The following is a 115,343-nucleotide window of genomic DNA, read 5'->3' on the forward strand; positions in this document are numbered from 1 at the left end:
TCGATCATCCGCATCGCCGTTACAACCCGCTGACAGGGCAATGGATTCTGGTGTCGCCGCACCGCGCAAAACGCCCCTGGCAGGGGGCCCAGGAAACCCCGGCGAAACAGACCCTGCCATCCCACGATCCCGACTGTTTTTTATGTCCGGGCAACACGCGCGTTACCGGCGATAAAAACCCCGATTACACCGGTACATATGTCTTCACCAACGACTTTGCGGCTCTGATGACTGACACCCCGGACGCGCCGGAGAACAGCGATCCGTTGATGCGCAGCCAGAGTGCGCGCGGCACCAGCCGCGTTATCTGCTTCTCGCCGGATCACAGCAAAACGCTGCCGGAACTGAGCCTGAGCGCGCTCGAAGAGGTGGTGAAAACCTGGCAGGAACAGACTGCGGAGCTGGGCCGGACTTACCCGTGGGTCCAGGTTTTTGAGAACAAAGGCGCGGCCATGGGCTGCTCGAACCCGCACCCGCATGGCCAGGTGTGGGCCAACAGCTTTCTGCCCAACGAAGCCGAACGCGAGGACCGTCTGCAGAACGACTATTTCCGCCAGTACGGCTCCCCCATGCTGGTGGATTACGCCGAACGCGAGCGCCAGGACGGCAGCCGTACCGTCGTTGAAACCGGACACTGGCTGGCCGTGGTGCCCTACTGGGCGGCCTGGCCGTTTGAAACGCTGCTGCTGCCCAAAGCGCACATCCTGCGGATCACCGACTTAACCGACGCTCAGCGTGCCGACCTGGCGCTGGCCCTCAGGCAACTGACCAGCCGCTACGATAACCTGTTTCAGTGCTCCTTCCCCTACTCGATGGGCTGGCACGGGGCGCCCTTCACGCAGCAGGATAACAGCCACTGGCAGCTGCATGCGCATTTTTACCCGCCGTTATTACGCTCCGCCACGGTACGTAAGTTTATGGTCGGTTATGAAATGCTTGCCGAGACGCAGCGTGACCTGACGGCAGAACAGGCGGCCGAACGTCTGCGCGCGGTCAGCGATATTCATTTCCGCGAATCCGGAGTTTAACCATGAGTCTGAAAGAGAAAACACAGTCCCTGTTTGCTGAGAAATTTGGCTACCCTGCCACCCATACCATTCAGGCGCCGGGGCGCGTAAACCTGATCGGCGAACATACCGATTATAACGACGGGTTTGTGCTGCCCTGCGCCATCGATTACCGGACGGTCATAAGCTGCGCAACGCGTGCAGACCGTACCGTGCGGGTTATTGCCGCCGATTACGACGGCCAGCAGGATACGTTCTCGCTCGATGCCCCCATCGTGACCCACCCGTCACAGCAGTGGTCAAACTACGTGCGTGGGGTGGTGAAACATCTGCAACAGCGTGACAACACCTTTGGCGGCGCGGACCTCGTCATCAGCGGCAACGTGCCGCAGGGCGCGGGCCTGAGTTCGTCCGCCTCGCTGGAAGTGGCGGTCGGCACCGTCTTCCGGCAGCTGTACCACCTGCCGCTGGACGGCACACAGATTGCCCTGAACGGCCAGGAAGCGGAAAACCAGTTTGTCGGCTGTAACTGCGGCATTATGGACCAGCTTATCTCGGCGCTGGGTAAAAAAGGCAGCGCGCTGCTCATCGACTGCCGCTCGCTGGGCAGCAGAGCGGTCCCCATGCCGGAGGGCGTCTCCATCGTCATCATTAACAGTAATTTTAAACGCACACTGGTGGGCAGCGAGTACAACACCCGTCGCGAGCAGTGTGAGACCGGCGCGCGCTTCTTCCAGCAAAAAGCGCTGCGTGACGTGGATATCGATCAGTTCAGCGCCGTCGCGCACGAACTGGACCCGGTGGTGGCCCGACGCGTTCGCCACGTGCTGACCGAAAATGCCCGTACCGTGGAGGCCGCAGACGCGCTGGCAAAAGGCGACCTGCAGCGTATGGGGGTGCTGATGGCGGAGTCGCATGCCTCCATGCGTGACGATTTCGAAATCACCGTGCCGCAAATCGACACACTGGTGGAGATTGTGAAAGCCACCATTGGCGAGAAAGGCGGCGTGCGCATGACGGGCGGCGGATTCGGCGGCTGCGTGGTCGCGCTGGTGCCGGAAGCACTGGTGCCTGCGGTGAAAGAGGCCGTTGCGGCACAGTACGAAGCCAGAACCGGGATTAAAGAGACGTTTTACGTGTGTAAACCTTCACAGGGAGCGGGACAGTGCTAAATGAATCTTCCGGGGCAGCGCCAGATGGACTGCCCTTTCGTCTGATTACCCTGCGCAACAGCGCAGGGATGGTGGTAACCGTCATGGACTGGGGCGCAACGTTGCTGTCAGCACGGGTGCCGCTTTCCGATGGTTCGGTGCGTGAAACGCTACTTGGTTGCGCCACCCCTGAACACTATATCCACCAGAACGCATTTCTGGGCGCATCAATTGGGCGCTATGCGAATCGTATCGCTAAAAGCCAGTTTGTCCTCGACGGGGAAACCTGCACGCTCGTGCCAAGCCAGGGTGAAAATCAGCTGCATGGCGGCCCGGAAGGGTTTGATAAGCGCCGCTGGCTTATTGAGCGCCAAAATGACAGCGAAGCGCTGCTCTCATTAACCTCTCCTGACGGCGATCAGGGTTTTCCGGCGAAAGTGAACGCCAGCGTGCTGTATCGGCTCGGCGAAGATAACCGCCTGGCTATCGAGTATCGCGCGACCACCGATAAGCCTTGCCCGGTTAACCTGACCAATCACGCCTACTTCAACCTCAACGGCGAACAGAGCGATGTGCGTAGCCACAGGCTGCAATTGCTTGCGGACTCATACCTGCCGGTCGACAGCATGGGTATCCCGGTGGGTGGACTGAAAAACGTGGCGCAGACCAGCTTTGACTTCCGTCAGCCGAAAACGCTGGCCCAGAATTTCCTGAGCGATGACGATCAGCGCGTGGTGAAAGGTTACGATCACGCGTTTTTGCTACAGGCTAAAGGTGATGCCAGCCAGCCTGCGGCACACGTCTGGTCGGCGGATAATAAGCTGCAAATGTCCGTCTATACTTCGGCCCCGGCGCTACAGTTTTACTCTGGGAATTTCCTTGAAGGGACACCTGCTCGCGGCAATACGGCCTACAGCGCGTGGCAGGGTCTGGCGCTGGAAAGCGAATTTTTACCCGACAGCCCGAACCGTCCGGACTATCCTCACGACAGCTGTATTCTGCAACCCGGCGATGAGTATGTGAGCCTGACGGAATATCACTTTATTCCCGCCTGATAACCAACCCTCCACACGGAGGGTTTTTTTTATCCATTTCGCTGAAATATCGGCCAGTCATCGACAAAATGGTAACCCCTGATTCACAAGCACCTTACACTGGGCCACTATTTTCGCTATGGTTAAGGGTAATCGTTGCTGCTGGTCATTACAGGGCAATATAATGAGAATTGTTATCATTCAATCAGGCTTATGAAGGAGTAAGTGTATGGCTGTTACTAAACTGGTTCTGGTTCGTCACGGCGAAAGCCAGTGGAACAATGAAAACCGCTTCACCGGCTGGTACGACGTTGATCTCTCCGAGAAAGGCGTTAGTGAAGCAAAAGCAGCAGGTAAACTGCTCAAGGATGAAGGCTTCACCTTCGACTTCGCGTATACCTCTGTGCTGAAACGTGCCATCCATACTCTGTGGAATATACTGGACGAACTGGATCAGGCCTGGCTGCCGGTAGAAAAATCCTGGAAACTGAATGAACGTCATTACGGCGCGCTGCAGGGTCTGAACAAAGCAGAAACCGCTGAAAAATACGGCGACGAGCAGGTTAAACAGTGGCGTCGTGGCTTTGCTGTCACCCCGCCGGAGCTGACAAAAGATGATGAGCGTTTCCCGGGCCACGATCCGCGCTATGCAAAACTGACCGAGAAAGAGCTGCCGACTACCGAAAGCCTGGCGCTGACTATCGAGCGTGTTGTGCCTTACTGGAACGAAACCATTCTGCCGCGTCTGAAAAGCGGTGAGCGCGTCATCATCGCGGCTCACGGTAACTCTCTGCGCGCACTGGTGAAATACCTGGACAACATGGGTGAAGACGAAATTCTTGAACTGAACATCCCAACCGGCGTACCGCTGGTGTACGAGTTCGACGAAAACTTCAAGCCTGTCAAACACTACTACCTGGGTAATGCCGACGAAATCGCTGCAAAAGCGGCTGCCGTTGCTAACCAGGGTAAAGCGAAGTAATTTTCGCCAACCATAAAAAAAGCGCGGAGCAGTCCGCGCTTTTTTATTTGAGCCGTCAGAATTAACCGCGACGCGCTTTTACCGCATTTGCCAGCTGACGCAGGACAGTATCGGTATCTTCCCAGCCAATGCAGGCATCGGTCACACTCTTGCCATAAACCAGCGGTTCGCCGCCTTCCAGACTCTGATTGCCTTCCACCAGATGGCTTTCAATCATCACACCGATAATCGCTTTTTCACCGCCGGCAATTTGCGCACAGACATCAGCACCAACGTCCATCTGCTTTTTAAATTGCTTGCTGGAGTTCGCATGGCTGAAATCGATCATTACCTGTGCGGGCAGGCCGGCTTTTTCCAGGCCAACTTTCACTTCCGCGACATGTTTTGCACTGTAGTTCGGCTCTTTACCACCGCGCAGAATGATATGGCAGTCGCCATTCCCGCTGGTGTTAACAATCGCAGAGTGGCCCCATTTGGTCACGGACAGGAAGCAGTGGGGCGCACCCGCTGCATTGATGGCGTCAATGGCCACTTTGATGGTGCCGTCAGTACCGTTTTTGAAGCCAACCGGGCAAGAAAGACCAGAGGCCAGCTCACGGTGAACCTGCGATTCCGTTGTACGTGCGCCAATAGCGCCCCAGCTCATCAGATCGGCAACATACTGCGGGGTGATCATGTCGAGAAATTCACCCGCAGCCGGTAATCCGCTGTCATTGATATCCAGCAAAAGCTTGCGCGCAATGCGCAGACCGTCATTGATCTGGAAGCTGTTATCCATATGCGGATCGTTGATCAGCCCTTTCCAGCCCACGGTAGTGCGCGGTTTTTCAAAGTAAACGCGCATCACGATTTCCAGTTCGCCCTGAAGTTCTTCACGCAGCGTCAGCAGACGTGCGGCATACTCTTTGGCTGCAGCCGGATCGTGAATAGAGCATGGGCCAATCACGACCAGCAGGCGATCGTCATTGCCTTTCAAAATTTTGTGAATTGCTTTGCGGGCATGGGAGACAGTTTTCGCCGCGGTTTCGGTAGCAGGAAACTTCTCAAGGAGTGCGACAGGGGGTAATAACTCGTTGATCTCTTTAATGCGTAAATCGTCGTTCTGATAATTCATGATCATTCCAGCGTAGCCATACTTATTTTAATGAATGCAATCTCTCCAATCTAACTTGTCAGTCAGGGAGTGTAAACGCGAATTTACACTTCGGGCAGAAAATTCCTGGAATGCCCTTAAAAAGCACCAGAAAGTAGCGAATAGCGATAACGACGCTACACTTTTTAAGTGTAAATACTTAGTTTATTTTATTTTTCAATATTATGTGCTGCCATAATCGGCAATGTTTAACATGTTTCACTACTGAGCGTGATAGTTCGTTCGCGCATGTCAGGCCGATGATTTGCATCGGTACATAATGACCAGAACAGGAGCATCATGATGAAAATGAATAAATTAGCGACACTTTTCTTGACGACAACTCTGACCCTGGCAAGCGGTGCGGCATTCGCTGAAGATTCCCCTTCTCAATCCAATAATGGTCAGGCAAACGCTGCCGCCAGTGCGGGGCAAACGGCACCGGATGCGAAAGCGAACCTTGCGCCCAATACCTCGACAAATGGTTCAGATTCATCAGGAATGAAGCTTAACACTGAGGAACACACGAACTCCCATGTCGGTACAAAACACATGACTAAGGATGAGATCCATAAAAATTCCCAGTGTAAAGACGGTAAGTGCCCTGATATAAACAAGAAAGTTCAGACCGGTAATGGTATTAATAACGATACGAATACCAAGACCGACGGCACCACGCAGTAAAAGTAGCCTGCGAATAAAAGGGGAGAGCTTCGGCTCTCCTCATTTTTTTCTGCTGAACAGCAAAAGATCTGCAATGATGTAGGACGCTGCTAACGCCAATTACACGGGACGGCTCATTATGGCGCATTCACATTCTCACTCTCACCTCCCTGCTGACGCCAATGCGCGACGTCTGCTTCTGGCTTTTAGCGTTACCGCTTTGTTCATGCTGGTGGAGGTGATTGGGGGACTGATTTCCGGCTCACTGGCATTACTGGCCGATGCCGGGCATATGCTGACGGATGCCGCCGCGCTCTTTTTTGCCCTGCTGGCAGTACATTTCGCCCGGCGCCCTTCCGGGCCACGGCGCACCTTTGGCTGGCTTCGTCTGACCACCCTCGCCGCCTTTATTAATGCTATTGCGCTGGTACTGATTACTTTTTTTATCGTCTGGGAAGCCATCCAGCGCTTTTACCATCCACAACCTGTGGCAGGTATGACAATGATGGTGATTGCCATAATGGGGTTACTGGCGAATATACTGGCATTCTGGTTGCTGCATCGGGGTAATGAAGAACGAAACCTGAATGTCCGGGCGGCAGCCTTACATGTTCTTGGCGATCTGCTGGGTTCCGTAGGCGCCATTGTCGCTGCGCTGATCATTATGTTTACCGGCTGGACGCCTGCCGACCCGATACTCTCTATCCTGGTCTCGGTGTTGGTATTACGTAGCGCGTGGGCATTATTGCGTGAGAGCGTCAATGAATTGCTGGAGGGAGCGCCTGTGTCGCTGGACATTAACGCGCTTAAACGGCATCTGCGGCGAGCCATTACCGAAGTGCGCGATGTACATCATGTGCATGCATGGCTGGTAGGAGAGAAAGTACTGATGACATTACATGTCCAGGTGATTCCACCGCACGATCACGACGGGCTACTGCGCCAAATTGAACATTTCCTGGTGCATCACTATCAGATTGAGCATGTAACGATTCAGATGGAGTACCAGCCCTGTAGCGGGCCTGACTGCCATCTCAGCGAGACGCAGCCAGACCATGACCATTCACACCATCATTAGTGAGAGAACGCGTGAGAGCCGCGTTCACGGGCGCTATTTATCCACATCCGGCTACCGTTAAGTGCGATAAAGGTCAGAATCATATATTCCAGCGACATGGCCCAGACGCCTTGCAGGGCAAAAATCACTACGCTGATAACATTGATAATGACCCACAGTAGCCAGTTTTCGACATATTTGCGCGTCATCAAAATCATGGCGACAATCGAAAGCACCATCATGCAGGAATCCCAGAACGGGAAAGCGTCCGGCTGCAGTTCGGGCATTACCACATTTAATCCCAGCATCTGCATCAGCGAGACTGCTATGCGGGTGAGCAGCGCAAATACCGGATCGATAAAGAAGGTCATAAAACCAATAGCAAACGCACATACCACAAGCCAGGCCAGGGCTTTTGGTAAAGGTAACCAGCGGATTTGCAGAACGGCCTCGTTTGAGGTCGTCTGTCGTGACCAGGCATACCAGCCGTAGATATTGGCGGCAAAGAAAAACAGCTGGAGCAGCAGACTGGCGTAAAGCTGGATCTGGAAGAAGATAATAGCAAACAGCGTTACGTTGATTAAGCCAAATGCGTAATTGCTGATTTTTTCCAGGCTGGCGAGCCAGATGCATAACAGGCCCGCCACTGTCCCTACTGCTTCAATCCATGAAAGATCGTAGCCTCCGGCGCCGATCGGGATATGTACCAGAATATTATGCGTGCTAAAAAAATCCATCTTCTCCCCAGAGCGTATTCCTACGCATTATTCCTCATTAAGAACGTAGTGTAGCCGCAAAATCCAACATACGGTTCAGTGGCAACAATGCCCCTTCACGCAGTGCAGCATCGACATGGATCTCGTGAGCTTCCCCACCGTTCTCCAGTCCTTCTGCAATAGCTTTCAGACCATTCATTGCCATCCACGGGCAGTGAGCACAGCTACGGCAGGTTGCCCCCTCCCCTGCTGTCGGTGCTTCGAGTAGCTCTTTCTCCGGCACCGCCTGCTGCATTTTATAAAAGATACCGCGGTCAGTGGCGACAATCAGTTGCTTATGCGCAAGTGTTTTTGCGGCATGGATCAACTGGCTGGTGGAACCAACCGCATCAGCCAGTTTAACCACGGAATGCGGTGATTCCGGGTGTACCAGGATAGCAGCATCCGGGTAAAGCGCCTTCATACGAATCAGCGCCTGCGTTTTAAATTCGTCATGTACGATACAAGCCCCCTGCCAGCATAGTACATCCGCCCCGGTTTGTTTCTGCACATAGCTACCAAGATGGCGGTCAGGCGCCCAGATGATTTTTTCGCCGAGGCTATCCAGATGTTCAATCAACTCAACGGCAATACTGGATGTCACGACCCAGTCAGCTCGAGCTTTTACTGCCGCCGAGGTGTTGGCGTACACCACAACGGTACGGTCCGGATGCGCATCGCAAAAAGCGTTGAACTCCTCAATGGGGCAGCCCAAATCCAGCGAGCACTCGGCATTGAGTGTCGGCATCAGGATGGTTTTTTCGGGGCTGAGGATTTTAGCCGTTTCCCCCATGAAGCGCACACCCGCGACCAGTAACGTTGAGGCCGGATGTTTGGCTCCAAAGCGCGCCATTTCAAGTGAGTCAGAAATACATCCCCCCGTCTCTTCCGCCAGTTGCTGAATTTCCGGGTCCGTGTAGTAATGCGCAACCATCACGGCATCACGCTCTTTTAACAGGCGTTTGATTTTTTCCCGATAAAATTCTTTTTCATCACGGCTCAGCGGGAGAGGCTTAGGTGGAAAAGGATAGATTGCGGCTTCCGGATCGAACATTACGCTCATCATGCTTACTCGTTTTACTGGCTTAACAAAATGCCTTTCTTTTTCGACAGCGCGGCAAAGGTAAGGCGAATGTGTTTTATATACTAAACAAGATAGCGGATTGCAGGGTAAAAGTCACAAGAAATGAACTGACGAGTGACGCAGTGCAAGGGAAAACTGAGGAAATGTACACTTTGCAAATAGCAAAAAGCGCCGCAGGCGACTCCGGCGCTTCTCTTTGTTCTGCCCGAACCTGCTGCAGGTTCGAATCTCAGGAATCGCAGACAGCAAAAAAGCGCCTTTAGGGCGCTTTTTTACACTGGTGGGTCGTGCAGGATTCGAACCTGCGACCAATTGATTAAAAGTCAACTGCTCTACCAACTGAGCTAACGACCCCTTGCGGGATTTTACTGCTTTGATCATTCAGAGGTGGTGGGTCGTGCAGGATGATTCGGCTTCGCCTTACCCTCCGGGCCGTTGCTAACGCAACGTTATCCTACACTTCTCAACCAGTGACTACCTTATAATTGGTGGGTCGTGCAGGATTCGAACCTGCGACCAATTGATTAAAAGTCAACTGCTCTACCAACTGAGCTAACGACCCATACGGTGTCATCTGAAAGATTCTTACTCGGAACCACTAAAGAAAGTGATTAGTCGTGCAGGATGACTCGGCTTCGCCTTGCCTTTCAGAACATTGCTGACGCAACGTTATCCTTCACGTTTAACACTGGAGTAAAGCGTTAAATTGGTGGGTCGTGCAGGATTCGAACCTGCGACCAATTGATTAAAAGTCAACTGCTCTACCAACTGAGCTAACGACCCGAGTGGTGGGTGATGACGGGATCGAACCGCCGACCCCCTCCTTGTAAGGGAGGTGCTCTCCCAGCTGAGCTAATCACCCGATACTACGCTGGATAATCTTACTAACTGATGTTAGTGGTGGGTCGTGCAGGATGACTCGGCTTTGCCTCGCCCTCTGGGCCGTTGCTAACGCAACGTTATCCTTTACGTTTAACTATCGCTTTCCACCGTAACGATTGGTGGGTCGTGCAGGATTCGAACCTGCGACCAATTGATTAAAAGTCAACTGCTCTACCAACTGAGCTAACGACCCACTTTTGCATTGACCTGGGTTTGTTTGATATCCCGTGGCAACGGCGGCATATATTACTGATTTAAGAACGCAGCGCAACAAGAATTTCGAGGAAGATCACCTGACTGCTTATGATTCACGCGACAAGACCAGAAAAAAAGCGATTTCTGGTCATGTGCTACTCATCACATAGAACCGAGACGTTTCTGCGCCTGTTTTGCACCTTCAGTACCCGGGTACTTCGCGACCACCTGCTGATAAACGGCTTTCGCCTTCGCCGTGTCACCTTTGTCTTGCATGATCACGCCGACTTTGAACATCGCATCTGGCGCTTTCGGTGATTTCGGGTAATTTTTCACCACGGAGGCAAAATAAAACGCCGCATCATCCTTTTTGCCCTTGTTGTAATTCAACTGTCCCAGCCAGTAGTTGGCATTCGGAACATAGGTTGAATCAGGGTATTTCTTCACAAAGTTCTGGAATGCGACAATGGCGTCATCCTGGCGAGATTTATCCTGCACCAGCGCAATTGCGGCATTGTAATCGGTATTGGCATCACCGCTTTGGACCGGCGCGCCAGAGGCTGCCGCTTCGTCAGGCGCTGCCTGCGCTGCTGCCCCGCCCTGATCGCCCGAAGCCTGCTGCGTTTGCCCTGCCGCACCGCCATTGCTCAGACTACCGATCTGCTGCTGAATTTGCTGCTGACGTTCAACAACCTGATTTAATTGGTACTGACTTTCCTGAATTTGACCGCGCAGGGTGTCAATATCCGCCTGGTTATCAGCGAGTTGTTGCTGGAGTTGAGTTAAAAGCTGGCTGTGAGCATTAGAAATACGCTCGAGTTGAGTGACACGGTCTTCGACCGAGCCTGAGCCGACACTACTGATTGGCGCTTGAGCATTAGCGGCCCAGGGGGCCGCTATGCCAACCAGTAACGACAGACTCAATAGATGATGTCTGAGGTTACTGCTCATGCAATTCTCTTAGTAAACCAGTACGGCACGACGGTTTTTAGCGTAAGCCGCTTCGTCATGACCCAGTACTGCAGGTTTTTCTTTACCGTAAGAAACGATGGAGATCTGGTCAGCGGTAACACCTTTACCCTGCAGGTACATTTTAACGGCGTTAGCACGACGTTCGCCCAGGGAGATGTTGTATTCCGGAGTACCACGTTCGTCCGCATGACCTTCTACGGTGACTTTGTAAGACGGGTTGCTACGCAGGAAGTTAGCGTGCGCGTCCAGCATCGCAGCGAAATCGGAACGGATGTCATACTTGTCCAGATCGAAGTAGACGATGTTGTTCTGCTGCAGCTGCTGCATCTGCAGACGAGCTTGCTCTTCAGAAGACATGTTACCGTTGCCGTTCATACCAGTGCCCGCACCCAGCATACCTTCGCCATTCTGGTCGTTGGTTGCTTTTTTAGAAGAACAGGCCGCGATTGCCATGATCGGCAGAACCAGCATCAGGCCTTTCAGCACTTTGTTCAGTTGCATTTCGTTAATTCCTTTAATTACCAATTATTATTTAGACAGATACGGCGACCAGGCAGGGGATTTTACCTGTCCATCAGACGCCGGAATACGCGCTTTGAAACGCCCATCTGTAGAAACCAGATTCAGCACGGATCCCATCCCCTGAGAAGAGCTGTAGATTACCATCGTGCCGTTAGGTGCCAGACTCGGCGATTCATCCAGGAACGTTGACGATAAAACCTGCACGCCACCCGCTACCAGATCCTGCTTGGCAATGTGTTGCTGACCGCCATCGGAGCTCACCATTACCATAAACTTGCCGTCAGCGCTTACGTCAGCATCCTGGTTTTGTGAACCCTGCCAGGTGATACGCTGTGCAGCACCGCCATTAACGTTAATTTTATAAACCTGCGGACGACCCGCCTGGTCGGAGGTAAATGCCAGATTCTGGCTATCCGGGAACCAGGTTGGTTCAGTGTTGTTACTGCGACCATCTGTCACCTGACGGATTTGACCCGACGCCAGATCCATTACATAGATGTTCAGGCTACCGGTTTTTGACAGCGCAAAGGCAATCTTAGAACCATCGGGAGAGAATGCTGGCGCACCGTTGTGACGCGGGAAAGAAGCGACCTGGCGAATTGCAGTGCTGGAAAGATCCTGAATTACCAGCGCAGAACGACCACTTTCGAAGGTTACGTATGCGAGTTTAGAGGCATCTGGCGACCATGCCGGAGACATCAGCGGCTGCGAAGAGCGGTGTACAACAGCCGTGTTGAAACCATCATAGTCAGAAACGCGCAGTTCATACGGGAACTGGCCGCCATTGCTCTGCACGACATATGCGATACGGGTACGGAATGCACCTTTAATGCCAGTCAGTTTCTGGAACACATCGTCGCTGGCAGTGTGCGCGCCATAGCGTAGCCACTGTTTGCTGACGTTGAAGGAGTTCTGCGCCAGTACGGTACCCGGCGCACCACCAGTGTCGACCAGCTGGTAAGCCACTTTATAGGTGCCATCCGGGTTCGGGCTTACTTGCCCTACAACGACGGCATCAATACCCAGCGCAGACCAGGCCGCTGGCTGAACTTCCTGGGCTGTCGCCGGCTGCTGAGGCAGACGAGAACGATCCAGAGGATTGAATTTACCGCTGTTACGCAGATCCGACGCCACGATATTGCCGATATCCTCTGGCGCACCGCCAGGCCCCGCCCACTGGAAGGGCACAACACCGATTGGGCGTGCCGAGTCCACCCCCTGGGTGATCTCGATACGTACTTCTGCGTGCAGCACCGCTGCCCACAGCATCAGAAAACCAAACGCTACACGTAATGCCTGCTTCATCTTATCTCCCTTATCCGGGCGGAAAACCCGCGATAATTTAGCAGAATGTTAACAAACTCAATTATACAAAACTACCAAAACACCAGGACTAACTTAGTCTGTTTTCCCCGCCTGTGCAGAAGAATTCGTAACTAAGGTTTAAAGTCCAGCGGTACGTTTTTAAAGACCTTATAGACCTCAGCCGTTGGCGGTTTAGGGAACTTCGACATGCGATTTGTCGCGGCTAACATCGCCTGACAAAAGGCAGGGTCGCCACCTTCCTGAGCCACTGAGAGCAAAGTACCGTCTTCTGCAATTTTCACACGCAACGTACAGGTTTTGCCCGCATAAGTGTCCCAGTCATACAGATGCCCCTTAATCGCCGCCTGCACTTGAGACATATACGCACTGATATCAGCCTGAGACGCACCACCCTGGCCTGCCTTACTTCCTTTAGCAGGTGAATCGCCACCTGTGGTACCACTGGCATGACCTTTCGGTGCATTCTTACCTGAACTCAGGTCGCCCAGCAGATCATCGACGCCTGATGCAGCAGCTGCTTTTTCAGCAGCGGCTTTCTTGGCTGCAGCAGCCTTCTCTGCTGCGGCTTTCTTGTCGGCAGCGGCCTTTTCAGCAGCGGCTTTCTTATCTGCAGCAGCCTTCTCAGCAGCAGCCGCTTTTTCAGCGGCGGCTTTTTCTGCCGCAGCCTTCTCGGCAGCCGCGGCTTTTTCAGCGGCGGCCTTCTCTGCTGCCGCTTTTTTAGCGGCCTCTGCAGCCGCTTTCTTCTCAGCATCCTGCTGAGCTTTCTTCGCGGCTTCGGCTTCTGCTTTCTTCTGAGCATCGGCTGCAGCTTTAGCCGCTTCTGCTTCTGCTTTTTTCTTCGCATCCGCAGCTGCTTTCGCTGCATCTGCTTCTGCTTTTTTCTGTGCGTCTGCCGCAGCTTTCTTCGCCGCTTCCGCAGCTTCTTTTGCCTGTGCATCCGCTTTCGCTTTTGCATCAGCAGCGGCTTTTGCTGCAGCTTCTTCCGCCTGTTTTTGCGCTTCCTGCGCTTTCTTAGCGGCTTCTTCTGCTTTCTTCTGTTCTGCGGCCTGCTCACGGGCAGCTTCCTGCGCCTGTAAACGTTCCTGCTCAAGCTGTTTTAAGCGTTCCTGTTCGGCAGCCTGTTTTTCACGCAGTTCTTCTGCCTGTTGCTGAGCCTGCTTTTCACGCTGTTCTTGCGCACGCTTTGCGCTGGCCTGTTGCTGCTGCTGACGGTTGTAATTCTGGACAACGGCACCAGGATCGACCATTACCGCATCAATAGAAGAACCGCCGCCGCCACCCGCAGAAGCATCAATATGTTCATCAAACGAACTCCAGATCAGCAGTGCAACCAGAATCACATGCAGCACCGCCGAAATAATTATCGCTCGTTTAAGTTTGTCGTTTTGTTCGGTTGCCTTTGACACTCTCGGTTCCCAAAAACTGCCGCCTGTTAAGCCGGTGATCAGATAGGCTGCGTCATCAAGCCAACCGATTTAACACCCGCGCTGTGTAACAGGTTTAGCGCTTTAATGATTTCATCGTAAGGCACTTCTTTTGCGCCACCGATCAAGAAAACGGTTTTCGGATTCGATTGCAGGCGACGCTGCGCTTCTGCAATCACTTGCTCTGGCGGTAGCTGATCCATGCGATCTTTTTCTACCACCACGCTGTACTGTCCGACACCGGAAACCTCAATAATGACCGGAGGATCGTCATTGGTGCTGACGGTTTTCGACTCTGTCGCATCCGGCAGGTCAACCTCCACGCTCTGGGTGATGATCGGTGCGGTTGCCATAAAGATCAGCAACAGCACCAGTAGCACGTCCAGCAGCGGAACAATATTGATTTCGGATTTGAGGCCACGACTGTTACGGCTGCCCCGTCCACGCGTTCTGGCCATGGTTTACCCCTTGTTGCTCTCGGTGCTGGTAAACGCCTGACGATGCAGAATAGCCGTGAACTCTTCCATAAAGTTGTCGTAGTTCAGTTCCAGTTTGTTCACACGCTGGTTCAGGCGGTTGTAGGCCATTACCGCAGGAATCGCTGCGAACAGACCGATTGCGGTAGCGATCAACGCTTCGGCGATACCCGGCGCAACCATCTGTAGGGTTGCCTGTTTCACCGCACCCAGCGCGATAAAGGCATGCATGATCCCCCACACCGTACCAAACAGACCGATATAAGGGCTGATGGAACCGACAGTACCGAGGAAAGGAATATGCGTTTCCAGGTTCTCCAGCTCGCGGTTCATCGAAATACGCATCGCCCTGGATGCCCCTTCGACAATCGCTTCCGGCGCATGGCTATTGGCGCGGTGTAAACGCGCAAACTCTTTGAACCCGCTATAGAAGATTTGTTCCGAGCCCGTCAGATTATCACGGCGCCCCTGGCTTTCCTGGTACAGACGCGACAGTTCAATGCCAGACCAGAACTTGTCTTCAAAGGCTTCCGCTTCACGACCGGCTGCGTTGAGAATGCGCGTTCGCTGGATGATGATGGCCCAGGATGCGATTGAAAAACCAATCAAAATCAACATGATAAGTTTGACCAGAAGGCTAGCCTTCAGGAACAAATCAAGGATGTTCATGTCAGTCACTGCTTAAACTCCGCGACAATAGACTTGGGAAGCGCACGAGGCTTCATTAAGAGTGGATCAACACAGACAATCAGTACCTCAGCTTCGTTCAGGACTTTGTTCTCTGCGTTGACGATCCGCTGCGTGAAGACCAGAGAGGTCCCGCGCATTGATGTAATTTCCGTTTGGACTTCGAGCATATCGTCGAGTCTGGCGGGCGCAAAATACTCCAGCGTAAGTTTGCGTACCACGAATGCGACGCGCTCGGCCAGCAAAACTTGCTGACTAAAGTGATGGTGGCGCAGCATCTCAGTGCGTGCTCGTTCATAAAAAGCCACGTAGCTGGCGTGGTAAACCACACCACCGGCGTCAGTATCTTCGTAATAGACACGAACCGGCCATCGAAACAGCGTTGTATTCACTTTACATCCCGGTAATGCAAAAAAAGTTAGAGCTTTTAAACTTCGCTACTATACGCGCGGGGGAGATGGTTTGGAATGGGTAGAAGTAAACGGAGAGTAAAAATATATGGGCTTTTGCAAGCCCATATCATAAGCGGAGATTTCTTATTCAAAAGAAGAAGAAAATCAAACCAGCCAGCATAACCAGGTCTGCGATCAGCGGACAAAAAATGCCTTGCCAGTGAACCGCGCGGGGACGAAATCCCACCCCATGAATCACACCAGCGCAGACGGCCCACATCAGCAGAAAGCCATGCCAGACCTCCAGGTCACTGGTCTTTGCAGCAAAGCGTGCGGGATCCCAAAAGATACAACCTGCCAGCACTAATGCCATAATTAAGGAAAGCGCCCTTAACGGGCGCTTGTCCATTACCGCATAAAGTTTCGCGATAATCTCGTTCATCAATGCTCTTCTTGCTTACCGGCTTTCAACGCTTCCACATGTTCAAATGCCAGCGCCGTAATCACTCCAAAAGCACAGGCAAGAAGCGTTCCTAAAATCCATGCGAAATACCACATTATCAGCTCCTTACTTAGTACAGAGAGTGGGTGTTGCTTTCGATGTCTTCTTTCGTAATACGACCGAACATTTTCCAGTAACACCAGGCGGTGTAAATCAGGATGATCGGTACGAAGACCAGCGCCACAAAGGTCATCAGGTTCAGGGTCATCTGACTGGAGGTAGCATCCCACATGGTCAGACTGGCGTTCATCATAATGCTCGACGGCATGATGAACGGGAACATCGCGATACCCGCAGTCAGGATGATGCAGGCCAGCGTCAGTGACGAGGAGACAAACGCCAGCGCGCCTTTTTCCGCACGCGAAGTCAGCACGGTCAGCAGCGGCAGCACCACGCCAAGCGCAGGGATCGCCCACAGAGCCGGGATATTATTAAAGTTCGCCAGCCAGGCTCCTGCCTGACGCGTTACTTCTTTGGTCAGCGGGTTGGAAGCAGCATGGTGGTCCATCGCGGAAGTGACGACGTAACCATCAATACCGTATACCACCCACACCCCGGCCAGTACGAAGCAGACCGCGGTAATCAGCGCGGCAACCTGCGACGTTGTACGCGCACGCAGATGCAATTCACCCACCGTACGCATTTGCAGATAGGTTGCGCCCTGGGTGATGATCATCGCTACGCTTACCACACCTGCCAGCAGACCAAACGGGTTCAGCAACTGGAAGAAGTTCCCGGTATAGGTCAGACGCAGATATTCATCCACGCTGAACGGTACGCCCTGCAGCAGGTTACCGAAAGCGACACCAATGACCAGCGGCGGCACAAAGCTACCAATGAAAATGCCCCAGTCCCACATATTGCGCCAGCGGCTCTCTTCGATCTTAGAACGGTAATCAAAACCTACCGGACGGAAGAACAGGGACGCCAGCACCAGAATCATCGCCACATAGAAACCAGAGAATGCAGCGGCATAGACCATTGGCCAGGCGGCGAATAGTGCACCGCCCGCTGTGATCAGCCATACCTGATTACCGTCCCAGTGGGGTGCGATAGAGTTAATCATCACGCGACGTTCGGTATCGCTACGACCCAGGAAACGGGTGAGCATGCCCACCCCCATGTCGAAGCCGTCGGTGACGGCGAAACCGATCAGCAGAATGCCAACCAGCAGCCACCAGATAAAACGTAATACTTCATAATCGATCATTTGACGACTCCTGTCTTAGCGTGCCGGCTGAGAAGCCACAGTGGACTGCTCGTAATGATAGCGGCCAGTTTTCAGGCTGCTTGGGCCCAGGCGTGCGAACTTGAACATCAAGAACATTTCAGCCACCAGGAACAGGGTATACAGACCGCAAATCAGGATCATTGAGAACAGCAGATCGCCTGCGGTCAGGGTCGAGTTCGCCACGGCGGTCGGCAGCATTTCACCGATAGCCCACGGTTGACGACCGTACTCCGCTACAAACCAGCCGGATTCGATAGCAATCCACGGCAGCGGTATGCCATACAGTGCGGCACGCAGCAGCCATTTTTTCTCGCCAATACGGTTACGGCAGACGGTCCAGAACGACACGGCGATGATGAGTAACATCAGCACGCCACACGCCACCATAATACGGAAAGCGAAGTACAGCGGCGCCACACGAGGAATGGAATCCTGCGTAGCCTGTTTAATCTGCGCTTCTGTCGCATCCGCCACATTCGGCGTATAGCGTTTGAGCAGTAAACCGTAACCGAGGTCTTTCTTCACGTTGTTGAACTCATCGCGTACGGATGGGTCTTTCGAACCAGAACGCAGTTGTTCAAGCAGGTGATACGCCTTCATACCGTTACGGATACGCTCTTCATGCTGCACCATCAGGTCTTTCAGGCCGATAACCGGCGTGTCAACAGAGCGGGTAGCAATGATGCCCAGCGCGTAAGGGATCTGGATGGACATATGGTTTTTCTGCGCATCCTGATCCGGAATACCAAACAGGGTGAACGCTGCAGGCGCAGGTTGGGTTTCCCACTCTGCTTCGATAGCCGCCAGTTTGGTTTTCTGTACGTCACCCATTTCATAGCCGGATTCATCACCCAGTACGATAACGGATAGCACCGCAGCCATACCGAAGCTCGCTGCGATAGCGAAGGAACGTTTAGCGAACGCGATATCGCGACCGCGCAGCAGATAGTAAGAACTAATGCCAAGGATGAAGATGGCACCGCAGGTATAGCCAGAGGCCACGGTATGGACAAATTTCACCTGAGCAACCGGGTTCAGTACCAGTTCGGCGAAGCTGACCATTTCCATACGCATGGTTTCAAAGTTGAAATCTGCAGCAACCGGGTTTTGCATCCAGCCGTTTGCTACAAGGATCCACAACGCGGACAAGTTGGAGCCCAGCGCGACCAGCCAGGTCACTGCCATATGCTGTACTTTGCCCAGACGATCCCAGCCGAAGAAAAACAGACCTACAAAAGTGGACTCGAGGAAGAAGGCCATCAAACCTTCAATGGCCAGTGGCGCACCGAAAATGTCCCCAACGTAGTGAGAATAGTAAGACCAGTTTGTCCCGAACTGGAACTCCATGGTCAAACCGGTGGCCACGCCCAGTGCGAAGTTGATACCAAACAACTTGCCCCAGAACTTGGTCATATCTTTATAAATCTGTTTGCCGGAGAGGACGTAGACCGTTTCCATAATGGCCAGCAAGAACGCCATACCGAGCGTCAGTGGCACAAAAAGGAAGTGGTACATCGCGGTCAAGGCAAACTGCAAACGTGACAGTTCGACTATATCTAACATCATGACTCCTTGCTCATCGCATGAAGACTCCGAGAGTAAACCTCGTCAGCGAAGGTTTACACGCATGCCCCAATACAAAGTTGTTGCACTTTTAAATCACCATCAGCAATAACGTTGATGCTGATTCAAAAAAGTTACAACCACGTTAATAAAAAACCCAAATTGATCTCTCGAATATATTACTCCGCAAACCCCTTACAATAAAAAGGTTTTTATTGGGTTTGTTTTACGTTTTTCGACAGTGATCAATTTATACCGAATTTAGCAGTTTTAAACCAATTTGATCGGCGACAATTTAACTATTTTTAGCGCCATTTCCAAGCTTTTAAATATTGATTTAAATCAATTTCATCATTTTTTGTTAATTTTGTAGAGACGGCGCTTCTTTAGTAAAAATCGTGTTAACGATATGTATATCTTAACGCAAGTAACAGTTATCAAACGGGCGCGGAAGATAAATAATTACGCGCTTATTTAACGTTTAATCCCTAAAGCACATCGTAACTGGCATAAACACCCGCCCCCATTATGTGAAATGGCTGGTTTTATTTATCTCAATAATTTCACAATAATTTCACTTACAGGAAAAAATATTTAACACCATAAGGTAATTATTCAATAAAAAAGGCCGTGCAATGTTGCACAGCCCTAAGTAAAAATTTTACTGGAACGTTTTATTAACATTCCTCAGGGTTATGATTATTGGCTTTCTGCGCTAATTTTCGCCAGTAATGCCAACAGCGCATCTACATCCTGCCGCTGTGTGCGCCAGGAAGAAACGCTGATACGGAGTGCTGGTCTTCCCTGCCAGCGGGTACTGCCAAACCAGGCTTTGCCAGAGGCTTGTGCCGCAGCCAGTACCGCCTCCGTTTGCGCGTCACTCCCGCAACGGAACAGCACCTGATTAATCACCACGCGGTTCAACACGTCAAATCCATGCAGGGTCAGCCCCTCGCTGATAACACGCGCCAGCATGCAATGTCTGTCGACCATCTCTCGTACGCCCTGACGACCCAGCACGCGTAGCGCGGCCCATACCGGGATACCACGCGGGCGACGTGAAAACTCCAGCGTCAGGTTCTTCTGCGCATCGGCGCTGGCACTCATATAGACCGCGTCACTGTTCATCGCCCCGGCCAGCACCTGAGGATCGCGGCAAATCACCATCGCGCAATCATAAGGCGTATTCAGCCATTTATGGGCATCCGTGGTCCAGCTGTCCGCCAGATCAATCCCTTCCGTCAACGCCAGGTGCGATGATGCTCGCGCCCAAAGGCCAAAGGCGCCGTCAACATGGACCCACGCCCCTGCAGCATGGGCTTGCGGGATAATCTGCGCAAAAGGATCAAACTCGCCTGTATTCACCTCCCCTGCCTGCAGGCAAAGTATGGTGCGGGCATCAAGCGGCGGCAGTTGTTGTGCGTCAACACGCCCGAAAGCGTCTACTGGCGCAACAATCAGTCGTGACATGCCAAACCCCAGAATACGCAGCGCCTTTTTCACCGTAATGTGAACCAGTTCTGAGACCACCACTTTGATTTCCGGCGCGCCGGACAGCCCGTCGTTGTCGATATCCCAGCCTTCGCGCGCCAGCAATGCGCGGCGCGCTGCCGCGAGGGCCGCCAGGGTACAAGCCGTTGCGCTGGTGCCAAATCCAACAGCGCTTTCACGCGGCAAATCCAGTGCTTCAAGAACCCAGCGGCCCGCGACACGCTCCACTTTGTCAGCCACCGGTGAGTTCAGAAACGACGACGCACACTGATCCCAGGCGACCATCAGCCGCTCAGCCGCAGAGGCGGCAGGCAATGTCGCCCCTACCACGAAGCCAAAATACCCCGGTCCGTTTGACGCCGTGGTCGCAGGCGAACCAATATCATCCAGTAGCGCCAGCGTCTGTTCGGCGGACTCCCCTGCCTGCGGCAGCGGTTCATCAAAAGCGCTAAGCGCCGCGATAGCGTCAGCATCAGGAAAGACGCGTCGCGTGCTTATTCCTTCCAGATAACGTAAACCGCGTGCATCAGCCTCGGCCAGTAGCTCCCGTTCACTCATATCACCACCCCTGTTGTATTAATTCACGTCTGGCATCAGATGCCGCGTTAACGCCCATATCATTAGCGCCAGTAGACTGACAGCTGCTCCGAATAAACAGACACCGTGCCAGCCATGGCGAGCAAATATCGCAGTGGTCGCAATAGCCCCAGCCCCACTTCCCGTGGCGTAAAACAGCATATAGAGCGCAATCAGCCGCCCATGCGCCGCCGATGAACGTAAAATCATACTCTGACTGGTGACATGCAGCGCCTGTCCACCCAAATCCAGTAGTACAATTCCCAGTAATAAGAGCGCCAGTGAATGCTCAAGCTGTGACAGGGGCCACCATGCCAGTGATAGCAGCACGAGTGCATAAAAACTGGTGCGCTGCCCATGTCCGCGATCGGCATCGCGTCCGGCTCTGGTCGCAGCAAGGGCTCCGGCAACACCGGCGAGTGCAAATAGCCCAATCACAGTATGTGAAAAACTATAAGGAGGCGCACTTAACGGCAGCACCATTGCACTCCAGAAAATTGTAAATGCGGCAAACATTAACAGCGCCAGCACGCCGCGAATTTGCAATACGCGATCGGTGCAGAGTAACGTCAACATCGAGAGCAGCAGTTGTCTTGCGCTGACCGATTCGGGGCTTACGTTAAAGCGCGGCAGTTGTCGCCAGAGCAAGGGCACCAGTACCAGCATCATTAGCGCAGAAGCGCCATATACCGCGCGCCATCCCGCAAGATCGCTTACCAGACCTGCAAAAACCCGCGCCAGTAGCAAACCGATAAAAACACCGCCCTGTGCCGCCCCGACCACCCGGCCACGCTCCCGGATATCAGCGGCACTGGCCGCATAGGCAATCAACCCCTGCGTCATTGCCGTGCCGAGCAACCCTGTCGCCAGCATACCCACCAGCAACACCACTGTTGATTGCGCCAGCACCACGATACAGAGCGCAGCGATCAGTGCCAGCAGTTGCAATAGCATCAAACGCCGTCGCTCCACAACATCTCCGAGCGGCACCAGCACCAGTAATGCCAGTGCACAGCCTATCTGCGTTGCGGTTACCACACCGCCCACGGCTGCCTGACTGATGGCGAAATCCTGCGCCAGCATATCGAGCAGCGGTTGTGCATAGTAGACATTGGCAACGCTCAGGCCGCTGGCGATAGCAAACAACGCGACCAGACTGCGCGGCATCGCTGCCGGTCTCAGGGCGACACTGCATGCGGCGCCAACAGGCATATTGCACATCTCTTCCTTCATCGCTTCACCTGGTTGCAAAAGAAAACTAGTTGAAGGGTAAATAAACCAGTTTTAAAATGCAACCTGAATGTTTTTCATAAGGCCCGACTATGTCTCCTGCACCGCTATTCTCACACCACCCCTGCCCGGTTGCCCGTTCGGTCGATATTATCGGCGATCGCTGGGCGCTGCTTATCGTCCGCGACGCGTTCGACGGCGTACGGCGTTTTGGCGATTTTCAGCGTGGACTGGGCATGGCACGCAATATTCTCACCGATCGTCTGCGTAAGCTGGTTGACGCGGGTATCTTCACCACCCGGCCCGCTTCCGATGGCACGGCGTATCAGGAATATGTGCTCACACCAAAAGGACAGTCGCTCTTCCCGGTTATCGTCGCGCTGCGACAGTGGGGTGAAGGCAATCTGTTTGCGCCGGGTGAACCGCATTCGCTGCTGGTCGATACACGCACTGGTGAGGCCATACCTCCGATGGTCCCGCAGGGGCGTGACGGCCATACGCTAACCGGCGAAAACACCCGCGTGCGTAAAATCGGCGCATAAAAAAGGCCACTCCTTTCAGAGTGGCCAACCATGTCGAACATATTACAGCCCCTTTTAACGAGGGGCATTGAGTCTTATTTGATAATCGCTTTCAGCGCTTCGCCGATATCCGCCAGGCTGCGAACGGTTTTCACGCCCGCGGCTTCGAGAGCAGCGAACTTCTCATCCGCAGTCCCTTTACCACCAGCGATGATTGCGCCTGCGTGGCCCATACGTTTGCCTTTCGGCGCGGTCACACCGGCGATATAGCCGACAACCGGTTTGGTCACATGATCTTTGATGTAAGCAGCCGCTTCTTCTTCCGCGCTACCGCCGATCTCGCCGATCATCACAATCGCTTCGGTCTGTGGATCTTCCTGGAACAGTTTCAGGATGTCGATAAAGTTTGAACCCGGGATCGGGTCGCCACCGATACCCACGCAGGTGGACTGGCCGAAACCGTAGTCGGTGGTCTGCTTAACCGCTTCATAAGTCAGAGTACCTGAACGAGAAACGATACCCACTTTACCCGGCTGGTGAATGTGGCCCGGCATGATGCCGATTTTACATTCGCCTGGGGTAATAACGCCCGGGCAGTTCGGGCCAATCATGCGCACGCCTGCTTCGTCCAGCTTCACTTTCACGGTCAGCATATCCAGCGTCGGGATACCTTCGGTGATGGTAATAATCAGTTTAATGCCCGCGTCGATCGCTTCCAGAATAGAGTCTTTGCAGAATGGCGCCGGAACGTAAATGACGGAGGCAGTCGCACCGGTCGCTTCTACCGCTTCACGCACGGTGTTGAACACCGCCAGGCCCAGATGCGTGGTGCCGCCTTTGCCCGGCGTGACGCCGCCGACCATTTGCGTACCGTAAGCAATCGCTTGTTCGGAGTGGAAAGTACCCTGGCTACCGGTGAAACCCTGGCAGATAACTTTGGTATCTTTATTAATTAAAACGGACATTATTTCCCCTCCACTGCGGCAACAACCTGCTGAGCTGCATCCGTCAGACTTTTCGCTGCAATAATATTCAGGCCGCTGTCAGCCAGACGCTTAGCACCCAGCTCCGCGTTGTTACCTTCCAGACGAACAACAACCGGTACGTTAACACCCACTTCTTCCACCGCGCCGATGATGCCGTCGGCAATCAGGTCGCAGCGAACGATACCGCCGAAGATGTTAACCAGAACGGCTTTCACGTTTTCGTCGGAAAGAATGATTTTGAACGCTTCGGTCACGCGCTCTTTGGTTGCGCCACCGCCCACGTCAAGGAAGTTTGCCGGTTCGCCGCCGTGCAGTTTAACGATGTCCATAGTACCCATCGCCAGGCCTGCGCCGTTAACCATACAACCAATATTGCCTTCCAGCGCAACATAGTTCAGTTCCCAGTGTGCCGCCTGGGCTTCGCGCGGGTCTTCCTGCGACTGATCGCGCATTTCGCGCAGCTCGGATTGACGGAAGAGCGCGTTACCGTCAGCGCCCAGTTTGCCATCGAGGCAGATCAGGTCGCCCTGTTTAGTGATAACCAGCGGGTTAATCTCGATCAGTGCCAGGTCGCGCTCAAGGAAAATGGTCGCCAGGCCCATAAAGATTTTGGTGAACTGCTGAACCTGCTTACCTTCCAGGCCCAGTTTAAATGCCAGTTCGCGCCCCTGGTACGGCATTGGGCCGGCCAGCGGGTCAAGAGCGATTTTGTGGATAAGGTGTGGGGTCTCTTCCGCCACTTTCTCGATTTCTACGCCACCTTCGGTAGACGCCATGAACACAACGCGACGGGAGCTACGATCAACAACAGCGCCCAGATAGAGCTCTTTGCCGATGTCAGTCGCTGCTTCAACCAGAATCTGGTTAACCGGCTGGCCATTCGCGTCTGTTTGATAAGTCACCAGACGTTTACCGAGCCAGTTTTCCGCGAACGCGCGAATATCTTCTTTGCTGTTAACAACTTTTACACCGCCCGCTTTACCACGTCCACCCGCGTGTACCTGGCACTTCACTACCCACGGACCCGCGCCGATTTTGGACGCAGCCTCTTCCGCTTCACGCGGCGTCGTGCACGCATAGCCTACAGGAGCAGGCAAACCGTAACGGGCAAAAAGCTGTTTTGCCTGATATTCATGTAAGTTCATGTGTTCTATCCATCCTTCATTAATCTTGTTACGCCGGACCGCGCTACACGTATCCGGCCTACAATGCAGGTGTTCGTTTTTGTAACCCGGCAGCATGACACCGCCGGGCAAAGGACACTACACGTCCAGCAGCAGACGCGTCGGATCTTCCAGCAGCTCTTTAATCGCCACCAGGAAGCCAACGGATTCACGACCGTCAATCAGGCGGTGATCGTAAGAGAGTGCCAGATACATCATGGGCAGAATTTCAACTTTGCCATCAACAGCCATCGGGCGGTCTTTAATGGCATGCATACCCAGAATTGCGCTCTGGGGTGGGTTGATAATTGGCGTAGACATCAGCGAACCAAACACGCCGCCGTTGGTAATGGTGAAGTTACCACCGGTCAGGTCTTCAACGGTCAGCTTGCCGTCACGACCTTTTACTGCCAGATCTTTAATGCGTTTTTCGATATCGGCCATGCCCAGAGTATCCACATCGCGCAGAACCGGTGTCACCAGGCCACGCGGCGTAGAGACCGCCATGCTGACATCAAAATAGTTGTGGTACACCACATCATCGCCATCGATAGAAGCGTTCACTTCCGGGTAGCGTTTCAGCGCTTCAACCACAGCTTTCACGTAGAAGGACATAAAGCCCAGACGGATGCCATGACGTTTTTCAAAGGCATCGCCGTACTGCTTACGCAGATCCATAATCGGCTTCATGTTCACTTCGTTGAAGGTCGTGAGCATGGCGGTGGAGTTTTTCGCTTCCAGCAGACGCTCTGCCACACGTTTACGCAGACGGGTCATCGGCACGCGTTTTTCAGAACGGCCCGCCAGCTGCGGCGCAGCCGGTGCGGCAGCCGGTGCAGCAGGTTTACTTTCTTCTTTATTCGTCGGTGCTTTCGCCAGATGTTTTTCAATATCTTCGCGAGTCAGACGACCACCCACACCGGTGCCTTTAATGGCGCTGGCTTCCAGGTTATGTTCGGCCAGCAGGCGACGGATCGCCGGGCTGAGCGCGTCATTGTTTTGCTCTTCGAGAGACGCCTGCTGGCGCTGAGCCGGAGTCGACTCTTTGGCGTCAGATTTCGCGCTGCTCTCTTTGCCTGCGCTGTTACCTTCGCGCAGACGGCCCAGAATCTGGCGGGACGTTACGGTAGTGCCTTCATCCTCCAGCACTGCGTCCAGAATGCCGTCTGCCGATGCCGGTACTTCCAGTACCACTTTGTCAGTTTCGATTTCTACCAACACTTCATCGCGTTGGACGGTATCGCCCGGTTTTTTGTGCCAGGTCGCAACGGTCGCGTCAGCAACGGACTCAGGCAGGTCGGGTACAAGAATATCTACGCTACTCATTATTTATCCTTTAATTAATCGACGTTCAGCGCGTCATTGACCAGAGCTTGTTGCTGTTTCTGGTGAACGGACAGATATCCTACCGCTGGCGAAGCGGAGGCCGGGCGGCCTGCATATTGCAGTGCAGCCCCAAACGGAATCACTTCTCGCAGATGATGCTGGCTGCAGTACCATGCGCCCTGGTTGAGCGGCTCTTCCTGGCACCAGACAAAATCCTGTACATGCGCATAAGGTTTCAGCGCTTCCTGCACCGACTGGTGCGGGAATGGATACAACTGCTCAATCCTGACAATGGCGACGTCTTTCTGATCGTTCTTACGACGCTGTTCAAGCAGGTCGTAATAAACCTTACCAGAACACAGAACTACACGCTTAACCCCTTTCGGATCAAGGGCGTCAATCTCACCGATCGCGGGCATAAAGGTGCCGTTCGCCAGTTCATCGAGGCTGGAGACTGCCAGCGGGTGACGCAGCAGGGATTTTGGCGACATGACAACCAGCGGACGGCGCATACCGCGCAGCGCCTGACGACGCAGCATGTGGTAAACCTGTGCCGGGGTCGACGGTACGCAGACCTGCATGTTTTGTTCAGCACACAGCTGCAGATAACGCTCCAGGCGCGCGGAGGAGTGCTCCGGTCCCTGGCCTTCGTAACCATGCGGCAGCAGCATCACCAGACCACACATACGGCCCCATTTCTGCTCACCGGAGCTAATGAACTGGTCGATAACCACCTGGGCGCCATTGGCAAAGTCACCGAACTGCGCTTCCCAGATGGTCAGGGTGCGCGGCTCTGCGGTGGCATAACCGTATTCAAACGCCAGAACCGCTTCCTCGGACAGAACAGAGTCCCAGACTTTGAACGGCCCCTGCGCATTATGAACGTGGTGCAACGGTGTGTAAGTCGAGCCATTAGACTGGTTATGGATTACCGCGTGACGATGGAAGAACGTACCGCGACCCGAGTCTTCGCCGGACAGACGCACGGAGATACCTTCGTCAACCAGCGTCGCATAGGCCAGGTTTTCCGCACCGCCCCAGTCGAACAATTTTTCGCCCGCGGCCATCGCCTGACGGTCATTGTAAATTTTTGCCACGCGAGCCTGCATTTCAATAGACTCCGGCACCGTACTGATGCGCTTCGCCAGTTCCTGCAAGCGTTTCATTTCTACCTTGTTCGGGTAGCTCTCATCCCATTCGTGGTTGAGGTATGGCGACCAGGTGAAGGAGTGCATGTTCATCGGACGCCACTCTTTCACCACACACTCACCGGCATCCAGCGCGTCACGGTAGAGGTTCACCATTTCGGTGGCATCTTCCAGCGTCGCAACGCCGTCATGCTCCAGCTTGTCAGCATAGATTTTGCGCGGGGTCGGATGCTTTTTGATTTTCTGGTACATCAGCGGCTGGGTTGCACTCGGCTCGTCGGCTTCGTTATGGCCGTGACGGCGGTAGCAGACTAGGTCGATGAATACATCGCGTTTGAAGGTGTTGCGAAAATCCAGCGCCACGCGGGTAACGAAAGCGACGGCTTCCGGGTCATCGGCGTTAACGTGGAAAATCGGCGCCTGCACCATTTTACCGATATCGGTACAGTATGGCGTGGAGCGAGCATCCAGCGGGTTAGAGGTGGTGAAGCCGACCTGGTTGTTAATAACGATGCGGACGGTACCGCCCACTTCATACCCCCGCGCTTTGGACATGTTCAGCGTTTCCTGAACCACGCCCTGACCGGTAACTGCCGCGTCACCGTGAATAGTGATAGGAAGGACTTTATTGCTGCTCGGCTCATCCAGGCGGTCCAGACGTGCGCGTACAGAGCCCATCACCACCGGACTGACGATTTCGAGGTGCGACGGGTTAAACGCCAGCGCCAGGTGCACAAGCCCCCCTTCGGTTTCGATATCGGACGAGAAACCCATGTGGTATTTCACGTCACCCGTACCGAGGTGCTCTTTATGCTTACCGGCAAATTCGTCAAACAGGTCCTGAGGTTTTTTACCCAGCACGTTAATCAGCACGTTCAGACGACCGCGGTGCGCCATACCCAGCACCACTTCGCGCGTGCCGCTTTTACCGGCATGGCGAATCATCTCTTTGAGCATCGGCACCAGCGCATCACCGCCTTCCAGCGAGAAGCGTTTCGCACCGGGGAATTTCGCGCCCAGATAACGCTCCATCCCTTCTGCTGCCGTCAGTTCGCTGAGAAAACGTTTTTTCTCATCAGTGGTAAATGAGGCTTTACCAGCAACCGATTCAATACGCTGTTGGATCCAGCGTTTCTCTTCGGTGCTGGTAATGTGCATGTATTCGGCACCAATAGAGCCACAGTAGGTCTGTTTCAGCGCCGCGATCAAATCGCCAAGCTGCATCGTGTCTTTGCCGATGGCAAAAGAGCCGACGTTAAACGTCTCCTGGAAATCTGCCTCGGTCAGGTCATGGAATGACGGGTCGAGGTCTGCAACGCGCTCTTGCTGCCACAGTCCCAGCGGATCAAGATTGGCCTGCTGGTGACCGCGGAAACGATAGGCGTTAATGAGCTGCAGGACTTTTACCTGCTTCGCATTGGTGTCAGGGTCAGAAATTGAGGAAGAGTAACGTGAGGCATCCTTCGCCAGACGACGAAAATAATCACGTGTTTTTGAATGGAATTGATCCGGTTTCACTCCGGTGCCCGGTAACTCTTCAAACATGGAACGCCATGTCGCATCTACCGAGTCAGGATCGGTTAAGAAGTCTTCATAGAGCTGTTCTATCCAGCTCTGGTTCGAGCCAGAGAGGTAAGAAGAGTCCAGCCAGGCTTTCAAAGCGCTGTTCTGCATCGTGATCCCTTAAGCATTGTTATGCTTACTTCGCCGTGGATAACTACAACGCGCGCGGCAGGGCGCACACGTCCCGGGGTTCACTTGCGAGCTCTTCTCTTTGTTGGCCCGCGAAGGAACCTTTAAAAACTGCCCTAATCTTCATCGTTCAGGCTGCGATGATGTTGTCTTGCCACGAACGCTTCGATTTCTTCAACTGCTTACAGCGGTTTTTAAAGGTTTCCTGCATGTTCCCCTCTCCCTTGCGGGGAGAGGGTCAGGATAAGGGGAACAGCACTCCCCTCACTTTTATTACGCACTACGCTGCAACAACATCGACTTGATATGGCCGATGGCGCGCGTCGGGTTCAGCCCCTTCGGACAGACACTGACGCAGTTCATAATGCTATGGCAGCGGAATACGCTGAAAGCATCACTTAACCCCTCAAGGCGGTTATCGGTCTCGGTATCACGACTGTCAATCAGGAAGCGATATGCAGCCAGCAGGCCGGCTGGACCGATAAACTTATCCGGGTTCCACCAGAACGACGGACAGGACGTGGAGCAGCATGCACAAAGGATACATTCGTACAGTCCATCGAGTTTTTCACGCTGCTCTGGCATCTGCAGATGCTCACGTGCAGGTGGATTTTGCCCATTATTCAATAAGTAAGGCTTAATCTTCTCATATTGGGCATAGAATTGCCCCATGTCCACAACCAAATCACGGATTACCGGCAGCCCCGGCAGCGGGCGAATCACAATCTTCTGCTTACCGTTGCCCAGCGCCGACAGCGGCGTAATACACGCCAGACCGTTTTTACCGTTCATGTTCAGGCCGTCTGAACCGCATACCCCTTCGCGACAGGAGCGACGAAAAGAGAGGCTCGGGTCTTTTTCTTTCAGCTGCATCAAGGCATCGAGCAGCATCATGTCACGACCTTCTTCCCCTTCCAGCGTGTAATCCTGCATGCGCGGAGCGTCGTCGACATCCGGGTTATAGCGATAAATTGAAAACTCGAATTTCATTTTCCTGTCTCCGCATTAGTAAGTACGAATCTTCGGCGGGAAAGCCGGGCGCAGTTTCGGTTCCATATTGACGCTACGGCGCGTCATGGATTCCGTCTCTGGCAGATACAGGGAATGGCACAGCCAGTTTTCATCATCACGCTCCGGGAAGTCGAAGCGGCTATGCGCGCCACGGCTCTCGGTACGGAAGTTGGCAGATACCGCCGTCGCGTACGCGGTTTCCATCAGGTTATCCAGCTCCAGACACTCAACACGCTGGGTGTTAAATTCACTGGAGGTGTCATCCAGACGGGCATTTTTCAGACGTTCGCGAATCACTTTCAGTTGTTCAAGACCTTTCGCCATCGCGTCACCTTCACGGAAGACCGAGAAGTTATGCTGCATACATTCCTGCAACGCTTTACGGATGGTCACCGGATCTTCACCGGTGCGGTTGTTGTTCCAGCGATTGAGACGTTCCAGCGAACCTTCGATATCCGATTCACTGGCATCACGCAGAACGCCCTGCTCAGCGATAGACTCTTGCAGATGCAGACCTGCCGCACGACCAAAGACCACAAGGTCAAGCAGAGAGTTGCCGCCCAGACGGTTGGCACCGTGCACCGATACGCAGGCGATTTCGCCCACCGCAAACAGCCCAGGAATCACTACATCTTCGCCCTGCGCGTTCACCGTCAGCGCCTGACCGGTTACTTTGGTCGGGATCCCGCCCATCATATAGTGGCAAGTTGGGATCACCGGGATCGGCTCTTTTACAGGATCGACGTGCGCAAAAGTACGGGACAGCTCCAGAATGCCAGGCAAACGCGACTCCAGCACCTCTTTACCGAGGTGATCGAGTTTCAGTTTGGCATGTGGCCCCCACGGACCATCACAGCCACGACCTTCGCGGATTTCGATCATAATGGAACGTGCCACCACATCACGGCCCGCCAGGTCTTTTGCGTTCGGCGCATAGCGCTCCATGAAACGCTCACCATGTTTATTTAACAGATAGCCGCCTTCACCGCGGCAACCTTCGGTGACCAGCACCCCTGCCCCGGCGATACCGGTTGGGTGGAACTGCCACATTTCCATATCCTGCACCGGTACACCGGCACGCAGCGCCATCCCGACACCGTCGCCGGTATTGATATGCGCGTTAGTGGTGGACTGGTAAATACGACCCGCGCCGCCCGTTGCCAGCACGGTCGCCCGGGCTTTGAAGTAAACCACTTCACCGGTTTCAATGCAGAGTGCGGTACAACCGACAACTGCACCATCCTGGTTTTTCACCAGATCCAGCGCATACCACTCGGAAAAAATAGTAGTGTGGTTTTTAAGGTTTTGCTGATAAAGCGTATGTAATAACGCGTGCCCGGTACGGTCAGCCGCCGCTGCGGTACGCGCAGCCTGCTCGCCGCCGAAATTTTTCGACTGGCCGCCGAACGGACGCTGGTAGATACGGCCGTCATCGAGACGCGAAAACGGCAGGCCCATATGTTCCAGTTCCAGAATGGCTTCCGGACCGGTTTTACACATATATTCGATGGCATCCTGGTCGCCGATGTAATCGGAACCTTTTACCGTATCGTACATGTGCCATTCCCAGTTATCTTCGTGGGTATTACCCAGCGCTACCGTAATGCCACCCTGCGCGGATACGGTGTGAGAACGGGTTGGAAAAACTTTAGAAAGCAGCGCGCAGGTCTGGCCGCTTTGGGAAATTTGTAACGCCGCGCGCATACCTGCGCCGCCTGCGCCAATAACGACAGCATCAAATTCTCTGACTGGCAGTTTCATCACACACCCCACACCACAACGAATCCATAAATAACGTAAGCCGCGAGTGCAACGACGATAGCCAGTTGCAGAATCAGGCGCACAGCCAGCGGTTTAACGTAGTCGGTCAACACCTGCCACATGCCAATCCAGGCATGAATCAAAATGGAGAACAATGCCAGCAGGGTGAAGACTTTTGTGAATGCGGATGAGAAGAAGCCTGTCCAGACTTGCCAGGTAATATCGCCAGTGATAGCGAAAAAACCGACCATATAGATGATATAGAGCGTCAGGACAATTGCGGTAGCGCGGACGAGAATGAAGTCATGTACGCCGTTGCGTCCTAATGCGGAGGCGTTGCTTACCATACGAGGACTCCTGCGAGAAGTGAAAGCACGACAGTAATTGCAAATGACACGTTGGCGGAACGTTTTCCTGCCTCAAAAGTTTCTTCCAGCCAGCCAAAATCCATCAGCATGTGGCGAATACCGCCAACTGCATGATAAGCCAGCGCAGTCAGAATGCCCCACAAAATGAATTTAACAAAAAAACCACTCATAATAGCGGAGGCGGACTGGAAACCTTCTTCGGATGACAGCGACAGGCCCAGCAACCACAGCAGGATACCGACCGCCACAAAAGTGATGACGCCGGAAACGCGGTGAAGAATGGACGCTATTGCCGTAACAGGAAACCGGATCGTTGTAAGATCCAGATTAACAGGTCTTTGTTTTTTCACATTTTTTATCATGAATAACGCCCACATGCTGTTCTTATAGTTTCCTTCCTCCGGTCTGCTTGCGGGTCAGACAGCGTCCTTTTCTATAACTGCGCGTAATGCAAAAACTCAGCTTCCAGATGCGAAACGACAGGTTACAACGCTGGGTGGCTCGGGATTGCAGGGTATTCCGGAGACCTGGCGGCAGTATAGGTCGTTCACAAAATCATTACAATTATCCTACATATAGTTTGTCGGGTTTTATGCTGAACAGTGATCATGGTCACGATAACAACATTATTTTAAAATTTAATCATCTGATTTGACAAAAGTTAAACATTCTTGTTACAAACTTCATCAGAAGAGAGATATAATTCGCAAAAGTTATGGGGTCTATCTTTCACCTGCAAATAAGTTATGCAACAGTGAGATGAAGTTGACCGAATTTATCAGGACAGTTATTAGTGATAGCAGGTTTGACAAAATCCGACTGCTAAGAACCTGATTTGTTGCTGTTTTGACTGTACTTTCAATGTGTACCTGCTAGCGCCCATCGCTCTGTACCCTGGTTTTTCCTCTCATCAGAGCAGCGAGCCAAATAATAATCTGGTAGCGTTAAAAGGCAGTTTGAATGCAAATCCGGTAACAGGTAGTCTTAAGCAATAAGGCGCTAAGGAGACCGTAAATGGCTGATAAAAAAGCAAACATCACCTACAATGGTGACGCTGCTATTGAACTGGATGTGCTAAAGGGCACGCTCGGTCAGGATGTTATTGATATCCGTAGTCTCGGTTCAAAAGGTGTATTCACTTTTGACCCAGGTTTCACCTCTACCGCATCATGCGAATCCAAAATCACCTTCATTGATGGCGACGAAGGTATCCTGTTGCATCGTGGTTTCCCTATCGACCAACTGGCTACCGATTCCAACTATCTGGAAGTATGCTATATCCTGCTGTACGGCGAAAAACCGACGCAAGAACAATACGATGAGTTCAAACTTACCGTTACCCGCCACACGATGATTCACGAACAGATTACCCGTCTGTTCCATGGCTTCCGTCGTGACTCCCACCCGATGGCGGTCCTGTGTGGCGTTACCGGTGCGCTGGCGGCGTTCTACCACGACTCTCTGGACGTGAACAATCCGCGTCACCGTGAGATCGCGGCCTTCCGTCTGCTGTCCAAGATGCCGACCGTGGCAGCGATGTGTTACAAATACTCTATCGGTCAACCTTTCGTTTATCCGCGCAACGATCTCTCCTACGCGGGCAACTTCCTGAACATGATGTTCTCCACGCCGTGTGAAAAATATGAAGTTAACCCGGTGCTGGAACGCGCAATGGACCGTATCCTGATCCTGCACGCTGACCATGAACAGAACGCTTCCACCTCCACCGTCCGTACCGCAGGCTCCTCGGGCGCTAACCCGTTTGCATGTATCGCTGCGGGTATTGCCTCCCTGTGGGGACCGGCGCACGGCGGCGCAAACGAAGCTGCTCTGAAAATGCTCGAAGAGATCAGCACCGTTAAACACATTCCGGAATTCCTGCGTCGCGCCAAAGACAAGAACGATTCGTTCCGTCTGATGGGCTTCGGTCACCGTGTCTACAAAAACTATGACCCGCGTGCAACCGTAATGCGTGAGACCTGCCACGAAGTATTACGTGAACTGGGTACTAAAGATGATCTGCTGGAAGTGGCGATGGAACTTGAGCATATTGCGCTCAACGACCCCTACTTCATCGAACGTAAGCTTTACCCGAACGTGGACTTTTACTCTGGCATCATCCTTAAAGCGATGGGCATTCCCTCTTCCATGTTTACCGTTATCTTCGCGATGGCACGTACCGTGGGCTGGATTGCGCACTGGAACGAAATGCACGACGACGGCATTAAAATTGCCCGTCCACGTCAGCTGTACACCGGTTATGAAAAACGCGATTTCAAAACCGATCTCGAAAAGCACTAAACTGCTGATGATAAAAAACCCGCTACGGCGGGTTTTTTATTGGTCGTCATCTGCCGACAATGGCACATCTGCTCTGCTAAACAGGATTATTTCTGGCACCCCGGGCAGCCATAAAAAGGGCGCGAGGAGAGAGTAGTTTTTTCAATCATAGTGCCACAGCGCCCGCAGGCCTCACCGTCCCGGTGAAAAACGTTAAAGCGAAATAGCGCCCCGTGGTGGTGATTTTCATCCACCCTGCCGCGCGTCTGGTAGGAAAGACGGGGAATATCAAGCAGCGCCCTTGCCAGTCTGTCCAGCTGAGCCTCATTGAGATCGATCGCTTTATGCTGAGGCGCAAGCGCGGCATGCCACAGAATTTCAACGCGCAAATAATTTCCCAATCCGGCGAGAAACGCCTGGTCAAGCAGCAAACCGGAAAACTGACGGCGACAAAAGCGGGGAGATAATAATCGCGATTTGACCTGCTCTACGGTCAGCGACATATCCAGCACATCCGGGCCTACGCGCTGTAAGAAAGGGTGAACCGCCAGCTCGTCGGCGGTCAGCATCTCAATGTCGGATGCGCTGTAAAGCAAAATGACTTTGTCTTTTGCCGCCAGCCGTACACGCAACACGCGATTGGTTTCTGTCACCTCGCCTGCATCGGCCACCCGCCAGACGCCATACAGCTGATTATGGCTGTACATCGTCATGCCACTGGAAAAGTGGGTCAACAGCGCTTTTCCACGTGTTTCAATACGTTCAACACACTCGGCGATGAGCGTCGGCGCGAAAGTCTGAAGATGGGGAAAAGCAAACCAGACATCCGTGAGCGGTTTACCTTTTATGGCCGCTTCAAGACTGTCTGCTGCGCGGCGAATTTCCGGGCCTTCTGGCATAACAGCTTCCTTTTAACTTTCTGCACTCACAACAATACCATACTGATCGAACGCCTCACGCAGGCGGCGGGCAAACGCCAGCGCATGCTCGCCATCGCCATGCAGGCAGACGGTTTGCGCCCGTAACGGAACATCATGCCCGTTGACGCTTTTTACCTTGCCGGATAACACCATCCCCAGCGTTTGCGTCAGTGCTGTTTCGTCATCGTTAATTAACGCCCCCGGCTGTGAACGTGGCACCAGCGTGCCATCATCCTGATAACCGCGATCGGCAAACACTTCCTCGCGCGTGGTAAGGTGAATGCGTTTTGCGGCGCGAATAAGCTCGCTGCCGGCAAGGCCGACCAGAATTAACGCCGGGTCACAGTCGCGAACCGCACGGGCGATAGCCTCTGCCAGTTGTGGGTCGACGGCGGCCTGGTTATAAAGCATACCGTGCGGCTTGACGTGGACCATGCGCCCCCCTTGCGCGCGCGCAATCGCCGCCAGCGCGCCGCACTGGTAAAGCGTCTGCGCGTAGACGGTTTCCGGGGGTAACTGCATCGCCGTGCGACCAAAATTCTCCCGGTCAGCAAAGCCTGGATGCGCCCCCACCGCAACCCCATTTTTTAATGCTTCGCGTACACATTCGCGCATGGTTTGCGCGTCGCCCGCATGGAAACCACAGGCGATATTGGCCGATGAGACCAGTTGCAGAAGTGCGGCATCGTTGCCGCACCCCTCCCCCAGATCGGCGTTTAAATCAATTTTCATTACGCAACCGCCATGATAGCTGTGCCAGGTAACGCTGCTGGTCTTGTCGTGCCGCCAGCGCCTCCTCCAGCGTACAGGGGACAAAATGGATAGGATGGCCAAGAGGGATCTGCGCCAGATGATACATATCGGCCTCGATGATGCAGGCAATCCGTGGATAGCCGCCCGTTGTCTGGGCATCATTCATCAGAACAATAGGCTGCCCATTTGGCGGCACCTGCACCACACCGGGTAAAAGCCCATGGGAAACCAGTTCGCGATCGGTTGAGCGGATTAATTTATGGCCCTGCAAACGGTATCCCATACGGTTGCTTTGCGGATCGAGATGCCAGGGCACGCGCCAGAAGGCTTCTTGCGAATGCTGATCAAACTCCCGGTACTCCGGCCCCGGCAGTGCGCGGATGCGGTTGCCCCATAACAGCTGCTTCACCCCTTGCGGCCCTTTAAAGTTTTGCGTAACAGACCGTAGCGGAATTTCATCACCATCCCGAAGCAAGCGGCCTTCCAGACCACCTAACCCGGTTTTTAAATCAGTACTGCAGGAACCCAGCACTTCCGGCACATCCAGACCACCAGCCACCGCCAGATAGCTGCGCATGCCGTGCTGTGGTCGTTTAAGTACCAGTTTTTGCCCCGCCTGGACCGGGTATCGCCAGCCTGTCCAGACCGCTTTTCCATCGAGTTTGGCTTCACACCCCGCACCTGTCAGCGCAAACCACGTCGGTTCGCTGAACTGCACCTCACACTGACCGAGCGTTATCTCAAGGCCTGGCGCATCACCATCGTTACCAACCAGCGCATTGGCAATATGCAGTGCCGGGCCATCCAGCGCGCCACAGTAGCTCACGCCGGATTGCCGCAGTCCCAGGCGTTTACCTGCCTGGATTGTGGTATAGATGCCCGCACGAAGAATTTTCAGCATATGCCCTCCTTACGCGGAATAAAGCGCAGCGTGTCGCCGGGGCGAAGTAAGACAGGTTCTGCAAGCGAAGGGCTAAACAGCGGTAGTTCCGTGCGGCCAATCAGGTTCCAGCCACCCGGCGTTTCCAGCGGATAGATCCCCGTTTGCGCACCGCCGATGGCAACAGAACCGGCAGGCACACGCACACGAGGTTCGGCGCGACGCGGCGTGGCGAGGTTTTCTGGCATGCCGCCCAAATAGGGAAAACCCGGCTGAAAACCTAAAAACCACACCACATAATCAATGGAAGCATGCAGATCGACGACCTGCTTTTGCGTAAGCCCGGTGTGGCGCGCCACATCAGGAAGGTCAGGTCCGGCATCGCCACCGTAGATAACCGGAATGTCGATCTGCCGTGATTCTGGCTCCAGCGCTTCACTCTCCTCCCACCAGCGCTGTAAACGCTCAATGGCATCCAGCGCCAGGGTTTGTGGCTCGCGCAGCACCACGGTGATGTTATTCATCCCCGGAATAGCTTCCACCACATCGGATACCTCTGCCAGACGCTGCGTTAAGCGCCAGATACGTTTTTGCGTGGCCAGCGTAACCGGAGGCTCCAGCTCCAGCACGACGGCAGTCTCACCTAACAGATAACAACGTGCTCGCTGCACTTTCCCGCTCCTTTCTCCACAGGTACGTTACCGATACAAGAATTAAGATAACGTGCACAGTAGGTTCCGTCGACAGGCATATCTCTGATGAATAACCGTCCCGCCTCCGGGAAAGGAAAAGAAGACTAATAATAATTAATCAGGTAGGTCACTTTCCCGTTGGCCTTCCCGGCACGAATATCACTGATGCCTGGTGCCGTCTGCATATAGCGCGCCACCAGCGGGATGGTATATGTCGCCCCTTGGACAGGGGACATCGTGTAATTTTTGGAGCCTTTACCCGATGAAAAGTCAACAAGCTGCGGGGAAGCTGAAGTGCCGTAAGCAAGCTGGATCCCCACCCCTGTCGCCGCGTTGCTGCCTGCGTCAACGGGCATGATCCCCTGACTGCTGGTGGTGGCATTACCGGGCATCAGCGTCACAGTCATAATGTTATTGGTTGTTCTGCCCGGCGTACTGGTTTTCCCGGTACCATAAAAAATCGGGCAGTTAATGAGACGAATACTGGCATCCGTCCATGGGCTGGCAAACTTTCCACCTTCCCGGTAATTTGCGTCATTGGTATGGTGGTTGCCAAGGTTAACCGAAACATCCGGTGTGTCGCAGGTGGCATTCAGCACATTAAAGGCGGCACTGGCAAAGCTAAAACGTATAAGCGACACGTCGCCATTAGGTAATCTGGTGGTATCACTGCTGTTGGAAATTTTAATCCCAATGGCAATATTCGGTATAGCAAGCGCACTGATATTAACCACCCGGGTACCGTCCGGAATATTGTCATATTTAATTAACTCAACATCAAACGTTATACTTGTAAAGTACACGTTAAGCTTATCGTTACTATAGTTTTCCACGCTCTTGGTATATGGAAAAGTCTTTCCGGCCCACCAGGCAATGAGTCCAATACCCGGAACATCCGTTTTATAAATACGCTTACCACTCAGCGTAACCGCATCGCCACCACTTTCATAAAAATAGGTTACTGCACGACTGTAATTTCCTGCCGTATTACAGACAATAGCAGATGTTGGACCTCTATTAATCGTATAGCGGTATAGTACCTGTCCGACTGGAGCGCCGGGGTCGATAGAGATATTAACGTTCGAAGGCAGCGTTATCGTTGCCTGGTCGGTATTATAGCTGCAATCCGTGCCCCACGCCGCTGCATATATTGGTTTACTCACTGCCATTAATACCAATAAGCATAGTAATAAATAATTGCGCATTTTCTTTTCCCTATGGTTGCTTCATCGCTGTTATTTCAGCGCTGACGATAATCTTTGCTCTCTGCCCAAATCATCGATAATGGTGTAATCCACACCGGAGACCCCGGCCGGTATTTCTGCTGTCGCCAGCCTGGCCTGGCCAAAGGGAGAAACCATTTCTCCCGCAACCGACACGGTTTTCCCCGCTGCCATCCACTCCACGTTGAGCAGCGAAATATTATAAGGCGTGGGGTTAAAGACGCTTAATGCGCCGGATTCGTTTTTCCATTGCAGTTTTTGCGCAGCGTCCTCAGCTTTAAAATTTAACGCTGAGGGTCGGAAAAAGAGTTTGATACGCGTCTGGTAAGCCACATTAAGTAAATGATGTCTGCTGTCAGATTTTTTAGGCGGCACAGCCAGCACATTCAGCCAGAAAATGGATTCACGATCTTCGGGCAGGGGTTTCCCGGTATAGATCAGGCGCAGTGTCTGTCCTTTTCCACCGTCAATACGGGTGATCGGCGGCATAATAACGAACGGCACCGTGTTTTTCCCCGGAGTTACCAGCGGATCACCCGTGTCTATCCAGCTTTGTACCAGTGAGGGATGCGTTCCGGTATTTCTCAGGTTCACCGTCACTTCTTTTTTATCTGCGGAGTAAATAACGCGGGTACTATCGATAACGATTCCTGCATGTGCAGTAAAGCTCATAATGACTAAAACAAAAGTGATAATGAATCTGTGCTGTTCATCCATAACATGACCTTGTGTTGTATTTTTGGCGTCCGGCACAATTATTTAATACAGCACTCTCTCAGAATAGAAATTTTAAGCACCCGGTTGTTCGGGAAAGGTAATAAGGACTTTTTTCTCCTTAAAATGGAGATCATCAGCCGAACGGCTTTTTACGTTTAAGAAATTAATTACACCTCTTTTCAGGACCCAGTGGAGCTGCTAATACATAATCACGATAAAAATTCAGTGATTAAGAAACAACTCATCAGAAGTAATATCAAAAGTGCGTGTACGCGACCCCCTTGCGAGGATCGCGCAATGTTATTTATGCCGGATTCGGAATATCAATAAACGTGACGTCCAACTCTGTATTTTCGTTCAGCCATTCACTCAGCGCACGAATACCGCCACGCTCGGTGGCATGATGACCTGCCGCGAAGAAATGCAGATTCTGCTCACGCGCAGAGTGAATAGTTTGCTCGGAGACCTCTCCGGTAATAAACGCGTCAACGCCAAAACGGGCCGCACTGTCGATAAAGCCTTGTCCACCACCGGTACACCAGGCGACACGCTTAATCAGTTCGGGCCCGGTATCACCGCTCCACAATGGCCTGCGCCCCAGACGGGCTTCAATCCAGGATGCCAGTTCCAGACCAGGTACCGGCATCGCCAGTTCGCCCCATGGCAGCAGCGCATCACCGTCAACGGTACCCATCACTGTGATCCCCAAAAGCGAGGCCAGCTGTACGTTATTGCCCAGCTCAGGGTGTGCATCCAGCGGCAGGTGCCAGCCGTAGAGGTTAATATCATTCGCCAGCAGTGTTTTCAGGCGATTACGCTTCATACCGCGAATGATGGCCGGTTCGTTCTTCCAGAAATAGCCATGGTGCACTATCACCGCATCGGCCTCCTGGCGTACCGCTTCATCAAGCAATGCCTGGCTTGCGGTCACCCCAGTGATAATTTTTTTGACGGTTTCGCGTCCCTCAACCTGCAGGCCATTCGGGCCGTAATCGCTGAACGCCGCACTGTTGAGTTTTTCGTTGATCAGTTTTTCCAGTTCGGTATTTTTCATCATCACTCTCTTTACGATTTACGGGCGGCTTCATAGGCCGCAAGTGTGGCAGTACGAGCCTGTTTATGATCCACTATCGGTCGCGGATAATTCAGAGACATTCCCCTTTTATCCGCCCATGCCCAGGGATCGTGAATAGCTTTACCTGGCACAGCAGCAAGTTCGGGGATCCACTGCCGGATAAATTTGCCATCGGTATCAAACCGTTCCCCCTGGGTCGTGGGGTTAAAGATACGGAAATAGGGTGCGGCATCTGTTCCCGTCGACGCCGCCCACTGCCAGCCCCCATTATTCGCAGCCAGGCAGCCATCAATCAACTGCGTCATAAAATAACGCTCGCCCAAACGCCAGTCGATCAAGAGATCTTTTACCAGAAAACTGGCAACGATCATCCGCAAGCGATTATGCATCCAGCCTGTACTATTTAACTGACGCATGGCCGCATCCACAATCGGATAACCCGTTCTCCCCTCCTCCCAGGCGCGAAGCTGCTCAGGATGGTTATTCCATTTCACATTATCGGTCCATGGAATGAAAGGACGGTGCTTACATAAATCAGGATGATAAGTCAGTAAATGGCGATAAAACTCCCGCCAGATCAGCTCATTTAACCATACGGCCCCGGCACCGCCATTCAACGCCTCAGGCTGCCCGGCCAACAGACGATGCAAACATTGTCGCGGCGAAAGAACGCCTAACGCCAGGCAGGCAGAAAGGCGGCTGGTGCCTTCAATTGCCGGGAAATCCCGCTGTTGCTCGTAAGCGGCGGCGTGTTGCTGGCAAAAAGATCGCAGGCGCTGAATTGCCGTTTTCTCATCCGCCGCAAACAGAATTGAATCAAATTCTTCTTGAGGATAATCAAACGCCAGCGTCGCAAGCGCCCCATTTAATGCGCCTCCTGCACGAACATCTGGTGCGCTCACACATACAGGTAGCTCGTCTTTCAGCCGCCGCAAAAAGGCGTTTTTAAACGGCGTGAAGACTTTATACATTTCATGATTGCCGGTCACGACGCTACCTGGTGCCAGCATCACGCTGTCATCGAATCCCTGGCATGCGACGTCGGGCAGCGCTTTCTCTACCGCCGCATCGCGCAGGCGTTCGTTCACTTCGTACTGGTAGTTATAAAAAAGATGGCTGACCTTTTCCTGGGCGCAAATCGCCGCCACGGTGTCAACGCTGGCGGCAAAATCATCGACTTCCCTGTAGATTAATGGAATGCCTCTCTGCGCCAGCGCCTGCTGGAGGGCATTGAGGTGGGCGGCAAGAAACGCGGCCTGCCGCGGGGCCATCGCATGTTTTTTCCACTGCCCAGGGGTGGCGATAAACAGGGCTTTGACACAGGCTTCGCGATCATTGCAGGCGGCCGCGAGGGCATAATTATCATGTACGCGCAAATCCGCGCGAAACCAGACCAGATGGGTGGTCATAACTCTCCAGGTCACAGATATCCGTCAGAAAATGTCCTTAGTGTGTTAAAGGAAGGTTGCAAGTGCAAGCAGAGGTTACTTCCTGAAACAACAGCGTGGGTTAAGTGTAGCGTCTGGATGGCAAGCATAACGTGACATATAAAAATGCATTGCCCTGAACAGGGTTTATGACTTCCCCAACGGACTGTAGATTCTGAGGTAAAAAAAAACCGCTACGTCAAAACGTAGCGGTTTTTTTATTGCTGAGTGTAATCAATTGATCAATAAAAATCGCAGGTCACTTTTTCGGCCTGAGCCATCCATACCGGTTTATCGCTGGTTTTCGCCCAGACGCGATGCAGATAGCTATAAAAACGTGCGCGGTCTTTCCAGAACATCATTACCGGCAATGCCAGTACGCCAGCCAGCACGGCGAAAATGCGACGCATCAGGACGATATGAACTGGAAATGTTTTATATACGGTCATAATTCTCTCCCCTTTGTTGGCCGGTAACATTCACCGGAAAAATGTTTCCCCATAACAGAGATCGTTTATGGATCCTGTGGGGCGCATCTGAATCTGGTTAAAATAGTACCGTTTTGTTTGTAATTTTACTACTCATCCGACCACTATTTTTTGTCAATTTTGGCGTTATTTACATTCAGCCCGTAATTAAGTTACATAAAAGTTAAATTAATACTAAACATTAGTTAAAATAGGGTCTTCTCCATTTTTATATTTTTTTTACACCCACCCGTCTGATTTTTGCGAAATCTTTGCACGCAAAATCCTACGCTCACAGCAATCCCTAAAACACCTGGAGGTGGATTGTGAGTGCAGGCGTCGTAACCGGTATCGTGCTGGTTTTCCTGTTGTTGGGCTATCTGGTCTATGCCCTGATTAACGCGGAGGCTTTCTGATGGCAGCCCAGGCGTTTTTACTGATTGCCAGCTTTTTACTGGTCCTGTTTATTCTTGCTCGCCCTTTAGGGACGCTTCTGGCGAAGATTATCGTCGGCGCTCCCCTTCCCGGCGTGTCAACGTTCGAGAACAGCCTGTGGCGCATGATGGGAATTGATTCCCGGGAAATGGGCTGGCTCCAGTATCTGATGGCGATACTGTGGCTTAATATTTTCGGTCTGGTGCTGCTTTTCGTCATGCTGATATTGCAGGGTATATTACCTTTTAACCCGCAACAGTTTCCTGGATTGTCCTGGCATCTGGCGCTGAACACCGCCGTGAGTTTCGTGACGAACACCAACTGGCAATCCTATTCAGGTGAAACCACCCTGAGCTATTTCAGTCAGATGGTGGGATTGACGGTACAAAACTTCCTCTCTGCCGCCACCGGTATTGCGGTCATTTTCGCTCTGATCCGCGCTTTTGCCCGTCATAGCGTAACGACGCTCGGTAATGCATGGGTAGATTTAACCCGCATTACGCTGTGGGTGCTGTTGCCCCTGTCGCTGGTTATTGCACTGATCTTTATTCAACAAGGCGCATTGCAAAACGTCCTGCCTTACCAGCCTTTTACCTCTCTTGAAGGGGCAAAACAGCTGCTGCCGATGGGGCCCGTTGCCTCGCAGGAAGCCATTAAAATGCTGGGGACCAACGGCGGCGGTTTCTTTAATGCCAACTCCTCGCACCCCTTTGAAAACCCTACAGCATTAACCAACTTCGTGCAGATGCTGGCGATCTTTTTAATCCCGGCAGCGCTGTGTTTCGCCTTTGGTGATGCGGTCAGCGATCGCCGCCAGGGACATGCCATTCTGTGGGCGATGTCGGTCATCTTCGTCATTTGCGTCGCTGTGGTTATGTGGGCCGAGTGGCAGGGTAATCCGCACTTCCTGACGCTGGGTGGCGACAGTGCCATCAATATGGAAGGGAAAGAGAGTCGCTTTGGCATTCTTGTCAGCAGCCTGTTTGCAGTCATCACCACATCGGCCTCCTGTGGCGCCGTTAACGCCATGCATGACTCCTTTACCGCGCTGGGCGGGATGGTGCCAATGTGGCTGATGCAAATCGGCGAAGTGGTATTTGGCGGCGTGGGTTCCGGCTTATATGGCATGTTGCTGTTTGTATTGCTGGCAGTGTTTATCGCCGGGCTGATGATTGGGCGCACCCCGGAATACCTCGGCAAAAAGATCGATGTGCGTGAAATGAAAATGACCGCGCTGGCGATCCTCGTCACACCGGCCCTTGTGCTGATCGGAACCGCGCTGGCAATGATGACCGAAGCGGGGCGCAGCGGCATGCTCAATCCGGGTATTCACGGTTTTAGCGAAGTGCTGTATGCGGTCTCCTCTGCTGCGAATAATAACGGCAGCGCCTTTGCTGGCCTGAGCGCAAATACGCCGTTCTGGAACTGTCTGCTGGCGTTTTGCATGTTCATTGGTCGCTTCGGCATCATTGTGCCGGTCATGGCGATTGCCGGCTCGCTGGTTAACAAGAAAATCCAGCCCGCCAGCACCGGGACGCTGCCCACGCACGGCGCGCTGTTTATCGGCCTGTTGATCGGTACCGTATTGCTTGTTGGTGCCCTGACCTTTATTCCTGCACTGGCCCTGGGTCCGGTGGCGGAATACCTCTCTTTACGTTGATTTGCGGAGTATTTGTCATGAGTCGCAAACAAATGGCCCTGCTCGAACCGACGCTGGTGCGTCAGGCGCTGATTGATTCCATTACCAAACTGAGTCCGCATGTTCAGTGGCGCAACCCGGTTATGTTTATCGTCTGGATTGGCAGCGTGCTGACCACGCTGCTGGCGATTGCGATGGCAAGCGGATATCTCGACGGCAGCGCCTGGTTTACCGGCGCGGTCAGTCTGTGGCTGTGGTTTACCGTCCTGTTCGCCAACTTCGCCGAAGCGCTGGCGGAAGGTCGCAGCAAAGCGCAGGCCAACAGCCTCAAAGGAGTGAAGAAAACAGCCTTCGCCCGCAAATTACGTGCGCCGCAGCATGATGCACAAATCGACCACATTCCCGCGGCTGATTTGCGTAAAGGTGATGTGGTGCTGGTGGAAGCAGGCGATATTATCCCCTGCGACGGTGAAGTCATTGAGGGTGGCGCATCGGTGGATGAAAGCGCCATTACCGGGGAGTCTGCGCCGGTCATCCGCGAATCCGGCGGCGACTTCGCCTCCGTCACCGGCGGCACGCGCATTCTGTCTGACTGGCTGGTGATTCAGTGTAGCGTTAACCCTGGCGAAACCTTCCTTGATCGGATGATTGCCATGGTGGAAGGCGCCCAGCGTCGTAAGACCCCGAATGAGATCGCGCTGACCATTCTGCTGGTCGCTCTGACTATTGTCTTCCTGCTGGCGACCGCTACCCTGTGGCCATTCTCGGTCTACGGCGGCACCCCGGTCAGCGTAACCGTCCTTGTGGCCCTGCTGGTTTGTCTGATCCCGACCACCATCGGCGGTCTGCTGTCAGCCATCGGCGTCGCCGGGATGAGCCGTATGCTCGGCGCCAATGTGATTGCCACCAGCGGACGCGCTGTGGAAGCGGCAGGTGATGTCGATGTACTGCTGCTGGACAAAACCGGCACCATCACACTTGGCAACCGACAGGCCTCCGAGTTCCTGCCTGCCAATGGCGTGGACGAAAAAACCCTGGCTGATGCCGCACAGCTCTCTTCGCTGGCGGATGAAACGCCGGAAGGCCGCAGCATTGTGGTGCTGGCCAAGCAGCGTTTTAACCTGCGTGAGCGGGATGTACAAAGCCTGCAGGCGACGTTTGTCCCCTTTACCGCGCAGACCCGTATGAGCGGCATTAACGTACAGGGGCGGATGATCCGCAAAGGCTCAGTGGATGCCATTCGTCGTCATATTGAGGCTAACAACGGTCAGTTCCCGGCCGATGTCGAGCAGCGAGTGGAGCAGGTAGCGCGTCTTGGGGCTACACCGCTGGTCGTGGCGGAAGGGGCGCGCGTACTGGGAGTAATTGCACTTAAAGATATCGTAAAAGGCGGCATCAAAGAGCGTTTTGCTCAACTGCGGAAAATGGGGATCAAGACAGTCATGATCACCGGCGATAACCGTCTTACTGCCGCCGCTATCGCCGCCGAAGCCGGGGTGGATGATTTCCTGGCCGAAGCGACCCCGGAAGCAAAACTGGCGCTGATTCGCCAGTATCAGTCAGAAGGCCGCCTGGTGGCGATGACTGGCGATGGCACTAACGACGCCCCGGCGCTGGCGCAGGCAGATGTTGCGGTGGCCATGAATTCCGGGACCCAGGCCGCGAAAGAGGCCGGTAATATGGTGGATCTGGACTCCAACCCCACCAAGCTGATTGAGGTTGTGCATATCGGCAAGCAGATGCTGATGACCCGTGGTTCGCTGACCACATTCAGTATTGCCAACGACGTGGCGAAATATTTTGCCATCATCCCGGCAGCATTTGCCGCCACTTACCCGCAACTCAATGCGCTGAACGTGATGCACCTGCACTCCCCGGCCTCGGCCATTCTGAGTGCGGTCATCTTCAACGCCCTGATCATCGTCTTTTTAATTCCGCTGGCGTTGAAAGGGGTGAGCTACAAGCCATTGACGGCCTCCGCCATGCTGCGCCGCAACCTGTGGGTCTATGGTCTGGGCGGACTGGTAGTGCCGTTTATCGGCATCAAGATTATTGACCTGTTGCTGACTCTGTTTGGCCTGGTGTAAGAGGGATAAAAAAATGGCTTTGATTCGTCCTGCATTTTTACTCTTAATTGTACTGACGTTGATTACCGGCGGGCTCTACCCGCTGGTTACCACGGCGCTGGGGCAGTGGTTGTTCCAGACGCAGGCTAACGGCTCGCTTATTCGTGAAGGAGACGATGTGGTTCGCGGCTCCCGTCTGATTGGGCAGAATTTCACGGCTGCCGGATATTTTCACGGACGCCCTTCCGCTACCGCCGATGCGCCCTATAATCCGATGGCATCCGGTGGTAGTAATCTGGCAGCCAGCAACCCCGAGCTGGATAAAGAAGTGAGCGCGCGAGTCGCCCAGTTACGACAGGAAAACCCACAGGCCGATGCCCATGTGCCGGTGGAATTGATAACAACATCGGCCAGTGGCCTGGATAACAATCTGACGCCGCAGGCCGTGGCCTGGCAGATCCCGCGTGTGGCCCAGGCACGTAATCTACCCGCCGCAACTATTGCCCGGTTAGTAGAAGAAAATACCACTCACCCGCTTTTTGATTTTATTGGTCAGCCGGTGGTGAATATCGTTGAACTGAATCTGGCGCTGGATGCGCTCAAGGATAAATAAGTCATGACAGACGAGCCTTTGCGCCCGGACCCCGACAGGCTGCTGGAACATGCAGCGACGGATCATCGCGGTAAACTGAAAATCTTCTTCGGCGCCTGTGCCGGCGTCGGGAAGACGTTTGCCATGCTGCAGGAGGCACAGCGGCTACGGGCGCAGGGGCTGGATATTCTGGTAGGCGTGGTGGAAACCCACGGACGTAAGGAGACCGCCGCCCTGCTCAATGGGCTGGCGGTACTGCCGCCAAGACGTATCGCCCATCGCGCTCGCCTGATTCAGGAATTTGACCTTGACGCCGCCCTTGCGCGGCGTCCGGCGTTGATACTCATGGATGAACTGGCGCACAGCAACGCGCCCGGCTCCCGTCATCCGAAACGCTGGCAGGATGTAGAAGAGTTGCTCGAAGCAGGCATCGATGTTCTGACCACCGTTAATGTGCAGCACCTGGAAAGCCTGAACGATGTCGTCAGCGGCGTTACCGGCGTGCAGGTGCGCGAAACGGTGCCAGACCCCTTTTTTGATGCTGCGGATGAAATTGTGCTGGTCGACCTTCCGCCAGACGATTTACGCCAGCGCCTGCACGAAGGCAAAGTTTATATCGGCGGCCAGGCCGAACGCGCTATCGAGCATTTCTTTCGTAAAGGCAACCTTATTGCCTTACGTGAACTGGCCCTGCGCCGAACAGCCGACCGCGTTGATGACCAGATGCGAGCCTGGCGCGACCGCCTTGGGGACGAAAAAGTCTGGCATACGCGCGACGCCATCCTGCTCTGCGTCGGTCATGGTACGGGGAATGAGAAACTGATCCGCACCGCCGCCCGTCTGGCAGCAAAACTGGGTAGCGTCTGGCACGCGGTCTATGTTGAGACCCCTGCCCTGCACCGTTTACCTGAACAACAACGTCGGGCGATACTCGCCTCACTACACCTGGCGCAAGAGCTGGGCGCGGAGACGGCAACCCTCTCCGACCCGGCAGAGGATAAAGCCATCTTGCGCTACGCCCGCGAGCATAACCTCGGCAAAATTCTCATCGGCAGGCGCAATAAACGACGCTGGTTTGGCGCTGAATCCTTTGCAGACCGACTGGCGCGCCGCGCGCCGGATCTCGATCTGGTGATCATTGCCCCGGATGATGCCCCCGTTACGCTCCCCTCTCGTCCCGGCGACAGCCGTCCATTTATGGAAAAATGGCGCGTCCAGTTAAAAGGCTGTCTGGTCGCTGTCGCCTTGTGCGCCGCCATTACACTTATTGCAATGCAGTGGCTGATAGCGTTTGACGCCGCCAACCTGGTGATGGTTTATCTGCTTGGCGTGGTGGTGATCGCGCTACTGTATGGTCGCTGGCCCTCGGCCTTTGCCACAGTGATAAATGTCGTCAGCTTTGATCTCTTTTTTATTGCGCCACGCGGTACGCTGGCCGTTTCCGATGTGCAATACCTGCTTACGTTTGGCGTGATGCTGACGGTTGGTCTGGTGATCGGTAACCTTACCGCCGGTGTGCGCTATCAGGCGCGCGTGGCTCGCTACCGCGAACAGCGTACCCGCCATCTGTATGAAATGTCGAAAGCGCTGGCAACCGGACGTAGTGAAGCCGATATCGCCACAACCAGCGAGGCATTTATTCGCTCAACGTTTGATGCCCGAAGCCAGGTATTGCTTCCCGACCCTTCGGGAAAACTGGTCGCCGCAACCCAGAACCAGAGCATCAGTCCGTGGGATGATGCCATCGCCCGCTGGAGCTTTGATAAGGGGCAGCCTGCGGGGGCCGGTACCGATACCCTTCCCGGTGTGCCCTACCAGATATTGCCACTCAAAAGCGCGCAGAAAACACACGGTTTGCTGATTGTGGAACCGGCAAACTTACGCCTGCTGATGATCCCTGAGCAGCAGCGCCTTCTGGAAACCTTTACCTTGCTGGTAGCCAGCGCGCTGGAACGCCAGGCGCTGGCTACCAGCGAAGAGCAGGCGCGTCTTGCCAGTGAACGGGAAAGCATACGTAACTCGTTGCTGGCGGCACTCTCACACGATTTGCGCACACCGCTAACCGTACTGTTTGGCCAGGCGGAAATCCTGACGCTGGATCTGGCCAGTGAAGGGTCAAAACACGCGCCTCAGGCCAGCGAAATTCGTCAGCATGTGCTCAATACCACCCGGCTTGTGAATAATTTGCTGGACATGGCGCGGATTCAGTCCGGCGGTTTTAATCTTAAAAAAGAGTGGCTGACGCTGGAAGAAGTGGTAGGGAGTGCGCTGAAAACACTCGAACCCGGCCTCGGAGAACGCCATATTGCGCTGAGCCTCCCCGACCCGCTAATGCTGGTGCATGTCGATGGGCCGCTGTTTGAACGCGTGCTGATTAATCTTCTGGAAAATGCCGTCAAATATGCGGGGCACAATGCGAACATCGGTATCGATGCCCGACATGATGATTCCCGGCTGACACTCGAAGTGTGGGATAACGGGCCGGGTATTCCCGTCGGGCAGGAAGAGGCGATTTTTGCTAAGTTTGCGCGCGGCAGCAAGGAGTCGGCTATTCCCGGCGTGGGCCTGGGGCTGGCCATCTGCGAGGCGATAGTCGAGGTGCATGGCGGGACAATTTCCGCCGCCAACCGCCCGGAAGGCGGTGCCAGTTTTTATGTTACACTGCCACTGGAACCACCACCGCAACTGGATGAATTAGCCGAGGATTTGTGATTAACGTTCTCATCGTTGAAGATGAACAGGCCATACGACGTTTTCTGCGCGCTGCGCTGGAAGCCGAAGGGTTACGCGCCTGGGAAGCCGAAACACTACAGCGCGGCCTTATCGAAGCAGCGACACGCAAACCAGACCTGGTGATCCTCGACTTAGGCTTGCCGGACGGTGATGGCATTGATTTTATCCGGGATCTACGTCAGTGGAGCCAGATTCCGGTTATCGTATTATCCGCGCGAACCGAAGAGAGCGACAAAATTGCCGCGCTGGATGCCGGGGCAGACGATTATCTGAGTAAGCCTTTTGGTATCGGCGAGTTGCAGGCTCGTCTTCGGGTAGCGCTGCGTCGCAACGCGGGTGTGCAGCAAAGCGATCCGTTAGTGAGTTTTTCAGATATTCAGGTCGATCTCGCTAACCGTCGCATTGTACGCGCGGGCGAAGAGCTGCGCCTCACCCCTATCGAGTTTCGTCTGTTGGCCGTATTACTCAATAACCACGGCAAGGTGTTGACCCAACGCCAGTTACTAAGCCAGGTATGGGGACCGAATGCCGTTGAGCACAGCCACTATTTACGCATCTATATGGGCCATCTTCGTCAGAAACTGGAAGCCGATCCTGCGCGTCCCCGCCACTTATTGACAGAAACCGGCATTGGCTATCGATTTATGCTGTAGAAAAGAATCAGGCCCTGAACAGGGCCTGATGATGGTTACGCGTTTTTCAGTACTTCACTCACAATTTCTACCGCTTCTTTTTCGATCAGCTTACGGTGTTCTTCACCGAGGAAGCTTTCGCAGTAAATTTTGTAGGCGTCTTCTGTCCCTGACGGACGCGCGGCAAACCAGCCGTTGTCGGTCATCACTTTCAGACCACCGATAGACGCACCGTTACCTGGTGCTGCCGTCAGACGCGCGGTGATGGGGTCACCTGCCAGCGTGCTGGCACTGACCATTTCCGGAGAAAGTTTGGACAATGCCGCTTTCTGTGCGGAGGTCGCGCTGGCACCCAGACGGTTGTAGCTCGGCGCGCCGAAACGGGCGGCCAGCTCGTCATAGTGCTGTTGTGGGTTTTTCCCGGTGACTGCGGTAATCTCCGCCGCCAGCAGGCACATGATGATACCGTCTTTATCGGTCGACCACGGCGTGCCGTCGAAACGCAGGAAGGATGCCCCTGCACTCTCTTCGCCGCCGAAGCCGAAGCTGCCGTCAAACAGGCCGTCAACAAACCATTTAAAGCCCACCGGCACTTCCACCAGCTTGCGTCCCAGGTCATTAACCACACGGTCAATCATCGCAGACGACACGAGAGTTTTACCCACAGCAACATCTTTACCCCACTGCGGACGATGCTGGAACAGATAGTTAATAGCAACCGCAAGGTAGTGGTTCGGATTCATCAGACCCGCTGGCGTAACGATACCGTGACGGTCATAGTCAGGATCGTTGGCGAAGGCCAGGTCGAACTTGTCACGCAGCGCCAGCAGACCAGCCATGGCGCACTCAGAGGAGCAATCCATGCGGATCACACCGTCTTTATCGAGATGCATAAAGCGGAAGGTTTGATCAACCTGATCGTTAACGATGGTCAGGTCAAGCTTGTAAAAATCAGCAATGCGCTTCCAGTATTCAATGCCGGAACCTCCGAGCGGATCCACGCCCAGTTTCAGGCCCGCTTTCTGAATCGCCGCCATATCGACGATATCGGCCAGCCCTTCGATAAACGGCTGGACCAGGTCCTGCTCTTTCACGTGGCCAGACGCCAGTGCGGCATCCAGGGTGATGCGTTTCACGCCTTTCAGGCCATCAGCCAGCAGCGCATTAGCGCGATCTTCCACCACTTTGGTCACATTGGTATCAGCCGGGCCACCGTTTGGCGGATTGTATTTGATACCGCCGTCTTCCGGTGGGTTATGCGATGGGGTAATGACGATACCGTCAGCCTGCGCGCCACCTTTTTTGTTGTGTACCAGGATAGCATTGGAAACCGCAGGGGTCGGCGTGAAGCCATTGTTTTCCTGCACAATCACGTCAACGCCGTTTGCCGCCAGCACTTCCAGTACTGAGATGAATGCTGGTTCGGACAGGGCGTGAGTATCTTTACCGACATAGCACGGACCGGTGATACCGTTTTTGGCACGCTCTTCGGCGATAGCCTGAGCAATTGCTAGAATGTGTTGTTCGTTGAAACTGTGGCGCCCCGCGCTGCCGCGGTGACCTGACGTACCAAATTTTACCGCGTGCTCAGCATTGCCGATTTCCGGTTTCAGCACATAGTACTGCGCGGTAAGCTGGGCGACGTTAATTAAATCGCTCTGTTGCGCAGGTTGCCCCGCACGTTCGTGGTTAGCCATTGCCTGGTCCTTTTTATGCAAGGATTAAATTGTGCCGCAAACCTTTTCAATCAATTCCGCCGGGAATTGCATTGATTGCATGATGTGCTCCACCATGCTGCATTTACGACCCGTATTCGTGTTAGTGATAACCCAGTACGGGGTATCAGGCACCTGTTTTGGCTTCGTCTGATTGCCGTTTTGCAACAGGGTATGTTCGTCAGCCGCAAAGTATACGCGGGTGCGGCCATGCAGGGACTCAGTGGATTCTGCAAAAGCCTTTTTATCTAATGAGTAAAGTGTAGACAGCACCAGCATAAAGCGATTAACGGCCTTTTTCTGCTCTGCATACTCGTCAGAAAGCAGCAGTTCACGCACCGCGCGGACTTTGTCTTTCGCCGTATTAGCCGGTTTTACTTCTTCAACCGTAACAGGTGCGAGGGGTTCTTTCGCGAGTGGAACAGCGGCAGCTGGCTGCGGAGCGGCGGAAAACTTCAACATGCGCCGTAAAATGTCGGATGCGCTCTCGCCAATGTGCTTTGTATGGCTGGCAATATAACTGTAGAGCTCATCATCAACTTCGATCGTTTTCATCTTAATCCAGTGCAGTGTCTAATCTGAATACAAGTTATTGAGATTATAAAGTCAAATCCCAACAGCGGATAGCGTCAAACCAGGATGGCGGCAAAGTCAGAATGTGTCAAAACCTTGCAGCCGGACGGCAGAATGTTCAACATAATACCTTAATCCGAAAGAGCGAAAAAAAGAACTTTGCCATGAAATTGAATACCCGAGCGCAATCTGCACAACAATCGCACAACAATTCCCCCATCGTGCTAGTGCACGGTCTGTTTGGTAGCCTGGACAACCTTGGCGTACTCGCCCGCGACCTCGTCAATGACCATGATATTATTCAGGTTGATATGCGAAATCATGGCCTTTCCGAACAGTCACCCGAAATGAATTATCCGGCGATGGCGCAGGACTTACTTGATACCCTTGATGTTCATGGCATAGAACGCGCGACCTTCGTTGGTCACTCCATGGGGGGGAAAGCGGTGATGGCATTTACCGCGCTGGCGCCTGAACGCATCGACAAGCTCGTCGCTATCGATATTGCCCCGGTCAATTACCATGTGCGCCGTCATGACGAGATCTTTGCCGCCATCAATGCGGTAACCGATACTGGTGCCTCTACGCGCCAGCAGGCCGCCGTCATCATGCGTGAGCATATAAATGAAGAAGGGGTCATTCAGTTCCTGCTCAAGTCGTTTGTCGATGGTAAGTGGCGCTTCAATGTGCCCGTGTTGTGGGAGCAGTATCCTCATATTGTGGGCTGGGAAACAGTGCCTGCCTGGGATCACCCCGCCCTCTTTATCCCCGGCGGTAACTCGCCATATGTCAGCGAACAGTATCGCAGCGAACTGCTGCAACAGTTCCCGCAGGCACGCGCGCATGTGATTGCCGGTGCCGGGCATTGGGTACATGCAGAAAAACCGGAAGCGGTGCTGCGCGCCATCCGGCGTTATCTCGCTGAAAAGACAAACTGATTAAAAACCCGGCGACCGATTGTCGGAAAGCGCCCGGTCGTTGGCGTGCCCGCATCCCTGATGTATGATGGCGCGCTAATCAGCCCGGGCTATGACCCGATTGCTTGTACTTCCCGTAGTATTCTTAAATCATGGCTAAAGAACAAACGGACCGCACGACATTAGATCTGTTCGCGAATGAACGTCGCCCGGGACGTCCTAAAACCAATCCGCTCTCTCGCGACGAGCAATTGCGCGTAAATAAGCGCAATCAGCTTAAACGCGATAAGGTTCGTGGGCTTAAACGCGTCGAATTAAAACTCAACGCCGAGGCTGTCGACGCATTAAACGCGCTGGCGGACGCGCGTGAAATGAGTCGGAGCGAATTGATTGAAGAGATGTTGCTGGCTCAGCTTAACGCGCTGAACGGCCAGGAAATCCTCTGAATTATCGCAAAAATCCACTTTCATGTTGCACAGAGTGCAGTCTTGCGTGATTGCAGTTTCCGCGTGCTTCTCTGATCTGCTATGATTGCCCTTATCCGTGGGCCAATCGCCACCACCATATCATTAAGTTTCAAGAGGTTATTTTACTCATGGCAATCACAGGCATTTTTTTCGGCAGCGATACCGGTAATACCGAAAACATCGCAAAGATGATCCAGGCTCAACTTGGTAAAGATGTTGCCGATGTGCATGACATTGCTAAAAGCAGCAAAGAGGATCTGGAAGGTTACGACATCCTGCTGCTTGGCATCCCGACCTGGTATTATGGTGAAGCACAGTGTGACTGGGATGACTTTTTCCCGACGCTGGAAGATATCGATTTTAACGGCAAACTGGTTGCCCTTTTTGGTTGTGGCGATCAGGAAGACTATGCAGAGTATTTCTGTGATGCATTGGGCACTATCCGTGACATCATTGAACCGCGCGGCGCAACTATCGTAGGCCACTGGCCTACCGAGGGTTACCATTTTGAAGCGTCCAAAGGTCTGGCAGACGATGACCACTTCGTTGGCCTTGCCATTGACGAAGACCGTCAGCCTGAACTGACCGCTGGCCGTGTTGATAAATGGGTGAAACAGATTTCCGAAGAACTTCATCTGAATGACATCATCAATGCCTGATGATGTTTGGCGCAACCTGCTGGTTGCGCCTGATTAATAGATAAAAGCGATGGAAATAATTGCTACAATTTTTTAACTTTTTTCTCCAGCGCTGTACAATGGCCCCTGATTAAAACGGGTATCACAAAGGACTTTGTAGACGCTACCACGTTTTATAAGCTTACTTTACTTGAGGACTTGCAGTTTTCATTCAGGCATGGCAGTTCTATAATGAGACGCATTATCCCAGGTGCATTCCTTGTAGCTTCCCAACGGGAAGTGAATCGTTTAGCAACAGGACAGATTCCGCATGACTGACAACAATACCGCATTAAAGAAGGCCGGCCTGAAAGTCACGCTTCCTCGGTTAAAAATCCTGGAAGTGCTTCAGGAGCCGGAGAACCATCATGTCAGTGCGGAAGATTTATATAAGCGCCTGATCGACATGGGCGAAGAGATTGGACTGGCGACGGTGTACCGTGTACTTAACCAGTTCGACGATGCCGGGATCGTGACCCGCCATAATTTTGAAGGCGGTAAGTCCGTCTTTGAACTGACCCAGCAGCATCACCACGACCACCTGATTTGCCTGGATTGCGGCAAAGTGATCGAGTTTAGTGATGACTCTATCGAAGCGCGTCAGCGTGAGATTGCGTCAAGGCATGGTATTCGTCTGACTAACCACAGTCTGTATCTGTATGGCCACTGCGCCGAAGGCGACTGCCGTACTGACGAAAACGCGCACGAAGCGGTTGAGAAATAATAATCGACTTCGTTATATAGCCAACCTTCGGGTTGGCTTTTTTATTTCTGCGTTCATAACATCAAAAGGCCCGCCGAAGCGGGCTTTTTCACACGGTTAATTCATCGTGTTATGGCTATGAATCTCCTGCCAGATCTGGTCACAGCGAGTCTTCACCGCCTGCCCGTTTCCGGTATGCGTCGCTTCAAGGCACCGCTGATAATCCAGCGTGCGCACACTCTCTTCCTCCGCAAATTGCTGGTGCGCTTTCTCTTTGCGCAGAACATCCAGTACGCTTCTGCACGCCGCGGTTTTCTCCGGTGATCCTTCCGCCGTATTAATACAGGCGCTGTAAGCCTCTTTTAATCGTACATCTTCCCTCGGCGCCTGAGGCTGTTGCACACAGGCGGCAAGCCCCAGCGTCAGCAGGGCAAGTAATATTGGTTTCATCATCATGGCACTCCCTGTCATTAGAAAATATTCAGCGGCGCAATGACGATAAACTTCACGTCACGTTCGTCCTGGAAGATGTTGTTATACCCGCCACCCCAGCTCGGGATACTGGAATGGTTATCATATTGGGTGAAGTGCAGCTTGAACAACGTGCCTTTTGCCATCCCTTCCTGCACGGTGTAAAGCAGGTCGAGACTGTACGCTGACTCTTTAATGGTGTTGCCCGCATCGTAGTATTTATCGCCAGAGGAGACATTGGACGGTTTGGCATCCCAGCCATACACATACGATGCACCAACCGCCCAACCAGGCATATTCCAGCCTTTCAGGTCATACATGGCACCGACAAAGACGGATTTCTCGTTATGGGCGTTGAAGTCAGAACGGTTGTCCCACCAGATATCCAGACGACCATTAGAAGAGCCATACAGTGGCGTCATACGTGAATTGAAATAGCCCTGGCGACCATCAGCCCTGACCCAGGTACCCTCAAGGCGTAAATCCACCGGACCGACCGTATAACCAAAGGTGAGCGCCTGTAGCCATGCGGTGCCGTCGTAAGTATCGTTAATGGTGTTGTTATCAGCCTTGTCGCGCGAGCCATAAAATTGATAACTGGTGGAGAGTGGGTTCCCTGCGACGTCAAACTTATAGCTGGCTTTAGCAAAATATTGATCAACGTAGCCCTGCGCCTGACCAAACGCGGCTTCGAGGAGCAGGTCGTTTTTGAAGTCGTACGATGCGCCCAGCGAGTGGACGTAATCAATTTTACTTATGCCATCGTTCTGGTAGAAATTATCCGTTTCGTTATACCACGGCGCTTTGTATTCATTGGCCCACATGTACGAGAAGCTCAGCGCGCCGGAATCACCGTAATCCAGTTTTGCACCAGCTTCTGCCCCCTGATAGGTGCCCGGCATAAAGCTCCAGTTTGAAGCCAGTAGCGTTTGCCCGGTCGGCTGGATATAACCTGCCCTCGCCCATACAGGACCATATTTGAATTTCGCGGCAGCTGTATAGAGGCTCGCGCCGCTGCGATCGCCTGTCCAGTCTTCGTCATAGACTTTGTGGCGATTAGAAAATGCGATTTCATTCGGATGCGCGCTTTCTGAAGATTCAGACATCTCAATCGCCGCGAAGACCGCAACATCCATACCGAACATATCAGCAGCATAACCAGACTGGAAATCGAGGTTCGTATTCCACGTGGAGTGCGACAGGTTGGTTTTGTATTTATCCCCATCGGTGACATCTTTACGGTCACGCTGGCGCTGCCAGTAGTAAATCCCACCGGTGAGCGTAGCGTCGTCGACAAAGCCAGTGGCGCTGGCGGAGGGAGCAAAAGTTAAACCTGGTAATGCGGTGGCGCAGGCAATAGCCAACGCTAACGCCTTACGTTTAGCGTTAAACGCGTTCATGAGAGTTCCTCTTTGACGAAAACATAAAAAGTGCTGCGCAAATGCAAACAGCAACAAAGAAAAAAATTTAAATATTACTGACAGTTATAGAAAATATTCCTATAACTGTCGTTTGTAAGCATATTTTTCGCGCCGCGAATTATCAAGTCTTTACATGAGGGAATTATGGGGATTATGACGAACCACACAGATTTGTTGTTTGTGGGTTGGCGGCTTGCATAGCATGCCTTCCCGGAGAAACTTAACTAAAATTATCAAGAAATAGCTGAAAAGATAATTGAATAAAATTAAAACGAAATTTTAGAAAGGTAAAAGACTGGCAAAGACTTATTTCTAATCGAGAAATAAAAAACGCTGCACGAGGCAGCGTTTTTTTACACGTAAGTCAGACGGGATTACTCGCCGATTTTAGCCCAGGTATCGCGAAGACCTACAGTGCGGTTGAATACCAGTTTATCCGCAGTAGCATGGCGGCTGTCGAGACAGAAGTAGCCTTCACGCTCAAACTGGTACGCTTTCCCCACCTCAGCAGCCTTGAGACTCGGCTCAGCGAAGCCCTGCTTAATGACCAGCGATTCTGGGTTCATTACGCTCAGGAAGTCTTCTGCTGCACCCGGGTTTGGCACGCTGAACAGGCGGTCGTAAAGGCGAATTTCAACCGGCAACGCATGAGACGCGCTTACCCAGTGAATAACGCCTTTCACTTTACGGCCATCTGCCGGGTCTTTGCTCAGCGTATCGGCATCAAAGGTACAGAAAATAGTGGTGATATTACCTTCCGCATCTTTCTCTACACGCTCAGCTTTAATCACATATGCGTTACGCAGACGAACTTCTTTACCCAGTACCAGACGTTTGTACTGCTTGTTAGCTTCTTCACGGAAATCTGCACGATCGATCCAAATTTCACCGCTAAATGGAACATCACGACTGCCCATTTCCGGTTTGTTAGGATGATTCGGCATCGAAACCAGCTCACTGGCCCCCTGAGGATAGTTTTCGATAACCAGCCTGACCGGATCAATAACCGCCATAGCGCGCGGCGCGTTTTCATTCAGATCTTCACGGATGCACGATTCCAGCGAAGCCATCTCAATGGTGTTGTCCTGTTTGGTGATACCAATACGTTTGCAGAACTCACGGATGGATGCGGAAGTGTAACCACGACGACGCAGACCCGAAATAGTCGGCATACGCGGGTCATCCCAGCCTTCAACGTGCTTGTCGGTCACCAGCAGGTTCAGCTTACGCTTGGACATGACGGTGTATTCCAGGTTCAGACGGGAGAATTCGTACTGACGCGGGTGAACCGGAATAGTGATGTTGTCCAGCACCCAGTCATACAGACGACGGTTGTCCTGGAATTCCAGCGTACAAAGCGAGTGGGTGATCCCCTCCAGCGCGTCGCTGATGCAATGGGTAAAGTCATACATCGGGTAGATGCACCACTTGTTGCCTGTCTGATGATGTTCAGCAAATTTAATGCGATAGAGCACCGGATCGCGCATCACGATAAACGGCGAGGCCATATCTATCTTCGCACGCAGACACGCCTTACCTTCTTCGAAGCCACCCGCTCGCATTTTTTCAAACAGTGCGAGGTTCTCTTCAACCGTACGATCGCGGTACGGACTGTTTTTACCCGGGGCCGTCAGCGTGCCGCGATATTCACGGATTTCGTCAGCGGACAGTTCGTCAACGTAGGCCAGACCTTTGCTGATTAACTCAACGGCATAGTTGTGCAACTGATCAAAATAATCAGAGGAATAGCGCACATCGCCTGACCAGTTGAAACCTAACCACTGCACGTCGTTTTTGATGGACTCAACGTATTCAATATCTTCTTTTACCGGGTTGGTATCATCAAAACGCAGGTTGCACTTCCCCTGGTAATCTTGCGCGATACCAAAGTTCAGGCAGATGGATTTCGCATGACCGATATGCAAATAACCATTCGGCTCAGGCGGAAAACGGGTGCAAACAGTAGAGTGCTTTCCAGTAGCCAGATCTTCATCAATGATCTGACGAATAAAGTTAGTCGGGCGGGCTTCTGCCTCACTCATCGTAGATTCCTCAAGGCGTAAACAACATATAACGGCACATGATCTTATAAGCGGCCCTCAGAGACAACCTTTAGTTACGGAAATTAGATACAAAACGGAATACTTTAATTCATGCAAAAAAAAGCGGCAGAGGAAGTTCCCCTGCCGCTTATAGCCATTTCTGCTTCAGATTACATCATTAGCCTTTGATGTCGTACAGAGGCGTTTGCCCTGCGACAACGGAACCTTGTGCTTTAATAATCAGACCAGAGAAATCATCGATATTGCTGCACACCACCGGACTAATCATTGAACGAGCAGTCGCGTTCAGGTATTCCAGATCCATTTCCAGGATTGGCTGACCTGCCACAACGGTTGCTCCCTCATCGACCAGACGCGTGAAGCCCTGACCACCCAGTGCAACGGTGTCGATCCCCATATGGACAACGATCTCAGCGCCTTTTTCAGTTTCAAGGCAGAAGGCGTGGTTGGTATTGAAAATTTTCACAATGGTGCCCGCTGCCGGAGCAACAACCGTTTTTTCTGTCGGTTTTATCGCTACACCATCGCCAACGGCTTTGCTGGCAAACGCTTCATCCGGTACTTCATCCAGAGAAACTACCTGCCCGGTCACCGGAGAGACCAGCTCAGCAATCACCGCAGCGCTGACATTCGGCACTGCCTGCGGCTTAACTGTGCTGGCGGCTGCCGGAGCCGGAGTCGCAGCACCTGCCGCCGGAACATCGCCCGCCGTTTTCATGGCATTAGCAATTTTTTCTGCTGCAAAACCAACAATGACTTGCACACCGGTTTTATTCAAACGAATAACCCCGCTTGCACCCAGACGTTTAGCCAGCGCTTCGTTAACCAGAGAAGAGTCTTTTACGCTCAGACGCAGACGCGTAATGCAGGCATCGATACCGGTCAGGTTAGCGGAACCCCCGACAGCGGCAATATACTGACGCGCAAGCCCGGTCACATCCTGCTCGGAAGCAGTGCTGACATTCACATCCTGACCATCCGCTTCGTCACCGGCAACCGCCAGTTCACGACCCGGGGTCAACAGGTTGAATTTCAGGATAGTGAAACGGAACACCACGTAATAGATAACGAAGAACACCAGGCCTTGCAGAATCAGCATGTACCAGTGTACGGCCAGCGGGTTCTTGGATGACAACACCATATCCACCAGACCGGCACTGAAGCCGAAACCGGCAATCCACTGCATAGTCGCGGCGATGAAGACGGAAACCCCGGTCAGAACAGCGTGAATGAAGTACAGCACCGGTGCCACGAACATGAAGGAGAATTCCAGCGGTTCAGTAATACCCGTAAAGAAGGCAGCAAAAGCACCTGCCATCATAATACCGAGGACTTTGGCTTTATTTTCCGGACGCGCGCAGTGGTAAATCGCCAGTGCTGCACCAGGCAGACCAAACATCATGATCGGGAAGAAGCCAGCCTGGTAACGACCAGTAACCCCAACAACCGCTTTGCCCGCTTCAATAGACTGCGCGCCACCCAGGAAGTTAGGAATATCGTTAATACCGGCAACGTCAAACCAGAAAACGGAGTTCAGCGCATGGTGCAGACCGATCGGGATCAGCAGACGGTTAAAGAAGGCGTAGACGCCCGCACCGACAGAACCCAGTTTCTGAATGTGCTCACCAAAACCTACCAGACCGCTGAAAACCACCGGCCAGATAAACATCATGATGAACGCGACAGCGATCATGACAAAAGAGGTCAGGATCGGCACCAGACGACGTCCGCTAAAGAAGGAGAGCGCCTTCGGCAACTCGACGCTGCTAAAGCGGTTATACAATTCCGCAGCAATGATACCGACCATGATCCCAACGAACTGGTTTTTGATCTTACCGAATGCGGCAGGCACTTGATCGGCAGGGATTTTCTGGATCATGGCGACAGCGGCTGGTGAGCACAGCGTCGTCAGTACAAGGAAACCCACAAAGCCAGCCAGCGCAGCAGCGCCGTCTTTGTCTTTGGACATACCATAAGCGACACCCACAGCGAACAGCACGCCCATGTTATCAATGATGGCAGAACCAGATTGAATGAAGAACGCCGCCAGCGCGTTAGATCCACCCCAGCCTACCGGGTCGATCCAGTAGCCGACCCCCATCAGAATCGCTGCGGCAGGCAGCGTGGCAACCGGCACCATGAGCGCGCGGCCAACCTTTTGTAAGTAACCTAAAAGATTCACGTTATTCCCCCTTTGAACCCCACCGGAGCCCTTAGAAACAGTCTTTTTATTGTCTGACTAACCCTGAAAACACGGCCATTTTTCATTACATTGAGAGTGTGTTGAAAATTAATTCGTCTCGCAAATTAAAAGCACCTTTTTTGTGATTTTAATCACCAAATATCGTTATTTGACCTCCTCTTTGCTGGCTAACCAGCAAAACTTATTTTATCATTCAAAAAATCAAGACGGATTGCCCCCATAGGGAGCGAAACTGAGTTACGCTTTACACTGCACTGGACGCAATCCGCTAACTTTAATCAACTTTAGAGGTGAACAATGAGACTGATTCCTCTGGCAACAGCTGAACAAGTCGGTAAATGGGCGGCCCGCCATATCGTTAATCGCATCAATGCATTTAAACCTACAGCGGATCGTCCGTTCCTGCTTGGCCTGCCAACCGGTGGCACGCCTCTCACCGCCTATAAAGCATTAGTTGAAATGCACAAAGCGGGCCAGGTTAGTTTTAAACATGTTGTCACTTTCAATATGGATGAATATGTCGGCCTGCCGAAGGAGCACCCGGAAAGCTATCATAGCTTCATGCACCGTAACTTTTTCGATCACGTTGATATTCCGGCGGAAAATATTAACCTGTTGGATGGCAATGCACCGGATATTGACGCAGAATGCCGTCAATACGAAGAAAAAATCCGTTCCTATGGCAAAATTCACCTGTTTATGGGCGGCGTTGGCAACGATGGTCACATCGCATTCAACGAACCCGCGTCTTCGCTGGCTTCTCGTACCCGTATTAAAACGCTGACCCATGACACCCGCGTGGCCAATTCCCGTTTCTTCGACGGTGACGTTAATCAGGTGCCGAAATATGCGCTGACCGTAGGCGTGGGTACGCTACTGGATGCGGAAGAAGTGATGATTCTGGTGTTGGGAAGCCAAAAAGCGCAGGCTCTGCAGGCGGCTGTAGAAGGTAACGTAAACCATATGTGGACCATTAGCTGTCTGCAGTTGCACCCGAAAGCAGTAATGGTATGCGACGAGCCGTCCACCATGGAACTGAAAGTAAAAACATTGAAATATTTCAATGAACTAGAAGCGGAAAATATTAAAGGTCTGTAATTGTGTCTCGTTCCGCATACCCTGCGGAACGACACCCATTTGTTAACCGGGGGTCGTTATGTATGCTTTAACCCATTGCCGGATTTTCACCGGCCATGAAATTCTGGATGACCACGCGCTGATTGTCGCGGATGGCCTGATTGACCGTCTCTGCCCACTGGCTGAGTTGCCACCCACTATCGAACAGCGTGATCTCAATGGCGCAACGCTGGCCCCCGGCTTTATTGACGTACAACTCAATGGTTGCGGCGGTGTGCAGTTCAACGACACCCCTGAAGCCGTGAGCGTTGAAACGCTGGAAATCATGCAGCGTGCCAATGAGAAATCAGGCTGCACAAGCTTCCTGCCAACGCTTATCACCAGCAGCGATGACCTGATGAAACAGGGCATTCAGGTGATGCGTGATTACCTGGCAAAATATTCTCATCAGGCGCTTGGTCTTCACCTCGAAGGTCCGTGGCTGAATATCGTTAAAAAAGGTACGCACAATCCGAAATTTGTGCGCAAACCGGATGCCGAACTGGTCGATTACCTCTGCGCCAATGCAGACGTCATCAGCAAAGTGACGCTGGCGCCTGAAATGGCCGGAGCTGAGGTTATCAGTAAGCTGGCTGCTGCGGGAATTGTGGTTTCCGCAGGCCACTCAAACGCGACATTAAAAGAAGCGAAGTCCGGTTTCCGCGCAGGTATTACGTTCGCGACGCATTTATATAATGCGATGCCATATATCACCGGACGTGAGCCGGGGCTGGCGGGCGCGGTTCTGGATGATGCGGATATCTATTGCGGGATCATTGCAGATGGGCTGCATGTCGATTACGTTAATGTCCGTAACGCAAAACGCCTGAAAGGCGACAAACTCTGTTTAGTAACCGATGCAACGGCGCCAGCAGGGGCAGATATTGACCAGTTCATTTTTGCTGGTAAAACAATATACTACCGTAATGGACTGTGTGTGGATGAAAACGGTACGTTGAGCGGCTCCTCCCTGACAATGATTGAAGGGGTTCGGAACCTGGTTGAGCATGTGGGTATTGCACTGGATGAAGTACTGCGCATGGCAACACTGTACCCGGCTCGCGCGATAGGCGTCGATGGGCAGCTCGGCAGCATTGCCCCGGGTAAGATCGCTAACCTGACCGCCTTCACGCACGATTATAAAATAATCAAGACCATCGTTAATGGTAACGAGGTCGTCACCGAGTAAATAAAAGGTATGACAGCAGGCGGACAAGCTCAGATTGGTAACGTTGATCTCGTTAAACAACTTAACAGTGCGGCGGTTTACCGCCTGATTGATCAACTTGGCCCTATTTCGCGTATTCAAATTGCCGAGCAGAGCCAGCTTGCGCCCGCCAGCGTGACAAAAATCACGCGTCAGCTTATTGAACGCGGTCTGATCAAAGAAGTCGATCAGCAGGCCTCCACCGGGGGCCGCCGCGCTATCTCTATCATTACCGAAACCCGTAATTTTCAGGCTATTGGTGTGCGTCTGGGACGTTCCGACACCACCCTCACCCTTTATGATCTGAGCAGCAAGGTGCTGGCAGAAGAGCATTATCCTCTCCCGGAGCGGACGCAGGAAACCCTGGAACACGCATTGCTGAACACTATCAGCGCCTTTATCGAAAATACTCAGCGTAAGATTCGCGAACTGATCGCCATTTCGGTCATTTTGCCGGGTCTTGTCGACCCGGAAAGCGGCGTTATTCGCTACATGCCACATATCCAGGTGGAAAACTGGGGGCTGGTTGACGCGCTGGAAAAACGTTTCAAATTAACCTGTTTTGTCGGTCATGATATCCGCAGTCTGGCCCTTGCTGAGCACTACTTTGGGGCAAGTCAGGACTGTGAGGACTCCATTCTGGTGCGCGTTCATCGTGGAACCGGGGCAGGAATCATCTCTAACGGGCGAATTTTCATCGGCCGCAACGGTAACGTGGGTGAAATTGGCCACATTCAGGTAGAGCCGCTCGGCGAGCGATGTCATTGCGGTAACTTTGGCTGCCTGGAAACCATCGCCGCCAATGCCGCCATTGAACAACGCGTACGTCATCTGCTGGAACAGGGCTACCAAAGCCGCGTAACGCTGGATGACTGCACGATCAAAAATATCTGTAAAGCCGCAAATAAAGGCGACGCGCTGGCATGCGAAGTGGTTGAGTATGTTGGTCGCCATCTGGGCAAAACCATCGCCATCGCCATTAACCTCTTCAATCCACAGAAAATAGTCATCGCCGGGGAGATTGTTGAAGCGGAAAAAGTGTTGCTGCCTGCCATTGAAGGCTGCATTAACACCCAGTCGCTCAAAGCATTCCGCAAAAATCTTCCGGTGGTGCGTTCCACCCTCGATCATCGCTCAGCGATTGGCGCTTTCGCACTGGTGAAACGCGCTATGCTGAACGGCATGTTGCTGCAACGTTTGCTGGAAAGCTGACAGGGTTTAGATACTCTAGATAATCCGCATTGCAGGACAAAACGGTTGACCGTTTTGAACAGCTCTTGCGCTGGTCCGAAGGGGTGAGGTCGCAGGCCGAACCATACGGCAGGCACCTGACAAACTTGTCATGAACGAATTTGAACAGCTTAAGGCAATCTTCGCTGAGGGGCACAGATGTCCCTCAACCGCCCTCCAGCAGCTTACCGGGGTAAGTGACCCGCGAAAGCAAACACAGCCAATGCATATGCAATTTGAAGTATGATGGGTATAGTTACTGATTCTCTTTTTAACCGGGTAGTCCATGACCATTCAGAACGTAATCTGTGATATTGACGGCGTGTTAATGCACGATAACGTCGCCGTGCCAGGTGCTGCAGAGTTTATTAACCGAATCCTGGAAAAGGGGATGCCGCTGGTGCTGCTCACCAACTACCCTTCCCAGACAGGGCAGGATTTGGCTAACCGCTTTGCCTCAGCCGGTATAGATGCACCAGCCAGCGTTTTTTATACCTCTGCGATGGCGACAGCAGACTTCCTTAAACGCCAGGAAGGGAAAAAAGCCTATGTTGTCGGTGAAGGCGCATTGATTCACGAACTCTATAAAGCCGGGTTTACCATTACGGATATCAACCCGGATTTTGTTATCGTGGGCGAAACGCGCTCGTACAACTGGGAAATGATGCATAAGGCAGCTTTTTTTGTCGCCAACGGTGCACGTTTCATTGCCACCAATCCGGACACGCACGGACGCGGCTACTATCCTGGTTGCGGCGCGCTGTGCGCCGGTATTGAAAAAATCTCTGGTCGAGAGCCGTTCTATGTCGGCAAACCGAGCCCGTGGATTATCCGTGCCGCGCTCAATACTATGCAGGCGCACTCCGAGCAGACGGTGATTGTCGGCGACAATTTGCGTACCGATATCCTTGCAGGCTTTCAGGCGGGTCTGGAGACGATTCTGGTGCTCTCTGGCGTATCTACGCTGGATGATATTGACAGTATGCCATTCCGTCCTTCATGGATTTACCCTTCGGTGGCTGAAATCGACATTTTTTAAACTAAACCACGTCCCAGGACGTGGTTTTTCATTTTCCGCACTAACAAAAAACAGACCAATTAATAAACCCCCCTAAAAATTGAAAATTCAACAATAACACAGCTCAATTCATGTGCTTTTTTCAGCATTCGATAATCGTCATTGCGCTTTTTACTTTCGAGGCGGTAAAACGCTTGCGCACATCACACCTTTGCGGCATTTTCTTAAACAAGCAATAAGACAACGCGATGACGCGGCGTCTGCACTCACACAACACTGCATTGCCTTAAAGTAACGGAGAAGTCTATGTGTTCTATTTTTGGCGTACTGGATATTAAAACTGACGCGGTTGAGCTGCGTAAAAAAGCGCTCGAATTATCCCGCCTGATGCGCCACCGCGGCCCGGACTGGTCTGGCGTTTATGCCAGCGATAAAGCGATTCTTGCCCATGAACGTCTGTCTATTGTCGACGTCAATGCGGGTGCCCAGCCGCTGTACAACGAGAAAAAAACACATGCGCTGGCCGTCAATGGCGAAATCTACAACCACCAGGCGCTGCGTGCAGAATATGGTGATCGCTACCAGTTCCAGACCGGCTCGGACTGCGAGGTTATCCTCGCGCTGTATCAGGAAAAAGGGCCAGAATTCCTGGACGATCTGCAAGGTATGTTTGCATTTGCCCTGTATGACAGCGAAAAAGACGCGTATCTGATCGGTCGTGACCATATCGGCATTATCCCGCTGTATATGGGCCACGATGAGCACGGTAACTTTTATGTCGCTTCCGAAATGAAAGCGCTGGTTCCCGTATGCCGTACCATCAAAGAGTTCCCGGCGGGCAGCTACCTGTGGAGCAAAGACGGTGAAATCCGTTCTTACTATCAGCGTGACTGGTTCGACTATGACGCAGTGAAAGACAACGTCACTGACAAAAACGAACTGCGTCAGGCGCTGGAAGAGTCCGTGAAAAGCCATCTGATGTCAGATGTGCCGTATGGCGTACTGCTCTCTGGCGGTCTGGACTCCTCTGTTATTTCCGCTATCACCAAAAAATTCGCCGCACGTCGTGTGGAAGATCAGGAGCGCTCTGAGGCCTGGTGGCCGCAGTTACACTCCTTCGCCGTGGGTCTGAAAGGTGCACCGGACCTGAAAGCCGCGCAGGAAGTGGCAAACCATCTGGGTACGGTTCACCACGAAATCCACTTTACCGTGCAGGAAGGTCTGGACGCAATTCGCGACGTGATTTATCACATCGAAACCTACGATGTGACCACTATTCGTGCCTCTACACCAATGTATCTGATGTCCCGTAAAATCAAAGCAATGGGTATCAAGATGGTGTTGTCCGGTGAAGGTTCTGACGAAGTGTTTGGCGGCTACCTCTATTTCCATAAAGCGCCGAATGCCAAAGAGCTGCATGAAGAGACTGTACGTAAATTGCAGGCACTGCACATGTTCGACTGCGCGCGTGCTAACAAAGCTATGTCCGCCTGGGGCGTAGAAGCCCGTGTACCGTTCCTGGATAAGAAATTCCTCGATGTTGCGATGCGTATCAACCCGCAGGACAAAATGTGCGGCAACGGCAAAATGGAAAAACATATCCTGCGCGAGTGTTTCGAATCCTATCTGCCGGCAAGCGTTGCATGGCGTCAGAAAGAGCAGTTCTCTGACGGCGTAGGCTACAGCTGGATTGATACGCTAAAAGAAGTGGCGGCGCAGCAGATAAGCGACCAGCAACTGGCGACAGCCAGTTACCGTTTCCCGTACAACACGCCGGGATCGAAAGAAGCCTATCTGTACCGTGAAATTTTTGAAGAATTGTTCCCGGTTCCAAGCGCCGCTGAGTGTGTTCCTGGCGGTCCATCCGTGGCGTGCTCGTCTGCAAAAGCGATTGAGTGGGATGAATCATTCAAATCCATGAACGATCCATCAGGTCGCGCGGTTGGCGTACACCAGGCTGCTTACAAATAAGCGATTGTTATCATTAAAGGCCCTCCGGGGCCTTTTTTATTTCTGCCTGTCTTTTGCTATACAAAATCGATAAATAACCAATAATTGCCGAATTATGCGTCACGCTGTTCGCAACCTAACCAAACAGTCACATTCCGGCAATTTTCGATGAAAAAGGTATTGACGCTGTCAGGCCCAATACGCATAATGCGCCCCGCAACGCCGATAAGGTAACGCGAAAAAAGATGGCTACTTAGCTCAGCTGGTTAGAGCACAGCACTCATAATGCTGGGGTCACAGGTTCGATTCCCGTAGTAGCCACCATCTTTTTTGCGGGAGTGGCGAAATTGGTAGACGCACCAGATTTAGGTTCTGGCGCCGCAAGGTGTGCGAGTTCAAGTCTCGCCTCCCGCACCATTCACCAGTAAGCGTTGCACGAATGGGGTATCTCCAGGCTGTAAGATAGCCATTGAGGCTAGCAGCAAGATAGTCTGAAGTTCTCTGTTCAGAAAATTTGTTGGGGTATCGCCAAGCGGTAAGGCACCGGTTTTTGATACCGGCATTCCCTGGTTCGAATCCAGGTACCCCAGCCATATTTTTGATGTTTGCGGTTCACCGCGACGGTATTGGGGTATCGCCAAGCGGTAAGGCACCGGTTTTTGATACCGGCATTCCCTGGTTCGAATCCAGGTACCCCAGCCAGTCGGTGACTGGTTTGCAGTAAAATTTGGCTACTTAGCTCAGCTGGTTAGAGCACAGCACTCATAATGCTGGGGTCACAGGTTCGATTCCCGTAGTAGCCACCATATTCAAAGGCTGGTGTTCATAAGAACATTAACCTGAGTAAAAAATTGTTGGGGTATCGCCAAGCGGTAAGGCAGTGGATTCTGATTCCACCATTCCGAGGTTCGAATCCTCGTACCCCAGCCAATTTCAAAAGTCGTTTGCTTTCGGGTAGACGCAGTGGTTGAAGTTTTATGATTAACGCGTAAAATTTCACACCTATTGGGGTATCGCCAAGCGGTAAGGCAGCGGATTCTGATTCCGCCATCCGAGGTTCGAATCCTTGTACCCCAGCCACATAAAAAAGCAAAAAGCTCGCTTAGGCGGGCTTTTTGCTTTTCTGGTTACTGCTAAAATCTCAAACGGCGGTTTCCCGCCGCCGTTTTACAGTCCTAACGCATATTTCAGCGCCTGGCGTTTGAGTACTCCTGCCCGCTCCGCCGCCATCAAACCGATATTACGCAGCACGCGTACCGGGCCCAAATCGTTACTGAACCCGGCATGGAACAAATCCATTCCACTTTGCATAATAAAATTATCTGCCATACGACGTGTCTGATAGCGCTTGAGCACCGAAAGGCTGGCCCAGTCTTCCCTGTGGCTGCGCGCCCTTGTCAGCACATCCAGCAGACAGTCCACATCACGATAGCCGAGGTTCACCCCCTGCCCCGCCAGCGGATGGATGGTATGCGCCGCATCGCCTACCAGCGCAAGTCCTGGACGTACGTATTGCAATGCGTGGCGACGCGCAAGGGGGAATACCCCGGCAGCAACCGGCATAACATGCCCCAGTCGGGACGGAAAATGTGTCGCGATTTCTTTTTGTAACTGCACCATATTTAACGATTGCAACTGACGAATACGGGCAGGCGTGTCGTACCAGACCAGCGATGCCCAGTAATCAAATAACGGCAGGAAAGCATGCGGGCCATTGGGGGTAAAATGCTGCCAGGTGCTCTCTCCTGGCGCGCGCTCACACTCTACGGTGATCAGCATGCAGGATTGCTGATATTGCCAGGCGTGAATACCGATACCGGCACATTGACGTACCCGGGAATTTCCCCCATCAGCACCAACCACCAGCTTCGCCGAAAGCGTTTCGCCATCTTCAAATGTCAGTTCATGGCAATCATCATTCAGGTGCATTGTACTGAGCGCAGCAGGTACACGCAGCGTTACCTGAGGGTGACGCTCCAGCGCTTCCCAAAGCGCACGCTGCAGGACATTGTTTTCCACCATATAGCCAAGCTGCGGCAGCTTCAATTCCTGCGCGTCGAAGATGACATGCGCGTTTTCCCACTCCCAGGTCTCCAGCCGCTCCCACGGATGACAACGCATCGCCAGAACCGCATCCCAGACGCCCAGTTCCCGGAGCAGTGTTACCGAGGAAGTACTAATGGCCGAAATACGCACATCCGGCTGTGCTGTCGCATCAAAGGCGGGCGGCGCCTTTTGTTCAATGACCGTGACACTAAAACCCTGCCGGGCTAACCCCAGCGCCAGCGCCCCACCGACCATTCCGCCGCCGACAACCGCGACGTCAGTAGATTGATTTATCATGGTCCATTATCCTTAAACGAGAATCTCCTAAGTTTACCGGATTTTTTACACCTTGAGTCTGACAAGCGTCATACTGGTCAGCACGCGACCAAAGCATTACAATACGCGCCCTGCATTGGGGCCTTAAACAAAGCATGAGCAAGTCGATGACAAAAAAACTCCACATTAAAACCTGGGGCTGTCAGATGAATGAATACGATTCATCGAAGATGGCCGATCTGCTGGATGCCACTCACGGGTATCAACTCACCGAAGTGGCCGAAGAAGCAGATGTGCTGCTGCTTAACACCTGCTCAATCCGCGAGAAGGCACAAGAGAAAGTCTTCCACCAGTTGGGACGCTGGAAATTATTAAAGGAAAAAAATCCAGACCTGATCATTGGTGTCGGCGGTTGCGTCGCATCTCAGGAAGGCGATCATATTCGCCAGCGTGCCCACTATGTTGACATTATTTTTGGACCGCAAACGCTGCACCGTCTGCCGGAGATGATCAACTCCGTGCGAGGCAACCGTAGCCCGGTCGTGGATATCAGCTTCCCGGAGATCGAGAAATTCGACCGTCTGCCGGAACCGAAAGCCGAAGGCCCGACCGCGTTCGTCTCCATCATGGAAGGCTGCAATAAATACTGCACATACTGCGTCGTGCCCTACACTCGTGGTGAAGAGGTCAGTCGCCCATGCGACGATATCCTGTTTGAAATTGCGCAACTGGCGGCGCAAGGCGTACGTGAAGTTAATTTGCTGGGCCAAAACGTAAACGCCTGGCGCGGAGAGAATTACGACGGAAGCACGGGTTCCTTCGCGGATCTTTTGCGTCTGGTAGCGGCAATTGACGGTATCGACCGTATTCGTTTTACCACCAGCCACCCGATCGAATTCACCGACGATATCATTGATGTCTACCGTGATACGCCGGAGCTGGTCAGCTTCCTGCATCTGCCGGTGCAAAGTGGTTCTGACCGCGTACTGAACCTGATGGGCCGTACGCATACCGCGCTGGAATATAAAGCGATCATCCGCAAACTGCGTGCCGCACGTCCGGATATTCAAATCAGCTCTGATTTCATCGTTGGCTTCCCTGGCGAAACGACTCAGGACTTCGAGCAGACCATGAAGCTGATTGCTGATGTGAATTTCGATATGAGTTACAGCTTTATTTTCTCCGCCCGTCCAGGAACGCCTGCGGCCGATATGGTAGATGACGTACCGGAAGAGGATAAAAAACAGCGTCTGTATATTCTGCAGGAACGTATCAACCAGCAGGCAATGGCCTGGAGCCGCCGGATGATCGGCACGACCCAGCGCATTCTGGTGGAGGGGACTTCCCGTAAGAGCATCATGGAGCTGTCAGGCCGTACCGAAAACAACCGCGTGGTGAACTTCGAAGGCAGGCCAGAGATGATCGGGAAATTCGTCGACGTGGAAATCACCGACGTCTGGACAAACTCTCTGCGCGGGAAAGTGGTGCGTACTGAAGACGAAATGGGGCTGCGCATTGCGGAGTCGCCAGAGTCAGTTATCGCTCGTACCCGTAAAGAGAATGAGATCGGCGTAGGTATCTACCAGCCTTAATCTGCCCGGCTCTATCTGTTCACGTCGCGCAAAGACAGCAAGCAGGCGCCCGGTCGCATAGATGACATGCGACCGCGGCGCGCGCAACATCAACGAATCTGCGGCGTGAAGTAGGACCGATCAACCCTTGCATTTCCCCTTCCCGCCCTCATATCCATCGCAATGCTTGCGCCTTTATTCTATGGCGTGAATAATTCTCTGTAAGGCCGACGGCCCCAGCTGTATTAGCCAGGCTCCATTCGGCACTATATGAATAAGAGGAACAGTTTGAACATAGATACCCGTGAAATAACCCTGACACCCGCAGACAATGCTCGCCTGCTTAGCCTGTGTGGACCGTTTGATGACAATATCAAACAGTTAGAACGGCGACTGGGCATCGAGATTAACCGTCGCGATAATCACTTCAAACTCACAGGACGTACCCTTTGCGTAAATGCTGCTGCAGATATTTTACTCAGCCTTTATGTTGATACGGCCCCCATGCGTGGGCAGACTCAGGATATCGAACCGGAACAGATCCATCTGGCTATCAAAGAAGCTCGCGTGCTTGAACAGAGCGCGGAGAGCGTGCCGGAGTATGGAAAAGCGGTCAATATCAAAACCAAACGCGGCGTAATTAAGCCTCGTACGCCAAATCAGGCGCAGTACATCGCCAATATTCTTGATCATGACATCACCTTTGGCGTTGGTCCGGCGGGTACTGGTAAAACTTATCTGGCGGTTGCCGCAGCGGTGGACGCACTGGAACGTCAGGACGTTCGTCGTATTCTGTTGACCCGCCCTGCCGTGGAAGCCGGGGAGAAACTGGGCTTCCTGCCGGGAGATTTAAGCCAGAAAGTGGATCCCTACCTGCGTCCGCTCTATGACGCGCTGTTTGAGATGCTCGGCTTTGAAAAAGTTGAGAAGCTGATTGAGCGTAATGTTATTGAAGTCGCACCGCTGGCCTATATGCGCGGTCGTACGCTGAATGACGCTTTTATCATTCTTGATGAAAGCCAGAACACTACCATCGAACAGATGAAGATGTTCCTGACCCGTATTGGCTTTAATTCCAAAGCGGTCATCACTGGCGACGTGACGCAGATTGACCTGCCACGCAACGTTAAATCCGGCCTTCGCCATGCCATTGAAGTACTGGCGGAAGTCGAAGAAATCAGCTTTAACTTTTTCCATAGCGAAGACGTTGTCCGTCATCCTGTTGTCGCACGCATCGTGAATGCTTACGAAGCCTGGGAAGAGGCGGATCAAAAACGCCGTGCGGAACAGGCAGCCGAGCGCAAACGCGAGGCCCAGGAGCAGGAGCAAAAATGAGTCAGGTGATCCTCGATTTACAGCTGGCATGTGAAGAGAACGGCGGTTTGCCGGAAGAGACACAGTTTCAGCGCTGGCTGGACGCGGTCATTCCGCAGTTCCAGGAAGAAGCGGAAGTGACCATCCGTCTGGTGGATGAGGCGGAAAGTCATGAGTTAAACCTGACCTACCGCGGGAAAGATAAGCCTACGAATGTACTCTCTTTCCCGTTTGAAGCACCGCCGGGCATCGAAATGCCGCTGCTGGGCGATCTGATCATTTGCCGCCAGGTGGTTGAACAGGAAGCCAAAGAACAGGGCAAACCGCTTGATGCGCACTGGGCGCATATGGTGATTCACGGCAGTCTGCATCTGCTGGGCTACGACCATATTGAAGATGACGAAGCCGAAGAAATGGAAGGACTCGAAACAGAGATAATGCTTGCTCTGGGTTATGAGGATCCGTACATTTCCGAGAAGGAGTAGTCTGTGCGGCAACCTATTGCCGTGCTGACAGAAAATGCTGCCAGGCGCTGAGTTTGCGCGTCCTGGCGACAGAACCACTAACATGAGAACCCATACGACGCCATGAGCGACGACAATTCACACAGTAGCGACATTAACAACAAGAAGGGATTCTTCTCCCTTTTACTCAGCCAACTTTTTCACGGCGAACCCAAAAACCGTGATGAGTTACTGGAGCTGATCCGTGATTCCGGGCAGAACGAGCTTATCGATCAGGATACGCGCGAAATGCTCGAAGGGGTAATGGACATCGCCGACCAGCGCGTTCGCGATATCATGATCCCCCGTTCGCAAATGATTACCCTCAAACGCAACCAAAGCCTTGATGAATGTCTTGACGTTATCATTGAGTCCGCACACTCGCGTTTTCCGGTGATCAGCGAAGATAAGGATCACATTGAAGGGATTTTGATGGCCAAAGACCTGCTGCCGTTTATGCGCAGCGATGCCGAAGCCTTCAGTATGGAAAAAGTGCTACGTCAGGCTGTAGTGGTTCCGGAAAGCAAACGGGTTGACCGGATGCTCAAAGAGTTTCGCTCCCAGCGATACCACATGGCTATCGTGATTGACGAATTTGGCGGCGTCTCGGGTCTCGTTACTATCGAAGATATTCTCGAACTGATCGTCGGCGAAATCGAAGATGAATATGACGACGAAGAAGATATCGATTTCCGCCAGCTCAGTCGTCATACATGGACCGTGCGCGCCCTTGCGTCTATCGAAGATTTCAACGAAACCTTCGGCACTCATTTTAGCGATGACGAAGTCGATACGATTGGCGGACTGGTTATGCAGGCCTTCGGGCACCTGCCTGCGCGTGGGGAATCCATTGATATTGATGGTTACCAATTTAAAGTCGCCATGGCGGACAGTCGACGTATTATTCAGGTTCATGTAAGAATGCCGGACGATTCCCCCGTTCCGAAATTGGATGAGTAATTTAAATGGCATTTGCCCCACTGTTTGAACGCCAGCGCGTACGTCTACTGCTGGCGCTACTCTTCGGAGCCAGCGGAACGCTGGCTTTTTCTCCTTATGATATCTGGCCTGCCGCGATTGTCTCCCTTATAGGGCTGCAGGCGCTTACGCTCAACCGGCGCCCTGTACAAGCCGCCTGGATAGGTTACTTCTGGGGACTCGGTCTGTTTGGCTCCGGCATTCACTGGGTGTACGTCAGCATCGCACAATTCGGTGGGATGCCCGGCCCGGTCAACGTTTTCCTTGTGGTTCTGCTTGCGGCCTATCTTTCGCTCTATACCGGGCTGTTCGCCGGAGTGCTTTCCCGGCTGTGGCCCAAAACGACCTGGCTACGCGTGGCAGTTGCGGCACCGGTTATCTGGCAACTGAGTGAATTTTTGCGCGGCTGGGTACTGACAGGTTTTCCATGGTTGCAGTTTGGCTACAGCCAGATTGACGGGCCGCTAAAAGGGCTGGCGCCCATATTAGGCGTTGATGCCATTACTTTCCTGTTAATGTCGGTAAGCGGTTTGCTGGTCCTCGCGGCGGTGAAACGCTGTTGGCGTCCTTGCATCGTGGCGCTGGTGCTCTTTGCTCTGCCCTTCCCGCTGCGCTATATACAGTGGTATCAGTTGCTGCCGGAAAGAACGACGCAGGTTTCGCTGGTACAAGGCAATATCCCGCAGGCGCTCAAGTGGGATGAAGGCCAGTTACTGGATACGCTGAAAATCTACCTCAATGCCAGCCAGCCAGAGTTAGGCAAATCACAGCTCATCATTTGGCCGGAATCTGCCATTTCCGACCTCGAAATCAACCAACAACCCTTCCTGGGCATGATGGATGATTTGATGCGCAAGAATGACAGTACGCTTATCACCGGGATTGTGGATGCGCGTCTAAATCAGCAGAACCGTTACGACACCTACAACACCATCATCACTCTTGGAAAAGACAGCGCCTATAGCTACAGTTCTGTCGACCGCTACAACAAAAATCATCTGGTGCCATTTGGTGAGTTTGTCCCGCTGGAATCTATCCTGCGACCGTTGGCTCCGTTCTTTGACCTGCCGATGTCTTCATTCAGTCGCGGGCCATATATTCAGCCTCCGCTGTCTGCACACGGTTACAGACTGACGCCGGCTATCTGTTACGAAATCATCCTCGGCGAGCAGGTGCGCGATAACTTCCGTCCGGACACGGATTTCCTGCTGACCATCTCGAATGATGCCTGGTTTGGCAAATCGATCGGCCCGTGGCAACATTTCCAGATGGCGCGGATGCGTTCGCTGGAACTGGCGCGCCCGCTGCTGCGCAGCACCAATAACGGCATTACGGCGGTGATTGGGCCAACCGGCGAGATCCAGGCAATGATCCCGCAATTCACCCGACAAGTACTGACCGCCAAAGTCACCCCGACCTCCGGGCTTACGCCTTATGCCCGCATGGGTAACTGGCCTCTGTGGGTTCTGAGTGCGCTGCTCGGTTTTGGCGCGCTGATCATGAGCCTAAGGGAACGCCGTAAGTAGTAATACTTCCTGAGCCCTCTTTCGCATGAGAGAGGGCGCTTTCGTCATCTTTCCCTCAAATGCCATTTCTGGCACATCAATTGCAAAACAAACTCAGGTAACGGCGATTTTCCCCGCTGTGCGAATAGTGCGCACTATGATGGATCGCATATAGCACCAAAGTAGTGCAATGGGAGATTTTTGCCTTCAAACGGTGCGGTACACTTCGCAAAAACAAACAATACCGCAGCAAAATCTTTACATTAAGCCAAACTAAATGCTAACAAACGCATACAAAACTGCACGCATTTGCAGCAGGATATAACAAACACAACACTCACCATGGGTATCAATGCGTCACTGGCGCGACGATAAAGGAGTTGGATATGCAATTACGTAAACTGGCCACAGCAATGCTGGTTATGGGAATGTCTGCTGGTCTGGCGCATGCCGCCGATGAGGCTAAACCTGCCGACGCGGCAGCAGCCCCGGCAGAGGCACAACAGCCCACGCTGGAAAAAATTGCCAAAAACGGCGTGATCGTGGTCGGACACCGTGAATCTTCCGTACCGTTCTCCTATTACGACAACGAACAAAAAGTTGTGGGTTACTCGCAGGACTACTCCAACGCTATCGTTGAAGCAGTGAAGAAAAAACTCAATAAGCCTGACCTGCAAGTCAAATTGATTCCAATTACCTCACAAAACCGTATTCCGCTGCTGCAAAACGGCACCTTCGATTTTGAATGCGGTTCGACCACCAACAACCTGGAACGTCAGAAGCAGGCCGCTTTCTCTGACACTATCTTTGTGGTAGGTACGCGTCTGTTGGTCAAAAAAGGTGGGGATATTAAAGATTTCCCGGATCTGAAAGGCAAAGCGGTGGTCGTGACCTCCGGTACCACCTCTGAGATCCTGCTGCACAAACTGAATGACGAACAGAAAATGGACATGCGCATCATCAGTGCGAAAGACCATGGCGACTCTTTCCGTACTCTGGAAAGCGGTCGTGCAGTGGCCTTTATGATGGATGACGCCCTGCTGGCAGGTGAACGTGCGAAAGCGAAGAAAGCGGATAACTGGGATATCGTGGGCAAACCGCAATCCCAGGAAGCTTACGGCTGCATGCTGCGCAAAGGCGATACTGAGTTCAAAAAGTTGATGGATGACACCATCGCGCAGGCGCAAACCTCGGGTCAGGCAGAAAAATGGTTTGATAAATGGTTCAAAAACCCTATTCCGCCGAAAAACCTGAACCTCAATTTCGCCCTCTCTGACGAGATGAAAGCACTGTTCAAAGAACCGAATGATAAGGCTCTGAACTAATTAACAAAAAGAATACACGCATCCATTTATGTTGTCTTCGGGCTGCGACTCAGCGTTTCCCCAAAGGCGCCAGAATATCAGGGTCGGGGTACGTCAAAGCAGCCCACGCAAAGCGGCATTGTGGATAAAGTGTAGTCAGGGGCGGGATATCCAGCCCTCTCGATTGTTGAAGTAGCACGGACAGACTATACGTTGAATGGTCGTTCCCCATTCGACGCGAACACAAGCTCTTCGCACAATCTTCGAGGGTAGCGCTGCTACCCTTTTTTTTCCGGAGTAGATTTATGTCCATAGACTGGAACTGGGGAATTTTCCTGCAACAAGCCCCGTTCGGCAACACAACCTATCTTGGCTGGCTGTGGAGCGGTTTTCAGGTCACGATCGCGCTGTCGATCACTGCCTGGATCATCGCTTTCCTGGTTGGCTCCCTGTTTGGTATTCTGCGGACCGTTCCCAATCGTATCCTGTCCGGTATCGGCACTTGCTACGTAGAGCTGTTCCGTAACGTCCCGCTGATCGTGCAATTCTTTACCTGGTATCTGGTGGTACCGGAACTGCTGCCGGAAAATATCGGCATGTGGTTCAAATCCGAGCTGGATCCCAACATTCAGTTCTTTGTCTCTTCGATGGTCTGCCTTGGCTTATTCACCGCAGCACGCGTCTGCGAGCAGGTTCGTGCGGCAATTCAGTCGTTACCTCGCGGGCAGAAAAACGCGGGACTCGCCATGGGGCTGACGCTGCCGCAAACGTACCGGTATGTCCTGTTGCCGAATGCTTATCGCGTCATCGTCCCTCCGATGACCTCGGAGATGATGAACCTCGTAAAAAACTCCGCCATCGCATCCACTATCGGGTTAGTGGATATGGCGGCACAGGCCGGTAAGCTGCTGGACTACTCAGCACACGCCTGGGAGTCGTTTACCGCTATTACCGTCGCGTATGTATTAATTAACGCCTTCATTATGTTGGTGATGAATCTGGTAGAACGCAAAATTCGCCTGCCGGGCAATATGGGGGGCAAATAATGTACGAGTTTGACTGGAGTTCAATCATCCCTTCCATTCCTTATCTGCTGGCAGGGCTGGTTATAACATTAAAGATTACCGTAACGGCCATTATCGTCGGGATTGTCTGGGGGACTCTGCTGGCGGTAATGCGCTTGTCCAGCTTTACCCCTATTGCCTGGTTTGCAAAGGCCTATGTGAACGTATTCCGTTCCATTCCCCTGGTGATGGTGCTGCTGTGGTTCTATTTGATTGTGCCGGGACTGCTGCAGAATGTGCTGGGCCTGTCGCCAAAATCGGATATTCGTCTGATATCGGCAATGGTGGCGTTTTCTATGTTCGAGGCCGCCTACTATTCTGAGATTATCCGTGCCGGTATTCAGAGTATTTCGCGTGGACAGTCAAGCGCGGCGCTGGCGCTGGGGATGACCCACTGGCAATCAATGAAATTGATCATTCTGCCTCAGGCATTCCGGGCGATGGTCCCGCTGCTCCTGACCCAGGGGATTGTCCTGTTCCAGGATACCTCACTGGTCTATGTATTGAGCCTCGCGGACTTTTTCCGTACCGCTTCCACCATTGGCGAACGCGACGGGACACAAGTTGAGATGATCCTGTTTGCCGGCGCCGTCTATTTTGCTATTAGCTTGAGTGCATCGTTGTTGGTCAGCTATTTGAAGAAAAGGACAGTTTAATGATTACCCTGAAAAATGTTTCTAAATGGTATGGTCACTTTCAGGTGCTGACCGACTGCTCCACGGAAGTGAAAAAAGGCGAAGTGGTGGTCGTATGCGGTCCATCTGGTTCAGGCAAATCGACCCTGATCAAAACGGTCAATGGCCTTGAACCAGTGCAGAAAGGGGAAATTATCGTCAACGGCACCACCGTTAACGATAAAAAAACCAATCTGGCAAAACTACGCTCTCATGTCGGGATGGTGTTCCAGCATTTCGAACTGTTTCCGCATCTGTCGATTATTGAGAACCTGACGCTGGCGCAGGTCAAAGTGCTTAAGCGCGATAAAAGCGCTGCGCGCGAGAAAGGGCTGAAACTACTGGAGCGCGTTGGCTTGTCTGCCCATGCCAATAAATTTCCGGCGCAACTTTCCGGTGGCCAGCAGCAGCGTGTGGCGATTGCCCGCGCACTGTGTATGGATCCGGTTGCAATGCTGTTTGATGAACCGACATCCGCCCTTGACCCGGAAATGATCAACGAGGTGCTGGATGTTATGGTTGAGCTGGCCAACGAGGGCATGACCATGATGGTGGTCACCCACGAAATGGGCTTTGCCCGTAAAGTGGCGCATCGGGTTATTTTTATGGATGAAGGGAAAATCGTCGAAGACTCGGCGAAAGAAGAGTTTTTCGCCAATCCAAAATCTGAACGCGCGAAAGACTTCCTCGCTAAAATCCTGCATTAATCGATCCGACGCGCATTCCTCAGAATGCGCGTCTCATCACGCTTTGTGGTTTAGCTTCTCGTCTGATTTACAGCAACGTTTTAACCTTGCCGCACAGTTATGTTAACAAGGAGTTGCCATGGTTCAGCCCATCATTCTTGATTGCGATCCTGGTCATGATGACGCAATCGCAATTGTTCTTGCTCTCGCCTCACCCGAACTCGATGTAAAAGCCATCACCTCATCAGCAGGCAACCAGACACCGGAGAAAACCCTGCATAATGTGCTGCGCATGCTCACTCTACTTAACCGTAGCGATATCCCGGTGGCGGGCGGAGCGGTTAAGCCTTTAATGCGCGAACTTATTATCGCCGATAACGTGCATGGAGAAAGCGGCCTGGATGGCCCGACGCTACCGGAGCCCTCTTTCACACCACAGGCGTGTACCGCTGTAGATCTGATGGCGACTGTGCTACGTGACAGCCCGGTTCCTGTCACCCTCGTTTCGACCGGCCCACAGACCAACGTAGCCCTGCTGCTGAACAGCCATCCGGAACTGCACAGCAAAATCAGTCGTATTGTGATTATGGGCGGCGCGATGTCGCTCGGGAACTGGACACCCGCAGCGGAATTTAATATCTATGTCGACCCGGAAGCCGCCGAAATTGTCTTCCAGTCGGGCGTTCCGGTGGTAATGGCTGGCCTGGATGTCACTCATCGGGCGCAAATCCACGCGAATGACATTGAGCGCTTACGTGCCATCGGCAACCCTGTTTCTGGCATTGTGGCTGAACTGCTCGACTTTTTTATGGAGTATCACAAACAGGAAAAATGGGGGTTTGCTGGCGCGCCATTACATGACCCCTGTACTATCGCCTGGCTGCTGAAACCGGACCTCTTCACCACAGTGGAACGCTGGGTGGGGGTAGAAACCCAGGGCAAATATACCCAGGGAATGACGGTGGTCGATTACTATTTCCTGACGGGAAATAAACCGAATGCCACCGTAATGATCGATGTGGATCGCGAAGGGTTTGTGGATTTACTGGCGGAACGCCTGACCTTCTATAGCGCGGCCTGATGCTTTCTCCCTCCCAAGAGAAAGCAAACAAAAACGGTAACCCGAGGGTTACCGTTTTAGGTTTATCTACGGCTCAAAGGGCCTTCTCTGGAACTGGTCATGACCGCATTTCGGACACAGCGGCAGCACATCCGGCGTATAAATAGCCAGATGGAAATGACATTTCTCGCACACAAGGTTACCCAGTCCCACCACTTCGCCGCTGTGGTAAACCCCGTGATGATTAAGATCCTGGAAAACCTCACGCCACTCCAGTTGCGTTTTATCGGTGATATCCGCCAGCTCCTGCCATAAACTCTCTTTTATGACTCGCATAAACACGCTGTCGATGACATCGTCCTGACTTTCCTCATAACTGCGAGCGAACTCTTCCAGATCGCGGCGCACCGCGCGCGTTAACTCTTCAATTTCAGTACGCGTTAGCTCCCCGGTCTGGCTTACGCGTTGACGCGCCTGGGCTACCAACGCGTCAACATCCCTTTCGCCATTACGTAGCCGCTCGGTCAATGACGCAACCAGTTCGCGATAATATTGAGCAACCTTGTTCATTGTTTTCCTCTCCCGGGCAGTTAACCTGTTCTAATAATAGACGTTATTTCCCGCGGGCTTTGTCAATTACCCCACAGAGTTGGTAAATTCTCGTCGGGGGCTTTTCGCAGGCTAAATGTGCGAAAGGCTGTTGTGACGAAGTCGTTTGGGCTATGCTATGCGGATCTGAAAAACCACGTAAAACGCTACATTTGTAGCTGTATCGCAAATACAGGACCACTGGCTGCCATGCAAGAGCAATACCGCCCGGAAGAGATAGAATCCAAAGTCCAGCTTCACTGGGAAGAGAAGCGTACCTTCGAAGTAACTGAAGACGAGAGCAAAGAAAAGTATTACTGCCTGTCGATGCTTCCCTATCCTTCTGGCCGACTACACATGGGCCACGTGCGTAACTACACCATCGGTGACGTGATTTCCCGTTATCAGCGCATGCTGGGCAAGAACGTGCTGCAGCCAATTGGCTGGGATGCGTTCGGTCTGCCAGCAGAAGGTGCGGCGGTGAAAAATAAGACGGCCCCGGCACCGTGGACGTACGACAATATCGCCTACATGAAAAACCAGCTCAAAATGCTGGGCTTCGGCTATGACTGGAGCCGCGAGCTGGCGACCTGTACCCCGGAATACTACCGCTGGGAACAGAAGTTTTTCACTGAGCTGTATAAAAAAGGCCTGGTTTACAAGAAGACGTCTGCCGTTAACTGGTGCCCGAATGACCAGACCGTTCTCGCGAATGAACAGGTTATCGATGGCTGCTGCTGGCGCTGCGACACCAAAGTTGAGCGTAAAGAGATTCCGCAGTGGTTTATCAAAATCACCGCCTATGCCGAAGAACTGCTCAACGACCTGGATCATATGGATCAGTGGCCTGATACGGTGAAAACCATGCAGCGCAACTGGATTGGCCGTTCTGAAGGCGTGGAAATCACCTTCAATGTTAATGGCGATGACAAAACGCTGACCGTGTACACCACCCGCCCGGACACCTTTATGGGTGCCACTTATCTGGCGGTTGCAGCGGGTCACCCGCTGGCGCAGAAAGCGGCGGCAACGAATACTGAACTGGCAGCCTTTATCGACGAATGCCGTAATACCAAAGTGGCCGAAGCAGATATGGCGACCATGGAGAAAAAAGGCGTTGATACCGGCTTTAGAGCGGTTCACCCATTAACCGGCGAAGAGATTCCGGTCTGGGCTGCGAACTTCGTGCTGATGGAGTACGGTACTGGTGCCGTAATGGCCGTTCCGGGACACGACCAGCGCGACTATGAATTTGCCAGCAAATATAATCTGCCGATCAAAGCGGTCATCCTTGCAGCAGATGGTTCTGAACCCGATCTGTCAGAACAGGCGTTGACCGAAAAAGGTACTCTGTTTAACTCTGGCGAATTCAGTGGCCTGAGCTTTGAAGATGGCTTCAACGCTATTGCCGACAAACTGGCGGCTCTGGGCGTTGGTGAGCGCAAAGTCAACTATCGTCTGCGTGACTGGGGCGTTTCCCGTCAACGTTACTGGGGCGCACCGATCCCGATGGTGACGCTGGAAGACGGTACCGTGATCCCGACACCAGAAGATCAGATCCCGGTGATTCTGCCGGAAGATGTGGTCATGGACGGCATCACCAGCCCTATCAAAGCCGATCCTGAGTGGGCGAAAACCACCGTCAACGGCCAGCCTGCGCTGCGAGAGACCGATACTTTCGACACCTTTATGGAGTCCTCCTGGTACTACGCGCGTTACACCTGCCCACAATACGACGAAGGTATGCTGGACCCGAAAGCCGCTAACTACTGGCTGCCGGTGGATATCTACATTGGCGGTATAGAACACGCCATCATGCACCTGCTCTACTTCCGCTTCTTCCATAAGCTGATGCGCGATGCGGGTATGGTGAACTCTGACGAACCAGCAAAACAGCTGCTCTGTCAGGGTATGGTGCTGGCAGATGCCTTCTATTATGTTGGTGAGAGCGGCGAACGTAACTGGGTTTCACCGAAAGACGCTATCGTTGAGCGCGACGAGAAAGGCCGTATTATTAAGGCAAAAGACGCGGCGGGCCATGAGCTGGTGTATACCGGCATGAGCAAAATGTCCAAGTCGAAAAATAACGGCATCGACCCCCAGGAAATGGTGGAACGTTACGGCGCAGATACCGTACGTCTGTTTATGATGTTCGCCTCGCCTGCGGATATGACGCTGGAATGGCAGGAGTCCGGTGTGGAAGGGGCAAACCGCTTCCTGAAACGTGTCTGGAAACTGGCTTATGAACATAAAGCCCTCGGCCCGGTTGTGGCGCTGGATACTCGCGCACTGAGCGAAGACCAGCAGGCGCTGCGCCGCGACGTTCACAAAACTATCGCTAAAGTCACCGATGATATTGGTCGTCGCCAGACCTTCAATACTGCGATTGCGGCGATTATGGAACTGATGAACAAACTGGCGAAAGCACCGACTGAGGGCGAGCAGGATCGTGCTCTGCTGCAGGAAGCGCTGCTGGCGGTTGTCCGTATGCTTAACCCGTTCACTCCGCATGCAAGCTTTACCCTGTGGAAAGAGCTGGGTGGTGAAGGCGATATCGACAACGCGCCGTGGCCAGTTGCAGACGACGCGGCGATGGTTGAGAACACCACGCTGGTTGTTGTGCAGGTTAACGGTAAAGTACGCGGTAAAATCACCGTTGCCGTTGACGCGACCGAAGAGCAGGTTCGTGAGCGTGCAGGCCAGGAACCGCTGGTCGCAAAATATCTTGATGGCGTTACCGTGCGTAAAGTGATTTACGTACCAGGTAAACTGCTTAATCTGGTCGTTGGCTAAGCGCGGGAGGAAGCGTGCGATATCTGGCAACATGGTTGTTATCTCTGGCGGTGCTTCTCACCGCCGGATGCGGCTGGCACTTGCGCAATACGTCGCAGGTGCCAGGCAATATGAACACAATGATTTTCGATTCCGCAGATCCGAACGGTCCTCTTAGTCGTGCTGTACGTAATCAGCTGCGTCTGAATGGTGTGCAACTGCTGGAGAAAGGCTCATTGCGTAAGGATGTCCCTTCCCTGCGCCTTGGAACTATGTCTCTCGCACGTGATACCGCGTCTATTTTCCAGGACGGACGCACTGCTGAGTATCAATTAGTGATGACAGTTGACGCCACCGTGCTGATTCCGGGGCATGACATCTACCCGATTAACACCAGGGTGTATCGTTCATTCTTTGATAACCCGCAGACGGCGCTGGCGAAAGATGCCGAACAGGACATAATCCTTGAGGAAATGTACGACAAGGCTGCGGAACAGCTGATTCGTAAACTGCCCAGCATTCAGGCGGCAGATAACGAGAAAAATCCGCCTTCCTCGCGTCCCGCAGCGAAACCGGGTAGCTGATGCTCAAGCTGTATCCGGAACAACTCCGCGCGCAGCTCAATGAAGGGCTGCGCGCGGCATATTTACTGCTGGGAAATGACCCTCTTTTATTGCAGGAAAGCCATGATGCCGTCCGGCAGGCTGCCTTCGCACAAGACTTCACCGAACATCACGCCTTCACCCTTGATGCCAGCACGGACTGGGATGCAATCTACGCTATTTGTCAGGCGCTGAGCTTGTTTGCCAGCCGTCAGATACTGTCATTACAGTTGCCGGAAAATGGGCCTAACGCCGCGCTAAATGAACGCCTCGCCATGCTGGTGAGCCTGCTTCATGACGACCTGATATTGATTGTGCGTGGAAATAAGCTGACCCGGGCGCAGGAAAACGCCGCCTGGTATACTGCTCTGGCTAATCGCAGCGTTTCGGTCAGTTGTCAGACCCCGGAGCAGGCCAATCTACCTCGCTGGATTGCCGCACGCGCGAAGCAGAACAACCTGCAACTGGATGATGCCGCCAGTCAACTGCTTTGTTATTGCTATGAAGGTAATTTGCTGGCCGCCTCGCAGGCTCTGGAAAGACTGGCACTGCTGTTCCCGGACGGTAAGCTGACGCTGCCGCGTGTCGAGCAGGCCGTTAACGATGCCGCTCACTTTACCCCCTTTCACTGGGTAGACGCGCTGCTTGCCGGCAAAAGTAAGCGTGCGCTTCATATATTGCATCAACTTAAACTTGAAGCCAGTGAACCCGTCATCCTGCTGCGTACTATCCAGCGTGAACTCATGTTACTGGTGACGCTAAAACGACAGTCTGCACATACGCCGCTGCGTTCGCTGTTTGATAAATATAGGGTCTGGCAAAATCGGCGTGGCATTATCGGTGAAGCGCTACAACGACTGAGCAGTGAGCAACTGCGCCAGGCCGTACACTTGCTTACGCGTATCGAATTAATTGTGAAACAGGATTTTGGTCAGTCGGTGTGGGCAGAGCTGGAGGGACTTTCTCTGCTACTCTGTCATAAGGCACTGGCAGACGTTTTTATTGATGGTTGATATGAATCAGTTGCAGGCACTTTTTGGCGGTACTTTTGATCCTGTTCACTACGGGCACCTGAAACCGGTCGAAGCGCTGGCAAACCAGATTGGTCTGTCACGCGTCATTATTATGCCCAATAACGTACCTCCCCATCGCCCACAACCTGAGGCGACGAGCGAACAGCGTAAAGCCATGGTGGAACTGGCTATCAGCGACAAACCGCTTTTTGCCCTTGATGAGCGTGAACTGCGGCGCGAGAGTCCTTCTTACACGGCGCAAACTTTACAGGCGTGGCGAGAAGAGCAAGGGCCGACGCGCTCGCTGGCCTTCATTATTGGTCAGGATTCGTTGCTAACGTTTCCCACATGGCATCATTATGAAACCATTCTGAACAACAGCCATTTGATTGTCTGTCGCCGTCCTGGCTACCCGTTAGCTATGGAAAATGAGGCCGATCAGCAGTGGCTGGAAGACCATCTGACACACAATGCAGATGATTTACATACTCTGCCTGCCGGGAAAATCTATCTGGCGGAAACGCCGTGGTTCAACATTTCCGCCACGCTTATTCGCGAACGGCTGGAAAGAGGCGAGAATTGCGATGACCTGCTCCCTGCCACGGTGCTCAATTATATTAATCAGCACGGCCTCTATCGCTGAGGATGTTATCCAGCGCGCCAGTCAGCCGATTGTTTTCTGACGCGCTGCGCACCGCCACACGGTAGTATCGCGCATCAAGCCCAGGATAATTTGCACAACTACGAATTAAAATGTGCTGCCGGAGCAGTGCCTGCTGCAGGTCAATACCGGCATCACAACGCAAGAACAGATAATTCGCCACTCCCGGCCAGACGGACAACCCGGGCATATTTTCCAGCGCCTGACGCAAACGCGGGCGTTCCGTGTTGAGCCATTCCCATGTTTCTTTTCGATACGCGCTATCGTTTAAGACCACCTCTCCCGCCAGCGCCGCAAAAGCATTAATAGACCAGGGCATCTGCTGCTGGCGCATACGGGCGACAGCCAGTGTGTTACTGCTGAGCAAATATCCCAGTCGCAGCCCGGGAATAGCATAAAACTTGGTCAGAGAACGCAGCACCCAAATATGTGGGTTTTCAGCCAGATGGGGGACAAATCCATCGCGATCGCTCAGGAAATCCATAAAGGCTTCATCCAGCACAAGTGTAATACCGAGCTGCCTGCAGCGCGCGGCAATGTCATGCATCAGTGAAGCATCCGGCAACAGGCCTGTGGGATTGTTGGGTGTGCAGAGGAACAGGCAGTCAACGCCGCCCGTTAACGCATCAAGAATGGCCTCAGTTAGCTGCCAGCCATCTTCTTCACGCAGCGCATAATCGACGATATCACATCCTGAAAGCTGCAGGGCGCGACGATATTCAGCAAACCCGGGGGTGACGAGCATCACCCGGCGCGGCAGAAGACCTTTTACCAGCGTAAATATCGATTCGGTCTCACCGTTGCCCGCGAGGACCCACTCGACGGGAACCTGATGATGTGCGGCAAGCGCCTGATGTAATTGCTGATACTCAGGATCCGGGTAGCGCTCAGCCACAGCAAAATTATTCAGTAGTGCCTGTTTCAATAACGCGGGCATACCTGCCGGGTTAATATTCGCACTGAAATCCAACAAATCCTCGGCTGAAACACCCACCATAGCAGCGGCCTCACGGATATTTCCACCGTGCGCGCTGTGAAATAAAGCCATCTTCTGCTCCGGGCAAAAACGCTATTTTAAACGAAAAGCCACCAGGAATAAGGGTGTAATGATAAACTTCGTGCAGAAAACCGCACGGGAGAAAACAATGCGACTCTGGTTGATTCGACATGGCGAAACCGAAGCAAACGTTGCCGGGCTCTACAGCGGTCACTCACCAACCCCGTTAACTGCAAAGGGGATTGCACAGGCGCAAACGCTGCATCACCTGCTACGGGAAGTGCCTTTTGACCGGGTGATCTGTAGCGAACTCGAACGTGCACAGCACACCGCAAGACTGGTCCTCAACGATCGCAATATTGTTCAACACTCAACGCCGTTGCTCAATGAGATGTTTTTTGGCGACTGGGAGATGCGTCACCACCGGGACCTGACCCGAGAAGATCCGCAGAGCTATGCCGCATGGTGCGCCGACTGGCAAAATGCCATTCCGACCAATGGCGAGGGTTTTCAGGCGTTTTCCGCGCGTGTAAAAGATTTTATCCGCCAGATCCCCCACTGGGGTCCGGCAGAAAATCTGCTGATAGTTAGCCATCAGGGTGTATTGAGCCTGCTTATCGCCAGTTTACTTAAAATGCCAGCGGCGTCGTTGTGGCATTTTCGCGTAGATCAGGGGACCTGGAGCGCAGTTGATATTCACGACGATTTTTGCACATTACGCGTACTCAACAGCCGCGCGGTGTGGCAAGCAGAGGATTAACGCCCCTTTTTTCACCCGGCACGCCTGTCACGGAAGTCTGGTCATTGACACGCACGGACAGGCTGCTATTCTCCGCACCGCCATCTGCGGCCTTGCAAATTGTTTTACAAAAATGGCGATGCAATCTCATTCATGGGGTGGGATGATAGCCCACTTTTTAAAAGCAGGGTCGGACATTTGTCCCGACAATGGTCGCAGTTCAGGTATAATGTCAGGCCATTTATTTACACCACTTTCACGTACACCCCAGGGGGAACACTTGCAGGGTAAAGCACTCCAGGATTTTGTAATCGACAAAATTGATGACCTGAAAGGTCAGGACATCGTCGCACTAGACGTTCACGGCAAATCCAGTATCACCGACTGTATGATAATCTGCACCGGCACATCCACCCGCCACGTTACGTCCATCGCGGATCATGTGGTTCAGGAGTCCCGTGCTGCCGGTATGCTTCCACTGGGTGTGGAAGGCGAAAATGCTGCCGACTGGATCGTCGTAGACCTGGGGGATGTCATTGTTCATGTGATGCAGGAAGAGAGTCGCCGCCTGTATGAACTGGAAAAGCTCTGGGGTTAATGCGTGAAGTTGCAACTGGTAGCCGTCGGCACAAAAATGCCTGACTGGGTACAAACCGGGTTTACTGAATATCTGCGTCGTTTCCCGAAAGATATGCCTTTTGAGCTAGTGGAAATCCCGGCGGGCAAGCGCGGCAAAAACGCAGATATTAAGCGTATTCTCGACAAAGAGGGTGAACTGATGCTTGCTGCGGCAGGTAAAAATCGGATCGTCACCCTTGATATCCCCGGTAAACCCTGGGATACACCGCAGCTGGCAAATGAGCTGGAACGCTGGAAACAGGATGGACGTGACGTCAGCCTGCTCATCGGCGGCCCGGAAGGGTTATCCCCCGCCTGTAAAGCTGCGGCAGAACAAAGCTGGTCACTCTCTGCGCTAACGCTTCCTCACCCGCTGGTGCGTGTGCTGGTAGCGGAAAGTTTGTATCGCGCATGGAGCATCACGACCAACCATCCTTATCATCGTGAGTAATGACCACCAGGTAAACTAAGCAGCGGATGAAATTACAGAATTCTTTTCGCGACTATTCGGCTGAGTCTGCGCTGTTTGTGCGCCGGGCCCTTGTCGCTTTTGCAGGGATTTTGCTGCTCACCGGCGTACTCATCGCCAACCTTTATAATCTGCAAATTGTCCGTCATGCTGACTACCAGACGCGTTCTAATGAGAACCGCATTAAACTGGTACCTATTCCGCCAAGCCGCGGCATTATCTATGATCGCAACGGCACGCCACTGGCGCTGAACCGCACAATTTATCAGATTGAGATGATGCCGGAAAAGGTCGACAACGTTGAGCAAACACTCAATGCGCTGCGTGACGTGGTGGATCTGACCGATGAGGACATTGCCAACTTCAAAAAGGAGCGCTCCCGCTCCCACCGCTTCACCTCGATTCCGGTCAAAGCTAACCTGAATGAAGTTCAGGTGGCGCGCTTCGCGGTTAATCAGTATCGATTCCCCGGTGTGGAAGTAAAAGGCTATAAGCGCCGTTACTATCCGTTCGGCTCGGCATTGACACATGTCATCGGCTACGTATCCAAAATCAACGATAAAGACGTCGAACGACTGGATAAAGAAGGCAAGCTGGCAAACTACGCGGCCACGCATGATATTGGCAAACTCGGCATCGAACGCTATTACGAAGATGTGCTGCACGGACAGACCGGTTACGAAGAGGTTGAAGTTAACAACCGCGGACGCGTTATTCGCCAGTTAAAAGAGGTGCCGCCGCAAGCGGGGCATGACATCTACCTGACGCTGGATTTAAAACTGCAGCAATATATCGAAACCCTGCTGCAGGGTAGTCGTGCTGCGGTCGTGGTAACCGACCCGCGCAATGGTGCCATTCTCGCGCTCGTCTCTACGCCAAGCTATGATCCGAACCTTTTTGTCGACGGTATCTCCAGCAAGGATTACAGCGCGCTTCTCAACGATCCGAACACGCCTCTTGTTAACCGCGCCACGCAAGGGGTTTATCCGCCGGCATCAACGGTGAAACCCTATGTTGCCGTTTCGGCGCTGAGCGCCGGGGTAATTACCCGTAATACCACCCTTTTCGACCCTGGCTGGTGGCAACTGCCCGGCTCAGAAAAACGCTATCGCGACTGGAAAAAATGGGGGCATGGTCGCCTGAATGTCACCAAGTCGCTGGAGGAATCAGCGGATACCTTCTTCTATCAGGTCGCCTACGACATGGGTATTGACCGTCTTGCCGAGTGGCTGACCAAATTTGGTTACGGTCAGTATACCGGTATCGACCTGGCAGAAGAGCGCTCGGGTAATATGCCAACGCGCGAATGGAAGCTTAAACGCTTTAAGAAACCCTGGTACCAGGGCGATACGATTCCCGTCGGGATTGGCCAGGGTTACTGGACCGCAACGCCCGTACAAATGAACAAAGCGATGATGACGCTCATTAACGATGGCGTTGTCAAAGTGCCGCACTTATTAATGAGCACGATGGAAGACGGTAAACAGGTTCCATGGCAACAGCCGCCGCAAAAACAGGTTGGCGATGTGCACTCCGGCTTCTGGGAAATCGCTAAAGATGGGATGTATGGCGTGGCAAACCGCCCGAATGGTACCGGGCATAAATACTTCGCCGGTTCACCTTACAAAGTCGCGGCGAAATCAGGTACAGCCCAGGTCTTCGGACTAAAAGCTAACGAAACCTATAACGCGCATCGCATCGCCGAACGTCTGCGTGACCATAAGCTGATGACGGCGTTCGCGCCCTATGATAATCCCCAGGTTGCGGTTGCAATGATTCTGGAAAACGGCGGTGCCGGTCCTGCGGTTGGTACAATCATGCGCCAAATCCTCGACCATATAATGCTTGGCGATAACAATACTGATTTGCCGTCGGAAAACCCGGCATCAACAGCGGCAGAGGACCAATAATCATGACGGATAATCCGAACAAAAAATCGTTCTGGGATAAAATCCATATCGATCCCGCCTTCTTGCTGATTGTGCTGGCGCTGTTGTTCTATAGCGCGATGGTTATCTGGAGCGCCAGCGGCCAGGATATCGGCATGACGGAGCGCAAAGTCGGTCAAATCACTATGGGCCTAATCGTGATGGTTGTGCTGGCGCAGGTTCCACCTCGTGTTTATGAAGGCTGGGCACCCTACCTTTACGTTTTTTGCGTCATCCTGCTGGTCGCCGTTGATGCTTTCGGGGCGATCTCCAAAGGTGCTCAGCGCTGGCTTGATTTAGGCATCGTCCGTTTCCAGCCATCTGAAATTGCGAAAATCGCCGTACCGCTAATGGTGGCGCGTTTTATCAACCGCGATGTTTGCCCGCCATCGTTAAAAAACACCGCCATTGCGCTGGTGCTGATATTTATGCCAACGCTGCTGGTGGCCGCCCAGCCCGACCTCGGTACCGCTATTCTTATCGCCATGTCCGGCCTTTTCGTGCTGTTTTTATCCGGCCTGAGCTGGCGCCTTATTTTAGTGGCCGTCCTCCTGATAGCAGCATTTATTCCCATATTATGGTTCTTCCTGATGCACGATTATCAGCGCCAGCGCGTCATGATGTTGCTCGATCCGGAAACCGATCCGCTTGGCGCGGGCTATCATATTATTCAGTCCAAAATCGCCATCGGCTCCGGTGGGTTACAGGGGAAAGGTTGGCTGCACGGGACGCAGTCACAGCTGGAGTTTTTGCCAGAACGCCACACCGACTTTATCTTTGCCGTACTTGCCGAAGAGTTAGGGCTGATTGGTATTTTGATTCTGCTCGGGCTTTATGTACTGCTGATCATGCGCGGCTTATGGATTGCCGCGCGCGCGCAAACCACCTTTGGTCGGGTCATGGCTGGTGGTTTGATGTTGATTTTATTCGTTTATGTATTCGTAAATATTGGTATGGTGAGTGGTATCTTGCCGGTGGTGGGCGTACCGTTGCCGCTGGTGAGTTATGGGGGCTCAGCCCTGATTGTACTGATGGCGGGGTTTGGTATCGTGATGTCGATTCATACCCACAGGAAGATGTTATCAAAAAGCGTATAAGGGGTGCGCAATGCGTAAGCAATGGCCAGGTGTCTGTATAGCAGCAGTATTGCTGGCGTCATGTTCAAGTGATGATGGTCAGCAAAAGACGATGGTTGCGCCGCCTGCTCCGGTGTGCAACGGTCCGGTCGTTGAAATCAGCGGCGCGGAGCCTCGTTTTGAGACGCCGAATCCTTCGGTAAACCAGGATTACGAGCGCGACGGCAAAAGCTACAAAATTGTGCAGAATCCTTCGCAGTTCAGCCAGGCAGGATTTGCTGCCATTTATGATGCGGAACCGGGTAGTAATTTAACCGCGACGGGAGAAACGTTCGATCCGTTACAACTGACTGCCGCTCACCCGACGCTGCCTGTTCCGAGCTATGCCCGTATCACTAACCTGGCCAATGGTCGCATGGTGGTGGTACGCATTAACGATCGTGGCCCTTATGGGAATGATCGCGTGATCTCATTGTCGCGTGCGGCGGCCGATCGCCTGAACACGTCGAACAACACCAAAGTGCGTATCGACCCGATCATTGTGGCACAGGACGGTTCAATGTCCGGCCCGGGCACCGTCTGTACCACTATCGCAAAACAGACCTATGCTCTGCCGGCACTCCCGGATTTGAGCGGCAATGGCGCGTCGCAACCAGAGCCAGCTCCCGATAACGTACGTATCATCAGCAATTCAACGCTGAAAGGGGACGAAAATACAAAGCCGGTAAGTAGCGGCGGTTTCCTTGGGGCGCCGACACCGCTACATGCAGGCGTACTTGAAGGCACAGAAGCCCCGGCGCCGGCCATTACAACCCAGACCACGCCCTCTGTCCCGGCTGCACCCGTAGCGAGCGCGCCGGTAACGCGCACCGCCCCCGTGGCGGCGCCCGTTACCGCGCCAGGTTCCGTGCAGGGCCACGTTGCGACATCCGCGGCACCGGTAGCTGCCAGCGGAAGTTATATGGTGCAGGTTGGAGCAGTAAGCGATCAAACCCGCGCGCAACAGTATCAACAGCGCCTGGCCCAGCAGTTTGCTGTGCCAAGCCGGGTGGTACAAAACGGCGCAGTGTGGCGTATTCAGCTCGGGCCTTTTACCAATAAGTCGGACGCCAGTGCATTACAACAGCGTCTGCAAAATGAAGCGCAGTTACAGTCTTTTGTGACCAACGCGCAATAACAGATTTGGCATCTGACTTTGTCAACCAGTGTAAATAGCATTAACAAAGTCATGCGGAAAGTCGGATGCCTGTCAGAATAGCTTTTGCTATAGTAGGGCACTTTTTTTAACTCCATCACGGATGTCGTTGTTCAGACCATGAAGACCACTCTCTCCGTTCGTTTCGTACAGCGCCTGGCGCTCACCACGGCACTGACTGCCGCCACTCTCGGCACAGCCCATGCTGATGACCTCAATATCAAGACCATGATTCCTGGCGCGCCACAGATTGATGCCGAATCCTGGATCCTCATCGATTACAACTCCGGTAAGGTGTTGACAGAACAGAACGCCGACTCGCGCCGCGATCCGGCCAGCCTGACAAAAATGATGACCAGCTACGTCATCGGCCAGGCAATGAAAGCGGGTAAATTCAAAGATAGCGATCTGGTCACTATCGGCAATGACGCATGGGCGACCGGCAACCCGGTGTTCCGTGGCTCTTCTCTGATGTTCCTGAAACCGGGTATGCAAGTTCCGGTTTCGCAACTCATCCGTGGTATCAACTTACAGTCTGGTAACGACGCCTGTGTGGCGATGGCCGATTACGTTGCAGGTAGCCAGGACGCGTTTGTCGGTCTGATGAATAACTACGTTAACGCGCTTGGTCTGCAGAATTCCCACTTCCAGACTGTTCATGGTCTGGATGCTGAGGGGCAGTACAGCTCCGCGCGCGACATGGCTCTGATTGGCCAGGCGCTGATTCGTGATGTGCCAAACGAATACTCTATCTACAAAGAGAAAGAGTTCACCTTTAACGGTATCCGCCAGACCAACCGTAACGGTCTGCTGTGGGATAACAGCCTGAATGTCGACGGCATCAAAACCGGTCATACGGACAAAGCGGGTTACAACCTGGTGGCCTCTGCAACCGAAGGCCAGATGCGCCTGATCTCCGCAGTCATGGGTGGCAGAACGTTCAAAGGGCGTGAAGCCGAAAGTAAAAAACTGCTGACCTGGGGTTTCCGTTTCTTCGAAACCGTTAGTCCGCTGAAAGCAGGCAAAGAGTTCGCCTCAGAGCCAGCCTGGTTCGGTGATAACGATCGCGCTTCGCTGGGTGTTGATAAAGACGTCTATCTGACTATCCCACGTGGCCGCATGAAAGATCTTAAGGCGAGTTATGTGTTAACCACCAGTGAACTGCACGCGCCGTTGCAGAAAAACCAGGTGGTTGGCACGATTAACTTCCAGCTGGACGGCAAAACTATCGAACAACGCCCTCTGGTCGTGCTGCAGGAAATCCAGGAAGGGAATTTCTTCGGCAAAATCATCGACTATATCAAGCTGATGTTCCACCACTGGTTCGGCTAAAAAACGAACACTTGAAAGTGTGATTTCCGTCCCCATATACTAAGCATCTCAAAAACTCCTGCCCTTTCGGCAGGAGTTATTATTTTTACGCCGGAGCTGACATGAAAACCAATCTCAAAGAACTGCTTGAATTCCCGACTCCCTTTACTTACAAAGTGATGGGACTGGCGAAACCAGAGCTGGTTGATCTGGTGGTTGAAGTGGTACAGCGCCATGCGCCCGGTGATTACTCTCCGCAGGTAAAACCGAGCAGCAAAGGCAATTACCACTCGGTATCCATCACCATCACCGCCACGCATATTGAGCAAGTTGAGACGCTGTACGAAGAATTAGGCAATATTGAAATTGTTCGTATGGTGCTGTAATTAAGCAAGGTGTTACCGGGCCTCTGGTCGGGTAACACCCTCTCTGTGGTATACTCCCCTCACCTTTTCTACTCCCGGAGATGCTGTTTTGTCTCAGGATACAATCCTAATCCGTAACCTTGGCCTGCAGCCCTATGACCCTGTGTCTGAGGCAATGCATGAATTCACGGAAACCCGCACCGAGAGCACGCCTGACGAAATCTGGCTGGTTGAACATAACCCGGTCTTTACACAGGGCCAGGCAGGTAAAGCTGAACATGTACTCTCCCCGGGAGATATTCCGGTCATACAAAGCGATCGTGGAGGTCAGGTCACCTATCACGGGCCTGGTCAGCAGGTCATGTACATATTAATAAACCTCAAGCGTCGTAAACTTGGTGTCCGTGAACTCGTCACCGTGATGGAGCAAACTGTCATTGATACGCTGGCGGAACTGGGAATTGAGGCTCGTGCGCGCGCCGATGCGCCAGGCGTTTATGTGCAGGATAAAAAGATCTGTTCGCTGGGGCTGCGCATTCGTAAAGGTTGCTCATTTCATGGCCTGGCGCTGAATATCGCGATGGATCTAACCCCTTTTTTACGCATCAATCCTTGTGGGTATGCCGGAATGGAAATGACGCAGGTTAAACATTTTGTGCCTGATGCCAATATGGACAAAATAAGACCTGTGCTTATTAGCCATCTTTTAGCACAGCTAAACAATCCGTCACACATATATACCAGTACTTAATATATGATGTATAACGGCTTGCTTTTTAAGCAAGTCGTTATTTATTTCCCCCAGTTATACTTTACAACCGCAGTACTCTTCTCTATTTTCAAAATACCTGCCTGATCGGGTTAATTCGTAACGCGTGACACATTTGCAGCTACGTCGAATTGCGAATAGCCGGATTAAATTTAAGCTTAATGTCCTGCATCATGCTGAAAATCATCCATAATGATGATATGTGAAGAAAAAAACAGCTTAAATTACACATCACCATAAATAATAAATTCAACTATCATTCATATTGCGAATGATTACGGAGTACAAGCGTGGATTATAATAACCAGTCGGAACAGAAAATAGCCGAGCGACCCGAAGATGATAAACCGCAAATCTTCAGAACGTTACGCAATATTGACCTCAATTTATTGACCATCTTTGAGGCAGTATATGTACACAAAGGGATTGTGAATGCCGCACGAGTGCTTAACCTGACGCCATCTGCAATTAGTCAATCCATTCAAAAACTACGAACGATATTTCCCGATCCGCTTTTTATTCGCAAAGGTCAGGGCGTGACGCCAACAGCCTATGCTTCGCATTTACATGAGTATATTAGCCAGGGTCTGGAGTCCATTCTCGGGGCACTCGATCTCACCGGTAGTTATGATAAACAGCGAACTATCACCATCGGTACTCCCCCTTCTCTGCGCGCGATTGTCATTCCCGTTATCTGGCAGGCGATCAAAGAGAGCGCACCACATCTGGTGATGCGCAACATTCCTATTCATGATGCCGAAAACCAGCTCAGTCAGTTCCAGACCGATCTCATCATTGACACCAATATCCCGTCCGCCCGCACTCTGAGCCATCATGCACTGTATACGGATCGGTTGATGCTGGTTTGTCGCGAAGGACACCCCTGCCTGCGCGCGACTATCAATGAAGATGTCCTGCAACACTACGAACACACCTTATTGATGCTAGAGGGACAAAACCTGAGTGCGTTGCGTCAGCGTGTTCAGGATCTGTTCCCTGAACGTCAGGTCAGCTTTAGCAGTTACAATATGTTCACTATCGCAGCACTGATTGGCAACAGTGATATGTTGGGGCTGATGCCGACCCGCCTGTTTAAGCTTTTTAGCGCGTGCTGGCCGCTGGTGGAAATTGATTTTCCGCCAGTCAGTAACGAAAGACTGGACGTTTCTTTGTATTACAATAAATTAAGCCTGCGTGACCCAGTACTGGAAAACGTGATCAACGTTATTCGCCGTGCATTCTGATGTCCGTATCAGCCTGGCAAAACGGCTAATCTCCCTTGGGCAAAGAGTACAAAACAACAACTATTTTACATTTTGCCCAGTTGCCAGGCTGCTTTCTGTCCCCTATCAATGCTATACTGCACGTCATTAATTCAAAAATAGTTGATAAATACAACATTCCCTTGAATTGAAACACTTACTTCGTTATCCGCAACTGGAACACGCACGCTATGAGTAAACCCATTGTGATGGAACGCGGTGTTAAGTACCGCGATGCCGATAAAATGGCCCTTATCCCGGTTAAAAACGTGGCAACAGAGCGCGAAGCCCTGTTAAGAAAACCGGAATGGATGAAAATCAAACTTCCGGCTGACTCGTCCCGTATTCAGGGCATCAAGGCGGCCATGCGCAAAAATGGGTTACACTCGGTTTGCGAAGAAGCGTCCTGCCCGAACCTGGCAGAGTGTTTCAATCACGGCACGGCAACCTTCATGATTCTTGGCGCAATCTGTACGCGCCGCTGTCCGTTCTGCGATGTGGCGCATGGTCGCCCTGTTGCACCGGACGCTAACGAACCGAAAAAACTGGCACAGACTATTTCTGATATGGCGCTGCGTTACGTCGTTATTACCTCGGTAGACCGTGACGATCTGCGTGATGGCGGCGCTCAACACTTCGCTGACTGTATCAGCGCAATTCGCGAGAAAAATCCCGCTATCAAGATTGAGACGCTGGTGCCAGACTTCCGTGGTCGTATGGACCGCGCGCTGGACATTTTGACGGCTACCCCGCCGGATGTGTTTAACCACAATCTGGAGAACGTACCGCGCATTTACCGCCAGGTTCGTCCGGGAGCAGACTATAACTGGTCACTAAAACTGCTGGAACGGTTTAAAGAAGCGCATCCTGAAATCCCCACCAAATCTGGTTTGATGGTGGGACTTGGCGAAACCAATGCTGAAATTATTGATGTCATGCGCGACCTGCGCCGTCATGGCGTTACTATGTTGACGCTTGGCCAGTATCTGCAACCAAGCCGCCACCACCTGCCTGTACAGCGTTATGTCAGCCCGGAAGAGTTTGATGAAATGAAAGCGGAAGCGCTGGCGATGGGCTTCACCCATGCCGCATGCGGTCCATTCGTGCGTTCGTCCTACCACGCCGACCTGCAAGCTAAAGGTGTTGAAGTAAAATAATGCAGTAATATCTGATTACACTTGCAATAAAAAAACCGGCGTAGTGCCGGTTTTTTTATGCTGCACGAACAGGCTTACTCTTTATGAGAAAGCTTTTCGGCCGGAACGTCGTCTTGCGCAGTTTTCTTCGCCGTGGTGTCATCGTCGTTCATGGCTTTTTTAAAGCCCTTGATCGCTGTACCCAGATCACCACCCAGCGTACGAAGTTTTTTGGTACCAAACAGCAGAACGACCAGTGCGGCCACCACCAGCAATTTGGTAATACTAATCTCACCCATAGATACCTTCTTTCATAAAACGGACTGCGTAAAGCACCATTATAACCTGATGTCATTAACGGTCATTCGACGCGCGCACACAATAGCAATCTGTAACGAGATGAATCAAGCATTGTTTAAAAAAACATCACATCAGTTGCGGTGGAGCGAAACGGCGATTTCGCAGTACCGGTAATTTCTCTCGCGTCTGCGATAAACGCTGCTGCGTAACCTCCGCTATGATGAGTTGCGGGGCTTCCCCCGCCGCAGCAACAACCACACCCTGAGGGTCGACCACCTGACTCTGGCCAATATTTTTATTGCCACATTCACCTGACGCCACGATATAACAGGTCGTATCCAGCGCTCGCGCCGCCAGTAACGTCGCCCAGTGCTTCTCTTTGAGCGGACCCCGTACCCACGCAGCGGGAAGTGCCAGGATGTCTGCCCCTTTTAGCGCCAATGATAACGCCAGCTCAGGGAAGCGCAGATCATAGCAGGTCATTAACCCGACCTTCATCCCGTCTACGTCAATTAACGGTGCGATTTCATGCCCCGCATCCACACGAGCGGACTCTTGCATGTTAAACGCGTCGTAGAGATGGAGTTTGGCGTAATGGGCAATAATATGCCCTTCGCGCAACGCCACCAGCGTATTTACCGCCCTTCCGGACGAGGATGGCACATGAATGGTCAGAATGGTGGTCAGCATGTTTTTGCGGCTCTCCTCCAGTAACAGGCTTAAAAAGCCGCCATCAAGCATCTGAGCCGATTTCACAGACATATGAGGGTCGTTGTCATCTCGCGCCAGTAACGCCTCTGGAAGTACCAACAGCGACGCCTGCTGGCGTGCCGCTTGTGCCATCAGTGTGACACACGTATGGGCATTCATTTGCCAGTCCGGGGTAACAACAAACTGCCCTGCTGCAACAATCATCGTTTTCTCCTGCTTCTGTCGCCATAGCCAGTCTTCCGCTTCGGCGTTACACTCATCACTCTAACAAATCAAATAGCAGGATTTCCCCGTGTTACAACTTCTTTTAGCTGTATTTATTGGTGGCGGGACCGGTAGCGTGGCACGCTGGGCGCTCAGCATGAAATTTAACCCTGCCCATCATGCTATTCCGCTGGGGACACTCACAGCGAATTTAGCCGGTGCGTTTATCATTGGCATGGGACTGGCCTGGTTTAACCGTATGACCCATGTTGATCCAATGTGGAAAGTGTTACTGACCACAGGCTTTTGCGGTGGTCTGACAACGTTTTCAACGTTTTCGGCGGAAGTGGTTTTTTTATTGCAGGAAGGTCGTTTTAGCTGGGCTTTGCTTAACGTGGCGGTTAACCTGCTCGGATCATTTGCGATGACGGCGCTCGCCTTCTGGTTGTTTTCCAGCGTTAATGCAAATTAAGGACAAAAAAAACCCGCCTTAGAGGCGGGTTTTGAAATTCTGTCTTATTGCTAACTTAGATAGCCATTACGTTAGCAGCAGAAGGACCTTTGGCACCGTTAGTGATTTCGAACTCTACACGCTGACCTTCAGCCAGAGTTTTGAAACCATTGCTCTGGATTGCAGAGAAGTGTACGAACACGTCTTTGCTGCCATCTTCCGGAGTAATGAAACCGAATCCTTTGGATTCATTAAACCACTTAACGTTACCTTTAATCTTAGACATCAATATTACCTTTACATGAAAAACGACACAAATGCTGTGTCGGGTTACAGTACAACAATTGTGAAGACTTTTGTCCAGTCGTTATTCATCAAAAAGTGATAAATGTCGCTAAGTTTTTTCAAAGCTGCTGTTTATTTGGGATCCGCATCAATGGTCAAGAAGTAACCACCTCAAAAATGCTACCTCCCGAAAACGAGACGCCGCATTTTACCCGAAGATTAGCGACAACGGTGAAGCAATTCGTATACCGCCGGGATAATAAGCATCGATAATAACGGCATGGCGCCCGCCGCCGATCATCAGCACCGCTTCAAAGCTCTGCGCGCTTTACTGAATACGCTTTCCACTTGCGGGACAGTCTTTATCAGTCTTCCGTCTGCTGTTAATGCCTCGCACCTTCGTGGGGAGAAATTCCCGGCAGCGTCGACGGCATTGAGGTCATTTTCATTCGACGCAGGCATAAGTTCCCTGCCCAGGCGACTGGGCGGTCAAAACGTGGCAAGCAGTAACAACAAGGCAACGCCGCCAGACGCTTTCTGCCAACTCAGCAGCCGGTCCGGCAACAACGCATGGAGGCGAATAAGAAAACAATTGATCCGAACGCGACCAGCAACATCGCAAGATTCCGACTCATTACATATTAACGACTTACCCAGCTTGTGCGCCTGATTGCCAGTCGCTAAAAATGGGGACCGGGAGCGTTCTTACTCTTTTTAAAGCTTTTTTGATTACTGTACGTGGCTTATGCATGAGCAACTAAAGCAATTAAATTTATTAACTTTTTATCATCTTTTAAGATCTTCCCTGGCCCATAATTTTCTACGAAGTTGCGCAACTGCATTTTTGTGATTTTGCGGAAAATAAGCAAAAATGCGCGATAATATACGCAAAACGATCCTTCCTTGATTTTAATCATCTACTCATTAACGGTTATTCGGCACATTGCGTTTCTTCCTTTTCCGGTAGTCATTTTTCCTGTTCTTTACGCTGGGATCCAGAACATTATGTTAACGTTTATTGAACTTCTGATTGGCGTCGTGGTAATCGTGGGTGTCGCACGCTATATCATCAAAGGTTACTCTGCCACTGGCGTGCTGTTCGTCGGCGGGCTGACGTTGTTAATCGTCAGTGCGCTGATGGGGCATAAAGTCCTGCCGGGCAGCGCTACCAGCACGGGTTACACCGCAACAGATATCGTTGAATACATCAAAATCTTGCTGATGAGCCGGGGCGGTGACCTGGGCATGATGATCATGATGCTGTGTGGGTTTGCCGCCTATATGACCCATATCGGTGCCAACGACATGGTCGTTAAGCTCGCTTCCCGTCCGCTGCGTTTTATTAACTCGCCTTATTTATTAATGATTGCCGCCTATTTTGTCGCTTGCCTGATGTCCCTGGCGGTCTCCTCGGCTACCGGGCTTGGCGTGTTATTAATGGCAACGCTCTTCCCCGTGATGGTGAACGTGGGAATAAGCCGTGGGGCCGCCGCTGCTATTTGCGCCTCTCCGGCCGCTATTATTTTATCTCCCACCTCCGGGGATGTGGTTTTAGCCGCGAAAGCCGCAGAAATGCCGCTCATCGACTTCGCGTTCAAAACGACGCTGCCGATCTCCATCGCTGCCATTATTTTTATGGCCATCGCCCACTATTTCTGGCAGCGCTATCTGGATAAAAAAGAGAACATCACTGCAGAGATGCTGGATGTAAAAGACATTACCACCACTGCGCCGTCGTTCTACGCCATTCTGCCGTTTACGCCGATCATCGGCGTGCTGATTTTCGACGGGAAATGGGGACCTGAGCTGCATATCATCACTATCCTGGTGATCTGCATGCTGCTCGCCGCAGTGCTGGAGTTTTTTCGCGGTTTCAATACGCAGAATGTCTTTTCCGGCCTGGAAGTAGCCTATCGCGGCATGGCAGACGCGTTTGCTGGCGTAGTAATGCTGTTAGTTGCAGCCGGCGTCTTTGCTCAGGGGCTCAGCACGATAGGCTTTATCCAGAGTCTGATCTCTATTGCCACCTCGTTTGGTTCCGCAAGTATCATTCTGATGCTGGTGCTGGTCATTCTCACCATGCTGGCGGCGATGACGACGGGATCCGGTAATGCGCCGTTCTATGCATTTGTGGAAATGATCCCCAAGCTGGCGCACGAATCAGGCATCAACCCGGCTTATCTCTCTATACCGATGTTGCAGGCTTCTAACCTTGGACGCACCATTTCACCGGTGTCCGGCGTGGTGGTGGCCGTTGCAGGTATGGCCAATATTTCTCCGTTTGAAGTGGTAAAACGGACATCCGTGCCGGTCATAGTGGGTCTGATTGTAGTGATCGTGGCGACAGAGATCCTGGTTCCAGGCGCTGCCGTGCATTAACGGTCTGTTCAGCCATAACGCAAAAAGCGCCCGTCCGGCGCTTTTTGTGCTTTAATAACTTACGGAAATTATCTAAACACATTCATTAGGATCAGAAATGTTCAGAAAGGGACTCGTCGCCAGTCTGGGTGTCGCCATGGCGATGCTGTCGCTCACCCCCGTTTACGCTGCCCCGCTCGAGCCCAAACAGTACGGTGATTTTGACCACTATGTGCTTGCACTTTCGTGGCAAACCGGTTTTTGCCAAAGCCAGCATGACCGCGGTGGGCGCGATCCGCAGGAGTGCCGACTGCAAAAAGAATTGCCGCAAAAAGTCGACTTTCTGACCGTTCACGGCCTGTGGCCCGGCCTGCCGAAATCTATTGCGGCACGCGGCGTGGATGAGAAGCGCTGGATGCGATATGGCTGCGCCACGCGCCCTGTTCCCAATATGCCTGAGGCGAAAGTCAGCCAAAAATGTTCTGCCGCTGAAACCGGGATGTCCCTGGAAGTGGCGAATAATCTCAACTCAGTTATGCCAGGCGCTGGCGGCTCATCTTGCCTTGAGCGTTACGAATACGCCAAACACGGCGTTTGCTTCGGTTTCGATCCGGACGCCTTATTTGCAACGATGGTGCGTCTGAACCAGGAAGTGAAACGCAGTGCGCCGGGGCTTTTTCTGGCAAGCAACTATGGTAAACACGTAAGCCGTAGCGATTTTGACGCCGCCGTTGCTAAGGCCTGGGGAGTTAACAGTGTTAAGGCTGTAAAACTGAACTGTAACGGTAACCCGGCGTATCTTACCGAAATGCAAATTGCCATTGACGCGCGGGCAATCAACGAGCCGCTTTCCGCGAAATCGCTGCTGGCGCAACCTCATCCGGGAAACTGCGGGAATGACTTTATTATCGACAGCGTCGGTTATTAATACCGTCCTTTTCGGGTTAAGGATATAAACCCGGCAAATGTGAGCTAAGTCACTTCAAAGTTGTGTGCAGTCTCAGTATTATCCGAAGAGTTAAACCCTCGCTGCCAGACGGCGAGGGTTTTTCTTTGGATTAATCTGGCGGGATTTCGCCTCATGACATGGAGTAATAGATGTCCAGACCTGCAATTATCATCAATGAACTTGACGCTGAGCGCATTGACCGTCTGCTGGAGCAACCCGCTCATGCCAGTCTGCCGGTCGCGAAAGTGCTGAATGACGAACTGGATCGCGCGCAGATGTGTGCGCCCGAAGCGATGCCAGCCAACGTGGTAACCATGAACAGCACGGTAAAATTCCGTGAGTTGAAAAGTGGCGAGATCCGCACACGAACCCTCGTCTACCCGGCGCAAATGTCCGATAGCGCGACGCAACTGTCCGTTATGGCCCCGGTCGGTGCTGCATTACTGGGCTTACGGGTCGGCGACAGTATCCACTGGGAACTGCCGGGTGGTGCGACAACCGATCTCGAAGTGCTGGAGTTAATCTACCAGCCGGAAGCCGCTGGCGAGTATCTGCGCTAAGCACGCCATACGCTGTTAAGAGGATGCATACCACATCCTCTTTTCCTTTCCTGCATCACCTCACCCGAATGTCGCATATCTTTGCCCCCTCCAGGCTTCTATTGTGGTAAGAGTTTTTTGCCCTGGGTTCGCATATGAGCGAAACATGGATCCTTACTCTTATCTATTTGATCGTGGCGGTGATTATTGTCGCAGCCGTGCTTTATCTCGAACGGCGCTGGTAACAGCCGGTCCGGGGAGTCTTCTGTCTCCCCTAAAACACCAGGGCAACTAAATAATTGCCAGTGATGTAGCAGAATCACGCAGTCATTCCTGCTGAAATACCAGAGACATAATCTACAGGGAGACACGTTTATGTATCAGACAATCATTATGCCGGTAGATGTTTTTGAAATGGAGTTAAGCGACAAAGCCGTGCGCCACGCCGAGTTCCTTGCTCAGGAGACGGGTGTCATCCATTTACTGCACGTTCTGCCTGCTTCATCCAGCCTCAGTCTGCACCGATTCGCTGCCGACATTCGTCGTTTTGAAGAACATTTGCAGCATGAAGCGCAAACCCGTCTGACCACGATGGTAAGTCACTTTTCAATTAGCCCTGAACGTATCCGTACCCACGTTCGTCTGGGGAGCGTACGCGATGTGGTCAATGAGTTAGCAGAAGAGTTACATGCGGATATGGTGGTGATTGGTTCACGTAACCCCTCGATTACTACCCATTTGCTGGGGTCAAATGCTTCAAGCGTAGTACGTCATGCGCACATTCCAGTGCTGGTTGTACGGTAAAAAAAAGAGGCTGCCTCAGGCAGCCTCTTTATTATTGCAGGTTTAGCCCCTTTCATTCTTCGGATTGCCTGTGCGTTAGCTTCATGCAACCCCAATTATTTGGGCTGGTCTTACTTTCTTCTTATGCACGCCTGGTACGGATCAGGTAGTCGAATGCGCTCAGAGAGGCTTTCGCACCTTCACCAGTGGCGATAATAATTTGCTTGTACGGCACCGTAGTGCAGTCACCCGCTGCGAAAACACCTTTGACGCTGGTTTCACATTTAGCATCAATGATGATCTCACCCATACGGTTGCGCTCAATGGCACCTTCCAGCCAGGTGGTATTCGGCAGTAAACCAATCTGCACGAAGATACCGGCCAGCGCGATATGATGCACATCGCCGCTCACGCGATCACGGTACTCAATACCCGTCAGTTTGCTGCCATCGCCTTTAACTTCTGTGGTTTGCGCATTCAAAATGATGTCGACATTACGGAGGCTACGCACTTTATCCTGTAGCACCTGGTCTGCTTTCATCTCAGGCGCAAATTCCAGCAGGGTGACATGTTCAACAATACCGGCCAGATCGATGGCTGCTTCCACGCCGGAGTTACCGCCGCCGATGACCGCCACACGCTTACCTTTAAACAGCGGACCATCGCAGTGCGGGCAGTAGGTCACCCCTTTAGTACGATACTGTTCTTCGCCCGGCACGTTCATGTTGCGCCATTTTGCCCCGGTCGCAATGATGATGCTGCGAGCTTTCAACACGGCACCCGATGCGGTTTCAATCTGATGCAGACCACCTTCCACCGCAGCCGGAGTCAGTTTGGTCGCACTTTGCGAATCAATCACATCAACATCGTATTCCGAAACATGCGCTTTCAGTGCACCCGCCAGTTTTTGGCCTTCGGTCTTCGGCACAGAGATATAGTTTTCGATGTCTACGGTATCCAGCACCTGACCACCAAAACGCTCACCCATCAAACCGGTACGGATACCTTTACGTGCGGAGTAAACCGCAGCCGCCGCACCGGACGGGCCGGAACCGACGATCAGCACATCATACGCATCACGCTTATTAAGCTCTTGCGCTGCACGTTTTTCTGCGCCGGTATCAATTTTCGCCACGATTTCAGCAAGCGTCATACGCCCCTGACCGAACTCTTTACCATTGACGAAGACTGCCGGAACGCCCATCACATTACGGTCAGTGATTTCATTCTGGTACGTGCCGCCATCAATAGCCGTATGTTTGATACGCGGGTTAAGCACCGCCATCAGGTTAAGCGCCTGCACCACGTCCGGGCAGTTATGGCAGGTCAGCGAGTAATAAGTTTCAAACTCAAAATCACCGTCAATATCGCGGATCTGCTCGAGGAGAGACTGCGCTTCTTTTGACGGGTGTCCACCGGTCCACAGCAGTGCCAGCACCAGAGAGGTGAATTCGTGGCCCAGCGGCGAACCTGCAAAGCGCGGCCCCTGGTTTGAACCTGGGTTGGTAATCAGAAATGACGGCTTGCGCACTGCCAGCGTGTTGTCTTCTTTGAAAGAGACTTTGTCTGACAGTTCAGCAATCTCAGCCAACAGTTCCTTGATTTCTGCCGATCTGGCGCTGTCATCCAGCGTGGCAATCAGCTCAACAGGTTTAGTCAGTTTCTCAAGGTAGGCCTTGAGCTGCGTTTTCATGTTTGTGTCGAGCATTTTTAATCTCCTGGGCTTAAAACATCATCATGCAAGCTGCCTGATAACGGTGCCTTTGATGCAACTTGAATCATGGTGCTGGATAAAAATCGGGTGCAAAACTGCACCCGATATAAAGCATCTATTTTTCAAAGGATTTTCGCTTCAGAGCAAGGCGGCGAGCGCTCAAGTCCCCGGGAGCTTACTAAAGTAAGTGACCGGGGCGCGAGCGTGAAGCCAACGCAGCTATGACGCGAAAGCCGAAGAAAAATTAGATTTTGCCGACCAGGTCGAGGGAAGGAGCCAGCGTCGCGTCACCTTCTTTCCATTTAGCCGGGCACACTTCGCCTGGGTGTGAAGCAACATACTGTGCTGCTTTGATTTTACGCAGCAGATCAGATGCGTCGCGGCCGATACCTTCAGCGGTAACTTCGATAGCCTGGATGATGCCCTGCGGGTCAACGATGAAGGTGCCACGGTCAGCCAGACCTTCGTCTTCACGCATGATTTCAAAGTTACGGGTCAGGGCGCCAGTCGGGTCGCCGATCATCGCATATTTGATTTTAGCGATGGTGTCAGAGCTGCTGTGCCATGCTTTATGCGTAAAGTGAGTGTCAGTAGAAACAGAGTAAACATCTACGCCCAGTTTCTGCAGTTCTTCATAATGGTCAGCAACGTCACCCAGTTCAGTCGGGCATACGAAAGTGAAGTCAGCCGGGTAGAAGAAGAAGACGCTCCAGCGGCCTTCGGTATCTTTCTCAGTAACTTCTACGAACTCACCGTTTTTGAACGCCTGGTTTTTAAAAGGTTTGATTTTGGTGTTAATTAAAGACATCTATACTTCCTCCGTGTTTTCGTTGAGGTGTAAGTTAACGATTTTTTTGCGATTCGGCTAATGCGTTTGCATTATCAAATCAATAAGCGTTAGCTAACAACTCGCGCAAAACTGTTTAATATACCGTACATGAACGTGCGTAAAGTTGACGGGCATCCCATCGGTAAAAACAAAAAAGCCACCTCACGGGTGGCTTTAGACCTGAAATACCCGCGGGTGCTTCAGCGCCAGTCGTGCTGGCATCACGTTGTGCGACAAGGAAAAAGTTGACGCACAGACGGTGTGGATTACAACACTCTCGCTGCCACATAACAATGCACGGGATGTAGATACTGTCTATGGTTGTGATAGGTTTTACCGTCATAAATATTATCTAATTGTTATATAAGGTTTTTTATGCTTAAGCGTCTACTTGCCCTTTCGCTACTTTCTTTTTACGTTCAGGCGGAAGAGCTCCCTGCCCCTGTACAAGCCATTGAAAAGCAAGGTATCACCATCATTAAGTCTTTTGATGCGCCAGGTGGCATGAAAGGCTATCTGGGGAAATATCAGGATATGGGCGTCACTATCTATGTAACCCCGGACGGCAAACAGGCAATTTCTGGCTACATGTACGATACCGCGGGAACTAACCTGAGTGAGAAAATGATTCAGGATGAGATCTACTCTCCGGCAGGTCGCGCACTCTGGCAACAGATGGAAAAATCAACCTGGATCCTTGATGGTAAAAAGGACGCGCCGCGCATAATCTATGTTTTTGCCGATCCGTTCTGTCCGTATTGCAGCCGCTTCTGGCAACAGTCACGTCCATGGGTTGAAGCCGGTAAAGTGCAAATCCGTACGTTATTGGTTGGGGTCATCAAACCCGAAAGTCCTGCTGCTGCGGCGGCTATTTTAAGCGATAGCGACCCGGCCAAAAAATGGCATGACTACGAGCAATCTCTCGGGAAAATGACGCTGAATCTACCCAAAACCCTCCCCCCGAAGATCATAAAAATTCTGAAAGATAATCAAACATTAATGGACGAATTGGGTGCCAACGCGACCCCTGCTATTTACTACATGAATAAAGATAATGTGTTGCAGCAGGAGGTTGGACTCCCCGACGAGGAAAAAATGAAGCTGATTTTTGGCGAGTAAAGATAAAAAGCGCAATAATGGCAAAATGAAAGCCGGAGAAATATATAACTGAAAATTATGATTATTTCTCCGTTTTTGTCACCAATAATAATTTCTCACTCCCTCATTACGAAGAAATAAATCACACAGCCAGTAAATATAAACAATTCAAATTTTCTATATAATTATATCATTGAAATCTATAACAAATTAAAGATTAACTCTTTGTTTATTTTTATTATTATTTCCAGTCTGACTATGCAATTGCCAGGGATTAACTGCGATGAAAATTGACAAGGAAATTCTTGAACAGGATGTTCTGGAAGCTGGCATGGAGAGGATTAAATGGACATTAGAAAACTTCCAGAAAGTATGTGTCTCTTTTTCTGGCGGAAAAGATTCCAGTATCATGCTCAATCTGACGGCGCAGCTCGCACGTCAGTTAAAAAAGAAAATCAGCATCTTATTTATCGACTGGGAAGCCCAGTTTAGCCATACCATCGAGCATGTTGAACGCATGCGTGCCGAATACAGCGATATCACAGAACGCTTCTTCTGGATTGCGTTGCCACTAACCACGCAAAATGGCTTATCGCAATTTTCCCCCACCTGGCAATGCTGGCAACCCGGTGTGGAGTGGGTACGCCAGCCCCCTGAACATGCCATTACAAACCCTGCCGAACTTCCCTTTTATGAACAGGGGATGACGTTTGAAGCCTTTGTCAGTGAATTTGCCGACTGGTTCGCCAACCATCGCCCGGCAGCAATGATGATAGGCATTCGGGCTGATGAATCTTACAACCGTTTTCTGGCTATCGCGTCGGCACGTAAAATGCGTTTCGCCGACGATAAACCCTGGACTACCGCAGCGCCGCGCGGGCATGCCTGGTACATTTACCCGATTTATGACTGGAAAACAGCCGATATCTGGACCTGGTTTGGTAAAACCGGGACCCCCTATAACCCCTTATATGATTTGATGTATCAGGCAGGCGTTCCCACGCGCTATATGCGTATTTGCGAACCTTTCGGCCCGGAGCAGCGCCAGGGACTGTGGCTTTATCATGTTATAGAACCTGAACGCTGGGCCCATATGTGCGAACGGGTCAGCGGCGCCAGCAGCGGCGGGATTTATGCTGGCCAGGACAACCTTTTTTACGGTCACCGAAAGCTCACTAAACCTGCGCATTTGAGCTGGCGGGACTATGCCCTTTTCTTGCTCGACAGCATGCCGGAACAATCTGCGGAGCATTATCGCAACAAAATCGCCGTCTATTTACGCTGGTTTGAAAAAAAGGGCATGCAGCGCATTCCCGATAGCCAACCCGGAGACGTGGGCGCAAAGGATATACCCTCCTGGCGCCGCATCTGCAAAGTGCTGCTTAATAACGATTACTGGTGCAGAGCGCTCTCTTTTAGCCCTACTAAAACAAGCAATTACAAACGCTATCAGGAACGAATCAAAAAGAAACGCAAGGAGTGGGGAATTCTATGCAACAACGATTAATTAGCGAGATTAAGGCATTTCTTGGCGCATTACCTGAGGAAGAACGAATTGAAGCTATCAATGATTTTCGTCGGATTCTCCATGCACTAAGTCCGTTTCGCGATCAGCCTGTCGATTGCGTTTTATGGGTGAAGAACGACCGCATTTCGCCGAATGACTACAACCCCAACAATGTTGCACCGCCGGAGAAAAGGCTGTTACTGAAATCGCTGGAGGCCGACGGTTTCACCCAGCCCATTGTGGTGCAGGAAGACAAACCCCATCACTTCGAAATTGTCGATGGCTTTCACCGCCACGAACTGGGCAAAAATCGGGGGGCGCTAAAGGCCAAACTTAAAGGCTATCTCCCGATTACTTGCCTGAACAGCGACAGAGCCAGCAAATCCGACCGTATGGCGGCAACCATTCGGCATAATCGGGCGCGTGGCCGTCATCAGATCATTGAGATGTCAGAAATTGTTCGTGAACTCTCACGGATGGGCTGGACAGAAGAACAGATTGGCCAGGAACTGGGGATGGACAGTGATGAAGTATTGCGCCTGAAACAGATTAACGGCCTGACAGAGCTCTTTGCAGGCCGTCGTTTCTCTCGCGCGTGGACGGTTAAATAGCGTCAGTTATAGTTTGCATAACCGTTCAGCAGCTGCCAGCAGCGTTGATTCCTGCTTTGCAAAACACAGACGAATCAGCTTATGCGGGAAGGGGTCGGCGCAGAAAACCGATAGCGGAATAGCCGCCACTCCAACTTCTTTCGTCAGCCACTGGCAAAAATTGACATCATCAAGCCCGGAAATGGCGCTGTAATCGGCCAGCAGGAAGTAAGTTCCTTCGCACGGCAGGATCTCCAGCCGACTGCTGCTGAGCGCATTGACCAGCACATCGCGACGCGCCTGATAAAATGCAGGCAACTGGCGATAATGTTCCGGCTCGGTTCGCAGCATATCCGCCAGTGCCAGTTGTGCAGGTGTATTGACCGAGAAGGTCAGGTATTGATGCACTTTACGCAGTTCAGCGCTGATGGCAGCCGGTGCCACGCAGTACCCCACCTTCCAGCCAGTCATATGGAAAGTTTTACCAAACGAGGAAACGGCAATCGCCCGCTGACGCAACTGCGGGTGCGCCAGCACGCTGGCATGCCCTTCCGACGCAAAAGAGATGTGCTCGTAAACTTCATCGCTCAGCACATAGATCTCTTTTTCGCCAATGGCCTGCCATAAAGCCGCGAAATCCTCTTTGCGCCACACCGTTGCGGACGGGTTATGCGGCGTATTAAGGATAACCAGCCGGGTTTTATCACTCAGCCGTGCAGCAAATGCCTGCCAGTCCACGCGAAAATGGGGCGGTTGCAGGGCAATGCGTTTTAACACACCGCCAGACAACTCCACCGCCGGGGCGTAGCTGTCATAGCTTGGATCAAAGCAGATGACTTCATCACCCTTACGCACCAGCGCAGTGATCGCGGCATACAGGGCCTCGGTCGCCCCCGCCGTCACTGTAATATCACTGTCCGCATCCGGTTTGTAGCCATACAGCGCTTCGGTTTTATCGGCAATCGCCTCACGCAACGCCTGCACCCCGGTCATGGGAGCATACTGGTTCGCCCCTTGCGCCACGTGGTAAGCCAGGCGCTCTTGTAAGTAGCGTGGGCCATCAAAATCCGGGAATCCCTGAGACAGGTTAATGGCTTTATACTGCTGCGCCAGCGCACTCATCTGCGTGAAAATTGTGGTGCCTAAAGCGGGAAGTTTACTTTGTGGAATCAGTGCGTTATCGCTCATGGTTGCGTGCCTGCCTGTAATACTGATGTTGCTGCCACTATAACACGATGTTAGTATTTGGCAATCAAGACGCTTAGACGTCTAAACCATAAGAATATTCCTGCCGACGCGCAACCCAGGAAAACGATGACAAACAACCTGCAACTCCATGAACTCGTTAACGCCTGTCACTGGATAGGCCAGAAAGGCTGGTCACCTGCCACCGGCGGCAATATGTCGGTGCGTGAAGATGCACACTGGTGCTGGCTGAGCGAATCCGGCAAAGACAAAGGCAGCCTGACTGCAGAAGATTTCCTGCAAGTCTCAATCGCCGATAATCATGCACCGTCCGGGCGTAAGCCGTCAGCGGAAACGGGCCTGCACACGCTGATTTATCGCCTCTTCCCGCAAGCGAATGCGGTGCTGCATGTGCATACCGTGAATGCCACCGTACTGTCACGCGTTGAGCGCGGGCCTGAACTGCTGATTAGCGGCTTCGAAATGCAAAAATCTCTGCGCGGACAAACCACGCATCTTGATACCGTGCCGATTGCAATTTTCGATAACTCTCAGGATATTGATGCCCTCGCCCGCCATATTGAACATTATGCGCAAGAACGCCCCCTTAACTATGGCTTTTTGCTGCGTGGTCACGGTCTGACCTGCTGGGGACGCGACGTGGCAGAAGCGCGTCGCCATCTGGAAGGGCTGGAATTTTTATTTGAATGCGAAATGCAGCGCCGTCTGCTGGAGAAATGATGATCCGCGCGATAGTTACCGACATAGAAGGTACCACCAGCGATATTCGCTTTGTGCACAATGTGTTATTTCCCTATGCCCGCGAACGTCTGCCGGCTTTTCTCAACGCACAGCAGTATATCGAGCCGGTAAAAACCATCCTCGATAATCTGCGTGAGGAGACAGGACAACCTGACGCCACCACCGCCGATCTGCTCGACACGCTGCTGCAATTTATCGATGAGGATCGCAAATCCACGCCGCTAAAAGCCCTGCAGGGCATTATCTGGCGCGATGGCTACGTCAATGGCGACTTTAGAGGTCACCTATACCCGGACGTGCTGCCCGCACTGGAAAAATGGAAAGCCGAAGGCATTGATCTCTATGTTTATTCCTCTGGCTCGGTGGCGGCGCAAAAACTGTTATTTGGCTACAGCGACGAAGGTGATATTACTCATCTGTTCAGCGGCTACTTTGACACTCTGGTAGGGGCGAAGCGCGAGGTGCAATCCTATCGCAACATTGCTGAACAACTGGGCGTGCCGCCGGTGCAGATCCTGTTTCTCTCTGATATCCATCAGGAGCTGGACGCCGCCGAACAGGCAGGTTTGCGCACTGTACAATTGATTCGTGGCGATGATGACGCCGCAAGCCATCATCATCAGGTTTCCTCTTTCGACCACATTAAGCCGGAGCAGATTCCCTCATGAGCGCACTGACGATTTATTCTGACAAAGACGCCAGCAAGCCTGTCTGGCAAGGTACTGACGTCGCCGGGATCCAGCAAAAGCTGAATGCCAAAGGCGTCCGCTTTGAACGCTGGGAAGCTGACCGTGACCTGGGCGCAGACCCGTCACCGGAAACGGTGATCGTCGCCTACCAGCATGCTATCGACAAACTGGTTGCCGAGAAGGGCTACCAGAGCTGGGATGTGATCAGCCTTCGCGCCGACAACCCGCAAAAAGAGGTGCTGCGCGCCAAATTCCTGAACGAACACACTCACGGCGAAGATGAAGTGCGCTTCTTCGTGGAAGGTGCCGGGCTGTTCTGCCTGCATATTGGTGACGAAGTCTATCAGGTGCTGTGCGAAAAGAACGACCTGATCTCCGTGCCCGCTGGCACCCCCCACTGGTTTGATATGGGTTCCGAGCCGAACTTCACCGCCATCCGTATTTTCGACAACCCGGAAGGCTGGATTGCGAAGTTTACCGGTGACGCGATTGCAGACAACTATCCACGGCTGGCGTGAATTCACGCCTGCGGTTCTGGCCCTGCATCCATGCAGGGCTTTTTATACCTCTGACCATTCCCGTAGCCCATCTTCTCCCCTGCTAAACCCGGCCTGAACTTACTTTTTTTGCGAAGGCGATTTACAGGGAAGAATGAAGAAAGTTGCCTTGATGCCATTGATAATGGTGCTGAGTGGTTGAATGGGCCATGTCTTCGAAGGATTGCCCCGGATGGCGGCGTAATCACCTTATCCGGGTACCGTTCGCTGGAGCGGGGTTGTTCGTAGCCAGGCTAAGCGCAGCGCCAGCCGGGAAAACGCCAGAGACATTATTTCCGTGCCAGGATTCTCGCTCTCGCCTGGGTAAAAAACACAGGCACCAGCACTTCAAGCATAAACAACACCAGGCTTATCTTTTGGTTATCCTCACCCGGACGCCAGTTTCCGAGGATGGCCGAGAGCACAAAAAATGCCACGCCCGCCGTCAGCATCGCGATGCCATACAGACGATTGGCCCGATACCACAGCCCGTCATCATTGAACGTTCGCGCGGTTCTTATCCCATACCAGCGGTTCGGTTTCACCTTCTGCAACAGCAGCGGAATGGCAATAGCCATTAATATCAGACTGGTGATACTCAGCCAGATAAAATTCATATCCATAGCGACTCTCCCTTTAAACGCACATATCCCCGAAAAGAGATATTCACTGTCATGATGAATGGTAGAGGAAAATTAACGGACGAATAAGACTAACGTCATATTTTGATTAACTTTAGGGGGAGATGTAACAGCTTGCTGATAGTCATGCCACGGCCCAAACCCGTAGGATCTTCTTC

The 115,343-nt window shown here is 52.5% G+C and carries 109 protein-coding genes and 12 tRNA genes; 67 read left to right on the forward strand and 54 right to left on the reverse strand.

What is annotated here, in order from left to right; all coding sequences use genetic code 11:
* The 4 genes from galT to gpmA all read left to right on the forward strand — a co-directional run.
* The coding region (gene galT, locus AAIG39_RS00005; RefSeq protein WP_343192918.1) for a galactose-1-phosphate uridylyltransferase at window positions 1–1,028 on the forward strand (1,028 nt) is incomplete at its 5' end.
* Window positions 1,029–1,030: 2 nt separating this feature from the next.
* Window positions 1,031–2,179, forward strand: a complete 1,149-nt coding sequence (gene galK / locus AAIG39_RS00010; RefSeq protein ID WP_343192919.1) for a galactokinase — start codon at window positions 1,031–1,033, stop codon at window positions 2,177–2,179.
* The gene (galM, locus tag AAIG39_RS00015) at window positions 2,173–3,213 is read left to right on the forward strand and encodes a galactose-1-epimerase (RefSeq protein WP_343192920.1); all 1,041 of its coding nucleotides are present in this window, start codon (window positions 2,173–2,175) and stop codon (window positions 3,211–3,213) included. The genes galK and galM overlap by 7 nt, the downstream gene beginning before the upstream one ends.
* Before the next feature lie 208 nt (window positions 3,214–3,421).
* Window positions 3,422–4,174 (forward strand): 2,3-diphosphoglycerate-dependent phosphoglycerate mutase, encoded by a 753-nt coding sequence (gene gpmA / locus AAIG39_RS00020; protein WP_090081876.1) that lies wholly within the window; start codon window positions 3,422–3,424, stop codon window positions 4,172–4,174.
* A gap of 61 nt (window positions 4,175–4,235) precedes the next feature.
* Here the strand turns inward: gpmA and aroG are convergent, their stop codons facing one another.
* Entirely contained in the window at window positions 4,236–5,288 is a 1,053-nt protein-coding gene (aroG, locus tag AAIG39_RS00025) for a 3-deoxy-7-phosphoheptulonate synthase AroG (RefSeq protein ID WP_090081878.1), read from the reverse strand.
* Window positions 5,289–5,609: 321 nt separating this feature from the next.
* Between aroG and AAIG39_RS00030 the strand changes: the two genes are divergently transcribed.
* Together AAIG39_RS00030 and zitB are read left to right on the forward strand one after the other, a co-directional pair.
* Window positions 5,610–5,990, forward strand: a complete 381-nt coding sequence (locus tag AAIG39_RS00030) for a protein YbgS (RefSeq protein WP_090081880.1) — start codon at window positions 5,610–5,612, stop codon at window positions 5,988–5,990.
* 118 nt (window positions 5,991–6,108) lie between these two features.
* Complete coding sequence (gene zitB / locus AAIG39_RS00035; RefSeq protein ID WP_343192921.1) at window positions 6,109–7,047, forward strand: CDF family zinc transporter ZitB; 939 nt, start codon at window positions 6,109–6,111, stop codon at window positions 7,045–7,047.
* Here the strand turns inward: zitB and pnuC are convergent.
* The 20 genes from pnuC to AAIG39_RS00135 all read right to left on the reverse strand — a co-directional run bounded on the left by pnuC (window position 7,044) and on the right by AAIG39_RS00135 (window position 22,271).
* Complete coding sequence (gene pnuC / locus AAIG39_RS00040) at window positions 7,044–7,763, reverse strand: nicotinamide riboside transporter PnuC (RefSeq protein WP_090081884.1); 720 nt, start codon at window positions 7,761–7,763, stop codon at window positions 7,044–7,046. The two genes, zitB and pnuC, sit on opposite strands and share 4 nt — an antisense overlap.
* Window positions 7,764–7,800: 37 nt before the next feature.
* A complete protein-coding gene (gene nadA / locus AAIG39_RS00045) occupies window positions 7,801–8,844 on the reverse strand; it encodes a quinolinate synthase NadA (RefSeq protein ID WP_249568766.1) in 1,044 nt (347 codons plus the stop codon).
* 299 nt (window positions 8,845–9,143) lie between these two features.
* Window positions 9,144–9,219 (reverse strand) — tRNA-Lys (locus tag AAIG39_RS00050).
* A 132-nt stretch (window positions 9,220–9,351) separates the two neighbouring features.
* A tRNA-Lys gene (locus AAIG39_RS00055) sits at window positions 9,352–9,427 on the reverse strand.
* Window positions 9,428–9,572: 145 nt separating this feature from the next.
* Window positions 9,573–9,648, reverse strand: a tRNA-Lys gene (locus AAIG39_RS00060).
* Between the two features lie 3 nt (window positions 9,649–9,651).
* Window positions 9,652–9,727 (reverse strand) — tRNA-Val (locus tag AAIG39_RS00065).
* 137 nt (window positions 9,728–9,864) lie between these two features.
* Window positions 9,865–9,940, reverse strand: a tRNA-Lys gene (locus tag AAIG39_RS00070).
* Between the two features lie 164 nt (window positions 9,941–10,104).
* Window positions 10,105–10,893: a cell division protein CpoB gene (gene cpoB / locus AAIG39_RS00075; protein ID WP_090081886.1), complete on the reverse strand. Its 789-nt coding sequence runs from the start codon at window positions 10,891–10,893 to the stop codon at window positions 10,105–10,107.
* Between the two features lie 9 nt (window positions 10,894–10,902).
* Window positions 10,903–11,415 (reverse strand): peptidoglycan-associated lipoprotein Pal, encoded by a 513-nt coding sequence (gene pal / locus AAIG39_RS00080; RefSeq protein WP_041852065.1) that lies wholly within the window; start codon window positions 11,413–11,415, stop codon window positions 10,903–10,905.
* Between the two features lie 27 nt (window positions 11,416–11,442).
* Complete coding sequence (gene tolB / locus AAIG39_RS00085; RefSeq protein WP_090081888.1) at window positions 11,443–12,741, reverse strand: Tol-Pal system beta propeller repeat protein TolB; 1,299 nt, start codon at window positions 12,739–12,741, stop codon at window positions 11,443–11,445.
* A 131-nt stretch (window positions 12,742–12,872) separates the two neighbouring features.
* Window positions 12,873–14,168 (reverse strand): cell envelope integrity protein TolA, encoded by a 1,296-nt coding sequence (tolA, locus tag AAIG39_RS00090; RefSeq protein ID WP_090081890.1) that lies wholly within the window; start codon window positions 14,166–14,168, stop codon window positions 12,873–12,875.
* A gap of 38 nt (window positions 14,169–14,206) precedes the next feature.
* A complete protein-coding gene (tolR, locus tag AAIG39_RS00095) occupies window positions 14,207–14,644 on the reverse strand; it encodes a colicin uptake protein TolR (protein WP_041852068.1) in 438 nt (145 codons plus the stop codon).
* Window positions 14,645–14,647: 3 nt separating this feature from the next.
* Complete coding sequence (tolQ, locus tag AAIG39_RS00100) at window positions 14,648–15,340, reverse strand: Tol-Pal system protein TolQ (protein ID WP_090081892.1); 693 nt, start codon at window positions 15,338–15,340, stop codon at window positions 14,648–14,650.
* A complete protein-coding gene (gene ybgC / locus AAIG39_RS00105; protein ID WP_047371229.1) occupies window positions 15,337–15,741 on the reverse strand; it encodes a tol-pal system-associated acyl-CoA thioesterase in 405 nt (134 codons plus the stop codon). Before ybgC ends, tolQ begins: the two co-directional genes overlap by 4 nt.
* 148 nt (window positions 15,742–15,889) lie before the next feature.
* Window positions 15,890–16,183, reverse strand: a complete 294-nt coding sequence (gene ybgE / locus AAIG39_RS00110; RefSeq protein WP_090081894.1) for a cyd operon protein YbgE — start codon at window positions 16,181–16,183, stop codon at window positions 15,890–15,892.
* Window positions 16,183–16,299 (reverse strand): cytochrome bd-I oxidase subunit CydX, encoded by a 117-nt coding sequence (gene cydX, locus AAIG39_RS00115; RefSeq protein ID WP_064572420.1) that lies wholly within the window; start codon window positions 16,297–16,299, stop codon window positions 16,183–16,185. Before cydX ends, ybgE begins: the two co-directional genes overlap by 1 nt.
* Window positions 16,300–16,313: 14 nt before the next feature.
* Window positions 16,314–17,453 carry a cytochrome d ubiquinol oxidase subunit II gene (gene cydB / locus AAIG39_RS00120; protein WP_343192922.1) on the reverse strand — a complete coding sequence of 380 codons (1,140 nt, stop codon included), beginning with the start codon at window positions 17,451–17,453 and terminating at the stop codon, window positions 16,314–16,316.
* Window positions 17,454–17,468: 15 nt separating this feature from the next.
* A complete protein-coding gene (gene cydA, locus AAIG39_RS00125) occupies window positions 17,469–19,037 on the reverse strand; it encodes a cytochrome ubiquinol oxidase subunit I (RefSeq protein WP_090081898.1) in 1,569 nt (522 codons plus the stop codon).
* 699 nt (window positions 19,038–19,736) lie between these two features.
* The gene (locus AAIG39_RS00130) at window positions 19,737–21,086 is read right to left on the reverse strand and encodes a pyridoxal phosphate-dependent decarboxylase family protein (protein ID WP_343192923.1); all 1,350 of its coding nucleotides are present in this window, start codon (window positions 21,084–21,086) and stop codon (window positions 19,737–19,739) included.
* 18 nt (window positions 21,087–21,104) lie between these two features.
* Window positions 21,105–22,271: an MFS transporter gene (locus AAIG39_RS00135; protein WP_343193139.1), complete on the reverse strand. Its 1,167-nt coding sequence runs from the start codon at window positions 22,269–22,271 to the stop codon at window positions 21,105–21,107.
* 155 nt (window positions 22,272–22,426) lie between these two features.
* On the opposite strand from AAIG39_RS00135, the gene AAIG39_RS00140 reads away from it, so the two are divergent.
* Window positions 22,427–22,876, forward strand: coding sequence for a winged helix-turn-helix transcriptional regulator (locus AAIG39_RS00140; RefSeq protein ID WP_090081902.1), 450 nt, complete (start codon window positions 22,427–22,429; stop codon window positions 22,874–22,876).
* 74 nt (window positions 22,877–22,950) lie between these two features.
* Here the strand turns inward: AAIG39_RS00140 and sucD are convergent, their stop codons facing one another.
* The 8 genes from sucD to sdhC all read right to left on the reverse strand — a co-directional run bounded on the left by sucD (window position 22,951) and on the right by sdhC (window position 32,687).
* Window positions 22,951–23,820, reverse strand: coding sequence for a succinate--CoA ligase subunit alpha (gene sucD, locus AAIG39_RS00145; RefSeq protein WP_343192924.1), 870 nt, complete (start codon window positions 23,818–23,820; stop codon window positions 22,951–22,953).
* On the reverse strand, window positions 23,820–24,986 hold the full coding sequence (gene sucC, locus AAIG39_RS00150) for an ADP-forming succinate--CoA ligase subunit beta (protein WP_041852113.1): 1,167 nt from the start codon (window positions 24,984–24,986) through the stop codon (window positions 23,820–23,822). The genes sucD and sucC overlap by 1 nt, the downstream gene beginning before the upstream one ends.
* A 117-nt stretch (window positions 24,987–25,103) precedes the next feature.
* Window positions 25,104–26,330 carry a 2-oxoglutarate dehydrogenase complex dihydrolipoyllysine-residue succinyltransferase gene (gene odhB / locus AAIG39_RS00155; RefSeq protein WP_090081907.1) on the reverse strand — a complete coding sequence of 409 codons (1,227 nt, stop codon included), beginning with the start codon at window positions 26,328–26,330 and terminating at the stop codon, window positions 25,104–25,106.
* A 14-nt stretch (window positions 26,331–26,344) separates the two neighbouring features.
* A complete protein-coding gene (gene sucA / locus AAIG39_RS00160) occupies window positions 26,345–29,152 on the reverse strand; it encodes a 2-oxoglutarate dehydrogenase E1 component (protein ID WP_343192925.1) in 2,808 nt (935 codons plus the stop codon).
* 291 nt (window positions 29,153–29,443) lie between these two features.
* Window positions 29,444–30,160: a succinate dehydrogenase iron-sulfur subunit SdhB gene (gene sdhB, locus AAIG39_RS00165; protein WP_041852080.1), complete on the reverse strand. Its 717-nt coding sequence runs from the start codon at window positions 30,158–30,160 to the stop codon at window positions 29,444–29,446.
* A gap of 15 nt (window positions 30,161–30,175) precedes the next feature.
* Window positions 30,176–31,942: a succinate dehydrogenase flavoprotein subunit gene (gene sdhA, locus AAIG39_RS00170; RefSeq protein WP_047371240.1), complete on the reverse strand. Its 1,767-nt coding sequence runs from the start codon at window positions 31,940–31,942 to the stop codon at window positions 30,176–30,178.
* Window positions 31,942–32,289 carry a succinate dehydrogenase membrane anchor subunit gene (gene sdhD / locus AAIG39_RS00175; protein WP_041852082.1) on the reverse strand — a complete coding sequence of 116 codons (348 nt, stop codon included), beginning with the start codon at window positions 32,287–32,289 and terminating at the stop codon, window positions 31,942–31,944. Before sdhD ends, sdhA begins: the two co-directional genes overlap by 1 nt.
* Window positions 32,283–32,687 carry a succinate dehydrogenase cytochrome b556 subunit gene (gene sdhC / locus AAIG39_RS00180; RefSeq protein ID WP_249568675.1) on the reverse strand — a complete coding sequence of 135 codons (405 nt, stop codon included), beginning with the start codon at window positions 32,685–32,687 and terminating at the stop codon, window positions 32,283–32,285. Before sdhC ends, sdhD begins: the two co-directional genes overlap by 7 nt.
* Window positions 32,688–33,324: 637 nt before the next feature.
* Between sdhC and AAIG39_RS00185 the strand changes: the two genes are divergently transcribed.
* Window positions 33,325–34,611, forward strand: a complete 1,287-nt coding sequence (locus AAIG39_RS00185) for a citrate synthase (RefSeq protein ID WP_047371242.1) — start codon at window positions 33,325–33,327, stop codon at window positions 34,609–34,611.
* Between the two features lie 86 nt (window positions 34,612–34,697).
* Here AAIG39_RS00185 and nei read toward each other — a convergent pair whose 3' ends face one another.
* From nei to AAIG39_RS00230, 9 genes are all read right to left on the reverse strand, one after another.
* Window positions 34,698–35,489, reverse strand: a complete 792-nt coding sequence (gene nei / locus AAIG39_RS00190) for an endonuclease VIII (RefSeq protein WP_343192927.1) — start codon at window positions 35,487–35,489, stop codon at window positions 34,698–34,700.
* 12 nt (window positions 35,490–35,501) lie between these two features.
* Window positions 35,502–36,242, reverse strand: a complete 741-nt coding sequence (gene pxpA, locus AAIG39_RS00195) for a 5-oxoprolinase subunit PxpA (protein ID WP_343192928.1) — start codon at window positions 36,240–36,242, stop codon at window positions 35,502–35,504.
* Window positions 36,232–37,164, reverse strand: a complete 933-nt coding sequence (gene pxpC / locus AAIG39_RS00200) for a 5-oxoprolinase subunit PxpC (RefSeq protein ID WP_090081918.1) — start codon at window positions 37,162–37,164, stop codon at window positions 36,232–36,234. The genes pxpA and pxpC overlap by 11 nt, the downstream gene beginning before the upstream one ends.
* Window positions 37,158–37,814, reverse strand: coding sequence for a 5-oxoprolinase subunit PxpB (pxpB, locus tag AAIG39_RS00205; RefSeq protein ID WP_090081920.1), 657 nt, complete (start codon window positions 37,812–37,814; stop codon window positions 37,158–37,160). Before pxpB ends, pxpC begins: the two co-directional genes overlap by 7 nt.
* A 125-nt stretch (window positions 37,815–37,939) precedes the next feature.
* On the reverse strand, window positions 37,940–39,040 hold the full coding sequence (locus tag AAIG39_RS00210; RefSeq protein WP_343192929.1) for a fimbrial protein: 1,101 nt from the start codon (window positions 39,038–39,040) through the stop codon (window positions 37,940–37,942).
* A 30-nt stretch (window positions 39,041–39,070) separates the two neighbouring features.
* Window positions 39,071–39,775, reverse strand: a complete 705-nt coding sequence (locus AAIG39_RS00215) for a fimbrial biogenesis chaperone (RefSeq protein ID WP_090081924.1) — start codon at window positions 39,773–39,775, stop codon at window positions 39,071–39,073.
* A 304-nt stretch (window positions 39,776–40,079) separates the two neighbouring features.
* The gene (locus tag AAIG39_RS00220) at window positions 40,080–40,829 is read right to left on the reverse strand and encodes a type 2 GTP cyclohydrolase I (RefSeq protein WP_249568768.1); all 750 of its coding nucleotides are present in this window, start codon (window positions 40,827–40,829) and stop codon (window positions 40,080–40,082) included.
* Window positions 40,830–40,840: 11 nt separating this feature from the next.
* Window positions 40,841–42,259, reverse strand: a complete 1,419-nt coding sequence (gene phrB, locus AAIG39_RS00225) for a deoxyribodipyrimidine photo-lyase (protein ID WP_090081928.1) — start codon at window positions 42,257–42,259, stop codon at window positions 40,841–40,843.
* Window positions 42,260–42,519: 260 nt separating this feature from the next.
* On the reverse strand, window positions 42,520–42,726 hold the full coding sequence (locus tag AAIG39_RS00230) for a YbfA family protein (RefSeq protein WP_041852092.1): 207 nt from the start codon (window positions 42,724–42,726) through the stop codon (window positions 42,520–42,522).
* Between the two features lie 344 nt (window positions 42,727–43,070).
* On the opposite strand from AAIG39_RS00230, the gene kdpF reads away from it, so the two are divergent.
* From kdpF to kdpE, 6 genes are read left to right on the forward strand one after another with little or no spacing between them, the layout of a single operon-like run.
* Window positions 43,071–43,160, forward strand: a complete 90-nt coding sequence (gene kdpF, locus AAIG39_RS00235; protein WP_041852093.1) for a K(+)-transporting ATPase subunit F — start codon at window positions 43,071–43,073, stop codon at window positions 43,158–43,160.
* On the forward strand, window positions 43,160–44,839 hold the full coding sequence (gene kdpA / locus AAIG39_RS00240; protein WP_343192931.1) for a potassium-transporting ATPase subunit KdpA: 1,680 nt from the start codon (window positions 43,160–43,162) through the stop codon (window positions 44,837–44,839). The genes kdpF and kdpA overlap by 1 nt, the downstream gene beginning before the upstream one ends.
* Window positions 44,840–44,856: 17 nt before the next feature.
* Window positions 44,857–46,905 carry a potassium-transporting ATPase subunit KdpB gene (kdpB, locus tag AAIG39_RS00245; RefSeq protein WP_090081934.1) on the forward strand — a complete coding sequence of 683 codons (2,049 nt, stop codon included), beginning with the start codon at window positions 44,857–44,859 and terminating at the stop codon, window positions 46,903–46,905.
* Window positions 46,906–46,918: 13 nt separating this feature from the next.
* Window positions 46,919–47,497, forward strand: a complete 579-nt coding sequence (gene kdpC / locus AAIG39_RS00250) for a potassium-transporting ATPase subunit KdpC (RefSeq protein ID WP_343192932.1) — start codon at window positions 46,919–46,921, stop codon at window positions 47,495–47,497.
* Window positions 47,498–47,500: 3 nt separating this feature from the next.
* Window positions 47,501–50,188, forward strand: a complete 2,688-nt coding sequence (kdpD, locus tag AAIG39_RS00255) for a two-component system sensor histidine kinase KdpD (protein ID WP_090081938.1) — start codon at window positions 47,501–47,503, stop codon at window positions 50,186–50,188.
* Window positions 50,185–50,862 carry a two-component system response regulator KdpE gene (gene kdpE, locus AAIG39_RS00260; protein ID WP_343192933.1) on the forward strand — a complete coding sequence of 226 codons (678 nt, stop codon included), beginning with the start codon at window positions 50,185–50,187 and terminating at the stop codon, window positions 50,860–50,862. Before kdpD ends, kdpE begins: the two co-directional genes overlap by 4 nt.
* Window positions 50,863–50,897: 35 nt before the next feature.
* On the opposite strand, the gene pgm is transcribed toward kdpE, so the two are convergent.
* Complete coding sequence (gene pgm / locus AAIG39_RS00265; RefSeq protein ID WP_047371255.1) at window positions 50,898–52,538, reverse strand: phosphoglucomutase (alpha-D-glucose-1,6-bisphosphate-dependent); 1,641 nt, start codon at window positions 52,536–52,538, stop codon at window positions 50,898–50,900.
* Between the two features lie 24 nt (window positions 52,539–52,562).
* Window positions 52,563–53,111: a replication initiation negative regulator SeqA gene (gene seqA, locus AAIG39_RS00270; protein ID WP_090081943.1), complete on the reverse strand. Its 549-nt coding sequence runs from the start codon at window positions 53,109–53,111 to the stop codon at window positions 52,563–52,565.
* A 182-nt stretch (window positions 53,112–53,293) separates the two neighbouring features.
* Here seqA and ybfF point away from each other — a divergent pair, with 182 nt between their 5' ends.
* From ybfF to fur, 4 genes are all read left to right on the forward strand, one after another.
* Window positions 53,294–54,067 carry an esterase gene (ybfF, locus tag AAIG39_RS00275; protein ID WP_343192934.1) on the forward strand — a complete coding sequence of 258 codons (774 nt, stop codon included), beginning with the start codon at window positions 53,294–53,296 and terminating at the stop codon, window positions 54,065–54,067.
* A 131-nt stretch (window positions 54,068–54,198) separates the two neighbouring features.
* Window positions 54,199–54,492 carry a LexA regulated protein gene (gene ybfE / locus AAIG39_RS00280; protein WP_090081947.1) on the forward strand — a complete coding sequence of 98 codons (294 nt, stop codon included), beginning with the start codon at window positions 54,199–54,201 and terminating at the stop codon, window positions 54,490–54,492.
* Window positions 54,493–54,641: 149 nt separating this feature from the next.
* Complete coding sequence (fldA, locus tag AAIG39_RS00285) at window positions 54,642–55,172, forward strand: flavodoxin FldA (RefSeq protein ID WP_249568686.1); 531 nt, start codon at window positions 54,642–54,644, stop codon at window positions 55,170–55,172.
* A 289-nt stretch (window positions 55,173–55,461) separates the two neighbouring features.
* Window positions 55,462–55,914 carry a ferric iron uptake transcriptional regulator gene (gene fur / locus AAIG39_RS00290; protein WP_090081952.1) on the forward strand — a complete coding sequence of 151 codons (453 nt, stop codon included), beginning with the start codon at window positions 55,462–55,464 and terminating at the stop codon, window positions 55,912–55,914.
* Between the two features lie 96 nt (window positions 55,915–56,010).
* On the opposite strand, the gene chiQ is transcribed toward fur, so the two are convergent.
* From chiQ to nagE, 4 genes are all read right to left on the reverse strand, one after another.
* Window positions 56,011–56,346 carry a ChiQ/YbfN family lipoprotein gene (gene chiQ, locus AAIG39_RS00295; protein ID WP_090082948.1) on the reverse strand — a complete coding sequence of 112 codons (336 nt, stop codon included), beginning with the start codon at window positions 56,344–56,346 and terminating at the stop codon, window positions 56,011–56,013.
* A gap of 17 nt (window positions 56,347–56,363) precedes the next feature.
* Complete coding sequence (chiP, locus tag AAIG39_RS00300) at window positions 56,364–57,764, reverse strand: chitoporin ChiP (RefSeq protein ID WP_343192935.1); 1,401 nt, start codon at window positions 57,762–57,764, stop codon at window positions 56,364–56,366.
* A gap of 395 nt (window positions 57,765–58,159) precedes the next feature.
* Entirely contained in the window at window positions 58,160–59,827 is a 1,668-nt protein-coding gene (gene glnS / locus AAIG39_RS00305; RefSeq protein ID WP_343192936.1) for a glutamine--tRNA ligase, read from the reverse strand.
* A gap of 178 nt (window positions 59,828–60,005) precedes the next feature.
* Window positions 60,006–62,030 carry an N-acetylglucosamine-specific PTS transporter subunit IIBC gene (gene nagE, locus AAIG39_RS00310; RefSeq protein ID WP_343192937.1) on the reverse strand — a complete coding sequence of 675 codons (2,025 nt, stop codon included), beginning with the start codon at window positions 62,028–62,030 and terminating at the stop codon, window positions 60,006–60,008.
* Window positions 62,031–62,348: 318 nt separating this feature from the next.
* Here nagE and nagB point away from each other — a divergent pair, with 318 nt between their 5' ends.
* The 12 genes from nagB to AAIG39_RS00370 all read left to right on the forward strand — a co-directional run bounded on the left by nagB (window position 62,349) and on the right by AAIG39_RS00370 (window position 69,652).
* Window positions 62,349–63,149: a glucosamine-6-phosphate deaminase gene (gene nagB, locus AAIG39_RS00315; protein ID WP_041852108.1), complete on the forward strand. Its 801-nt coding sequence runs from the start codon at window positions 62,349–62,351 to the stop codon at window positions 63,147–63,149.
* Window positions 63,150–63,207: 58 nt separating this feature from the next.
* Complete coding sequence (gene nagA / locus AAIG39_RS00320; RefSeq protein ID WP_343192939.1) at window positions 63,208–64,356, forward strand: N-acetylglucosamine-6-phosphate deacetylase; 1,149 nt, start codon at window positions 63,208–63,210, stop codon at window positions 64,354–64,356.
* A 9-nt stretch (window positions 64,357–64,365) separates the two neighbouring features.
* A complete protein-coding gene (gene nagC, locus AAIG39_RS00325) occupies window positions 64,366–65,586 on the forward strand; it encodes a DNA-binding transcriptional regulator NagC (protein ID WP_090081962.1) in 1,221 nt (406 codons plus the stop codon).
* Between the two features lie 304 nt (window positions 65,587–65,890).
* Window positions 65,891–66,643 (forward strand): HAD-IIA family hydrolase, encoded by a 753-nt coding sequence (locus AAIG39_RS00330; protein WP_090081965.1) that lies wholly within the window; start codon window positions 65,891–65,893, stop codon window positions 66,641–66,643.
* Between the two features lie 285 nt (window positions 66,644–66,928).
* Window positions 66,929–68,593, forward strand: coding sequence for an asparagine synthase B (asnB, locus tag AAIG39_RS00335; RefSeq protein WP_090081967.1), 1,665 nt, complete (start codon window positions 66,929–66,931; stop codon window positions 68,591–68,593).
* 226 nt (window positions 68,594–68,819) lie between these two features.
* Window positions 68,820–68,896, forward strand: a tRNA-Met gene (locus AAIG39_RS00340).
* Between the two features lie 8 nt (window positions 68,897–68,904).
* Window positions 68,905–68,989 (forward strand) — tRNA-Leu (locus AAIG39_RS00345).
* 101 nt (window positions 68,990–69,090) lie between these two features.
* Window positions 69,091–69,165: transfer RNA gene (locus AAIG39_RS00350), tRNA-Gln, on the forward strand.
* A gap of 34 nt (window positions 69,166–69,199) precedes the next feature.
* Window positions 69,200–69,274, forward strand: a tRNA-Gln gene (locus tag AAIG39_RS00355).
* A 27-nt stretch (window positions 69,275–69,301) separates the two neighbouring features.
* Window positions 69,302–69,378 (forward strand) — tRNA-Met (locus tag AAIG39_RS00360).
* 49 nt (window positions 69,379–69,427) lie between these two features.
* Window positions 69,428–69,502: transfer RNA gene (locus AAIG39_RS00365), tRNA-Gln, on the forward strand.
* A 76-nt stretch (window positions 69,503–69,578) separates the two neighbouring features.
* Window positions 69,579–69,652 (forward strand) — tRNA-Gln (locus AAIG39_RS00370).
* 87 nt (window positions 69,653–69,739) lie between these two features.
* On the opposite strand, the gene ubiF is transcribed toward AAIG39_RS00370, so the two are convergent.
* On the reverse strand, window positions 69,740–70,915 hold the full coding sequence (gene ubiF, locus AAIG39_RS00375; RefSeq protein ID WP_343192940.1) for a 3-demethoxyubiquinol 3-hydroxylase: 1,176 nt from the start codon (window positions 70,913–70,915) through the stop codon (window positions 69,740–69,742).
* A gap of 146 nt (window positions 70,916–71,061) precedes the next feature.
* Between ubiF and miaB the strand changes: the two genes are divergently transcribed.
* The 10 genes from miaB (at window position 71,062) to rihA (ending at window position 81,574) form a co-directional block, all read left to right on the forward strand.
* Window positions 71,062–72,486, forward strand: a complete 1,425-nt coding sequence (gene miaB, locus AAIG39_RS00380; RefSeq protein WP_090081971.1) for a tRNA (N6-isopentenyl adenosine(37)-C2)-methylthiotransferase MiaB — start codon at window positions 71,062–71,064, stop codon at window positions 72,484–72,486.
* Between the two features lie 267 nt (window positions 72,487–72,753).
* Window positions 72,754–73,800: a PhoH family protein gene (locus tag AAIG39_RS00385; RefSeq protein ID WP_041852119.1), complete on the forward strand. Its 1,047-nt coding sequence runs from the start codon at window positions 72,754–72,756 to the stop codon at window positions 73,798–73,800.
* Window positions 73,797–74,264 carry an rRNA maturation RNase YbeY gene (gene ybeY / locus AAIG39_RS00390; RefSeq protein WP_249568692.1) on the forward strand — a complete coding sequence of 156 codons (468 nt, stop codon included), beginning with the start codon at window positions 73,797–73,799 and terminating at the stop codon, window positions 74,262–74,264. The genes AAIG39_RS00385 and ybeY overlap by 4 nt, the downstream gene beginning before the upstream one ends.
* Window positions 74,265–74,366: 102 nt before the next feature.
* Window positions 74,367–75,242, forward strand: coding sequence for a CNNM family magnesium/cobalt transport protein CorC (corC, locus tag AAIG39_RS00395; RefSeq protein ID WP_041852121.1), 876 nt, complete (start codon window positions 74,367–74,369; stop codon window positions 75,240–75,242).
* A 5-nt stretch (window positions 75,243–75,247) separates the two neighbouring features.
* Window positions 75,248–76,786 carry an apolipoprotein N-acyltransferase gene (gene lnt / locus AAIG39_RS00400; RefSeq protein ID WP_249568693.1) on the forward strand — a complete coding sequence of 513 codons (1,539 nt, stop codon included), beginning with the start codon at window positions 75,248–75,250 and terminating at the stop codon, window positions 76,784–76,786.
* A 365-nt stretch (window positions 76,787–77,151) separates the two neighbouring features.
* Complete coding sequence (locus tag AAIG39_RS00405) at window positions 77,152–78,090, forward strand: amino acid ABC transporter substrate-binding protein (protein ID WP_047371273.1); 939 nt, start codon at window positions 77,152–77,154, stop codon at window positions 78,088–78,090.
* Between the two features lie 284 nt (window positions 78,091–78,374).
* Window positions 78,375–79,115, forward strand: coding sequence for an amino acid ABC transporter permease (locus AAIG39_RS00410; RefSeq protein WP_041852124.1), 741 nt, complete (start codon window positions 78,375–78,377; stop codon window positions 79,113–79,115).
* On the forward strand, window positions 79,115–79,789 hold the full coding sequence (gene gltK, locus AAIG39_RS00415) for a glutamate/aspartate ABC transporter permease GltK (protein ID WP_090081981.1): 675 nt from the start codon (window positions 79,115–79,117) through the stop codon (window positions 79,787–79,789). Before AAIG39_RS00410 ends, gltK begins: the two co-directional genes overlap by 1 nt.
* Window positions 79,789–80,514, forward strand: a complete 726-nt coding sequence (locus AAIG39_RS00420; RefSeq protein WP_090081983.1) for an amino acid ABC transporter ATP-binding protein — start codon at window positions 79,789–79,791, stop codon at window positions 80,512–80,514. The genes gltK and AAIG39_RS00420 overlap by 1 nt, the downstream gene beginning before the upstream one ends.
* A 118-nt stretch (window positions 80,515–80,632) precedes the next feature.
* Window positions 80,633–81,574 (forward strand): pyrimidine-specific ribonucleoside hydrolase RihA, encoded by a 942-nt coding sequence (rihA, locus tag AAIG39_RS00425; RefSeq protein ID WP_090081986.1) that lies wholly within the window; start codon window positions 80,633–80,635, stop codon window positions 81,572–81,574.
* A gap of 66 nt (window positions 81,575–81,640) precedes the next feature.
* Here the strand turns inward: rihA and AAIG39_RS00430 are convergent, their stop codons facing one another.
* Complete coding sequence (locus AAIG39_RS00430; RefSeq protein WP_090081989.1) at window positions 81,641–82,123, reverse strand: zinc ribbon-containing protein; 483 nt, start codon at window positions 82,121–82,123, stop codon at window positions 81,641–81,643.
* Window positions 82,124–82,351: 228 nt separating this feature from the next.
* Here AAIG39_RS00430 and leuS point away from each other — a divergent pair, with 228 nt between their 5' ends.
* Genes leuS through nadD form a run of 4 tightly spaced genes read left to right on the forward strand, consistent with a single transcriptional unit; the run spans window position 82,352 to window position 87,171 of the window.
* Window positions 82,352–84,934: a leucine--tRNA ligase gene (gene leuS, locus AAIG39_RS00435; RefSeq protein ID WP_343192941.1), complete on the forward strand. Its 2,583-nt coding sequence runs from the start codon at window positions 82,352–82,354 to the stop codon at window positions 84,932–84,934.
* Between the two features lie 14 nt (window positions 84,935–84,948).
* On the forward strand, window positions 84,949–85,497 hold the full coding sequence (lptE, locus tag AAIG39_RS00440; protein ID WP_090081994.1) for an LPS assembly lipoprotein LptE: 549 nt from the start codon (window positions 84,949–84,951) through the stop codon (window positions 85,495–85,497).
* The gene (gene holA / locus AAIG39_RS00445; protein ID WP_343192942.1) at window positions 85,497–86,528 is read left to right on the forward strand and encodes a DNA polymerase III subunit delta; all 1,032 of its coding nucleotides are present in this window, start codon (window positions 85,497–85,499) and stop codon (window positions 86,526–86,528) included. The genes lptE and holA overlap by 1 nt, the downstream gene beginning before the upstream one ends.
* A gap of 1 nt (window position 86,529) precedes the next feature.
* Window positions 86,530–87,171 carry a nicotinate-nucleotide adenylyltransferase gene (gene nadD / locus AAIG39_RS00450; protein ID WP_343193140.1) on the forward strand — a complete coding sequence of 214 codons (642 nt, stop codon included), beginning with the start codon at window positions 86,530–86,532 and terminating at the stop codon, window positions 87,169–87,171.
* Here nadD and cobD read toward each other — a convergent pair.
* Complete coding sequence (gene cobD, locus AAIG39_RS00455; protein WP_249568695.1) at window positions 87,146–88,237, reverse strand: threonine-phosphate decarboxylase CobD; 1,092 nt, start codon at window positions 88,235–88,237, stop codon at window positions 87,146–87,148. The two genes, nadD and cobD, sit on opposite strands and share 26 nt — an antisense overlap.
* 97 nt (window positions 88,238–88,334) lie before the next feature.
* Here cobD and AAIG39_RS00460 point away from each other — a divergent pair, with 97 nt between their 5' ends.
* The 11 genes from AAIG39_RS00460 to lipA all read left to right on the forward strand — a co-directional run bounded on the left by AAIG39_RS00460 (window position 88,335) and on the right by lipA (window position 99,075).
* On the forward strand, window positions 88,335–88,946 hold the full coding sequence (locus AAIG39_RS00460; protein ID WP_249568696.1) for an adenosylcobalamin/alpha-ribazole phosphatase: 612 nt from the start codon (window positions 88,335–88,337) through the stop codon (window positions 88,944–88,946).
* A 259-nt stretch (window positions 88,947–89,205) separates the two neighbouring features.
* Window positions 89,206–89,523, forward strand: coding sequence for a ribosome silencing factor (rsfS, locus tag AAIG39_RS00465; RefSeq protein ID WP_047371285.1), 318 nt, complete (start codon window positions 89,206–89,208; stop codon window positions 89,521–89,523).
* 3 nt (window positions 89,524–89,526) lie between these two features.
* Complete coding sequence (rlmH, locus tag AAIG39_RS00470) at window positions 89,527–89,994, forward strand: 23S rRNA (pseudouridine(1915)-N(3))-methyltransferase RlmH (protein WP_041852135.1); 468 nt, start codon at window positions 89,527–89,529, stop codon at window positions 89,992–89,994.
* A 26-nt stretch (window positions 89,995–90,020) separates the two neighbouring features.
* Complete coding sequence (gene mrdA, locus AAIG39_RS00475; protein ID WP_090082002.1) at window positions 90,021–91,922, forward strand: peptidoglycan DD-transpeptidase MrdA; 1,902 nt, start codon at window positions 90,021–90,023, stop codon at window positions 91,920–91,922.
* Between the two features lie 2 nt (window positions 91,923–91,924).
* Window positions 91,925–93,037 (forward strand): peptidoglycan glycosyltransferase MrdB, encoded by a 1,113-nt coding sequence (mrdB, locus tag AAIG39_RS00480; RefSeq protein WP_090082004.1) that lies wholly within the window; start codon window positions 91,925–91,927, stop codon window positions 93,035–93,037.
* 10 nt (window positions 93,038–93,047) lie between these two features.
* Window positions 93,048–94,193 carry an endolytic peptidoglycan transglycosylase RlpA gene (gene rlpA, locus AAIG39_RS00485; protein ID WP_343192943.1) on the forward strand — a complete coding sequence of 382 codons (1,146 nt, stop codon included), beginning with the start codon at window positions 93,048–93,050 and terminating at the stop codon, window positions 94,191–94,193.
* Between the two features lie 138 nt (window positions 94,194–94,331).
* Window positions 94,332–95,543, forward strand: coding sequence for a D-alanyl-D-alanine carboxypeptidase DacA (gene dacA / locus AAIG39_RS00490; RefSeq protein ID WP_047371289.1), 1,212 nt, complete (start codon window positions 94,332–94,334; stop codon window positions 95,541–95,543).
* Window positions 95,544–95,644: 101 nt separating this feature from the next.
* Window positions 95,645–95,908 (forward strand): DUF493 family protein YbeD, encoded by a 264-nt coding sequence (gene ybeD, locus AAIG39_RS00495; RefSeq protein ID WP_007373847.1) that lies wholly within the window; start codon window positions 95,645–95,647, stop codon window positions 95,906–95,908.
* 88 nt (window positions 95,909–95,996) lie between these two features.
* The gene (gene lipB, locus AAIG39_RS00500; protein ID WP_090082011.1) at window positions 95,997–96,638 is read left to right on the forward strand and encodes a lipoyl(octanoyl) transferase LipB; all 642 of its coding nucleotides are present in this window, start codon (window positions 95,997–95,999) and stop codon (window positions 96,636–96,638) included.
* Window positions 96,639–96,946: 308 nt separating this feature from the next.
* Entirely contained in the window at window positions 96,947–97,900 is a 954-nt protein-coding gene (locus AAIG39_RS00505) for a YbeF family transcriptional regulator (protein ID WP_343192945.1), read from the forward strand.
* Between the two features lie 209 nt (window positions 97,901–98,109).
* A complete protein-coding gene (gene lipA / locus AAIG39_RS00510) occupies window positions 98,110–99,075 on the forward strand; it encodes a lipoyl synthase (RefSeq protein WP_090082015.1) in 966 nt (321 codons plus the stop codon).
* A gap of 74 nt (window positions 99,076–99,149) precedes the next feature.
* Here the strand turns inward: lipA and tatE are convergent, their stop codons facing one another.
* Window positions 99,150–99,353, reverse strand: coding sequence for a twin-arginine translocase subunit TatE (tatE, locus tag AAIG39_RS00515; RefSeq protein WP_090082018.1), 204 nt, complete (start codon window positions 99,351–99,353; stop codon window positions 99,150–99,152).
* A gap of 127 nt (window positions 99,354–99,480) precedes the next feature.
* Window positions 99,481–100,269, reverse strand: a complete 789-nt coding sequence (locus AAIG39_RS00520; protein ID WP_343192946.1) for a deaminated glutathione amidase — start codon at window positions 100,267–100,269, stop codon at window positions 99,481–99,483.
* An 88-nt stretch (window positions 100,270–100,357) separates the two neighbouring features.
* Between AAIG39_RS00520 and crcB the strand changes: the two genes are divergently transcribed.
* Window positions 100,358–100,741, forward strand: coding sequence for a fluoride efflux transporter CrcB (gene crcB, locus AAIG39_RS00525; protein WP_249568700.1), 384 nt, complete (start codon window positions 100,358–100,360; stop codon window positions 100,739–100,741).
* A gap of 55 nt (window positions 100,742–100,796) precedes the next feature.
* Here the strand turns inward: crcB and cspE are convergent, their stop codons facing one another.
* Window positions 100,797–101,006 carry a transcription antiterminator/RNA stability regulator CspE gene (cspE, locus tag AAIG39_RS00530; RefSeq protein WP_012542460.1) on the reverse strand — a complete coding sequence of 70 codons (210 nt, stop codon included), beginning with the start codon at window positions 101,004–101,006 and terminating at the stop codon, window positions 100,797–100,799.
* 1,004 nt (window positions 101,007–102,010) lie between these two features.
* Between cspE and dcuC the strand changes: the two genes are divergently transcribed.
* From dcuC to uspG, 5 genes are all read left to right on the forward strand, one after another.
* The gene (dcuC, locus tag AAIG39_RS00535; RefSeq protein WP_090082022.1) at window positions 102,011–103,384 is read left to right on the forward strand and encodes an anaerobic C4-dicarboxylate transporter DcuC; all 1,374 of its coding nucleotides are present in this window, start codon (window positions 102,011–102,013) and stop codon (window positions 103,382–103,384) included.
* Window positions 103,385–103,481: 97 nt separating this feature from the next.
* The gene (rna, locus tag AAIG39_RS00540; RefSeq protein WP_343192948.1) at window positions 103,482–104,291 is read left to right on the forward strand and encodes a ribonuclease I; all 810 of its coding nucleotides are present in this window, start codon (window positions 103,482–103,484) and stop codon (window positions 104,289–104,291) included.
* A gap of 170 nt (window positions 104,292–104,461) precedes the next feature.
* A complete protein-coding gene (rnk, locus tag AAIG39_RS00545) occupies window positions 104,462–104,872 on the forward strand; it encodes a nucleoside diphosphate kinase regulator (RefSeq protein ID WP_343192949.1) in 411 nt (136 codons plus the stop codon).
* Window positions 104,873–105,006: 134 nt separating this feature from the next.
* A complete protein-coding gene (gene yldA / locus AAIG39_RS00550; RefSeq protein WP_283775804.1) occupies window positions 105,007–105,096 on the forward strand; it encodes a small membrane protein YldA in 90 nt (29 codons plus the stop codon).
* 130 nt (window positions 105,097–105,226) lie between these two features.
* Entirely contained in the window at window positions 105,227–105,655 is a 429-nt protein-coding gene (uspG, locus tag AAIG39_RS00555; protein ID WP_090082027.1) for a universal stress protein UspG, read from the forward strand.
* 121 nt (window positions 105,656–105,776) lie between these two features.
* Here the strand turns inward: uspG and ahpF are convergent, their stop codons facing one another.
* Together ahpF and ahpC are read right to left on the reverse strand one after the other, a co-directional pair.
* On the reverse strand, window positions 105,777–107,342 hold the full coding sequence (gene ahpF, locus AAIG39_RS00560) for an alkyl hydroperoxide reductase subunit F (protein ID WP_343192950.1): 1,566 nt from the start codon (window positions 107,340–107,342) through the stop codon (window positions 105,777–105,779).
* 250 nt (window positions 107,343–107,592) lie between these two features.
* Window positions 107,593–108,156 carry an alkyl hydroperoxide reductase subunit C gene (gene ahpC / locus AAIG39_RS00565; RefSeq protein WP_041852156.1) on the reverse strand — a complete coding sequence of 188 codons (564 nt, stop codon included), beginning with the start codon at window positions 108,154–108,156 and terminating at the stop codon, window positions 107,593–107,595.
* A gap of 396 nt (window positions 108,157–108,552) precedes the next feature.
* On the opposite strand from ahpC, the gene dsbG reads away from it, so the two are divergent.
* From dsbG to AAIG39_RS00580, 3 genes are all read left to right on the forward strand, one after another.
* Window positions 108,553–109,296 (forward strand): thiol:disulfide interchange protein DsbG, encoded by a 744-nt coding sequence (gene dsbG, locus AAIG39_RS00570; RefSeq protein ID WP_090082031.1) that lies wholly within the window; start codon window positions 108,553–108,555, stop codon window positions 109,294–109,296.
* A gap of 262 nt (window positions 109,297–109,558) precedes the next feature.
* On the forward strand, window positions 109,559–110,782 hold the full coding sequence (locus tag AAIG39_RS00575) for a phosphoadenosine phosphosulfate reductase (protein ID WP_090082033.1): 1,224 nt from the start codon (window positions 109,559–109,561) through the stop codon (window positions 110,780–110,782).
* On the forward strand, window positions 110,767–111,393 hold the full coding sequence (locus AAIG39_RS00580; RefSeq protein WP_249568705.1) for an IbrB-like domain-containing protein: 627 nt from the start codon (window positions 110,767–110,769) through the stop codon (window positions 111,391–111,393). The genes AAIG39_RS00575 and AAIG39_RS00580 overlap by 16 nt, the downstream gene beginning before the upstream one ends.
* Window positions 111,394–111,399: 6 nt before the next feature.
* Here the strand turns inward: AAIG39_RS00580 and AAIG39_RS00585 are convergent, their stop codons facing one another.
* Window positions 111,400–112,560 carry a pyridoxal phosphate-dependent aminotransferase gene (locus tag AAIG39_RS00585; RefSeq protein ID WP_343192951.1) on the reverse strand — a complete coding sequence of 387 codons (1,161 nt, stop codon included), beginning with the start codon at window positions 112,558–112,560 and terminating at the stop codon, window positions 111,400–111,402.
* A gap of 126 nt (window positions 112,561–112,686) precedes the next feature.
* On the opposite strand from AAIG39_RS00585, the gene AAIG39_RS00590 reads away from it, so the two are divergent.
* The 3 genes from AAIG39_RS00590 to AAIG39_RS00600 are packed head-to-tail and all read left to right on the forward strand — an operon-like array spanning window position 112,687 to window position 114,526.
* Window positions 112,687–113,298, forward strand: coding sequence for a methylthioribulose 1-phosphate dehydratase (locus AAIG39_RS00590; protein WP_090082039.1), 612 nt, complete (start codon window positions 112,687–112,689; stop codon window positions 113,296–113,298).
* Window positions 113,298–113,987 carry an acireductone synthase gene (mtnC, locus tag AAIG39_RS00595; protein WP_343192952.1) on the forward strand — a complete coding sequence of 230 codons (690 nt, stop codon included), beginning with the start codon at window positions 113,298–113,300 and terminating at the stop codon, window positions 113,985–113,987. The genes AAIG39_RS00590 and mtnC overlap by 1 nt, the downstream gene beginning before the upstream one ends.
* Window positions 113,984–114,526, forward strand: a complete 543-nt coding sequence (locus tag AAIG39_RS00600) for a 1,2-dihydroxy-3-keto-5-methylthiopentene dioxygenase (protein WP_343192953.1) — start codon at window positions 113,984–113,986, stop codon at window positions 114,524–114,526. The genes mtnC and AAIG39_RS00600 overlap by 4 nt, the downstream gene beginning before the upstream one ends.
* Window positions 114,527–114,834: 308 nt before the next feature.
* Here AAIG39_RS00600 and AAIG39_RS00605 read toward each other — a convergent pair whose 3' ends face one another.
* Window positions 114,835–115,167, reverse strand: coding sequence for an SdpI family protein (locus AAIG39_RS00605; RefSeq protein WP_090082045.1), 333 nt, complete (start codon window positions 115,165–115,167; stop codon window positions 114,835–114,837).
* Window positions 115,168–115,343: the final 176 nt, after the last annotated feature.

This window comes from Phytobacter palmae (genome assembly GCF_039409775.1).
In the GTDB taxonomy this organism is placed as follows: Bacteria; Pseudomonadota; Gammaproteobacteria; order Enterobacterales; family Enterobacteriaceae; genus Phytobacter; species Phytobacter palmae.

Bases quoted from the DNA above. Each gene is read 5' to 3' on its own strand.
- galK (WP_343192919.1), top strand. From the start codon at position 1,031: ATGAGTCTGAAAGAGAAAACACAGTCCCTGTTTGCTGAGAAATTTGGC.
- gpmA (WP_090081876.1), top strand. From the start codon at position 3,422: ATGGCTGTTACTAAACTGGTTCTGGTTCGTCACGGCGAAAGCCAGTGG.
- aroG (WP_090081878.1), bottom strand. From the start codon at position 5,288: ATGAATTATCAGAACGACGATTTACGCATTAAAGAGATCAACGAGTTA.
- AAIG39_RS00030 (WP_090081880.1), top strand. From the start codon at position 5,610: ATGAAAATGAATAAATTAGCGACACTTTTCTTGACGACAACTCTGACC.
- zitB (WP_343192921.1), top strand. From the start codon at position 6,109: ATGGCGCATTCACATTCTCACTCTCACCTCCCTGCTGACGCCAATGCG.
- pnuC (WP_090081884.1), bottom strand. From the start codon at position 7,763: ATGGATTTTTTTAGCACGCATAATATTCTGGTACATATCCCGATCGGC.
- nadA (WP_249568766.1), bottom strand. From the start codon at position 8,844: ATGAGCGTAATGTTCGATCCGGAAGCCGCAATCTATCCTTTTCCACCT.
- cpoB (WP_090081886.1), bottom strand. From the start codon at position 10,893: ATGAGCAGTAACCTCAGACATCATCTATTGAGTCTGTCGTTACTGGTT.
- pal (WP_041852065.1), bottom strand. From the start codon at position 11,415: ATGCAACTGAACAAAGTGCTGAAAGGCCTGATGCTGGTTCTGCCGATC.
- tolB (WP_090081888.1), bottom strand. From the start codon at position 12,741: ATGAAGCAGGCATTACGTGTAGCGTTTGGTTTTCTGATGCTGTGGGCA.
- tolR (WP_041852068.1), bottom strand. From the start codon at position 14,644: ATGGCCAGAACGCGTGGACGGGGCAGCCGTAACAGTCGTGGCCTCAAA.
- ybgE (WP_090081894.1), bottom strand. From the start codon at position 16,183: ATGAACGAGATTATCGCGAAACTTTATGCGGTAATGGACAAGCGCCCG.
- cydX (WP_064572420.1), bottom strand. From the start codon at position 16,299: ATGTGGTATTTCGCATGGATTTTAGGAACGCTTCTTGCCTGTGCTTTT.
- cydB (WP_343192922.1), bottom strand. From the start codon at position 17,453: ATGATCGATTATGAAGTATTACGTTTTATCTGGTGGCTGCTGGTTGGC.
- cydA (WP_090081898.1), bottom strand. From the start codon at position 19,037: ATGTTAGATATAGTCGAACTGTCACGTTTGCAGTTTGCCTTGACCGCG.
- AAIG39_RS00130 (WP_343192923.1), bottom strand. From the start codon at position 21,086: ATGAGTGAACGGGAGCTACTGGCCGAGGCTGATGCACGCGGTTTACGT.
- AAIG39_RS00135 (WP_343193139.1), bottom strand. From the start codon at position 22,271: ATGCCGCGCAGTCTGGTCGCGTTGTTTGCTATCGCCAGCGGCCTGAGC.
- AAIG39_RS00140 (WP_090081902.1), top strand. From the start codon at position 22,427: ATGTCTCCTGCACCGCTATTCTCACACCACCCCTGCCCGGTTGCCCGT.
- sucD (WP_343192924.1), bottom strand. From the start codon at position 23,820: ATGTCCGTTTTAATTAATAAAGATACCAAAGTTATCTGCCAGGGTTTC.
- sucC (WP_041852113.1), bottom strand. From the start codon at position 24,986: ATGAACTTACATGAATATCAGGCAAAACAGCTTTTTGCCCGTTACGGT.
- odhB (WP_090081907.1), bottom strand. From the start codon at position 26,330: ATGAGTAGCGTAGATATTCTTGTACCCGACCTGCCTGAGTCCGTTGCT.
- sucA (WP_343192925.1), bottom strand. From the start codon at position 29,152: ATGCAGAACAGCGCTTTGAAAGCCTGGCTGGACTCTTCTTACCTCTCT.
- sdhB (WP_041852080.1), bottom strand. From the start codon at position 30,160: ATGAAATTCGAGTTTTCAATTTATCGCTATAACCCGGATGTCGACGAC.
- sdhA (WP_047371240.1), bottom strand. From the start codon at position 31,942: ATGAAACTGCCAGTCAGAGAATTTGATGCTGTCGTTATTGGCGCAGGC.
- sdhD (WP_041852082.1), bottom strand. From the start codon at position 32,289: ATGGTAAGCAACGCCTCCGCATTAGGACGCAACGGCGTACATGACTTC.
- sdhC (WP_249568675.1), bottom strand. From the start codon at position 32,687: ATGTGGGCGTTATTCATGATAAAAAATGTGAAAAAACAAAGACCTGTT.
- AAIG39_RS00185 (WP_047371242.1), top strand. From the start codon at position 33,325: ATGGCTGATAAAAAAGCAAACATCACCTACAATGGTGACGCTGCTATT.
- nei (WP_343192927.1), bottom strand. From the start codon at position 35,489: ATGCCAGAAGGCCCGGAAATTCGCCGCGCAGCAGACAGTCTTGAAGCG.
- pxpA (WP_343192928.1), bottom strand. From the start codon at position 36,242: ATGAAAATTGATTTAAACGCCGATCTGGGGGAGGGGTGCGGCAACGAT.
- pxpC (WP_090081918.1), bottom strand. From the start codon at position 37,164: ATGCTGAAAATTCTTCGTGCGGGCATCTATACCACAATCCAGGCAGGT.
- AAIG39_RS00210 (WP_343192929.1), bottom strand. From the start codon at position 39,040: ATGCGCAATTATTTATTACTATGCTTATTGGTATTAATGGCAGTGAGT.
- AAIG39_RS00215 (WP_090081924.1), bottom strand. From the start codon at position 39,775: ATGGATGAACAGCACAGATTCATTATCACTTTTGTTTTAGTCATTATG.
- AAIG39_RS00220 (WP_249568768.1), bottom strand. From the start codon at position 40,829: ATGAAAAATACCGAACTGGAAAAACTGATCAACGAAAAACTCAACAGT.
- phrB (WP_090081928.1), bottom strand. From the start codon at position 42,259: ATGACCACCCATCTGGTCTGGTTTCGCGCGGATTTGCGCGTACATGAT.
- AAIG39_RS00230 (WP_041852092.1), bottom strand. From the start codon at position 42,726: ATGACCGTATATAAAACATTTCCAGTTCATATCGTCCTGATGCGTCGC.
- kdpA (WP_343192931.1), top strand. From the start codon at position 43,160: ATGGCAGCCCAGGCGTTTTTACTGATTGCCAGCTTTTTACTGGTCCTG.
- kdpB (WP_090081934.1), top strand. From the start codon at position 44,857: ATGAGTCGCAAACAAATGGCCCTGCTCGAACCGACGCTGGTGCGTCAG.
- kdpC (WP_343192932.1), top strand. From the start codon at position 46,919: ATGGCTTTGATTCGTCCTGCATTTTTACTCTTAATTGTACTGACGTTG.
- kdpD (WP_090081938.1), top strand. From the start codon at position 47,501: ATGACAGACGAGCCTTTGCGCCCGGACCCCGACAGGCTGCTGGAACAT.
- pgm (WP_047371255.1), bottom strand. From the start codon at position 52,538: ATGGCTAACCACGAACGTGCGGGGCAACCTGCGCAACAGAGCGATTTA.
- seqA (WP_090081943.1), bottom strand. From the start codon at position 53,111: ATGAAAACGATCGAAGTTGATGATGAGCTCTACAGTTATATTGCCAGC.
- ybfF (WP_343192934.1), top strand. From the start codon at position 53,294: ATGAAATTGAATACCCGAGCGCAATCTGCACAACAATCGCACAACAAT.
- ybfE (WP_090081947.1), top strand. From the start codon at position 54,199: ATGGCTAAAGAACAAACGGACCGCACGACATTAGATCTGTTCGCGAAT.
- fldA (WP_249568686.1), top strand. From the start codon at position 54,642: ATGGCAATCACAGGCATTTTTTTCGGCAGCGATACCGGTAATACCGAA.
- fur (WP_090081952.1), top strand. From the start codon at position 55,462: ATGACTGACAACAATACCGCATTAAAGAAGGCCGGCCTGAAAGTCACG.
- chiQ (WP_090082948.1), bottom strand. From the start codon at position 56,346: ATGATGAAACCAATATTACTTGCCCTGCTGACGCTGGGGCTTGCCGCC.
- chiP (WP_343192935.1), bottom strand. From the start codon at position 57,764: ATGAACGCGTTTAACGCTAAACGTAAGGCGTTAGCGTTGGCTATTGCC.
- glnS (WP_343192936.1), bottom strand. From the start codon at position 59,827: ATGAGTGAGGCAGAAGCCCGCCCGACTAACTTTATTCGTCAGATCATT.
- nagB (WP_041852108.1), top strand. From the start codon at position 62,349: ATGAGACTGATTCCTCTGGCAACAGCTGAACAAGTCGGTAAATGGGCG.
- nagA (WP_343192939.1), top strand. From the start codon at position 63,208: ATGTATGCTTTAACCCATTGCCGGATTTTCACCGGCCATGAAATTCTG.
- nagC (WP_090081962.1), top strand. From the start codon at position 64,366: ATGACAGCAGGCGGACAAGCTCAGATTGGTAACGTTGATCTCGTTAAA.
- AAIG39_RS00330 (WP_090081965.1), top strand. From the start codon at position 65,891: ATGACCATTCAGAACGTAATCTGTGATATTGACGGCGTGTTAATGCAC.
- asnB (WP_090081967.1), top strand. From the start codon at position 66,929: ATGTGTTCTATTTTTGGCGTACTGGATATTAAAACTGACGCGGTTGAG.
- ubiF (WP_343192940.1), bottom strand. From the start codon at position 70,915: ATGATAAATCAATCTACTGACGTCGCGGTTGTCGGCGGCGGAATGGTC.
- miaB (WP_090081971.1), top strand. From the start codon at position 71,062: ATGACAAAAAAACTCCACATTAAAACCTGGGGCTGTCAGATGAATGAA.
- ybeY (WP_249568692.1), top strand. From the start codon at position 73,797: ATGAGTCAGGTGATCCTCGATTTACAGCTGGCATGTGAAGAGAACGGC.
- corC (WP_041852121.1), top strand. From the start codon at position 74,367: ATGAGCGACGACAATTCACACAGTAGCGACATTAACAACAAGAAGGGA.
- lnt (WP_249568693.1), top strand. From the start codon at position 75,248: ATGGCATTTGCCCCACTGTTTGAACGCCAGCGCGTACGTCTACTGCTG.
- AAIG39_RS00405 (WP_047371273.1), top strand. From the start codon at position 77,152: ATGCAATTACGTAAACTGGCCACAGCAATGCTGGTTATGGGAATGTCT.
- AAIG39_RS00410 (WP_041852124.1), top strand. From the start codon at position 78,375: ATGTCCATAGACTGGAACTGGGGAATTTTCCTGCAACAAGCCCCGTTC.
- gltK (WP_090081981.1), top strand. From the start codon at position 79,115: ATGTACGAGTTTGACTGGAGTTCAATCATCCCTTCCATTCCTTATCTG.
- AAIG39_RS00420 (WP_090081983.1), top strand. From the start codon at position 79,789: ATGATTACCCTGAAAAATGTTTCTAAATGGTATGGTCACTTTCAGGTG.
- rihA (WP_090081986.1), top strand. From the start codon at position 80,633: ATGGTTCAGCCCATCATTCTTGATTGCGATCCTGGTCATGATGACGCA.
- AAIG39_RS00430 (WP_090081989.1), bottom strand. From the start codon at position 82,123: ATGAACAAGGTTGCTCAATATTATCGCGAACTGGTTGCGTCATTGACC.
- leuS (WP_343192941.1), top strand. From the start codon at position 82,352: ATGCAAGAGCAATACCGCCCGGAAGAGATAGAATCCAAAGTCCAGCTT.
- holA (WP_343192942.1), top strand. From the start codon at position 85,497: ATGCTCAAGCTGTATCCGGAACAACTCCGCGCGCAGCTCAATGAAGGG.
- nadD (WP_343193140.1), top strand. From the start codon at position 86,530: ATGAATCAGTTGCAGGCACTTTTTGGCGGTACTTTTGATCCTGTTCAC.
- cobD (WP_249568695.1), bottom strand. From the start codon at position 88,237: ATGGCTTTATTTCACAGCGCGCACGGTGGAAATATCCGTGAGGCCGCT.
- AAIG39_RS00460 (WP_249568696.1), top strand. From the start codon at position 88,335: ATGCGACTCTGGTTGATTCGACATGGCGAAACCGAAGCAAACGTTGCC.
- mrdA (WP_090082002.1), top strand. From the start codon at position 90,021: ATGAAATTACAGAATTCTTTTCGCGACTATTCGGCTGAGTCTGCGCTG.
- mrdB (WP_090082004.1), top strand. From the start codon at position 91,925: ATGACGGATAATCCGAACAAAAAATCGTTCTGGGATAAAATCCATATC.
- rlpA (WP_343192943.1), top strand. From the start codon at position 93,048: ATGCGTAAGCAATGGCCAGGTGTCTGTATAGCAGCAGTATTGCTGGCG.
- dacA (WP_047371289.1), top strand. From the start codon at position 94,332: ATGAAGACCACTCTCTCCGTTCGTTTCGTACAGCGCCTGGCGCTCACC.
- ybeD (WP_007373847.1), top strand. From the start codon at position 95,645: ATGAAAACCAATCTCAAAGAACTGCTTGAATTCCCGACTCCCTTTACT.
- lipA (WP_090082015.1), top strand. From the start codon at position 98,110: ATGAGTAAACCCATTGTGATGGAACGCGGTGTTAAGTACCGCGATGCC.
- tatE (WP_090082018.1), bottom strand. From the start codon at position 99,353: ATGGGTGAGATTAGTATTACCAAATTGCTGGTGGTGGCCGCACTGGTC.
- AAIG39_RS00520 (WP_343192946.1), bottom strand. From the start codon at position 100,269: ATGATTGTTGCAGCAGGGCAGTTTGTTGTTACCCCGGACTGGCAAATG.
- cspE (WP_012542460.1), bottom strand. From the start codon at position 101,006: ATGTCTAAGATTAAAGGTAACGTTAAGTGGTTTAATGAATCCAAAGGA.
- dcuC (WP_090082022.1), top strand. From the start codon at position 102,011: ATGTTAACGTTTATTGAACTTCTGATTGGCGTCGTGGTAATCGTGGGT.
- rna (WP_343192948.1), top strand. From the start codon at position 103,482: ATGTTCAGAAAGGGACTCGTCGCCAGTCTGGGTGTCGCCATGGCGATG.
- rnk (WP_343192949.1), top strand. From the start codon at position 104,462: ATGTCCAGACCTGCAATTATCATCAATGAACTTGACGCTGAGCGCATT.
- yldA (WP_283775804.1), top strand. From the start codon at position 105,007: ATGAGCGAAACATGGATCCTTACTCTTATCTATTTGATCGTGGCGGTG.
- uspG (WP_090082027.1), top strand. From the start codon at position 105,227: ATGTATCAGACAATCATTATGCCGGTAGATGTTTTTGAAATGGAGTTA.
- ahpF (WP_343192950.1), bottom strand. From the start codon at position 107,342: ATGCTCGACACAAACATGAAAACGCAGCTCAAGGCCTACCTTGAGAAA.
- ahpC (WP_041852156.1), bottom strand. From the start codon at position 108,156: ATGTCTTTAATTAACACCAAAATCAAACCTTTTAAAAACCAGGCGTTC.
- dsbG (WP_090082031.1), top strand. From the start codon at position 108,553: ATGCTTAAGCGTCTACTTGCCCTTTCGCTACTTTCTTTTTACGTTCAG.
- AAIG39_RS00575 (WP_090082033.1), top strand. From the start codon at position 109,559: ATGAAAATTGACAAGGAAATTCTTGAACAGGATGTTCTGGAAGCTGGC.
- AAIG39_RS00580 (WP_249568705.1), top strand. From the start codon at position 110,767: ATGCAACAACGATTAATTAGCGAGATTAAGGCATTTCTTGGCGCATTA.
- AAIG39_RS00585 (WP_343192951.1), bottom strand. From the start codon at position 112,560: ATGAGCGATAACGCACTGATTCCACAAAGTAAACTTCCCGCTTTAGGC.
- AAIG39_RS00590 (WP_090082039.1), top strand. From the start codon at position 112,687: ATGACAAACAACCTGCAACTCCATGAACTCGTTAACGCCTGTCACTGG.
- mtnC (WP_343192952.1), top strand. From the start codon at position 113,298: ATGATCCGCGCGATAGTTACCGACATAGAAGGTACCACCAGCGATATT.
- AAIG39_RS00600 (WP_343192953.1), top strand. From the start codon at position 113,984: ATGAGCGCACTGACGATTTATTCTGACAAAGACGCCAGCAAGCCTGTC.
- AAIG39_RS00605 (WP_090082045.1), bottom strand. From the start codon at position 115,167: ATGGATATGAATTTTATCTGGCTGAGTATCACCAGTCTGATATTAATG.